Raw genomic sequence first — 81,495 nt, 5'->3', positions numbered from 1 at the left:
TGCTGTTGCACCACGGCTTTACCAGCAGCCTGGAAGCCTGGCGCTTCTTCGGCTTCACCTCGGTGTTGCGCCAGCATTACCAGGTCATCATGTTCGATGCCCTGGGCCATGGCCAGAGCGACAAGCCGCACGATACCGCCGCCTACACCCAGCTGCAGCGCTGCCGCGACGCCGTGGCCGTGCTGGACGCCCTGCAGATCGAGCGCGCCCACTTCTTCGGCTACTCGCTGGGCGGCTGGGTCGGCTACGGGCTGGTACGCCATGCGCCACAGCGCCTGCGCAGCCTCATCCTGGGCGCCGCCCATCCGTATGAAGATCGCAGCTGGGAGGGCTTCCATGGTATCGACGGCCGCGACCCCGAGGCCTTCATCGCCACCTTCGAAGCCCTGCTGGACGAACAGATTTCGCCCCAGGTGAAGATGCTCATCCGCGCCAACGACCTGGTGGCCCTGGCCGCCGCCGCCCAGCAAGCCCGTCCCTCGCAGCAAGACCTGCTGGCACGGATGGACCTGCCCTGCCTGCTCTTCTGTGGCGACGCCGATGCGCGCCATGCCGCCGTCGAGCGCACTGCGGCCTTGTTGCCACAGGCAGAATTTGTCAGCCTGCCCGGCGTCACGCATTTCGGTGGATTGATGCAAAGCGCGCTGGTACTGCCTCCCGTGCAATCCTTCCTGGCCCGCCAGCACGGATGAGCTGCCCGCATCCGCATGCAAAATAAATCACGTCGCCCGCAGACTGCGCTGTTATACTGCGGCCTGCGCGGCGTATAGCCAGTCAAGTCCGCGCCCTCCTCAAGTTCCAACCCGTTTGCCTGCGACTGGCGCCCGTACGGGGCCACAGGCCAAACCCATTTTCAGAGTCTCATGTCATTTTCCGCGCTCGGCTTGTCCGACGAAATCGTTCGTGCCGTTTCCGAACAAGGCTATACCTCCCCCACCCCGATCCAGGCCCAAGCCGTCCCCGCCGTGCTCTCCGGTGGCGACCTGCTGGCCGGCGCCCAGACCGGCACCGGCAAGACCGCCGGCTTCACCCTGCCGCTGCTGCAACGCCTCTCGGCCATGCCGCGCAACAAGATCAACGGTCATCTGCCCATCCGCGCCCTGATCCTGGCCCCCACCCGCGAACTGGCGGCCCAGGTCGAGGAAAGCGTGCGCCAGTACGGCAAGTACCTGCCGCTGACCTCGGCCTGCATCTTCGGTGGGGTCGGCATCAATCCGCAGATCACGCTGTTGAAGCGTGGCGTCGATATCCTGGTCGCCACCCCCGGCCGCCTGCTGGACCACATGCAGCAAGGCACCGTGAACCTGCAGCACATCCAGATCCTGGTGCTGGACGAAGCCGACCGCATGCTGGACATGGGCTTCATCCGCGACATCCGCAAGGTGCTCGCCGCCCTGCCGCCCAAGCGCCAGAACCTGCTGTTCTCGGCCACCTTCGCCGACGAGATCAAGAAGCTGGCCGACAGCCTGCTGAACAACCCGGCCCTGATCGAAGTGGCCCGCCGCAACTCCACCGTGGAAGTGATCGCGCAGAAGATCCACCCGGTCGACCGCGACAAGAAGCACCCCATGCTGGCGCACCTGATCAAGACCCACCAGTGGAAGCAGGTGCTGGTCTTCACCCGCACCAAGCACGGCGCCAACAAGCTGGTCGAGCAACTGGCCCGCGACGGCATCACCGCCATGGCGATCCACGGCAACAAGAGCCAGTCGGCCCGCACCAAGGCCCTGGCCGAGTTCAAGGACGGCAAGCTGACCGCCCTGATCGCCACCGACATCGCTGCCCGCGGCATCGACATCGACCAGCTGCCGCACGTGGTCAACTATGACCTGCCCAACGTGCCGGAAGACTACGTCCACCGCATCGGTCGTACCGGCCGCGCCGGCGCCACCGGCGAAGCCGTGTCGCTGGTCTGCGTGGACGAGCGCGACCTGCTGCACGACATCGAGCGCTTCATCAAGCGCGAAATCCCGGTGGAAGTGATCGCCGGTTTCGAACCGGACCCGACCGCCAAGCCGCAACCGATCCAGTTGCGCAGCGGCCAGGGTCGTCACCAGAACGCCGGTGGCGGACGTGGCGGTCAACGCAATGCACCGCGCAAGCCGGCTGCAGCCGGCAATGGCCATGGCAATGGCGGCGCCAAGCCGGCCAATGCCGGTGGCGGCGCAGCGCAGCAGGCCAAGCCGCGTAATCCTGGCAATGGCAATGCGGCGCGTGGCCAGGGTCGTCCGCAGGGCGGCCAGGCTGGCAACGGCGGCGGCAATGGTGGTGGCAACGGTGGCAATGGCGGCAACAACGCCAATCGCGCCCCCCGCCCGGCCAATGCGCAACCGCGCAGCCAGGGTCAGCAACGCCAGAATGGCCCGCGTCCGTCCGCGCTCACGCACGGCGGCCAACGCGCCAGCGGCAAGTAAGACCGGCGCCGCAGCCTCAATTCAATTTCAATCACAAGAAAGGGAAGACATGGGTGTCTCTATCGTCAAGGCCGATCTCGGCAATGCAGCCCACGCGGCCGCACTGTTCGAGACCCTCAACGCCTATGCCTGCGACGCCATGGGCGGCGGACAGGCCCTGTCGGACTATGTACGCCAGAACCTGGCGGCGGAACTGAAGAAACGTCCCACCGCCCATGTCTTCCTGGCCTTCGACGGTGATACCCCGGCGGGCCTGGCAACTTGCATCGAAGGGTTCTCGACCTTCTCCTGCAAGCCGCTGCTGAACCTGCACGACCTTGCCGTGATGCCGGCCTATCGCGGCCAGGGCGTGGCCCGACAGCTGCTGGCCAGCGTGGAACAGCAGGCCCGCGCACTGGGCTGCTGCAAGCTCACGCTGGAAGTCCTGGAAGGCAATACGGTGGCCCGTTCGCTGTATCGCGCCAGCGGCTTTGAAGGCTATGAATTGAAGGCCGAGACCGGCAAGGCGATGTTCATGCAGAAACTGCTGGACTGAGCCTGCGCCTGCCCGCACATCACAACGCCCGCATCATCGATGCGGGCGTTGTCTTTTGAAGCGCCGATTTGAAGAACCGGTGACGCACTCAGCAGCGATACCCCGGCCCCTGCTCCTGCACCAGCCGCAAGGCCGCCTCCCAGGCCAGGTCGATGATGCCGCTGGCCTGGTCGTTGTCGAACTGGCGTGCGGCACGCAGGCGCACTTCCTCCGCCGGCAGGTGCAAGGCTGCCCCGCCCGCTTGCGCCGCCACCTGCGCCTGGCAGGCCCGTTCCAGGAAATAGATTTCGTGGAAGGCCGCCGCCACCGACTCTCCCGCCGCCAGCAAGCCATGGTTGCGCAGGATCATGGCCTTGTGCGACCCCAGCGCTGCCACCAGCCGCTCCCGCTCTTCGGTATCGAGGGCGATGCCTTCGTACTCGTGATAGGCCAGCTTGCCGTAGAACTTGAGCGCATGCTGGCTGATCGGCAGCAGCCCGTCACGCTGGGCCGAGACCGCGATCCCGGCCGTGGTATGCGTGTGGATCACGCAATGCAGGTCCGGCCGCGCCTGGTGTACCGCCGAATGGATCACGAAGCCGGCGCGATTGACCCGCTGCGCTGGCGCGGCAGTGCTGCCCATCTGCACCGCCTGCCCCTGGGCATCCACCTTGACCAGATCGGAAGCGCGCATCTCGTGGAACAGCACGCCATAGCGATTGATCAGGAAGTGACCAGCCTGCCCCGGCACCCGTGCCGAGATGTGCGTATCGATCAGGTCGGTCATGCGGAAATGCGCCAGCAGCCGGTACAGCGCCGCCAGTTCGCAGCGCGCCTGCCACTCCACATCCTCGGCCGCCGTCAGGCCCAGCCGGCGGGCGGCGGCCTGCTCGGCTTCATCAAACTCGACGCCGGCCATGACTCACTTGCCCTGGTTGAGCGCGGCCGGCATGGCGCTACCCTGCAGCTTGTACTTGGCCAGCAGCTTGTCGTAGGTCCCGTTGGCCTGCAGGCGCTTCAGGGCCTCCAGCACCGCGTCGCGCAGGCCCGGTTCGCTCTTGGAGACCGGAATGCCGGTCTCCTGCGCAAACAGCGGCTGCCCCAGCAGGACATAGGTATTGGGCTCCATGCCCTGGAAGTAAGGCAGGGTCTCGCTGCCCTGCACCGCCACATCGATGCGGCCGGTCTTCAACTGGGTGCGCGCATCCACCGAGCCTTCGGTACCGATCACGGTGATGGCCGGCTTCCCCTTGGCTTCACAGTTATCCTTGCTCCAGCCGGCGATCTGGCCCGGCCAGTTGGTATTGCGGCTGGCACCGACCTTGGTGCCGCAGACGTCGGCGATGCCCTTGATGCGGGCCGCATTGGCCTGCAGCGTGAAGAATTGCGGACCGGTCTTCATGTAGTCGATGAAGTCGGCCACCTTCTGGCGTTCGGCCGTGTCGCTGATGGCCACCATGGCGATGTCGGCGCGGCCGGTGGTGAGCGAACTGAAGACCTGGGCGAAGGCGGTTTCCTGGTACTCCACCTTCAGGCCCAGTTCCTTGGCGATGGCCGCCCCGAGGTCGATGTCCAGCCCCATCAGCTCGCCGGTGGCCGGGTCCTTGTAGGCGATGGGCGGGTAGTTGGCCTGCGAGGCGATGACCAGCTTGCCGGCCTTCTTGATGCGATCCGGCAGATCGGCCGCGTGTGCGCCGCTGGCGGCCAGGGTGACGGTGGCGGCCAACGTAGCCAGGCCCAACATGGTCTTGTGTTTCAGCTTCACGGGATTCCCCTTTCTGGTTGAGTTCTGCAATGCCGCATCAGGCCAGGATGGCCGCGATGAATTCCTGGGTACGTCGGTGCTGCGGGCGCGCCAGCACTTCACTGGGGGTGCCGGCCTCGATCACCTGGCCGCCATCCATGAACACCACCCGGTTGGACACTTCACGCGCAAAGCCCAGCTCGTGCGTGACCACGATCATGGTCATGCCGCTTTTGGCCAGATCCTTCATCACCGCCAGCACTTCGCCCACCAGCTCCGGGTCCAGCGCCGAGGTCGGTTCATCGAACAGCATCAGCTTGGGCCGCATGGCCAGTGCGCGGGCAATCGCCACGCGCTGCTGCTGGCCACCGGAAAGTTCAGAGGGATAGGCATCGGCCTTGCCCGCCAGGCCCACCCGGGCCAGCAGGGCCCGCGCCTCTTCCTTCACTTCGGCGCGCCGGCGCTTCTGCACCACCACCGGGCCTTCCATGATGTTCTGCAGCGCCGTCATATGGGCGAACAGGTTGAAGCGCTGGAACACCATGCCGCTGGCCAGGCGCTGGCGGGCGATCTCGCCGTCGGACAGCTCGATCAACTGGTCGCCACGGCGGCGATAGCCCAGCAATTCGCCGCCGACCCAGATGGCCCCGCCATCGATGCTTTCCAGCTGGTTGATGCAGCGCAGGAAGGTACTCTTGCCCGAACCCGAGGGACCGACGATGCAGGTCACGGCACCGGCCTCGACCTCCAGGTTCACGCCCTTGAGCGCGTGGAAGCCGCCATAGTATTTCTGGACCTCATGGGCCACGATCATGGGTGTGCTCATCCTGTGGCTCCCTGTGCACCAGCCGCACGGGTACGTGCCCGGGCGCGGCGCTCGCGGGCAAATACCTGCTCCAGGAAATGCTGGCCGATGGAAAACACCGTCACCACCGCCAGGTACCAGACGGTCGCCACGATCAGCAGTTCGATCACGCGGGCATTGGCGAAATAGATGGTCTGGGCGTTGTGCAGGATTTCGGAAAACTGGATCACGCTGGCCACCGAAGTCAGCTTGATCATGCTGATCACCTCATTGCCCACCGGCGGGATGATCACCCGCATGGCCTGCGGCAGCACGATGCGGCGCAAGGCGGTCAGGCGCGTCATGCCAATCGCCTTGGCGGCCTCGGTCTGGCCATTGTCCACCGCCAGGATGCCGCCGCGCACCACCTCGGCGGTATAGGCACCCTGCCCGATGCCCAGTCCCAGCAGGCTGGCCACGAAGGGCGTGATGATGTCCACCGTGCGCGCCTCGAACCAGCCGGGAATGCCCATGGTCGGGAACACCAGCGCCAGGTTGAACCACAGCAGCATCTGCAGCAGCAAGGGCGTGCCCCGGAAGAACCAGATGTAGAAGGTCGCCACCGCCTTGAGCAGCTTGTTGGGCGACATCACCATCACCGCAAAGACCACGCCCAGCACGATGCCCACCACCATCGCATAGATGGTCATGAGGATGGTGTTCAGAAGACCCTGCAGGATCACCTTGGCCGTCATGAACTTGGCCACCACCGCCCACTCGATCTGGCCATGGGCGAAGGCGTGTACCACGAAGCCCAGCGCCAGCAGGATCAGCGCGGCCGACAGCCAGCGTCCGTAGTAGCGGCGCGGTACCACCTTGAGGTGGTCGATGGCATAGGGGGAGACGGTGCTCATGCTGTCGCTCCCGCTGCTGATGGCAACACCGCCTGCTGCGTCCACTGACGTTGCACAGCCACGGTAGCCTGCAATCTTTCCAGCTGAGCCTGCACCTGCAGCGGTGCGGTACCGCCATGGCCGCTACGCGCCGCCACAGCGGCCTCGGGCGTGAGAACCGTTCGTACTTCTGGCAACAGATGTGAACTAATGACTTTCAACTCTGCATCGCTCAACTGGTGCAGCTCCACTACGCGCTCTTCGCAGGCGCGCACCATGGCACCGGTGATCTCGTGCGCCTGGGCGAACGGCACACCGCGACGCGACAGCCAGTCCGCCACTTCGGTGGCGAGGGTGAAGCCCTGGGTGGCATCGGCGCGCATGCGCTCCTTGTTCACCTGCAGCGTGCGCATCATGCCGGCCATGGCGGGCAAGACCATGTGCAGCACGTCGATGGCCTCGAAGGCCGAATACTTGTCCTCCGACAGATCGCGATTGTAGGAAAACGGCAGCCCCTTCAGGGCCACCAGCATGTCCATCAGCAGCGAGATCAGACGGGCCGAGCGGCCGCGGGTGAGTTCGGCGATATCGGGGTTCTTCTTCTGCGGCATGATGGAACTGCCGGTGGAGAAGGCATCGTCCAGCTCCACCCAGCGGAACTGGCGCGACACCCACAGCGTGACTTCTTCCGACAGGCGCGAGAGATGCGTCCCCAGCATGGCGCAGACGAACAGGAATTCGGCCACGTGATCGCGGCTGCCGACGGCATCGATGGAGTTTTCACAGGGGCCGTCATAGCCCAGCTCGGCGGCCGAGATCGCCGGATGCAGGGCAATGGCCGACCCCGCCATGGCCGCCGCGCCCAGCGGCGAATACGCTGCGCGCCGATCCCAGTCGATCAGGCGCGAGATGTCGCGACTGAAGGTCTGCGCATGGGCCAGCAACTGGTGCGCAAACACCACCGGCTGCGCCGCCTGCAGATGGGTGAAGCCGGGCACCAGCGTATCGAGATGCTGGCCGGCCTGGTGCGTCAGGGCGTCCTGCAGGTCCAGCAGCAAGGCGCCGATGGCGCGTGCCTGCTCGCGCAAATAGAGCTTGAGGTTGTTGGCGGCCTGGTCATTGCGCGAACGGCCGGCACGCAGCTTGGCGCCGGTCGGGCCGAGCGCCTCCACCAGCACGCGCTCCATGAAGGTATGCACGTCTTCGTCGCCTGCGGTGGGCCGCACGGCGCCACTGGCGATGGCGGCATCGAGTTCGCCGAGCTTGGCGACGATGGCGTTGCATTCGGCCTCGGTCAGCAGCCCGGCCAGGCGCAACTGGCGCGCATGGGCCTGGGACGAGACGATGTCGAAACGGGTCAGCCGGAAATGATCCAGGCCGCCCCGCGAGAGCGTCATCAGGGCCGGGTCGGGTGGCGAACGGAAACGCGCGCCCCAGAGGCGGGTATCAGTCATGCTGCTTCCTTCTCATGCGGTAGTGGCGGGGTGATGCAATGGGTTGCAGTATCGGGCACGCGATCAGGCACGATATTTCACACCCGGGAAGACACAGAGCATTTCGTATGCCAGGTTGGCCGCCACCAGCGCCGTGGTACCGGCCTGGTCATAGGGTGGCGAGACCTCGACCACATCGGCCGAGACGATGTCCAACCCCTTGCAACCACGGATGATTTCCATCCCCTGCTGTACCGTCAGCCCGCCGATTTCCGGCGTGCCGGTGCCGGGCGCGAAGGCCGGATCGAGGCCATCGATATCGAAGGTGAGATAGACCGGCCCGTCGCCCATCTGCGCGCGCACCTCTTCCATCAGCGGCGCCAGCGAGCGATGCCAGCACTCCTCGGCCTGCACCACGCGGAAACCCTGGGCGCGGCACCAGTCGAAATCGTCGGCGTGGTAGCCCGTGCCACGCAGGCCGATCTGCACCACCCGCCTGGGGTCCAGCAGGCCCTCTTCGAAGGCGCGCCGGAAGGGTGTGCCGTGGGCGATCTTCTCGCCGTTCATGGTGTCGTTGACGTCGGCATGGGCGTCCACATGGATCAACCCGACCGGTCCCCGGTGACGCGCCATGGCCCGCAGGATGGGCAGCGTCAGCGTATGGTCGCCGCCCAGGCTGATGGTCTTGCAGCCGGTGGCATAGATGGCGTCATAGGCCTCCTCGATCATGCGCACCGAATCCAGCAGGCTGTAGGGATTCAAGGCCACGTCGCCGAGATCGGCCACCTTCAGCGAATCGAAGGGCGCAGCCCGGGTGGCCATGTTATAGGGGCGCAGGAGCACCGATTCGGTGCGGATCTGGCGCGGACCGAAACGCGTGCCGGAGCGGTTGGAAGTGCCGATATCCAGCGGCACGCCGACGAATCCGACGTCCAGGCCAGCGGGATTTTCCACATGCGGCAGCCGCATCATCGTGGCAATCCCCCCAAAACGGGGCATCACATTACCCCCGAGGGGCTGATATAGTGCATGTTCCATCGATGCTTATCCTTGTATCGCCAATGAGCTTGAATGCATTCTAGCGAGGCAGGATTAGCGAAAATATATCGATGTGGCGACGTTTACATCGATTTCCATCAATGTAAGAATGCGGTCTCCCCCCCCCCCGACCTCGCCGACCTCGCCGCCCGCCCACTCATCATGCTCAACAATGTCTTCGATCTGGACCTGCGGCTGATCCGCGTCTTCCTGGCGGTGGTGGATTCGCACGGGGTGTCGGCGGCGCAGGCCAAGCTCAATGTCGGCCAGTCCACCATCAGCGCCCAGTTGAACACGCTGGAGACGCGCCTGGGTTTTCGTCTCTGCGAGCGCGGCCGGGCCGGTTTCAAGCTCACCGCCAAGGGCGAGAAGTTTGCCGATTCGGCGCGCCGCATGATGGACGCGCTCTCCGAGTTCGGCATGGAAGCCCGCAATCTCGACAAGCGCCTGGTCGGCACCCTCTCCATCGGCCTGATCGGCCACACCCCGGCCCATCACAACACCCGGCTCTCGGACGTGATCCGCCAGTTCCGCCAGCGTGATGAGGCGGTGCGCATCGAACTGCTGGTGCGCACGCCCAGCGAGCTGGAAGAGATGCTCCTGAACGGCAGCATCCAGATCGCCATCGGTTACTTCTGGCGTCGCGTCACCGCCCTGCAGTACACGCAGCTGATGCTGGAGCGCCAGGTGGCCTACTGCGCCCCGCCCCACCCGCTGTTCGACCAGCCCGGCGAGATAGCCCCGGAACAGGCCGCGCAACACGCCTGGGCCTGGCGCGACTACCCGGTGCCACCCGGCCATGTGCCCATCCACCGGCGCAACATCATGGCCGTGACCGGCAATATGGAAGCCATGTCCATCCTCATCCTCTCCGGCCAGCACCTGGGTTACCTGCCCGAGGAGATGGGGCGCGAGTATGTCGCCCGCGGGCAGATGCGGGCCCTGAACCGGACCGAGCTGTCCTATGAGGTCGGCATCAGCGTGGTCACCAATCGAAGCAGCGTGAACGAACCCATCGTGGCGGCCTTCCTGGAAGACCTGAAGGCGGCACAGTAAAGTGAATCAGGACGCAAAAAAAGGGCAATGCCTACGCATTGCCCTTGAGCGATGTTGATACGGAGTCTCTCCGAACCGGCCCTTCGATACGACGCTATCGCGTCTACTCAGGGCGAACGGAGCCTATGCACTGCCGTCCCGTCACCACCGGCCGTTCGACCTGAGTAGCGCCGCAGGCGCGTATCGAAGGCGCACCGGTGCTTCCGTTCTTGGCGCGCTACACCACGATCAAGCCGCCATCGCCATCCCGCGCGACTTGCCCGAGCTGAGATAGCTGGCGATCGAATCCTGGGTCACCTCGCCCAGATAGCTGCCATCGTTGGCGATCACCGGCATCCAGCTGGTGCTGTGCTTGTACATCTTGGAGAGCACCACGCGCAGGTTTTCATCCGGGGCGGCATTCATGGTGAAGGGCCGCACCATGTCCTCGGCCACGCCGGTATTGCCGCGCACATCGCGCCGGGTCAGGTAGCCCAGGGCGCGGTTGTCGGCATCGATGATGGTCAGATAGCGCGAATCCTGGTCATCCATCAGCGCCAGGGCCTGGTCGCAGGACACATCCGGCTGCGCCGTGGCCGGGGTGGTGGCGGCCTCGCCGGCACGCACCAGCAGCAGGCGCTTCAAGGTGTGATCCTGGCCGACGAAGGCACCCACGAAATCATCCTTGGGACGGGCCAGCAAGGTATCGGGATTGTCGAACTGCACCAGCTTGCCGGCGCGGAAGACGGCCACCTTGTCGCCCAGCTTGATGGCTTCGTCGATGTCGTGGCTGACCATGATGACGGTCTTGTTCAACTGCCGCTGCATCTGGAAGAACTCGTTCTGGATCGATTCGCGGTTGATCGGGTCGACTGCGCCGAAGGGTTCGTCCATCAGCAGCACCGGGGCGTCCGCCGCCAGCGCACGGATGACGCCGATGCGCTGCTGCTGGCCGCCGGACAATTCGCGCGGGTAGCGCTTGAGGAATTTCTTCGGGTCCAGCGCCACCATGGCCATCAGCTCGGTAGCGCGCTCGTGGCAGCGCTTCTTGTCCCAGCCCAGAAGGCGCGGAACGATGGTGATGTTTTCCTCGATGGTCATGTTGGGGAACAGGCCGATCTGCTGGATCACGTAGCCGATATGGCGGCGCAGTTCGACTTCATCGATGCCGGAGGTGTCCTGACCGTTCAACAGCACGCGACCCGAGGTCGGATTGATGAGGCGGTTGATCATCTTCAGGGTGGTGGTCTTGCCGCATCCCGAGGGGCCGAGGAAGACGCAGATTTCGCCTTCGGCCACCTTCAGGCTGACGGCATCCACCGCCTTGACCTGGGTGCCATCCTTTTGGGTGTAGGTCTTGCTGAGTTGGTCCAATTCGATCATTTTTGAACTCCTTTCGGTGTCAGGATTTTCTGCAGTCGTTGCAGCAGGGTGTCGGCGATGATCGCAAGGACGCTGATCATCACGGCGCCGACCACGAGTTTTTGCATATTGCTCTGGCTGATGGCATGCAGGATCAGCACGCCCAGGCCGCCGGCGCCGATGACGGCGGCAATGGCCATCACGCCGATATTCATCACCACGGCGGTACGCACGCCGCCCAGGATCACCGGTACCGCCAGCGGCAGGTCCACCATGCGCAGGCGCTGCCAGAAGGTCATGCCGATGCCGATGCCGGCCTCCTTGACGCCGGCCTCGATGTTTTCCAGCGCGAGGTAGGTGTTGCGCATGATCGGCAACAGCGAATACAGGAACACGGCGGTGATGGCCGGCAAGGGGCCGATGCCCGCGCCGAATTTGGAGAACACCGGGATCATCAGCCCGAACAGGGCGATGGAGGGCAGCGTCAGCACGATGGTCGCCAGGCCCATCAGCGGGCCGGCCAGCCAGCGCACGCGCACCACCAGGATGCCCAGCGGCACGCCGAAGAGGATCGCCAGGCTGACCGCGATGCCCACCAGCTTCAGATGTTGCAGCGTCAGTTCAAGGATGTTGGGCCAGTCCGATTGCAGGTATTGGAAGATGTTCATGGTGTCCTCCTCAGATCAGGCCGGCTTGCTTGAGGAAGTCAGCGGCCACCTTGGCCACTGGTTCCTGGTCGATGTCGACGCGCTTGTTCAGTTCGGTCATGGTCGCCGTGTCGATCTTGGCGGCCAGTTCGTTCAATTGCGCTGCCAGCTCGGGGTTTTTCTCCAGGATGTCCTGGCGCACCACCGGGGTCGCCTTGTAGGCGGCGAAGTAGCCCTTGTCATCCTCCAGCAGCTGCAGGTCGAAGCCCTTGATACGGCCGTCCGAGGCATAGGTCAGGCCGACGAAGAGCTGCTCATTCTTCAGGGCCGTATAGACCAGCCCAGGGTCCATCTGCTTGACCTCGCTGCGATCGAGCTTGAAGCCGTAGAGCGCCTGCATCGGGCCCAGACCATCGGGACGGGAGGCGAACTCGTAGTCCACCCCCATGAGGTGGGGCTTGTTGCCTTCGCTGTCATCTTCGTTGATGCGCTTGGCCAGGTCCTGCAGTGAATGAATCTGATACTTCTCGGCCAGTTCGCGCGGCATGGCGAAGGCGTAGGTGTTGTTCAACTCGGACTGGTTCAGCCAGGTCAGGCCACGCGGGGCGTCCAGCTCCTTGACCTTCTGGTAGATCTGGTCGGGATCGAGCTTGTCCTCGATGTGGTTGTAGACGATCAGGGCGGTGCCGGTGTAGTCCCAGACGATGTCCAGCTGTCCGCTTTCCAGGGCCGAACGCATCAGGGTGGTACCCAGGCCGTTCTTCAATTCGGTGTCATAGCCCTTGGCGCGCAGGTATTGCGCGGTCATGTCCGAGAGCAGCAATTGCTCGGTGAAATTCTTGCCGCCGATGACCAGGTTCTGCGCCTGCGCACGGGCCGCGCCGAACATGGCCAGGCCCATGGCGAGGGCACACAGGGCGTATTTTGCGATGGTCTTGCTTGTCATGCTTTCCTCTCTACCGCTATGCCGATACGACGGCGTGCGGTCGTTCTTGTGATGGAAGTCTGCGCTGCGCGGCTTCAGGTACGCAGCCCGCGTCGGGCCAGGTAGAGGCCGGAGAGCGTCGTCACCGGGGCATCGAGCACCAGTGCCAGCAAGGCCGTGGCCGCCGCGCCCAGCAGCAGCTGGCCGTGGTTGTTGAGGTAGATGCCGGGGAAGATCAGGCCACCCAGGCTCTCGCCGCCGATCAGCATCGACAGCGGCGCGGTCCCGACGTTGATCGCCAGCGCGGTGCGCACGCCGCCGACGATGATGGGCAGCGCATTGGGCAATTCCACCCGCAGCAGGATCTGGTGCGGCTTCATGCCGATGCCACGCGCCGCTTCCTTCATGGCAGCCGGCACGTTCTTCAAGCCCTCGAAGGTATTGCGCACGATGGGCAGGAGCGAAGCCAGCCACAGCGCCAGGATGGTCGGACCATTGCCGATGCCGAAGAAAGCCAGTGCCAGCGCCAGCACGGCGATGGACGGGATGGTGTTACCGATGTTGAAGATCTGGATGAATTTTTCTGCACTGCGCTGCATCGAGGGACGCGAGAGCGCAATACCGGCCGGAATGCCGGCCGCCAGGGCCAGCGCCATGGAAAAGAAGACCAGTTCCAGGTGCTTGCCGGTGTAGTAGACCAGGTCACCGCGATACTTCTGGATGACCTCCGGACCGATCCACCAGACCAGTCCTGCAAGGACCAGCGCAATACCGCATGCGCCGGCGAAGACGTGACGAACACGTGTCATGTTACCCCCGTTGGTATAGCCGGCACGACATGACGCCGCGACGACGGGTTATAGAGTCAATTTTTAAGGGGTTCGCTGCCCATCAGGGCGTATCGTTTGGATGCGAACCGAAAGCTGCAAGGGCAGCGATGAAACCGAAGCGATGAAGCCAGCCTCGGCATGATGCACACCGGACAGGGATGGGAACGGGTCACCGTGGAGAACGGGAGGGCGTTCGCGCTGCCAGCCGGAAATTTGGACAACCCGCACAAGCGCGGATCGGACACTGCTGAGAGTCGTAGTTGAACAAGTTATGTCGCGAAGACAAACGATAGTTTAAACCAATCGCTTAATACTGTCCATCAATGTAGCAATATGAATCCATAACTTGCGAATCTGAAGCACTTTTAAAAGTTCCCAACAGCGGTCAATATGCTGTTAAAAGAGTGCAACCTGAAAACCACCCATCCGGCGCTATCCCTTGCCCCAAGCGGCATCCTGCCGAGCTTGGCGACGATGTAAAGCGTCAAAAAAAATCGCCAGTCACGGCTGTGACTGGCGATCTTTTCCGTGCAATCTGCTGGCGGCGGCCAGCGTCGGAAATCAGGAATCGGCCTGGAACGTATTCAGCGGATAGCCCCAAACACCTTGCCGATGATGGCGCTGCCACTGCCCACCGGGTCCTTGCGGATCGCCTTTTCCTCTTCGCCGATCATCAGGAACAGGCCATCCAGCGCGCGCTGCGTGACGTAGCCCTCCACCGTGCTCTGGTCGGCGCTGACCAGTCCGGACTTGGCGACCTGCCCCATCACCGCGTTATAGCGGCCGGAAAGCCCGTTGCGGTCGGTGATCTGCTTGACCAGCGGCAGGAACTTCACGGCCAGTTCGCCCGAGGTCTTCTGACGGAAGAAGTCGGTCACCGAGGTGTCGCCACCGGTCAGGATGTTCTTGGCATCGCTCACCGACATGGCCTTGACCGCGTTGATCAGCAGCGGCTTGGCCAGCGGCACGGCGGCTTCGGCCGCGTGGTTCATGTCGGCCACCAGGCCATCGACCTGGCCACCCATGCCGGTCATGCGCAGGATGGGCATGGCCTGCTCCAGGGCCCCTGGCAGGTGGATCTTGACCTTGTCGTTATTGAGGAAGCCATTGGGACGCCCGAGGTTGGCGACCGCCGTGCTGGCGCCCTTTTCCAGCGCGGCCTTCAAGCCGGCGCTGGCGTCCTGGTTGCTCAGGTCAGAGAGGGAAAATGCGAAGGCGCTGCAGGAGGCGAGGATCAGGCTGGCCGCAACCAGGCGGCGCAGCGGGGAGGAAGGAAGGGACATGCGGAACTCCATCGTGACGGTGCGGCGATGATACCAGCCCTGCCCCGTCTCCCCTATCGGCTCATTTGCCGCGCGACAGCTCCAGGCCCGCGTTGTGCGGCAGCCTGCCGCTGATCGGCACCGAGGCCACCGAGAACAGGCCGATCACCACGAAGGCCGGCCAGAAGTCGGCAGCGACGATGCTGGAATGGCCTTGCAGGTGGTTCGACAGCTGCAGCACGATACCGGCCACGGTCACGCCCAGTCCCAGCGACAGCTGCTGGATCACGCTGGCCAGGCTGGTGACGCGACCGGCATCGCGGTTGTCGATGTCGGCATAGGCAATCGAATTGAGACAGGTGAACTGCAGCGCCGGGAACACGCCGCCCATCAACACGATGGTGACAATGAGCAGATAAGGCGTATGGATGCTGAAGATACCGTACGCCGCCAGGGCAATACCGGCGAACACGGCATTGACCATCAGCACCGTGCGGAAGCCATAGCGGCGCAGCACGCGGCTGGCCAGCAGTCGGATGAACAGCGAACCGAAGGCCGAGGCACAGGTGATGCTGCCAGCCTGGAAGGCGGTCATCCCCAACCCTTCCTGCAAGGCCAGCGGCAGCAGGAAAGGCACGGCGCCCAGACCGATGCGAAACAGCGAACCACCCACCACGCTGGCATGCAGGGTGGGAATGCGCAGCAGCCGGAAGTCCAGCAGCGGGAAGGCGATCTGGGTGGAATGGCGGTAGTACATCACCAGCGCGATGGCGCCGATGGAGCACATGGCCACCGGCGTGGCGCCATCCACCAGATGGCTGCCGAACAGCGACAGGCCCAGCATGATCATGGCCGCGCCGACCGAGGTCAGTACAAAACCCTTCACATCCAGCGGTGCCGGGTCGTCTTCCTTGAAGTTCTGGATGAAGCGCTTGGCCAGGTACAGGCCGAGGAAGCAGAACGGGATATTGATCAGGAATACCCAGCGCCAGTGGAAGTAGGTGGTGATGAAACCACCCAGCAGCGGCCCCACCACGGGCCCCAGCAGCGCCGGCAGGGTCAGGTAGCTGACCGCCTTGACCAGTTCGGACTTGTCCACCGAGCGGGCGATGATGACCCGCCCCACCGGCACCATCATGGCCCCGCCGATGCCTTGCAGGAAACGCGCTGCCACGAAGGTCACCAGCGACCCGGAGACCGCGCACAGGATGGAACCGGTCATGAACACGATCATGGCCGCGCTGAACACCTTGCGCGCGCCCAGCTTGTCGGCCATCCAGCCCGAGATCGGGATGAACACGCCCAGCGCCGCGACATAGGCGGTCATGGCCAGCTTGAGGGTGATCGGGTCCTGGTTGAGATCGCGCGCCAGCGCGGGGAGCGAGGTGGCCAGCACGGTGGCGTCCATGTTTTCCATGAACAGCGCACAGCCGACGATAAGCGGGATGAGCAGCGAAGGTCGCACGATGGGCAACAGATGGCGGAATGAAGGTGGCGGAGGTTCTATGCCTCCTGAAGCTTCACAGTTTATACCAGTTGAGCTTTTCTTGCGGGCAAGCCCCGCGGGGCTTTGCTGAGCGGTGCCTGTCGCTGAACTTCACTTCTGTTTGTAGCTCTACCGTAAAGCAACGCACCGTCCGCGCACTACAATGTGCCGGGCCGCCTCCTTTTTACGGTTTTGAACTGCACTTTTTCTGGAGCCTGCATGAACAACGACACCCATAGCAAAACCCTGGGCTACCTGCTCTGGATCTTCGGATTCACCGGCGCTCACCGCTTCTACTACGGCAAGCCGGTGACGGGCACGATCTGGTTCTTCACGCTGGGCTTGCTGGGCATCGGCTGGATCATCGACCTGTTCCTGATCCCTTCGATGGATCGCCAGGCCGATGCGCGCTTCGTCGGTGGCGAGGTCAATTACTCGGTGGCGTGGCTGCTGCTGACCTTCCTGGGCCTGTTTGGCGTACACCGCATGTATATCGGCAAGTGGATTTCGGGCATCGTCTACCTGTTCACGGGAGGCTTCTTCCTGCTGGGCGTGCTCTACGATTTCTGGACGCTCAACGCGCAGATTTCGGAACGCAACCACGGTGCCAGGGCGTAAGCTCGCGGCGGCACACGGCCGCCGCTATTTCTTCTTCAGGGCCTTCAGGCGTTTGGCGGCGAGATGGACGGTGTCCAGCTGCGCCTTGCGCTTCATCGATTTCCAGTCCTTGATTTCATCCCGGGTGCGCCCGCAGCCGGTACAGACTTCGTGCTTGAGCTTGCACAAGGAGACGCAAGGGCTCTTGACCTCTTTTCCCAATTTCACTTCCCGCTTGAATACACCAAAGGCCTGACTGTACTTCAATGCGGCAGGCGCTGCAGGCCGCGCATCGTCGATGTCAGCATCGATACCGAAATCGACCGACGAAAAAAAGCCCGCATCCTTGCGGATGCGGGCTGCCCACGACTACCTCTGCTACGGTTACTTCAGTTACTGCGTTACTGCATTTGCTGCGTTTGCTACTTTTTGAAACGGCCGTCTGCTTTCCCCGAGTACCAGTCTTTCAAGCAGACGACCGAGGGGAAGTATCCCGATTCGGGCAGGTCGTGAGGATAGGAAAAATCTGAAAAATCGTATTAATTCGTACCGGCTTCCTTGTCGGTCTTGTCCGCGTTATCCGCCTTGTCCGCGTTATCCGCCTTGTCCGCCTTGTCCGTCCGCTCCAGCTTGAAGCGGGTCACCAGCAACTGGTTGATGCGATTGCCCTCGATGTCGACCACCTCGAACTTGTATTCCGAAAACAGCACGAAATCGGTCTTCTTGGGAATCTTGCGCAGCATGTACATGATGAAGCCGGCCAGGGTCTCGTAGCCGACCGGGTTGGGATATTCGTCGATGTCCAGCTCGTTCATCACATCGTTGAGCGGTGTGAGCCCATCCATCAGCCAGGAGTTTTCATCGCGGCGTACGATCTGCTGCTCTTCCACGGTGATGGCCAGCAGGTTGCCCATCAACACCCCGGTGACATCGGTGATGCTGATGATGCCCACCACCAGCGCATATTCGTTGACCACGATGGCCAGGTCCTCGTCCATGGCCTTCATGCGCTCCAGCACTTCCCACAGGTTCAGGCTGTCGGGGATGGACAGCGGGGTATGCACCAGCCCCTTGTCGGCCAGGGAAAACTGCTCGCCCTTGAGCAGGCGCTTCAAGACATCCTTGCTGTCGATATAGCCCAGCACGGCATCGATATGGCCTTCGCAGACCAGGAAGCGCGAATGCGGATGCTCGATGATCTTCTGGCGTATCGTGTCTTCACTATCGGTGAGCAGGAAGTAGACGATGCTGTCGCGCGGCGTCATGGCCGAGGGCACGTAGCGGCTTTCCAGCTCGAACACGTTTTCGATCAGGTGATGCTCCTGCGTGAGCAGCACGCCGGCCTGGGCGCCGGCATCGACCATGGCGTGGATCTCGTTGGGGGTGATGACTTCGGTGCGCACCTGGGGCAGGCCGAAGAGCGTGAAAATCCACTTCGACAGGCTGTTGAAGAACCACACCAGCGGCTTGAAGAGTTTCTCCAGCAACAGCATCGGCTTGACCAGCGCCACCGCCGCCCGCTCCGGCGCCACCATGGCCAGGCGCTTGGGCATCAGATCGGCGAAGAGGATGAAGAAGGCCGTCACCACCAGGAAGGACATGGCGAAGCTGACGTTCTCCAGCAGCGGGCCGACATAGAAGGTGCTGATGATCTCGCGCATGTGCGGCGTCAGCGCCGGCTCGCCGACCACACCACCGAGGATGGCCACGGCATTCAGACCGATTTGCACCACCGTGAAGAAATTGCCCGGCTGCGCCTGCAGCGAGAGCACGCGGTCGGCATTTTGCACGCCCTCCTTGGACATCATCTCCAGGCGGATCTTGCGGGAGGCTGCAATGGAAATCTCGGCGCAGGAAAGAAAGGCGCTGACCACCACCAGGAGCAGGATCAGCAGCAGGCTGGCGAATAGGCTCATGTTGTTCTTATCTCATTGATTTGATGTGACATTCTCTCGCGCAACGGGGATAAAAAGCAAATAAAGCAAATGCCGGCAAATCCATGGGATTTCCCGGCATTGTCAGCCAACTTCACCTGTGAGGCCCGACGTCTGCCCTCAATAGACGTCGCGCCGGTAACGCCCCTGCTCGGCCAGCGCCTGCAGGGCCGCCTCGCCCAGAATCTCCTGCAGCGCCAGCGTGACGCCGGCCGCCATGCCCTGCAGGCTGCCGCACACGTACAGGCTGGCGCCCTGCTCCACCCACTGCTGCAGTTCAGCGGCGGCCTCGCGCAGCTTGTCCTGCACGTAGACGCGCTGTGCCTGGTCGCGCGAAAAGGCCAGGTCCAGCCGCTGCAGATGGCCCTCGGCCAGCCAGCCCTGCAGTTCGTCGCCATGGAAGAAGTCGTGCCGATGCGAACGCTCGCCGAAGACCAGCCAGTTGCGATGCTGCCCGGCGGCGATGCGCTGGCGCAGATGCGCACGCAGTCCGGCCAGCCCGGTGCCGTTGCCGATCAGGATCAGCGGCCGGTCGTCCTGCGGGCCATGGAAGGCGGTGTTGACCCGCACCCGCAGGTCGATCTCCTGGCCCGGCGCGGCATGCAGGCCCAGCCAGCCGGAACCGATGCCGGCTCGTCCATCGGGCTGGTGCATCAGCCGCACCATCAGCTCCAGGCCACCATCGGCCGGCAGCGAGGCAATCGAATAGGCACGGTGCGGCAAGGGTTTCAGGCGGGCGAGCAGGTCAGCGCCGGACAAGCCGCGCAAGGCCTGCAGCGCCGCGGCCTCGTGCGGCAGCAAGCGGCTCGCGAGCACTGGAGCCAGCGTTGTCGTTTCATTCTGCAAACCCAACGCCTGTATGAAGCTCTGTACTGCCTGGTCGCTGTTGCGCGGGCCGATCTCGGCGATGTCGCCGGCCTGCCAGCTCGGCGCGGGCAGGTCCAGCGGCGTGAGTTGCAGGTGGTACACCGCTCCACCGGCGCTACCCGGATTGAGCAGCCGACGCTGCGCCAGCCGCCAGCGCCCGTAGGCCGGCGCACTCCAGTCGGCCTCGTCGCTGTGACCGCTGAGTACGCCCAGCTGATGTTGCCAATGGCGCAGGGCGCCGTCGTCGCCGTTGTCGACGTCGATCACATCGAACAGCGGCTGCGCATGGCGGCGCCCCAGCCATGCGTGCAGCGCATAGCCGAAGGCGCAATATTGCTGGTAGCTGCGGTCGCCCAGCGCCAGCACGCCGAACTGCAGTTGCGGCAGCGGCGCGCCCGGGGACGGCTGCGCCATGCGTTGCGCCAGGGTGGCGGCCATGTCGGGCGCATCGCCCTCGCCGGTGGTGCTGACCACGAACAGGATCAGCCGCTTGCGCAGCAGGTCATCCTCGTGCAGCAGGTCATCCTCCTGCAACTGGTCCAGCGGCAGCACGCGTACCGCCATGCCGCCGGCCCGCAAGCTCTGCGCGCTCTGCAGGGCCAGGCGCTCGGCCGTGCCGGTCTGGCTGGCAAAGGCCAGCAGCACGGTGGCGGCATCGCTATTGCCGGCGTCCGCGCCCGCCCATTGCGCCTGCTGCCGGCGCTGCGCGCGGCGGTAGGTGAGCGCCGTCATGACGCAGAACACCAGATAGGTCAGTGCGACGAGCGCCGCCAGCAGGTAACGGGTCTGCAGTGCCATGCTCACTCCAGCATGGCGGCCAGGGCCGGGGTCATGGTTTCGCGGTAAGCCTGCGGCTGCGCGCTGATGAACAGCGCCGCAATACCGCGCTGGCGGGCGAAGGCCATGCCGGCCTCCTCGCCCAGCACGGTCAGCACGGTGGCCAGTGCGTCGGCCACCATGCACTGCCGGTGCAGTACCGTCACCGAGGCCAGCGCCTGCCGTACCGGTGCGCCAGTACGCGGATGGATGGTGTGGGCATAGCGCTGGCCCTGATGATCGACATAGCGGCGATAGTCGCCCGAGGTCGCCACCGACAGGCCGTGCAGTGCCACCACCATGCCCGGGGCGGTATCGTGCGGGGGCCGTTCCAGCGCCACCCACCAGGGCTGGCCGTCGGCCTTGAGACCCTGCCCGGCCAGCTCGCCACCGATTTCCACCAGCCAGCTTGCACAGCCAAGTTCATGCAGGGCCTGCGCCACCAGATCGACCGCGTAACCCTTGGCGATACCTGAAAAATCCAGAGAAACGCCACCGGCCTGCAACACCCGGCGCTGCTCGCGGTCCAGCACGATGCGCTGCCAGCCGCAGCGCTGGCGCACGGCCGCAAGGCGCTCCGGATCGGGCAGGCGCAGACGGTCGGCGGCCACGCTACCGGCGCCAAAACCCCACAGATCGACCAGCGGCCCGACCGTGGGATCGAAGGCGCCTTCGCTGTCGGCCGCCATGGTCAGCGCGGCATCGAGCACGGTAAAGAATGCTGGCGGCAATGCATGCCAGCTACCGGCCTGGGCCTGGTTGAAGCGGCTGATGATGGACTGTGGCGACCAGGTGCTCATCTCGTCGATCACGCGCTGCAACTGCGCCTGGATGGCATCGGCAATGGCCGCCGTGGTCAGCGCCGGTGGGGCCAGTAACTGCACGCTCCAGGTCGTGCCCATGGTGTCGCCAGCCAGGCGATGGGCCACTGCCCCGGCGGGCAGCGCGGCCGGGGCCTCCAGGTCGATGGGGATCAACACGCGATGGGACATCGTCACCGCTCACACTCCAAACAGGTATCCAAAATGAAAACGGCGCCCGCATCGCAGGCGCCAACAAGGTCGGTCAGCCCGTGCTCAGGGCAACACTTCGATGGTGGCAATGTAGGTGGCGCGGCGTTGGGTGGCCTGCGGCAGCGTGGTCTTCTGGTCGGCGACGCTGGCTTCCATCCAGTACATGCCCGGACCCGCCCACTTCACGCTGAACTTGCCATCAGCCGCGGTCTTGAGCTTGGTGTCGAGCAGCTTGTCGCGATAGCGGATGCCGCCGGGTACCAGTTCCACCTCGATGTCGGGGGCCGGCTTGCCGTCCAGCAGCAGCTGGAAGGTCGCGGTGTCACCCGCCACCAGGTCGGTGGGATGGGTCACGGGGACCAGCTCCAGACCGGTGCCGGTCGGCGCCAGGGCAGCCGTGGTCGGCTTGCCGGCGGTGACGAAGGTCTCCACCCGGCTATTCATCTGGGTCACCTTCAGTTCGGTGGCGTTGGCCGGGATCTCCTTGGCCAGGGCCTCGGCGCTACCGCGCCAGCGCTTCTGCTGGCCATCGATCTTGTAGCTGGCGAAGACGCCGTTGTTGACCACGGCAATCTTGTAGGTGCCGGGCTGGCTCAGTTGCACATCGAAGGTGCTGCGATACTTGCCGGTGGCGGCATTGACCGCCTGCAGCGGCTTGCCGTCGGGGCCGGTTACTACCAGCCCGTCCAGGCGCAGTGGGAAGTGTTCGAAGTAGAACAGGTCGTTGGAGACCGCCGCATCCACCGTCACCCAGGCCTCGCTGCCGGAGAGCACGGTGGCCGAGGGCAGCAGCCACTGACGGTGGGCATGGGCCGACAGCGGCAGGCTGATGGCCAGGGCCAGCGCGGCGATCTTCATGGAACGGGCGGTGAAATGCTTCAGGGAAAACGTCATGACAGGTTCCTCTTTCTTGATGGTTTTATGGTGTGATGCTGCGCTTCTGTGCCTCAGGGCTTCAGTTCCAGCGCCACCGCCCCCAGTTCACTGCTGCCCTGGCCCTTGGCACTCTGGACCGACTTGGGCGGCCACTGGAACGGCACCTTGACCAGTTCGCGACCGCCGACTTCGCGGGCGGCTTCCACCATCAGCACATAGTCACCCGGGGCCAGATTGGCCAGCGGCCCCTTGGCAGAACCGAAATTGAGCTTCTGCTCACCCGGCGCGCGGGTGGCACCGCTGACGCCGTCGATCGGCATCTGCTGCTCGCGGCCAGTACGGCGCCACCACTGCCGCATATCCTTGAGCCACTTCTCGCCTTCCTTGTCCTTTTTCTTGACGTCGTACCAGACCGCCAGGTTGGCCGCCACGCTCTGGTCGGCGCGTTCGATCCAGGCCGCCAGGTAGGGCCGGTGGTATTCGGCCACGTTCAGGGTGGGAACCTCGATCTTCAGATTCATCTCCGCCGCACCGGCCGGGGCGGCCGTGGCGAACAGTGCCGCCATGGCCAGTGCCAGGGCGGTCGGTTTGAGCAGCATGGAATGACTACGCTTCATGTGACCTCGCAAAATAAGACAGGATGACTGGCTGCAAGCCCACCGGGCTCGTCTGGCTGGGAGAAAAACGCAAGCTTCAATGCATGAACAGCAGCGCCAGCAACAGCGGCGCCACCAGGCCCAGCGCGACCAGCGGCCAGGTGGCCGGGCGCTTGCCGGCATGCATCTGCAACAGGAACAGCCCGGTGACGCAGAACACCAGGCAGGCTACGGCGAAAATATCGATGAACCAGCTCCAGGCGGCGCCTGTGTTGCGGCCCTTGTGGAGGTCGTTGAAATAGGAGATCCAGCCGCGATCGGTCTTTTCGTATTCCACCTGCCCGTCTTCCAGCGCCACGCGCAGCCAGGCATCGCCGCCGGGACGCGGCAGCGCCACATAGACTTCATCGGTCGACCACTCCGCCGCCTGCGTGCCCACCGCCACCGACCACTGCTGGGCGACCCAGTCCCGCACCGGCGCGGGCAAGGGGTCCTTGCTGCCGCCTTTGGTATCGACGGCGGACGCCGCCTCGGCCTGCTGGCGTAGCGGGGTCAGCAGCGCGGGCGGCAGCACGGCGGTGCGATGCACCACCTGCGGCTTTGCTTCGATCTGTGCGGCGTGGTTCAGCGTCAGGCCGGTGACGGCGAAAGCCAGCATCGCCACCAGGCAGATGCCGGAACTGATCCAGTGCCACTGGTGCAGGTGCTTGAGCCAGAAGGCCCGACGCTTCTGGTCCGCAACGGCATTGACAGGGATGAGCGAAGAATCCTTCATGAAATCGACAACCGAAATGAAGCAGGCTGCAAATAATAACAATTCTCAATTATAGCTTCACTGCTGCGCTGTGCCAGCCCCATCGCGGGTCTTTTACTTTGCGATACATGACGATACAAACCCGCCCACGCAGCTCCCGCAGCCGTCCGTCTCAAGGTGCCAGCCCGGCAGCGATACGCAGCGCCGGGGCCAGTGAGGCCGGCAGCATCGGTCCGTGCGCCAGCCCCGGGAAGCTGCGCATCTGCACCTCCAGCCCCTGGCGCTGACGCAGCCGCACCGCCATTTCCTGCAACGCCTGGGGCGGTAACCAGGCGCGCGCGGCCAGCATGGCGCGGCTACGTTCATCGAGCTCCCGGGCGGGCTTGCGCTCGCGCTGTTCGGCCTCCCCCACCATCAGCCACAGCCGGGCGCCGGGCGCCTCCGTGAAACGCCGTTCTTCTTCCAGGATCAGGCCGCGCTGCCACCACAGCGACGGGCTGGCGGCGATATAGCGGGAGAACAGCCCCGGCCGGGTGAACAGCGTATGCAAGACGAACAAGCCACCGTAGGAATGCCCCCACAGGCTCAGGCGCCCACTGTCCAATGGCGCCAGCCGACGCACCTGCGGCAGGATGCGATCCTGCAACAGGTCCAGGAACACATCGGCCCCACCGCCCCGGCGTCCGCGCAGGGCTTCGTCATCGGCCTGCCCGGCAGGAATGGGCGGCGTGTAGTCATAGGCGCGGGCCGCGACATCGAAGCGCAGGTCAGTGTCGTAGCCAATGGCCACGATCAACGGCGGTCCGGCCGCATCCAGCGCCTGCAACTGCGCTTCGTCGATGGCCGCCAACGCGGCATTGCCGTCCAGCAGGACGATGGCCGGATAACCGTCCGCCGGCGCGGCACGGCGTGGCAGGCACACGGTCACCCGGTAGCCGCGCTGGCCGTCCTGCGAGCGCAGCGCAAAGCGCTCGAAGCGATACCAGGCCGAACCGTGCTCGGCAATCGTCGGCCCCAGTCGCTGCGACAGGTCAGGCTGCGCTACCGCCATTGCCGGCAGGCTGGCCAGCATGGCGGCCACCAGCAGGCGCCGCCGGTGCAGATCGACGCCGGCCATCAGAAGCGCTGCGTCAGGCTGACCCACAGGCGGCGCCCATCGCCGACGGTGTTGAAGCTCTGCTCATCCAGACGCTTGTCGGTAAGGTTGTAGATCGCCGCGCTGACCGAGGTGAGCTTGTTGATGTCATGCGTCACACCCAGGTCGGCCAGGGTATAGCCCTGGTACTCCTTGACCCCCGACGAGGAAATGGTGGTGCCGGCAGTCCCCACGCGCGCAGCTGCATTGACCTCCTTGCCGTGGTAGGCCAGCGCACTCCAGACGGTCCAGGCATCGGCCGGGGTCCAGTCGGCACGCAGGTTGAACATGTGCTTGGGCGTGCGGGCCAGCGCATAGCCATCGTAGGCGCCTCCCTTCTGGCGTGAATCGGTATAGGTGTAGTTGGACTTGAACGCCACGCTGCGGGTGGCCTGCCAGCGCCCGCTCAACTCGATGCCCTTGATCGTGGCGCGATCGACGTTGTAGCTGGTCCAGAGGCGATAGTTGCTGTTGGCCGACCAGCGCGCAATGCTGCCATCGGCGTTATAGACCAGGGCATTGCTGACCTTGTCCTTGAAGTCGGTGTAGAACAGCGTGGCACCGGCGGCCAGGCCGGCGTGGTTATCCCACTGTGCGCCCATTTCCCAGCTGGTGCTGGTCTCGGGCTTGAGGTTGGGGTCGCCGATGATGACCCCGCAGGTGCCGGTGGGGCCGACCGTGCAGCCAGCGCCCCCGGTGGTATAGGCGTAGCCCGGTGCGATGGTGCGAATGTCCGGCGCCCGGAAACCACGCGAGACACCACCCTTGAGCACCAGTTGCTCGCTGCCATGCCAGACCGCATACAGGCGCGGGCTCCAGTGGTTGCCATAGACCTGGTGGTGGTCCAGGCGCAGGCCGCCGGTGAGGGCCAGGCGTTCGGTCAGCTTCCACTCGTCCTCGACGAACAGCGCCTTCTGGGTGATCTTGAACTGCTGCACCAGGGTACTGCTCACGCCCGGGTTGACGTCGGTCAGGGTGGCCTCGTTCCACTGGCCGCCCAGTACCAGCCAGTGCGCGCCCAGCGGCAGGGACAGCTTGCCGTCCATCACCAGGTTCTCGATCTTGGGGGCGCGCGCGGCCTGGGTGTAGCTGTCGCTGCCGACCGGGCTTTCGGTATAGCTCTTGCGCTGCGCCTTCTCGTAGGAGATGGACACATCCGAGGTGGCCCAGCCATAGCGACCGGTGTGCGACAGCGACATGTGGTCGCGCGGGTTTTCGTTGTAGGTATCGGCCGTGGTACGCGTGGCCGCCAGGGTGTGATAGCTGGAGGCATCGCGCCGCACCTGGGTGGTACCGATCTCGGCCAGGATGTCGTGGTCCTTGTTGGGCGTCAGCGCCAGGCGGGCGGTAAAGTCGGTGTCCAGCGCCTTGGTATTGCCGTTGAGGATGCGGTCTTCCTGGCGCTTGTAGACCTTGCCCCACATCTGCAGGCCCAGCACATCGCTGGCGATGGGACCGTTGACGTAGAACTGGCCCTGATAGGCGTCACCGGAATCGGCATGCTGCTGCAAGGTGGTATCGAAGCTGACCGAGCCACCCCACTGGCGCGCCACCTTCTTGGTGATGATGTTGATCACGCCGCCCATCGCGTCTGAGCCGTAGAGCGAGGACATCGGCCCGCGCACCACCTCGATGCGTTCGATGGCCGCCAGCGGGGGAATGAAGGATTGCTCGAAGCCGGAATTGCCGTTGGTGCGCGCATCGCGCGTGCTCTGCCGCTTGCCGTCCACCAGGATCAGGGTATAGGCACCGGGCAGGCCACGAATGAAGATGTCCTTTTCGCTGGCGGTGCCGGTGACAGTCACGCCCTCGACATCCTTCAAGGCATCGGTAAGGTCGCGAAAGGGTTTCTTCTTCAATTCATCCTGGCCGATGACGGTGATGCTGGCCGGTGCATCGATGACTTCCTGCTCGAAGCCGGTGGCGGTGACCACCACCTGGCTGAGGCCGGCTTCGGCCTGCTGTGCCTGCGCCAGACCGGCCGACAAGGCCAGCGCGGCAGCCACCGCGAGCGTCATGCGATCGGGTGTGAAAAGACGGTATGCGTACATGTGATTGCTTCCCCTGTTGGATGCCAGCGTGCCGACGTCCGGGCGCAAACGCTCCCCTGCTGGCCACGGTCATGGCCTGCAACGTCGCTGGGGAAATGGATTTGCGCCAGGCCGGACGGGTCCTGGTCGATTGCCGTTGATTTGCAAATGAGAATTATATTCATTTAAAATTGGCAAAAGTTTGTCAAAGTGTGGCAAGCCAAGGCCACCGGAGAAGGAACAACCATGCAAGCGCAACGCCACATCCTGGTGGTGGATGATCATCCCGATATCTGTGAACCGCTGGCCGCCTACCTGCGCCGCCAGGACCTGCTGGTGAGCATGGCCCTGGATGCCGCGCAGGCGCGCGCGCTGCTGGGCAGGCAACGCTTCGACCTGGTGGTGCTGGATGTGATGATGCCGGGCGAGGACGGCCTCTCGCTGTGCCGCTACATCGACCAGCAACTGGGTACGCCGGTGATCCTGCTGACGGCCATGGCCTCCAGCGACGACCGCATCCGCGGCCTGGACACCGGTGCGGACGACTACCTGATCAAGCCCTTCGAACCCACCGAATTGCTGGCCCGCATCCGCAGCGTGCTGCGCCGCATCGGCCGCCAACTGCCGGGCGCGGCGCTGCCCGCTGCGCCGCTGGCGGTGCGGCGCTACCTCTTCGATACGTGGACCCTGGATGTGGACAAGCGCGAACTGCGCGACCGCGACGGCGCCAGCGTGACCCTCTCCAGCGTCGAATACCGCCTGTTGCGCGTCCTGGTGGAACATCCCAACACCGTGCTCTCGCGCGACCGCCTGCTGGACCTCACCGCTGGCACCGAAGCCCAGGCCTTCGATCGCAGCATCGACAGCCAGGTCAGCCGCCTGCGCAAGAAACTCGAACCCGACCCGCGCCGCCCCAGCCTGCTCAAGACGGTATGGGGCAACGGCTATCTGCTGGCGGCCCAGGTCAGCGCAGAGCCCGCCGTCTCATGAGACTGTGGCCGCGCACCATGACCGGCCAGCTGCTGGCCCTGCTGCTGGTCGGTCTGGTAGCTGCCCATGCCATCGGCCTGATGCTGGTACTGGGCAATGGCGAACGTATCCACGTGATCTCGCGCGAGCAGATGGCCGAACACGCCGCCATCGCCTGGCGCCTGGGCCTGCTGCCCACGCCCGAGGCCCGGGCGGCGCTGCACCAGGCCAGCCTGGACAGCCGACGCTATACGCTGGACCCGCAACCGCACATCGATGCCCAGCACCAGCGAGGACGCGATCAGGACATCCTGCGCCAGCGCCTGCAGGACATGCTGGCGCTGCCCGCCGACGCCCTGCGGGTGAGCCTGTACGAATCCCCGGAAGGCCCGGCCACGCTGCGCATGGCGTTGCGCACGCCAGATCGGCGTTGGGTCAACACCGTGCAGTTCCCGGTGATCACCCAGGGCTGGCAGCGCCCGCTACGCTTCTCGGTGCCGGTCTCGACGCTGCCGGTGCTGGTCATCGTGGCGCTGTTCCTGCGCCGCATCCTGCGCCCGATCAAGGCCCTGGCACAGGCCGCCGAACGGGTCAGCCGGGGTGAGCAGATCGACGCCCTGCCGGTCACCGGCCCGCAGGAAGCGCGCGACGTCACCAGCGCCTTCAACCTGATGCAACAACGGCTGCGCCGCTTCGTGGAAGACCGCACCCGCATGCTGGCCGCCATCAGTCATGATCTGCGCACGCCGATCACCTCCCTGAGACTAAGGGCCGAACTGGTGGACGATGCCGCGCTGCGCACGGCGATGATCCGCACCCTCGAGGAGATGCGGGTCATGGTGGAAGAAACGATGCACTTTGCCCGCGACGACGCCCACGCCGAAGTCACCCAACAGATTGATCTGCAGGCACTATTGCGCGAGATCGCCGAGGAACAGTCGGCCCAGGGCCATCAGGTGCTGCTGGAAGAGGCGACTTCCCAGCCCTATCGCTGCCGCCCGATCCACCTGCGCCGCGCCCTGGGCAACCTGGTGGACAACGCAGTGCGCTATGGCCAGTGCGCGCGCCTGTCGCTGAGGGCGCAGTCCGATGGCGCGCTCACGATCCTGGTCGATGATGACGGCCCCGGCATCGCCGAGGCGCAATTGGAGGAAGTCTTCAAGCCCTTCGTGCGCCTTGACCCGGCCCGCCATCGGGGCCGCGACAGCCATGTCGGCCTCGGGCTGGCCATCGCCCGCTCCAGCGTGGAGGCCCATGGCGGGCGCCTGCTGCTGTGCAATCGCAGCGGCGGTGGCCTGCGCGCCCAGGTGAGCTTGCCGGCCTGAAATCTCCCGCGCCGAAGGCTAGCGCAACAGCTCGTAAGGCCCGCCCTTTTCCAGCGCCCGCTGGTAGGCCGGCCGGGCGTGGATGGCCTCCAGGTAGTGGAGCAGCCTGGGATAGCGCGCATCCAGCCCACCTCGCGCCCGCAGGCCCTCGACCGGGAAACTCATCTGGATGTCCGCCCCCGTGAACTGCGCCCCGGCGAACCAGCCGTCCTTGCCCATTTCGGCTTCCATGAACTTGAGCTGCCGCTCCTGCTGCGGCGCGACCAGGCGGCTGCGCATGCCCTGCGCCAGCATCTTGGCGATCGGACGGATCAGCACCGGCACGGCCCCGGGCATCTTGGCGAAGATCAGGCCCAGCAACAGCCAGGGCATGGCCGAGCCCTCGGCGAAGTGCAGCCAGTAGCGATAGCGCAGGCGCTCGGCAGTACCGGCGGCCGGTAGCAGGCCACTGTCGGCGCCGTAGCGTTCCAGCAGGTATTCGATGATGTTGCCCGACTCGGCCACCGTCAGGTCGCCATCGGTGATGACGGGCGACTTGCCCAGGGGATGGACCGCCAGCAGTTCCGGCGGGGCCAGCATGGTCTTGGGATTGCGCTGGTAGAACCTGATCTGGTAATCCAGCCCCAGCTCTTCCAGCAGCCACAGCACGCGCTGGGAGCGGGAGTTGTTCAGGTGATGCACGGTGATCATGGCGGCGTCCTTGTAGAATGCGGGCTTAGCACTTTAACACCGCCGTCCCACATCCCTCTTCCATGGCCGCCATGCCTCTCTACAAACAATTTGCCGACCAGCTGGCGGCCTCGATCCGTGCCGGCGTGCTGCGCCCGGGCGAGCGCATCGCCTCGGTACGCATTGCCAGTCAGCAACACAAGGTCAGCGTCACGACCGTGGTACGCGCCTACGAACTGCTGGAAAGCCAGGGCATCATCGAAAGCCAGCCGCAATCCGGCTACTTCGTGCGGGCGCAGGCCGAGACCGTGGCCATGCCCGTGGCCAAGACCTCGCGCGAGGATCACCCGGCCTGGCAGGAATCGACCGAGGTCGACGTCAGCCGGCTGGTCCTGGCCACGCTCAGGACCATCCAGCAGGACGGTACCGTGCCGCTGGGGTCGCCCTACCCCAACCCGGCGCTCTTCCCCTCGCACCGGCTGGCGCAGTACGCCGGCAAGATCGCCCGCCATGCCAGCCAGTCCAGCGTGTTCGACGACCTGCCGCCGGGCCATCCGGAACTGCTGCGCCAGATCGCCCGCCGCTACCTAGAAAACGGTCTCAAGGTCGCCCCCGAGGAAATCGTCATCACCGTCGGCGCGACCGAGGCCATCAACCTCTGCCTGCAAGCCGTGGCCAAGCCGGGCGACACCATCGCGGTCGAGACCCCGACCTTCTATGCCATGCTGCACGCCATCGAGCGACTAGGCATGCGGGCGCTGGAAATTCCCACCGATCCCGAGCGCGGGATGGACGTCGGGGCCCTGGAAGAATGTCTGAAGACGCAGGCCGTGGCGGCCTGCATGGTGATGCCCAACTTCCAGAATCCACTCGGATTCCAGATGCCGGACAGCGAAAAGGAAAGGCTGGTGCGCCTGGCCGAACAGCACCAGATGCCGCTGATCGAAAACGCCGTCTACAGCGAACTCTATTACGGCAATGCGCATCCTTCCTCGCTGAAGAACTACGACCGCGACGGCTTGGTGCTGCACTGCTCGTCCTTTTCGAAGAGCCTGACTTCGGCCTACCGCATCGGCTGGGCCATGCCCGGCCGCTACCGCGATCAGGTGGAAAAACTCAAGTTCCTCAACACCCTGGCCACGCCTACCGCGCCGCAACGGGCCATCGCCGAATACCTGACCCAGGGCGGCTACGAGCGCCACCTGCGCCGGGTCCGCCGCGCCTTTGCCCAGCAACGCGAGTTGATGCGGCACTTCGTGCTGCGCTTCTTCCCGGAAGGCACGCGGGTCTCCGCGCCCGAAGGCGGTTATGTGCTGTGGGTGGAGTTGCCGCCGCAGGTGGATGCGATGGAGTTGTATCGCCGCAGTCTGGCACTGGGCATCACGGTGGCGCCAGGGCGCATCTTTGCGGCCACCAATCGCTACAGCCATTTCATCCGGCTCAACTACAGCTATGACTGGTCGAGGGAGATCGAACAGGCCCTCAAACTGATGGGCAAGCTGGTGCAGGAACTGGCGGATTGAGTTGTCTGCGGCTGCTCACGGCGGCGGTGGCGCCTAGGTCGCTCAGGTAGCGCTTACTGAGGCGGCGGCACCAGCAAGCTGACGCTGCCGGTCCCGTCCTCGTTCATCGCTACCTGCACCACGCCGGCCTCTTCCAGCGCCGACAGCAGACGCCGCAAGGTACTCATGCGTAGTTGCGTGCGCTTGGACAGGCGCGCCAGTGACAACGCGCCGCCCTCCTTCTCTTCGGCGTCGGCCTGCAAGGTCTCGACGATGAGCAGTACCTCGGGCGGAACGCCCAGTTGGCGCGAGCGCTCCTGCAGGTCGCCGCTGTCCGGGTCCGCCGAGTCCACCATGTCCACCATCTCTGCTTACGCCGCCGCGCGCTGCACCGCCGAACGCGCCAGCAGCACCGGAATCGACTTCGAGGTCGGCGTGCGGGCCTGGTCGGCAAAGCTTTCCAGCGGCACCAGCGGGTTGGTCTCGGGATAGTAGCTGCCGATGCAACCGCGAGGAATGTCGTAGGCCACCAGCAGGAAACCATCGGCGCGACGTTCCACGCCATCGTCCCAGACGCTGGTGATATCGACCCACTCGCCATCCTTCAAGCCCAGCATCTGCAGATCGGCCGGGTTGATGAACACCACCCGGCGCTGGCCGAACACGCCGCGATAACGGTCGTCCATGCCATAGATGGTGGTGTTGTACTGGTCGTGCGAACGGGTGGTCATCAGGGTCAGCAGCTTCTCGCCGTGGATCGCCCGGGCACGATGGATGGGGGTGTCCTTGGGGATGTCGAGGACCATGAAGTTGGCCTTGCCGGTGCTGGTCTTCCAGACCCGGTCACGCGAGGCCACGCCCAGATGGAAGCCACCCGGATTGGCGATGCGTTCGTTGTAGCCCTTGAAGGCGTCATAGACCTTTTCGATGGCGTCGCGGATGCGCGAATAATCCTCGGCATACCACAGCCAGTCGATCTGCGGACCGTTGCTGCGCGACTGCATGGTGGCCTGCGCGATATGCGCCACGATGGCGGTTTCCGACATCAGCTGCTCGGAAGCCGGCTTGTTGATGCCATAGGAGACGTGCACCATGCTCATCGAATCCTCCACCGTCACACCCTGCGGACCGGACTTCTGCATGTCGATCTCGGTGCGGCCCATGGTCGGCAGGATCAGCGCGTCACGGCCATGTACCAGATGACTGCGATTGAGCTTGGTGGTGATATGCACCGTCAGGTTGCAGGAGCGCATGGCCTCGAAGGTGCGCGGGGTGTCGGGCGTGGCCATGGCGAAGTTGCCGCCCAGGCCGATGAAGACCTTGGTGCGCCCTTCCAGCATGGCCATGACCGAGCCGACGGTGTCGTTGCCGTGGTGACGCGGCGCCTTGAAGCCGAACACCTGTTCCAGGCGATCCAGGAAGGCCGGGGTCGGCTTTTCGTCGATACCCACGGTGCGGTCGCCCTGCACGTTGGAGTGACCACGCACCGGGCACAGGCCAGCGCCCTGGCGGCCGATGTTCCCGCGCAGCATCATCATGTTCGACAGCAGCTGGATGGTGGCCACTGCATGCTTGTGCTGGGTCAGGCCCATACCCCAGGTGGCGATGACCGCCTTCCCCTTGACGTAGACCTGGGCCAGCTTTTCGATATCGTCACGGGAGACGCCGGATTCCTCGACGATGTCGTCCCAGCTTTCGCCACGCGCCTGGGCGGCGAACGCCTCGAAGCCGGCGGTATGTTGCTCGATGAAGGCCACATCGATCACGCGCTCGGTGCCTGCGGCCAGGGCAGCGTCGTCCAGCTCGATGGTGCGCTTGATGACGCCCTTGATCAGTGCCAGGTCACCGCCCAGCTTGGGATGGATGAACATGGAGCTGATCCGGGTACTGCCCATGGTCAGCATCTCGACCTTGCTCTGCGGGTCGGCAAAGCGCTCCAGGCCGCGTTCCTTCAGCGGATTGATGGCCACGATGGTGGCGCCGCGCTTGGAGGCGTGACGCAGCTCGCCCATCATGCGCGGGTGGTTGGTGGCCGGATTCTGGCCGAACAGCAGCAGCGTGTCGCAGTGGTCGAAGTCTTCCAGCAGCACGGTGCCCTTGCCGACCCCGACAGTCACCGGCAGGCCCACGCTGGTGGGCTCATGACACATGTTGGAGCAGTCGGGGAAATTGTTGGTGCCGTACTGGCGCACGAACAACTGGAACAGGAAAGCCGCCTCGTTGCTGGCGCGGCCGGAGACGTAGAAGTCGGCCATGTTCGGATCGGGCAAGGCATTGAGATGCTGGCCGATCAGTTCGAAGGCGGCACTCCACTCGATCTTGCGGTACTTGTCGGTGGCGGCGTCGTAGACCATGGGATGGGTCAGGCGGCCGTGTTCTTCCAGTTCATAGTCCGACTGCTGCATCAGCTCGGCCACGGTGTGCTGCTCGAAGAAATCGGGCGTCACCCGCTTCTTGGTCGCCTCGGCGGCCACCGCCTTGACGCCGTTTTCGCAGAATTCGAAGGTGGAGGTATGCTCCCGGTCCGGCCATGCACAGCCGGGGCAATCAAAACCGTCCGGCTGGTTCTGCGACAACAGGGTGCGCAGCCCCTTGCCATCGGCCACGTGTTCCTTGACCAGGTTCAGCGCCACGTATTTCAGTGCGCCCCAGCCGCCTGCGGGTTGATTGTATTGCTCGATTCTTGGTTTGGAAGGCATGATGTCTCGGGTCGGAGTGGAGTCCAGTGTAGGTGAAGTCTAGGTCACACCAAACCAAACAGGAATGCACAGGAACGCACGCCGGATTCAAGTACAGTGCAGGTCAAGCAAGCTGCTCAACCATCCCTCGCGCCCCAGCCCCGCCCCCGACCCTTTATCTGGCGACGCCATGCGCCCGATCATCTCAGTCGTCCAGCGGCAAGGCCAGGGTTTCCTTGATTTCCTCCATCACCACGTAGCTCTTGGACTGCGCCGCCCCCGGCAGCTGCAGCAGGATATCGCCCAGCAGCTTGCGGTATTCGGCCATGCCCCGGATGCGGGCCTTGATCAGGTAGTCGAAATCGCCCGAGACCAGGTGACATTCCTGCACCTCCGGAATGCGCAGCACCTCGCGCCGGAACTGCTCGAACATGTTGCCCGACTTGTGGTTCAGCGTGATCTCCACGAACACCAGCAGGGTCGCCCCCAGCGACTCCGGATTGACGCGCGCGTAATAGCCGGTGATGACCCCATCGCGCTCCATGCGCCTGACCCGTTCGATGCAGGGCGTGACCGACAGCCCGACCTGCTCCCCCAGCTCCTTCATGGAAATGCGCCCATCCTTCTGCAGCACCGCCAGGATGCGGTGATCAAGCTTGTCGAGGGTACGGACGGACTGCTGCTGGGTTCTCATGGGATTTTTCCTGTTTCAGCGCGATTTAAATTATTTCTTCCTGAAATCGTCAATAAATACGCGAACAAACACTATTTATTCGCCCATATCATAGCTGAATCTTCTAATCCAGCAGCCTTTTGCAGCGGCATCATTGAAAACGGGGAATCAACATGCGCGTCGTCATTCTTGGAAGCGGTGTCATCGGGGTCACCAGCGCCTGGTATCTGGCCAGGGCCGGCCATGACGTGACCGTACTGGACCGCCAGCCCGGCGCCGCGCTGGAAACCTCGTTCGGCAATGCCGGCCAGATCTCCCCCGGCTACGCCTCGCCCTGGGCTGCACCCGGTATTCCGTTGAAGGCCATCAAGTGGATGTTCCAGGAACACGCCCCGCTGGCCATCCGCCCGGACGGTACGCTCAACCAGCTGCGCTGGATGTGGCAGATGCTGCGCAACTGCAATGCCGAGAGCTATGCCGTCAACAAGGAACGCATGGTGCGCCTGGCCGAATACAGCCGCGACTGCCTGCGCGCGCTGCGCGCCGATGTCGGCATCCCCTACGAAGGCCGCGAGCAAGGCACGCTGCAACTGTTCCGCACCCAGGAACAACTGGATGGCGCCGCCAAGGACATCGCCGTGCTCAAGGAAGCCGGTGTTCCCTTCGAACTGCTGCGTCCGGACCAGCTGGGCGGCGCCGAACCGGCGCTGGACAAGGTGCGCGGCAAGCTCACCGGCGGCCTGCGCCTGCCCAATGACGAAACCGGCGATTGCCAGCTCTTCACCACCCGCCTGGCCAAGATGGCCGAACAGCTGGGCGTGAAATTCCGCTACGACGTCTCCATTGATGCGCTGGCCATGGCCGGCGGCAAGATCGCCGGCGTCGTCTGCGGCAAGGAACTGGTGCAGGCCGACAGCTACGTGGTCGCGCTGGGCTCCTACTCCCCGCAGTTGCTCGCCGATGTACCGGGCCTGCCCGCCATTCCGGTCTATCCGCTCAAGGGTTACTCGATCACCGTGCCCATCACCGACGCCAGCGCCGCCCCGGTCTCGACCATCCTGGACGAAACCTACAAGATCGCCGTCACCCGCTTCGACGACCGCATCCGCGTGGGCGGCATGGCCGAGATCGTCGGCTATGACACCACCCTCAAGGCCAAGCGCCGCGCCACGCTGGAACTGGTGGTCAACGACCTCTTCCCCGGCGCCGGCGACACCCGCCAGGCCAGCTTCTGGACCGGCCTGCGCCCGATGACCCCGGACGGCACGCCGGTGGTCGGCGCCACCCCGGTCTCGAACCTGTTCATCAACACCGGCCACGGTACCCTGGGCTGGACCATGTCCTGCGGCTCGGGACAACTGCTGGCCGACCTGATCTCCGGCCGCCGTCCCGCCATCGCCCATGAAGACCTCTCGGTCGAGCGCTACATGCAATCGGGCGGCCGGGCGCAGGCCCCGCGCCTGGCAGGTGCCTGATCCGGGCTGACGACAGGGCCCACGCCCTGCGTCCTTCACCCCGATAGTCTCTTCTGCATCCCTCGCAGAATGGTTGGCCGGAGCGAAATGCCCCGGCCTTTTTTATGGCCGCCGCTCAGCGGCTGCGACGCACCGCCCCCAGCGCCGCCGGATGGGCCGACGGCACATGCCCGGTCATCTTCCTGAACATCGTGGAAAACGCCGCCGGCCGTTCATAGCCCAGGTCATAGGCGATCACCGTCACCGAATGCCCCAGCGCCAGCCGCGAGATCGCATTGACGATACAGGCCCGCAAGCGCCACTGCTGGAAACCCATCCCCGTCTGCGCCAGGAAACGGCGATTGAAGCTGCGTTCGCTCGTATGCAGTTGCTCCGCCCACTCCCCCGGACGCGAGCGGATCGATGGCGCCATCATGAAGCTGCGGCACAGCGCGCCCAGCTTTTCCTCCTGCGGCAACGGCACGTGGACCGGAATCTCGCGGGCACGACCGATTTCCGCCAGCAGCAGGCGCATCAGGTCTTCTTCCCGGCTATTGGGCGCGTAGAGCGGATCGATGCGGGTCGCCTCGATCAGCAATTCACGCAGCAAGGGCGGCACCTCCAGCACCTGGCAGGTCTGCGCCTGGCGTGGTGCGTGCTCGGGCTCCACGAAGGCACTGCAGGTCGTCACCGGCAGCAGCATGCGGCTCAGGTGCTCACGCCCGGACGGAATCCACACCGCGTGCTGCGGCGGCACCACCCAGGCCCCATCCTGCGTGACCACCTGCATCATGCCCGCCAGCCCGAACAATAATTGCGCCCGCCGATGACTGTGCAGGGGCTGCAGCGAACCGCTGGGATAGTCGGCACCCGCCACCACCACCGGTCGCGCAATGTCCCCCACGCGATCGATGGGCAGGGTCGGCGGAGCTGGCGTGGGCTTGGGCATGTGTCAACCGGTGATGGCGCAGATTCAAACATTATTGACCAATGATCGAAAGTCAGTCAAAGCCCCTTTGCTCTACTGTGCTCACTTCTGCAGGGCTTTCACCAACCGGCTTTCGACATGAACCCACCCATTCTTTCCGGCATCCTGGTCGCGCTGATCTGGGGCATCCAACCCGTGATCTCGCGCTACGGCTACCAGCAAGGGCTGACACCCTATGACGCCACCCTGGTGCGCTACCTCACCAGCGGCCTGCTGATGCTGCCCTATGCCTGGCGCCGCGGGCTCATCGGCGCCTGTGGCGTGGGCTGGCGGCGCGGATTGGTGCTATTCCTGCTCTCCGGCCCCTTGTTCAGCCTGGTGCTGGTCGGCGGCGTGAACTACGCCCCCGCCTCGCATGGCGCGCTGATCCATCCGGCGCTCACCCCGCTGTTCGGCATGGCGATCAGCCGCTTCGTCTTCCGGCAGCACGAGCGCATCTCGCCGTGGGGCGTGCTCCTGCTCCTGGCCGGACTGGTGCTGGTCGGCCTCAATGGCATCCTGGCCAGCGGCCTGGCCCCGGCAGGCGCCTGGCGCGGCGACCTGATGTTCGTCCTATCGGCCCTGATGTGGGCCTGGTACCTGGTCCTGAACCGCAACTGGCAGGTCGCCCCGCTGGATGCGGTGGCGCTGACGCAGGTACTGTCGCTGGTCTGCACGCTGGTGGCCTTGCCCTGGCTGGGCGAAACCACCTTCAGCAAGCCCCTGCCCGCCCTGGCGCTGCAGAGCGCCTATCACGGCCTGCTGGTGAGCATCCTCAGCGTGGCCTTGTTCAACTGGGTGGTGGCGCGGCTGGGGGTACGGGCGCTGATGCTCAATGCGCTGTCGCCACTCTTCGGCGTCGCGGCCTCGGCCTGGGTGCTGCAGGAGCCGTTGCCGGTGTCGATGATGGTGGGGGCAGTGGCGATCGTGGCGGGGTTGGGGATGGCGTTGCGGGGGGAGAGACGGAGAGAGGACCTTTGAGGGGCGGGGACGAGACTTTGGGAGTGTTGGTGCGATCGAGTAGAGTTTTTACCGTTTGGGGTGAGCTGGATTTTAGTGGGTCGTTACAGAACTTCTCTGCAATAAAGGAGCGGCGTATGCGGCGCCAGGGCCGCAGTTAAATGAGCTTACTTATTTCGTTGAGAGAGAATCTGATTCAGTGACCTATTGATTTCCTCAACACTAATAGTCGCGTCACTATCCTCGTAACCGTCTGGCTTTTTGTATTCGTAAACGATATTGAATTTCCCATCTGGGTAGAGGGCAAAATCCAGCCCCCATATACGGCCCCGTCATTACTAACGATATCTCTGCTCAGAAAACGAACAGCGTCTGTGGCAAGTGCACTCGTCTCTCGAGAAGGAAACGAACCTGTTTCATCTCTTAAACCGTTAAACTCAAGCCACCAGCTAGCGCCAATACTCTGATTCAGTATTTCGTATTTTGCTCCAGCAGAATCCCACTTCCGTTCGTTAACAAATGATAGAACTTCCTGTGCGAGATAATGATATGCATCATCACAAGACTTCATCATTGATTGCCCCCTTTCTTATACAGTCTTCTATTACTGGGATGACATTACTACCGGCGACGTTGATGTCTTTGCCGCCCTACCCATGGGCATTACATTTTCTATAGCGGGCTAGACTCAGGCCAACCATTCTTCGGCTATCTATTCCTTTATTTTTCAACAGCGGCGCATCATCCCAACCAACACCTTTTTCGCTAAATAGTTTCTCGATATCCGCTATGAAATCATTACTTAAGGCCGAATTCGAATCGAAAATCTGATGCTTCCGAAGAAGCTCTTTACCCATCTCACCAATACATAAATCCCATTCCTGCCAAACCACGTAGTCTTCAATATGAACAGATTCTGGGTCAGTCTCCGCTAACAAAAGAAGATAGCCCTTGCAGTCTTGGAGTAATTTTCTCGATACATTTTCTGAACGTAAGATGTTGATTTTACGTCGATAGTGCCCGGGAACAATCAGCGAGCAAAAGAACAGACGGTAAAGAACTTCCAGTGATAACTTCCACCGTGCCTCAACATCAATTTCGCGAGGCATACGTTGATAAAATGTTCTTGCGTAATCGCAGTCCACTGTCAATGAAGCCAGCCGCTCCTGCATTTGCTCTGCAATATAAACAGGCAATTTCATATTATCTTTCGCCATTTGGGAATTTGAGCTTTAGCGGTTGGCCGTTATTAATCGACCTCGGCATCGGCGCCAATTTGTTAGGCCCCTGCTGTCGAGAAGCCAATTTGTGCGGGCATGCAGGCGGCACAGAGAAGGTTACCAGCCAGGATTATGTGAATCGGCCTGGCTCTATAGATCAGACCCGCACTCAACCCCTTCCCCAAGAACTACGGTTCGGTCTCGATAAAAAGGTCCCAGTCAATTTCTCGCTCTCCCTTAGAAACCAACCAAACAAAATAGTCGGCCGCCAAATATCGGCTTTTGAAGATCGCAATTGGAGCCTTATCATTTCGCTCCTCAACCCAAATATAAAACTTATCATCGAACAAACAAAAACAAAATGGTTCTATGACATTCTGTGATCGGTAGAGACCTTGCGCCACCTCCCAATCTGCGCACTTTAATCCGTCCAGGGCTGTCCCGATCAAGCGATAAACCCTATCGACACTGCGTTGTACAGCGTTATTTTCTTGAGCAAAATGACTAAGTGGCTTTTCGAAATCATCTGCCACGAATTTTGGAACGGAGATGTATTGATTTGTCATGAACCGATCTTCTTTAACCAGCCCTGCTTTACGGGCTGAGTGTCGTAAACTTAAATCTAGTACAGGCACGGGCTCTATCCCCTTTTTAAGGGTGGCCGCGGGCATGGCTAAATATGGACAACTGACCTGAGACGAATTTTGTAGCCACCGGATAAGTGAGTTCTTTACGCTAACGCCAAGGAGAACTCCCCACGACGACGATGAACGCGTGCTGTTCTGGGTGTCGATGTTTTGTGCAGCGATGAGGTTGATGTCGTTATCCGCCTTCAGCGCCAGATTGCCTTTGGCATTGATCTCGCTGCCGGCAATGGTGATGTTGCTGTTGGTGCCATCACCCGTGGCGCGGATACTCATGTTGCCGCCCGAGCTCACCGTCGAACCACGTTGGGTCACCGTGTTCTGTTCGCTGCGCGTGCTGTTCTGGCTGCTACCCAGGGTGGCGCTGATGCCGATGTTGGCGCTGTCTTGCGCCAGTCCCTTTTGTATCTCGCCCGCGGCGCTATCGATCGACATCAGCGCACTGGCTGCAGCCAGCGCCTTCATGCGCCCATCCTTGGTCTTGCCGGCCGCGTCCGCCATCTGGTCTACCGACTGCATCGCAGAGATCGCGGGGCCGGTTACGGCCACCGTCAGGCCGCTTTGTTTGCACTTGTCTTCGGTGGTGGTCTTGCTGGCCTGCTCGGCGGCTTTGATTTCCACCGACTTGGCCGCAATGGCGATATCGCCCTTGGGCGCCTTCACATCACTACCCACCTGCGTATAGCGATTGCCCGCCACGATGCTGACGTTGCCATCCGTGCTACCGACAGTAGAAGCTGATACCGTCCTGACCTTTATACGAACCCTGACCTCTTCTAATTTTCGCCCTCATCTTCCTTTCGGACATTTCGCAATCTTTCTTCCAATCTATTGAACGGCTTTAATTTCAGCATATGAGCTTGTGCGGAGTATCCACCGACAGCGGCAAACAGAAAACCTACGAGAAAGAAGATGCAACCCAACGTTGATCCGATTCCGATTTCAATACCTAGCACTACGGACAATATTCCGACGACTAGAAAGAAAATTCTTACCCACTCTTTAAAGTTCCCATCCTTGATTAGAAAATCAAACATACGTACTCCAGCTATTTTTTCTCGTTAATCTTATCTTGCCAGCCACTGGCAGTTTGAGAATTCTTCCACGCCTCCAATGCTTCATTGATTGCAGGGCTGAAGGCGGGAAAGCGATCCATGACTGGCTTTGCAGCAAAATCAGATAAGCTACTCACGGTCAATTGTCCCAGATTAGGTCTCAACCACTGCTCCAATGCACTTGCACCAAAACCCACCACGGTCGCAGTTCCTGCGATTCCCAATTGGATGGCTGCACCGGTCTGAGATGCTGCATTTGGTTGAGACGCCAAATAAGTAGCATAGGCCGTTGCGGCTGCACCAACACGCCCTGATTGCGTAGATATCCAACCCGCTGCGTCAGCCACATCATTTCTCTTACTTTCCAGCATTTCAGGAGTTACTGTACCGCTCATGATAGGAGGTAAGGCAGATAAGGGAATCGAGGATAGTTGCATCCCTCCGCTACCCCAACTATAGACGTTATCGGTACTATTTTTTATGTACATCTGCAAATCCAAAGACGGTGCGGTAAATATCTGCTGACTCTGCATTAATACATACGTTCCATCTGACTTCACACCGAGGACCAAGCTCGACGGATCGTAAATATTGAAGAACGTCTTGGCGTCATAGGGCACAACAGCACCGGTGAGTGCAGTTTCTCCAAGCACTCTATTATTTGCTGATCTCAGCGCATCTTCGATCTGTTCTACTGTGTATTTTCCTTTGCTGTTATCCGCTAGCGTTTTAGCCAATGTCTTTTCTTTGGCCTTGCTATCTTCATGCAGTTGCCGATTATTCAGATCAACGTTATATGCACTAGCAGTCCCTGCACTACCCCCAACCGCAGCTCCGACACCCGCCGCTACCGCCAACGACACCGCGCTATTTACCGCAGGCGGCAATCCCATCTTCTGAATCTGCTCGGCAATACCAGGCATGAGCGTTGCACTGGCGGCCGCCCCCAATGCACCTCCCACACCCCCGCTCAGCATTCCGATGGCCGCATGCGCAGCAGCGCGATATTCACCACCTTCCTTCCACTTGTCTGCATCGGCACTCAACCGTTATCACCAGACCGTGGCCGGGGCCTTCGAGAACTTCGTCTACAGCGGCCGTTCGGAGACCACCGAATTCAAGCTCTCGCGACTGGTCCGACGCGATGCCGCCAGCAAGAGCACGGTCTTCGTCAAGGGCCTGCTGCGCACCGCCTACAACGCCATCGATGAACTGGAGATCGGTGCGCAGCAGCGTCGTACCAGCGCCTGGGAGGCGGGGCTGAACCACCGCCAGTTCATGGGCGACGCCATTGCCGACGCCACCCTCGCCTATCGTCGCTCGCTGGATCGGCAAGGCAGCGAACCGGTGACGCCCTACGACCTGCCGCAGATCGCCTCGCGCTACGGCCTGTGGTTGCTGGATGCCTCGCTGAACGCGCCCTTCCAGCTGGCCTCGGCGCGTCTGCGCTACAGCGGCACGCTACGCGCGCAGTGGAACCGGGGAGCACTGCCGCCGCAGGACCAGTTTTCCATCGGCGGCCGCTATACCGTGCGTGGTTTCGATGGCGAGCTGACCCTGCAGGCCGAACGGGGCTGGTTCCTTCGCAATGAGCTGGCGCTGGCCCTGGGCGACAGCGGACAGGAACTGTTTGCGGGGGTCGATACCGGTGCGGTGGCCGGACCGATGGCGCAGTACCTGACCGGTCGCCGGCTCACGGGTGCGGCGCTGGGCGTGCGCGGCAGCGTGGCAAAGATGAACTACGAGATGTCGCTGGCCACGCCCCTGGCCAAGCCGGTGGGTTTTGCCACGGCCGCACTGACCGGTGGCTTCAGCCTGCAGTGGTCGTTCTGAGCTAGTCGTTCTGAGCTAGTCGTTCTGAGTTAGTAGTCCGAGCTAGCTCGACGTGCGGGAAAAGTCCCACACCATCCCCGGCCAATGGCTGACTGTCGGCCGGGGCGGCTTGCTCAATAATGGCCGCCATGGACCATTGCCGGATGTCCCGGCGCCGCGTCCGAGGAGACCATCATGGACCGCAATGCTGCTCCCCCCGCCGATGCCCGTCACCAGGACGAGGCCGCCGACATCGCCCGTGCCAACCAGCTGCGCTACGTCAACGACGAGATGCCGGGCATCCGCCGCAGCCGCCATGGCAAGGGCTTTGCCTACCACGATGCGCAGGGCGCACTGATACGCGATGCCGACGTGCTGGCGCGCCTGAAGTCGCTGGCCATTCCACCGGCCTGGGAAGAGGTGTGGATCAGCCCCCATCATAACGGCCATATCCAGGCCACCGGGCGCGATGCGCGGGGTCGCAAGCAGTACCGCTATCACGCCCGCTGGCGCCTGGTGCGCGACGACGCCAAATATCTGCGCATGATCAGTTTCGCCCGCGCCCTGCCCACCATCCGCAAGGTGGTGGAGCAGGATCTGCAGCGGCCCGGCCTGCATCGGCAAAAGGTATTGGCGGCGGTGGTGCATCTGCTGCAGAGCACCTTCATGCGGGTCGGTAACGACGAATACGCGCGCCAGAACAAGTCCTTCGGGCTGACCACGCTGCGCCATCGCCATGTGCGGGTCGATGGCAGCGATGTGCTGTTCCGCTTCCGTGGCAAAAGCGGGGTGCAGCATGACATCAAGCTGCATGATCCCTATGTGGCACGCATCATCCGCAAGATGCGCGAGTTGCCGGGGCAGGAGCTGTTCCAGTACGTAGATGACGACGGTGAGCGGCACTGCATCGACTCCGGCGACGTCAATGCCTATCTGCGCGAGGCGGCGGGCGAAGATTTCAGTGCCAAGGATTTCCGCACCTGGGCCGGTACGGTGCTGGCCACGCTGGCGCTGCAGGCCTTCGAGCGGGTGGACTCGCAGGCCCAGGCCAAGCAGAACGTGGTCCGCGCCATCGAGAACGTGGCACGCCGGCTGGGCAATACGCCGTCGATCTGTCGCAAATGCTATGTGCACCCGGCGGTCATCGAGAGCTATCTCGATGGCAGTTTCGCCGAGTTGCTGGAAGAGCGGGTGCAGGCCGAACTGGTGCAGGAGCTGCACGACCTGTCGCCGGAAGAGGCGGCGGTGCTGGCCTTGCTGCAACAGCGCCTGCACGAAGCCGATGATTCCCCTGCACGCCGGCCGGCGCGCAAAAAAGCGGCGCGCCGGACGAGCAGCACTGCGCGCAAGGCTGCACACGGCAGCGCGCACGCTGCACCAGCCTGATCGGCAGGATCGTTGCCCTCAGCGGGCGCGACGGAAGGTCAGGTTATAGCGGCAGCGACCGGTGAGCGGGTGCTCGCCATCGCGCAGCACATCCACGCCATGAAAGGCCAGCCGCGCCGGGCCGCCCCAGACCACCACATCCCCACTCTCCAGCCGCATGCGTTGCGGCTTGTCGCTACGCTCCATGCCACCAAAGAGGAAGGTCGCCGGCAAGCCGAGCGAGACCGAGACGATAGGCTGCTGCATGTCTTCTTCGTTACGGTCCTGGTGCAGCGACATGCGGGCGCCGGGGTCGTAGCGGTTGACCAGGCAGGCGTCCGGCAGAAAGGGAGCAAACCCGCCCGCCTCGGCCGCCCGCTGTGCCAGTGCGACGAATGCAGGCGGCATGTCGGGCCAGTGTTGCCCGGTCACCGGGTCCAGCGTCTGGTAGCGATAGCCACGACGGTCGGTCACCCAGCCGAATTGCCCGCAATTGCTCATCGCCACCGACATGCGAAAGCCGCCCGGCGTCTGCATGTTGCGCAAGGGAGAGTGTGCCAGCACGGTATCGATGGCAGCCACCAGCGTTGCAGCCTCCTCGTCGCTGACGAAGGCGCGCAGCAAGGTCGCGCCCTCGGTGATGCTCTCGATGTCGGGCTCGCGGGGCAGCGCGGCAAACAGGTCACCGGTCACGGCGCGGCCTTGGTGCGCGGGGGCGGCGTAGCGATGAACTCGGTGACCGTCTCCAGCGTCGGCGCCAGGAATCGCAGCGGCCGTGCCAGGCTGCCCACCAGGGAGGCGTGCGAGGTGTTGTCGAAGTAACGTTCCTCCACCGGCACCTGCTGTGCGCGCAGCAGTGTGGCCAGCCCGGCCGTATTGCGGGTGGCCGATACCAGCTTGTCCTTGTGCGAGGCAATCAGCAGCGCGGGTGGCGCACCAGCCTGGACGTGGCGCACCGGTTGCGAATCAGGCGGCGAGTCGGGGGCAAAGAATACCGGCTTGACGTCCGGGTTTTCGATGGGCAGGAAGTCGTACGGCCCGGCCAGGCCGATCCATCCGCGCAGGGCATCCGGCGAGGCGCCGGCCTGGCGCAGCCAGCGCGCGTCCAGGGCCAGCATGGCCGCGTTATAGGCGCCGGCACTATGCCCCATGACGAAGACCCGTTGCGGATCGCCGCCCAGTTCGTGCAGGGAACGCAGGGTCCAGGCCAGGGCCTGGGCGCTGTCCTTGAGGAAATCCGGATAACGTACTTCGGGATAGACGCGATAGTCCGGCAGCACGGCGATGATGCCGCGAGAGCTCAAGGCTTCGCCGACGAAGGCGTAGTCCTTGCGGCTGCCTTCGTTCCAGCTGCCGCCATAGAAGAAGACCACCACCGGCAAGCCCTTGGCGGTCGCCGCGTCGGCCTGCGCGGCCGGCCGGTAGATGTCCAGCTTCTGGCGTGGATGGTCGCTGTCGGCGTAGGCCACGCCTTCGGTCTTGATGTAGCTGGAGCTCGGGGTAACCGCGTTGATGGCCGATAGCGGCGAGCAGGCGATCAGGCCACCCAGAACCAGAACCGCGCCGGTGAAGGCGAGGCCGGCCTTGCCAAGAACATGCATGCACGACTCCTGCAATATGAAGTAACAGCCATTGTAGCCGCCTCTGCCCGCGCCTTCAGACGGGCTTGCCGTTGGCGGTGGCTGGCTACGGCTGCGACTGCGGTTGCGGCGGTTGCGGCGGTTGCGGCGGGTGCGCCACTGCCTCGCGCGCCAGCAAGGCCGCCTTGCGCTCGATGCCCCAGCGGTAGCCGGACGGTGATCCATCCTGGCGCACGATGCGATGGCAGGGAATCAGCAAGGCAATCTCGTTGTGCGCGCAGGCGCTGGCCACCGCCCTCACCGCCGCCGGCTGGCCGATGCGGGCGGCCAGTTCGGCGTAGCTCAGGGTCACCCCCGGCGGTATCTCGCGCAGGGCCTGCCACACGCGCTGCTGGAAGGCTGTACCACGCACGTCCAGTGGCAGCGTGGCGCCACGTTGCGGATCATCCAGCGCGGCCAGCACCTGCGCCAGCGTCTGCTCGAAGGCGGCATCGCCCGGCGCCAGTTCGGCCTGGGCAAAACGGTCCTGCAGTTGCTGCACCAGGACCTCGGCATCCTCACCCAGGGTGACGGCGCAGATGCCCTGCTCGGTGGCCGCCACCAGCAAGGCGCCCAGCCAGCATTGCGCCACCGCGAAACGGATTTTTTCGCCACGGCCGCCGTGGCGGTAGGCCGCCGGCTTCATGCCCAGGTCGGCATTGCGGTGGGCGTAGAAGCCACCGCTGGAATTGAAGCCGGCTTCGTAGAAGGCCTCGGTGACACTGGCGCGTGAGGCCAGCTGCTGACGCAGGCGCTGCGCCCGCCGGGCGTCGCCATAGGCCTTGGGGGTCAACCCGGTGTGGACCTTGAAGAGCCGATGGAAGTGGTAGCGGCTCAAGCCCACGGCCTGGGCCAGGTCCTCGGTGGCGGGCGCCTGCTCGGCGGCTTCGATCAGGCGGCAGGCCTGGGCGATGGCCTGGGCCTGGCGTTCCTGCAGCGGTGGCAGGTCGGGCCGACAGCGCTTGCAGGGGCGAAAACCAGCCGCTTCGGCAGCCACGCAACTGGCGTGAAAGGCCACGTTCTTGCGCAAGGGCGTGCGCGCGCCGCAGGAAGGCTTGCAATAGACGCCGGTGCTCTTGACCGAATACCAGAACAGGCCGTCGAACGCCGGGTCGCGGCGCTGCACGGCCAGCCAGCGTTGCTGGTCGATGAGGGACGGGGCGATTAGGGACGGCTCGGTCAGGGACGGGTCGACGGATGCAGGGCCCTCCTCCGTGGAGGGCGCGGGGGACGTAGGGGGCCTGGAAATCATCGGGGAGGTCGTGCTCGGCATGGGGTGCTCCTGCTATCGGGTCAGGATGATTCTAGGCGCCCCCTGGTGGCGTCGCACTCGGGCGCTTGCTTTTGAATTCACAGGCGGCCCGTCCTCTACCTTCACTCCCTCATTGGGAGAAGCGAATGCGCTGGCGCGACTTCACCGGCTGCATGACGTGTTCCAGCGGCAGTTCGTGGGACTGCTTGACCTTCTTGAGGGTGATGTTGGATTTGACGTTGGTCACGCCAGGCAGGCGCAGCAGCCGGCTCATCATGAATTCGGAAAACGCCGCCAGGTCGGGGGCGACAATGCGCAGGATATAATCGCCCTCCCCCGTGACGGAGAAGCATTCGGTGACCTCTGGCATCGTTTCCACGGCTTTTTCGAACAATTCGCCCCGGGTTTCGCCCTGGCGATCCAGGGTGACGGTGGTGAAGGCCGTCACGCCCAGGCCGACCACTGCCGGGTCCAGCACGGCGGTGTAGCGTTCGATGACGTGGGCTTCTTCCAGTCGCTGCACGCGACGACTGATCTGGGAGGTGGACAAGTGAACTTTCAGTCCCAGTGCACTGTTGGTAATATGTCCGTCACGCTGCAGCTCGGTCAGCAAGGCCAGATCGTAGCGATCCACATTGATGATGCTCATTTATCTCTCCAATTTTCTTATTTAAGATTTATTTGTGCATATTAACCCCTAATTTGCGCAAAAAACAATCACAAATTGCAGTGGCGACGCAATAAACTCCTCGCATGGGCCGGGCTTGCCGGCCTTTCCAATCCGAGGAGACACAGATGGGCCACGCAGACAGCCAGATCAGCCAACTTGCCGCCGCCAGCACGGACCTGTTCGACAACCCCATGGGGACCGACGGTTTCGAGTTCGTCGAATACACCGCCGCCGACCCGGCCGCCATCGCCGGCGTGCTGGAACTGATGGGCTTTACCGCCGTGGCGCGTCACCGTTCCAAGAACGTGACCCTGTATCGCCAGGGCCAGATCAACTTCATCCTCAACGGTGAGCCGGACAGCAATGCCGCCGCCTTCGCCCAGATGCATGGCGCCTCGGTCAATGCCATGGCCTTCCGCGTCAAGGATGCGGCCTTCGTCTACAAGCGCGCGCTGGAACTGGGCGCCGAAGGCGTGGAAGCCCGCCTGGGCCCGATGGAGCTGAACATCCCGGCCATCCGCGGCATCGGCGGCTCGCTGCTGTATCTGGTGGACCGCTATGGCGACAACGGCTCCATCTATGACGTCGATTTCCAGTTCTTGCCCGGCGTGGAGCGCAATCCCAAGGGCGTGGGCCTGACCTATATCGACCACCTGACCCACAACGTCATGCGCGGCGCCATGGACACCTGGTCGTCGTTCTATACGCGCCTGTTCAACTTCCGCGAGATCAAGTATTTCGACATCGAGGGCAAGGTCACCGGCCTGCGCTCGCGGGCCATGACCAGCCCGTGCGGCAAGATCCGCATTCCCATCAACGAGAGTGCGGACGACAAGTCGCAGATCGAGGAATTCATCAAGCAGTACAACGGCGAGGGCATCCAGCACATCGCCTTGGGCACCGACGACATCTACCAGACCGTGCGCGCCCTGTATGCCCGCGGGGTGCCGCTGCAGGACACCATCGCCACCTACTACGACCTGGTGGAACGCCGCATCCCCGGCCATGGCGAAGACCTGGCGGCCCTGCGCGAACTGAAGATCCTCATCGATGGCGCCCCCACCGCCGGCCAGGGGCTGCTGTTGCAGATCTTCACCCAGAACCTGATCGGCCCGGTGTTCTATGAAATCATCCAGCGCAAGGGCAACGACGGCTTCGGCGAGGGCAATTTCAAGGCCTTGTTCGAATCCATCGAACTGGATCAGATGCGCCGCGGCGTCATCTGAGGCAGGCTCTGGCGGCAAGGCGCAGCGCCCGCCACGGGCCTGCGCCTTTTCGCTTTTTTACGTTTCGCGACTCAAGCTTTGCAGGAAGCTGCCGTAACACTAAGGGCCTGCTCACATTCAATCTGCGAGATGCGTTGGCCCCAGAAGGCGGGGTGGCAAGGCGCGCGTCAGGGCTGGTGGTGGTGCCACCAGCCCTGACGTGCAACGCCGCCAGCGCGCCTTCTGGGGCCAACCCTCCGGGAGAGGCCGCCAAGCGTCGCCTGCCGTTGTTGCAGCTCCTTGCCGTAGCACCGCTACGGCGCGTCGCTGCGCCTAGGCAGTCAACGCTTGGCGACCTCTCGCACTCGTAGATTGAATGTGAACAGGCCCTAACCAAAGGCAATCTTGCCTGAACCTGCAAGACTGGCGCCTCGACCGGGGCTGGAGTTCGCATGAACATCGCGTATGAACAAGAAAAAACTGCCGAGGCCACCCAGGCCACCCATGCAGACACGCTGGACCATGACCCCGCCGAACTGATCGAGCAGCTCAGTCACCGCATCCTGATCCTGCAACAGCAGGCGCAGTCGCTGGCACGCTTCCCGGCCAATCGCGACGGCAAGCAGCAGCGCCAGTTGCTGCAGCAGCAGATCCGCACCCTCTACCAGCAATTGTTTGCGCTGGAGCAGCAACAGTCCCGTCAGCGCAGGCGCGGTGAGAATTACCTCAGCATGGCCCTGTCGGTGGCCGCCCATGCGGCCCACCACCACGCCCAGAGCGAGGCCCTGGCCGCAGTCGCCTGAGCCCTGCCCTCGCCGTTCTCTTCCGCTCCTTGCGTTCCCTTCAATAGCGCAGCCGTGTCAGGCTGACCACACACGCCAGCGCCGCCAGCCCGGCGGCGCAGCACAGCACCAGCGCATACGGTGCATCCGACGACGCCAGCAACATGGCCACCACCGAGGCGCCCACGGTCTGCCCGGTCAGGCGCGCCGTGCCCAGCATGCCGCTGGCGCCACCGGTACGCTCACGCGGGGCGGCGCTGATCATGGTGCGGTTGTTGGGCGACTGGAACAGCCCGAAGCCAAACCCGCATATCGCAAACTGCAGCGCCATCAGGCCGTCCGGCGTGCCATGGTCGATCGTCAGCAGCGACAGCAGGCCCAGGCACATCACCCCCAGCCCTATCCCGCCCAGCAAACCCGCCGCGATGCGATCCGACAGCTTGCCCGCCACCACCCCGGTCAGGGCCACGGCAATCGGCCAGGCCGTCAGCAACAGCCCGGCGCGCGCGGCGCTGATGCCCAGGTAGTTCTGCAACATGAAGGGCAGCATCACGAACACCGCCATCTGCGCCGCGAAGGAACAGAAAGAGGTGCCGATGGACAGCGCAAACAAGGGAATGCGCAGCAGGTCCAGCGGCAGCATGGGCGCGCTGGACGACTGCAGCTTGAGCAGCAGGAACAGGCTCAGCCCGGTCAGCACGGCGCAGCTGGCCACCACCCAGACGCCCTGCAGATGGCCGACCGCATCGATGGTATAGAGCAGCAAGCCGATGAAGCACATGCACAGGAGCGCGCTCTGCCGGTCGAAGCGGCGCGGGGCCAGCGGATTGGTGGGCAGCGCCTTGTTGCCCACCACGAGCGCGGCCAGCCCGAGCGGGATATTGATCAGGAACAGCCAGTGCCAGGACGCCAGGTGCAGGATGAAGCCGGCCACGGTCGGCCCCAGGGCATTGCCGGTGCCGGCCACCAGGGCGTTGTAGCCGATGGCGCGGCCCAGCAGACGCGCCGGGTAGATGAAACGGATCAGCGCCGTATTGACCGACAGGATGCCGGCCGCGCCCAGCCCCTGCAGCACCCGCGCCAGGCTCAGCTGCAACATGTCATTGCTGGCGGCGCAGGCCAGCGAAGCCAGCGTGAAGAGGAACAGCCCGCCCAGATAGACGCGCCGGTAGCCCACTACCTCGCCCAGCGAAGCCAGCGGCAGCAGGCACACCGCCATGGCGATCTGGTAGCTGTTGATGACCCAGATGGCATCGGCATCGCTGGCCTTGAGATCGGCGGCCATCGACGGCAGCGCCAGGTTGGCGATGGAACCGTCCAGGACCGCGATGGTGATGCCCAGCACCACGGTGGCGATGGCGAGGAAGCGCTGCCGGGGCGGCAGGCCGTCGGCGTCATGCGGGGCGCCGCTGCGGGTCTGTACGTGCACTGTCTGCTTTCAAGGCTTGAGATGATCCGGGGACGCCGGGGCGTCCGAACGAGGGCGCTATGCTATCACCGCCCTGCCTCCTGCATGCGGTAGACCTCCCGGGCGGTACCACTGAAGAGCGCTGTGCGCTCGGACGCGGACAGGTCCACCGTCAGCCGCTTGAAGGCATTCCACAGGCTGACATAGCCGAACATGCCCTTGTCCACCGGGAAATTGCTCTCGAACATGCAGCGCTGCGGACCGAAGAGGTCGATGCAGGTGTCGATATACGGTCGCCAGGCCTGCGCCAGCTGGATTGAATCCGGCGGTACGGCCTGATGATGGAAATCCCAGCCGCCCACGGGCATGCCCAGACCACCCAGCTTGAGCCAGACATTGGGCAAGGCCGCGATGGCGTGCATGCCGCGCTCCCACTCGCGTCGTGCTGCCTCACGCTGGCCGGCGTAGGGGCCGGCGCCGAGCGGGCCGCCGCAGTGATCCAGGACCAAGCGCGTGTCCGGGCAGGCCTGGGCCAGCGCCAGCACTTCATCCAGCTGGGTGTGATAGGCCCAGACGTCCAGCGACAGGTCGTAGCGCGCCAGCAGGCGCGCACCGGTACGGAACCTGTCCTGCGCCAGCAGGCCGGGCGGTGGCGGCTGCGGATTGCTGCGAATGGATGGATCGGCATGCCAGGCCGTGGTATTGCGGATGCCGCGCAGGCGGCCGTTGCCGGCCTGCTGCAGGGCTTCGACCACAGCCTGTACGTCGGCGCCCAGCATCAGGTCGGCAAAGCCGACGATGGCCGCGCAGGCGCGCACCGGGCCGTAAAGGCCGCTGGCCGATTGCGCCGCCACGCCATTGACGAACTCCACCTCGCCCACCGGCTGCATGGCCTGCGGCCCCTCCTGCCGGTACATCGACCGGCATTGCACGAACACCGTCTCGGTGATGCGATGGCCGCTGGACAGATCGGCCATCCACTGCTCGAACAGGTAACGGTTGCCGGCGCGGTCCCACAGATGGTGGTGGGCGTCGATGATGGGCAGCTCCGGCTCCAGCACCGCTTCCTGCGTCAGGGCCAGCCAGTCGGGGCGTACCTGCAGGTGCGGCGAGGCGGCGGCATCAGCCATGGCGCGACACCGGCTGGCCGATCTGTTGGCAGCCCAGTCGCTTCAGGCTCGCATCGATCCAGCCACGGTCGCTGGTGCCGGCCTGGATGGCCGCCATCTGCGCCACCTCGGCGTCATTCTTGGCCTTGGCGGCGGCATAGACGGCGGCGATGTCGTCATAGCCCACGCACAGCAGGCCGTCGTAGTCGCCCACCACCAGGTCGCCCGGGGCAATCACCATGCCGTCGATGGCGATGGGCACGTTGATCTCACCCGGGCCATCCTTGTAGGGGCCGCGATGCGTCACACCGGCAGCGAACACCGGGAAGCTGCCGCCCTGGATGGCGTCCAGGTCGCGCACCGCGCCGTAGATGACGATGCCGCCCAGGCCACGCTGGATGGCGTGTGCCACCATCAGCTCGCCGATGATGGCGTTGGACAGGTCGCCCCCGGCATCGACCACCACGATATCGCCCGGCTCGGCCAGGTCCAGGGCCTTGTGCACCATCAGGTTGTCACCCGGGCGCGACTTCACCGTGATGGCGGCGCCGGCCAGCTTGCCGCCGCGATGCAGTGGCCGCAGACGCGCACCGGCAGCGGTCATGCGTGCCATCGAATCGCTGATGTTGGCCACCGGGATGGCGGCGAAGTTCTTGACGTCTTGCGCGCTGACCTTGCGCGCGCGCTCAAGGATGCGGAATCCTGCTGACATGGTGTTCTCCCTGCAAGAATGAAAAGTGAAAGATTCAGCGCAAGCTGGCGCAGAAGCGCTGGACGCGCACGCAAGCCTCGCGCAGGCGCTCGGTGGAATCGGCATAGGACAGACGGAAGTTCGGCCCCTGGCCGAAGGCACTGCCATGCACCAGCGCCACACCCTCGGCCTGCAACAGGGCCGAGACGAAGTCCTCGTCATTGCCGATGACCTGGCCGTCTTCGGTGCGCTTGCCGATCACACGCTCGCAGGAGGGGAAGACATAGAAAGCGCCTTCCGGCACCGGGCAATCCAGACCCTCGGCCTGGTTCAGCAGCGACACCACCAGGTCGCGTCGGCCCTGGAATACCTTGCGGCTCTCGTGGATGTAATCCTGCGGACCATTCAGGGCCTCCAGCGCGGCCCATTGCGAGACCGAGCTGGCGCCCGAGGTCAGCTGGCCCTGGATCTTTTCCATGGCCTTGATCAGTGCCAGCGGACCGGCCGCGTAGCCGATGCGCCAGCCGGTCATGGCATAGGCCTTGGAGACGCCGTTCATGGTCAGGGTGCGCTCGTAGAGTTCGGGCGCGATCTGGGCCGGGGTGGTGAATTCGAAGTCGCCGTAGGTCAGGTGTTCGTAGATGTCGTCGGAGAGGATCCAGACATGTGGATGGCGCTTGAGCACCTCGGCCAGCGCGCAGATCTCGGCACGGGTGTAGGCCGCACCGCTGGGGTTGCAGGGCGAGTTGAACATCAGCCACTTGGTGCGCGGGGTGATGGCAGCCTCCAGCGCTTCGGGGCGCAGCTTGTAGCCAGCTTCGCGGGTGGTCTTGGCGTACACCACGTGGCCACCGCACAGGGCCACCAGTTCCGGATAGGAGACCCAGTAAGGGGCCGGCACGATGACTTCGTCGCCGGCATTGACGGTGGCCATCAGGGCATTGGCGATGACCTGCTTGCCGCCGTTGGAGATGATGGTCTGGGCCACGCTGTAGTCGAGCTGGTTCTCGCGCTTGAATTTGGCGACCACGGCTTCGCGCAGCTCGGTGATGCCGGCCACCGCCGTATAGCGGGTCTCGCCACGGGCGATGGCGGCGTAGGCGGCCTGCTTGATGTTGTCGGGGGTGTCGAAGTCGGGCTGGCCCGAACTGAGGGCGATCACGTTGCGGCCCTGGGCGGCCAGTTCGCGCGCCTTCTGGGTGACGGCGATGGTGGCCGAAGCCTTGATGCGGGAGAGTGAATCGGAAATGAATGCCATGGTGGTCTCGTCTTGTTGATCCCGGATCTCCGGGAAATCTTGGGGATGGTGCGATCAGGCGTGGCGGATGTCGGCCACGAACTTGCGGGCGCGTTCATGCTGCGGCCGCTCGAAGAAGTCCTGCGGGGTGGCGCGCTCCAGCACCTGGCCATCGGCCATGAAGATGAGGCGGTCCGCCACTTCGCGGGCAAAGCCCATCTCGTGGGTGACGCACACCATGGTCATGCCCTCGGCGGCCAGCTGCTTCATCACCTGTAGCACCTCGCCCACCATCTCCGGGTCCAGTGCCGAGGTCGGTTCGTCGAACAGCATCACCGGCGGCTTCATGGCCAGGGCGCGGGCAATCGCCACACGTTGCTGCTGGCCGCCCGAGAGCTGGCCGGGATAGGACTGCGCCTTGCCGGCCAGGCCGACCTTTTCCAGCAGGGCCATGGCGCTGTCGCGGGCGGCTTTCTCGGACAGTTTCAAGACCCGCATGGTGGCCAGCATGACGTTGCGCTCCACACTCATGTGCGGGAACAGGTTGAAGGACTGGAACACGAAGCCGATGCGGCTGCGCAGGCGGTTGATATCGACTCCGTTGCCGTGCACGTCCTGGCCGTCCACGTAGATGTGACCGTCGTTGATGGGTTCGAGCCGGTTGATGGTGCGAATCAGGGTCGACTTGCCCGAGCCCGAGGGGCCGCAGACGATCACCACCTCACCACGCTTGATTTCTTCGTTGACGCCGCGCAGGGCGTGGTAGTCGCCGTACCACTTGTTCACATTGTTGAATCGGATCATCAGAGACTCCTGAATTGACGTTTTAGCTTGATGCGGCGCTCGGCCAGCCCCACCAGCGAACTGAGCAGGTAGCACAGTACGAAATAGGTCATGGCCAGCAGGAAGTACACCTGGAAGGGCTTGGTCAGCAGTTGCGCATTGACCTGGTAGGCCGCATAGGTGAGTTCGTTGACGCTGATGATGTAGGCCAGCGAGGTGTTCTTGATCAGCGAGATCAGCTGGTTGAGGATGCTGGGGATCATGTTGAACAGCGCCTGCGGCAGCACCACCTCGCGCAACGTGGTGAAGTAGCTCATGCCCAGCGAGCGCGAGGCCTCGACCTGCCCTTGCGGAATGGCCTGGATGCCGGCCTTGATGACCTCGCCCAGGAAGGCGGTCTCATAGGCCACCAGCGCACAGATCACCGTGGTGGTGCCGGAGATGGATTTGCCGGTCAACAGCGGCACGATGAAATAAGCCCAGAAGATCAGCATCAGCACCGGCAGCCCGCGCAGGGTATGCACGATGGCGCCGGCCGGCCAGGCCACCCAGCGCACAGTGCTGGTACGGGCGATGCCGAACAGCACCGCCAGCGGGAAGGCGCAGACCAGGCCGGTCACCGCCAGGATCAGTGTCAGGGCCAGGCCACCCAGCGGACCATGCGGAAATTCGCCGATCAGCAGCTGCAGGCCGTAGGTGCGGAGGATGTCGAAGATATCGAGGATGGTGTGCATGTCAGCGCCCCTTCACTTTCAGATGGCGGCCGTTGTACCAGCCACCGATGGCCATGATCGACCACGACATCAGCAGGTAGAAGGCCGAGGCCAGGGCAAAGGTTTCGAAGGTGCGATAGGTTTCGTTTTCGATCTGGCGGCTGGCGTAGGTCATCTCGGCCACGCCGATGGCCATGGCCAGGCTGGTGGACTTGAACAGCGACAGCGACTGGTTCACCAGTGGCGGCACCGAGATGCGGATGGCCTGCGGCAGCAGCACGTCGCGCATCGATTGCAGGTAGGACAGGCCCAGCGCCCGCGCCGCCTCCATCTGCGTGGCCGCCACCGAGCGCATGCCGCTGCGCAGGTCTTCCGACATATAGGCGGCACTGTTGAGGGACAGCGCGATCAGGGCAAAGATGAATTCGCCGTTGTGGTTGTTGATGAAGTCGGTGATCCAGGCGGGCAGCAGTTCGGGGATGCCGAAATACCAGACGAAGATCTGTACCAGTCCCGGCACGTTGCGGTGGTAGTTGACGTAGCCGGCGATGAGCCACTCCAGCGGCGGCAGCGCCAGGGTGCGCAGGCCCACCAGCAGCACCGCCAGCAGAAAGGCGCAGACCCAGGCCGCCGCGAACAGCCACAGCGTGGTGAAGGCGCCGCCGATAAGCCAGTGCAGGTACTGGCCATGCAACACCGCGCCGAAATCAAGATTGAGCATGTGAGCGCTTCCTTGCTAGAACAGCCTGGCGCACCAAGATCGCCAGGCGAAGGGTAAACCGGTCCCGCACGCACCGGCCGGGCCGGTGCGCGTGATCCTTGTTGCAGCGGGAACGAAGGCTTGACTGAAGGGCTTACTGGAAGGCGGAGATCGGCGTGAGCTTCTTCTCGCGCGGGATGTTGAACTTGGTATTGGGGCCGAACCACTTGTTCCAGAGGGCGTCGGTCTCGCCACTCTTTTCCAGTTTTTCGAGGGCGTCGTTGACGGCGGCCAACAGGGCCGGCTCATCCTTCTTCACGCCCATGGCGGTCGGTTCCCAGGCCAGTTCGCCATTGAGGAACTTGTACTTGCCCTCGGATTCGTTGACGAAGCGGATGCCCGAAGGCTGCGACAGCGCCAGTCCCTGCACCTTGTTCTGGGCCAGTGCCAGGAAGGCGGCCGGGGTGTCCTGGAAGGTCAAGATGGTGGCCTTGGGCAGGACGCGGCGCGCATACAGCTCAGGGGTGGAACCCTTGTTGGCGCTGATGCGCTTTTCGGCCAGGTCCTCGACCTTGTTGAAGCCGCCGTTGCTGTGGGCGATCAGCTTGATCGGAGTCTGGTAGTGGGCGGCGGTGAAATCGATCTGCTGGGCGCGCTCCTTGGTATAGCCCAGCGCGGCCACCACCAGGTCGACCCGGCCCAGCGTCAGTTCCGGAATACGCGCCTCCACCGAGACCCCCTTGTGTTCCAGCTTCACTCCCAGCTGCTTGGCGACCGCATTGCACATGTCGACGTCGAAGCCGACGATCTGGCGCGTGGCCGGATCGGGAAAGCCCAGGGGTTCGCTGCTGGTCAGGGTGGCGCACACCAGGGTGCCGCGTGCCTTGATATCGGCCAGGCGGTCAGCGTGCGCGGCCGTGGAAAACACCAGCGAAACGGCCGCAGCCGCGATTGCCATACAGGTCTTGTTGAAGCGCCCCAAAGTCATTTTCTATCCTTTCCCAGGTTGAACAACGAACATCGATGAAATAAATCATAATTGCATTATGATTTTTAAACAAGCACAATTTGTCCTTATATTTCAGATACTTAGGACATGCATCGCGGCGGTGCAAAAATCCCTGAAATGGGCATGCAGATTCCCGCCGGCGGTGCAGGCAAGGCCGCTGGCGGCGATTTTTTGGTGCGCCGCGCCAATCGAAAAAGGTGATAACCTCGCCCCATTCCGAAATTCGACGTCGATTTATGAAAAAAGAGAGTGAGCCCGACAAAAAGGATGCGGCACCCGACCGCACCGTGCTCGGCGCCGAACGCAGCCTGGCCATCCTGAGCGCCTTCATCGATGCCCCCGAGCCGTTCGGCCTGACCGAGCTGGAAGCCCGGACGGGACTGTTCAAGAGCGTGATCCACCGCTACATGATGTCCTTCATCAAGGCGGGTTATGTCGTGCAACGTGCTGACAATTCCTACCAGCTGGGGCCGCGCGCCTACCAGCTGGGCAAGGCCTTCGAGGCCCGGTTCGACTATGCCGACTTCATCATGCCCACGCTGGAGAAGCTGGTGCGCGAGACCGGCGAAAGCACCGCCTTCTACATCCGCCAGCAGGAGCAGCGGCTGTGTCTGTATGCGGCCGAGACCCCGGCCTCGGTGAAGGCCACCGTCAAGGCGGGCAGCCTGTTCCCGATCGACCAGACCTCCAGTGCGCAAGTACTGCGTTTCTTCTCGGTGCCGGGCAATGCGGCGCGCTCGGGTGGGCGCTATGTCTGCATTTCGGTGGGGATCAACAATCCGCTGTCGTCATCGATGTCGGCCCCGGTGTTCGGGCCTGGCAACGCGCTGGTGGGGTCACTGACCATCTTCGGCCTGACCTTGCGCTTCGATCCGGCCGCCAGCGGCGCCATGCGCGCTACCCTGCTGCAGATGGCGCAGGAATTGTCGACACGACTGGGCGCGTCGCCCCAGGTCTATCAGGCGCCGAGTGCGGACATCTTCGATGAAGCTGCGGCACAGGCAGCCCAATCCACACAGGCCACGGTCGGCGACGGATAAAAAAAACGATGCCGCGGCATCGTTTTTTTCCATCGGCCCTAACGCAGGCTGGCAATGGGCGTGAGCTTCTTGTCGCGGGGGATGTTGAACTTGGTCTTGGGCCCGAACCAGCGACTCCACAGGGCATCGATCTCGCCCTCCTTCTCCATCTCCATCAGACCCTGATTGATGGCGGCCAGCAATCGATGCTCGCCCTTCTTGACACCCAGCGCGGTGGGTTCCCAGGCCAGCGCCCCTTCCACGAAGCGAAAGCGTCCCGTGGATTCGTTGACGAAGCGCACGCCCGAAGGCATGGAGATGGCCAGTGCGTCCACCTTGCCCTGCGCCAGCGCCAGGAAGGCCTGCGGAGTATCGACAAAGCCCAGCACCGTGGCCTTGGGCAGTACGCGGCGCGCGGCCTGTTCCGGGGTGGAGCTGCGATTGGCGCTGATGCGCTTGTCGGCCAGGTCCGATACCAGGTTCAGGCCGGAGTCGGATTGCACGATAAGCTTGATCGGGTTCTGGTAATGGGAGGCGGTGAAATCGATCTGGTGTGCCCGTTCGCGGGTGTAACCCAGCGCCGCCGAGACCAGGTCGGCTTCGCCATGGATCAGCGCCGGCAGACGGGCTTCCACGGTCACGCTCTTCTGTTGCATCTGCACGCCCAGCTTGCGCGCCACCGCCGCACACATGTCCACATCGAAGCCGACCACCTGCCGGGTCTGCGGATCGGGATAGCCGAGCGGTTCGTTATTGGCCAGCGTGGCACAGACCAGGGTGCCGCGTGCCTGGATCTCGGCCAGCCGGTCGGCATGCGCCGCAGCCGGAAAAAGCCAGGCACTGGCCAACAGCAAGCTGCCCATGCCCAGTTTCTTCAGATGCTGCGAAATCATTTTCATGCTTTTCCTCATTGAATATCGAGAATAGCCTGAAACAATCCCAAATGTCACTTACAGCAGACGGCGGCATGCACACCTGTCCAAAAAACCATCTGTATCTGCACACTGCCAGGGACAGCTGGTCGTCTGGTATGACATGTCAGCCCGGCTGGCCGCTCTCGTAGTGCGAAAAAAAACGGCCCGGTCTGAGAGCGACCGGACCGTCATCTGCAAGCGCTGCCAGGGAATCAGCCGTGTCCCAGATACGCCTTGCGCACGTCGCTGTTGGCCAGCAGGTTGGCACCGGTGTCGGACATGACCACGTGACCGTTCTCCAGCACATAGCCGCGATCGGCCACGCCCAGCGCCTTGTTGGCGTTCTGCTCGACCAGGAACACCGTCACGCCGCTTTCGCGGATGGTGCGGATGATCTCGAAGATCTGCGCGATCACCAGCGGTGCCAGTCCCAACGTGGGCTCGTCCAGCAACAGCAGGCGCGGCTTGCTCATCAGCGCACGGCCGATGGCCAGCATCTGCTGCTCGCCGCCGGACATGGTGCCGGCGCGCTGGGCTGCGCGTTCCTTCAGGCGCGGGAACAGGCCGAAGACATACTCGATGCCTTGTTCGATGGCCTCGTTGCTGGCGAAGAAGGCGCCCATCTTGAGGTTTTCCAGCACGGTCAGGCTGGGGAAGACGCGCCGCCCTTCCGGCGAGATCGCCAGGCCGCGACGCATGATCTCGTGGGTCGGCAATGCGGTGATGTCCTGCCCCTCGAAGATCACGCGGCCGCTGGAGGCACGCGGACGTCCGCACAGCGTCATCAAGAGCGTGGTCTTGCCGGCCCCGTTGGCGCCGATCAGGGTGACGATCTCGCCCTTTTCCACATTCAGCGACACGCCGTGCAGCGCTTCGATGGCGCCATAGTGGGTATGCACCTTGTCAAACTGCAGCATCATTCTTCTCCCAGGTAGGCCTTGATCACACGCTCGTCGCTGCGCACCTCGTCCGGGGTGCCGGTGACGATGGGCTTGCCGTGCTCCATGACGAGGATGCGGTCGGAGATGCCCATGATGAGGCTCATGTCGTGTTCGATCAGCAGCACGGCCACGCCGTGTTCGCGACGCAGGCGGTCGATCAGTTGCGAGAGCTCCTGCTTTTCCTGCGGGTTCAGGCCGGCGGCGGGTTCGTCCAGCAACAGCAGGCGCGGCCGGGTGATCATGCAGCGGGCGATCTCCACCCGGCGCTGCAGGCCGTAGGAGAGCGTGCCGGCTTCGCGGTTGGCCAGTGCCGTCAGGCCCAGTTGGTCCAGCCAGTAGGCGGCGCGTTGCAGCGCCTCCTGCTCGGAACGACGGTAGCCGGGGGTCTTCAAGAGGCCGGCCAGCAGGTTGGTATTGACCTGCTGGTGTTGCGCCACCAGCAGGTTTTCCACCACCGTCATGGACTTGAAGAGGCGGATGTTCTGGAAGGTGCGCACCAGTCCCTGCTGTGCCACCTGGTGGCTGGGACGGCGGGCGATGGAGACGCCATCGAGCGCGATCTCGCCCGAGGTCGGCTGGTAGAAGCCGCTGATGCAGTTGAAGACGGTGGTCTTGCCGGCGCCGTTGGGGCCGATGATGGCGAAGACTTCACCTTCCTTGACCGACAGCGAGACGCCATCGACCGCCAGCAGGCCGCCGAAGCGCATCGACAGGTTGGCCACTTCCAGCATGGTGTTCACAGGTTGGTTCATTGCGGCAGCTCCACATGCGGACGGGTGGCAGGCAGCAGTCCTTGCGGACGCCACATCATCATCAGCACCATCACCAGACCGAAGATGAGCATGCGGTATTCGGCAAAGCTGCGCGCCACTTCCGGCAGCACGGTCAGCAGGATGGCGGCCAGGATCACGCCCAGCTGCGAGCCCATGCCGCCCAGCACGACGATGGCCAAGATCAGGGCGGACTCGATGAAGGTGAAGGATTCCGGCGTCACCAGTCCCTGGCGGGCGGCGAAGAAGGAACCGGCCAGGCCGGCGAAGGCGGCGCCCAGCGTGAAGGCCGAGAGCTTGACCTTGGTCGGGTTGATGCCCAGCGAGCGGCAGGCGATCTCGTCTTCGCGCAGGGCTTCCCAGGCGCGGCCCATGGGCATGCGCAGCAGGCGGCTGGTGACCAGGTAGGTGAACAACACCATCAGCAAGGCCAGGAAGTACAGGAAGATCACCATGTGCCCACCCTGGTACGACAGACCGAACACCTGATGGAAGGTGGTGCCGCCCTCGGTCAGGGGATTGCGCGCCATCGCCAGGCCGAACACGGTGGGCTTGGGGATGCCGGACACGCCATCGGGGCCGCCGGTCAGGCTGGTCATGTTGTTGAGCAGCAGGCGGATGATCTCGCCGAAGCCCAGCGTGACGATGGCCAGGTAGTCACCGCGCAGGCGCAGCACCGGGAAGCCCAGCAGGAAGCCGAACAGCGCCGCAGCCGCCGCCGACAGCGGCAGGCACTCCCAGAACGAGAGGCCGACATACTGGTTCAGCAGTGCATAGGTATAGGCCCCCACGGCGTAGAAGCCGACATAGCCCAGGTCCAGCAGGCCGGCGAAGCCGACCACGATGTTCAGGCCCAGGCCCAGCACCACGTAGATCAGCGCCAGGGTCATCACGTCCACGTAGCCACGCGAACCGAAGAAGGGCCACACCAGCGCCGCCATCAGCAGGATGATCACGGCGGCGCGCTGCTGGCGCGGCTGCATGCGCGGCAGGGCCGGCAGCTTCACGCCAGCGGCCGAGCGCGACAGCGCCGGCTTGACCAGCTGGAACAGGAACACGGCAATCACCGCCACCAGCACCGGGGTCCAGTGGGTATTGAGCACCACCCGGTAACCTTCCAGCTGCAATTGCATGCCCAGCAGCGGGATGGTCAGTACGGCGGTCACCAGCGCCGCCGCCACGGCATTCTTGAAAGTCTCAGGCATCACGCCTCCTTGAATAATTCGTTGTCCGTCAGGCGCGCTGCGCTCAGACCTTTTCGATATCGGGCTTGCCCAACAGGCCCGTGGGACGGAACAGCAGGATCAGCACCAGCAGGCCGAAGGACACCACGTCCTTGTATTCCGACGGCAGGTAGCCGGCGGCAAAGGTCTCGGCCAGGCCCAGCAGGACGCCGCCCAGCATGGCGCCGGGAATGCTGCCGATACCACCCAGCACCGCCGCCGTGAAGGCCTTGATGCCGGCGATGAAGCCGATGTAGGGATTGAGCTTGCCGATGGTCAGCGCGATGAGTACACCACCGACCGCTGCCAGCATCGCACCCAATACAAAGGTGAAGGAAATGACCTTGTTGGTGTCGATACCCAGCAGGTTGGCCATGCCCATGTCCTCGGCGCAGGCGCGGCAGGCGCGGCCCATGCGCGAACGCGCGATGAATAGCGTGAGCGCCACCATCAGCAGCAGCGTGACACCGACGATGACCATGCGCGAATACGGCACGGTAACGGTGAAGTCGCTGCCCATCTGGAATTCCAGCGCGCCCGAGATCAGCACCGGCACCGACATGTCGCGCGCGCCCTGGCCGATCTGTACATAGTTCTGCAGGAAGATGGACATGCCGATGGCCGAGATCAGCGGTACCAGACGCGGGCCGCCGCGCAGCGGGCGATAGGCCACGCGCTCGACGGTCCAGCCGTACAGGCCCGTGACCAGTACCGATACGATCAGCGCGCCACCCAGCAGCAGCGGCAAGGGGTAGCCGGACTGCACGCCGATGGCGGTGAGGGTCACCAGGCCGACGTAGGAGGCGATCATGTAGATCTCGCCATGGGCGAAGTTGATCATGCCGATGATGCCGTAGACCATGGTGTAGCCGATGGCGATCAGGGCATAGATCGCGCCCAGCGAAAGCCCGTTGACGAGCTGCTGGGTCAGTTGTGGGAGCAATTCATTCATGTGGAGGGTCCAGAAGTGGAAATGCCCCATCCGAGAATTTCGCGGTGGGGCATTTCGCTGTTTGACGTCAGGTCAGACGGTCATGCCAACGATTCGCGGGGAATCACTTGGCTTCGGTCTTGGTGGCGTCCTTGTGCCAGGTGAAGACGACGAACTTGAAGGACTTCAGGTCGCCCTTCTTGTCGTATTCGACGTTGCCGATGGGGGTCTTGAAGCTGTTGGCGTGGATGTAGGCCGCGACCTTTTCCGGATCGGTGGACTTGGCGCCGGCAATGGCGTCGGCAATGATCTTCACGCCGGAATAGGCCGGCATCTGGAACGGACCGTTGGCGTCGCGCTTGGCGGCGGCAAAGGCCTTGACCAGGGCGGCATTGGCCGGGTCGGCGGCGAAGTCGGCCGGCAGGGTCACCAGCATGCCTTCGGAAGCCGGGCCGGCAATCGCGGTGATGTCCTTGTTGCCCACGCCTTCAGGGCCCATGAACACGGCCTTGACGCCCTGCTCACGCGCCTGGCGCATGATCAGGCCCATTTCCGGGTGGTAGCCGCCGAAGTAGACGAAGTCCACGCCCTGCGACTTGAGCTTGGTGACGATGGCGGAGTAGTCGCTGTCACCGGCATTGATGCCTTCGAACAGCACGACCGGCACCTTGGCGGCGTCCAGTGCGCCCTTGACCGAGGAAGCCACACCCTGGCCGTAGGACTGCTTGTCGTGCAGCACGGCGACCTTCTTGGGCTTGAGCTTCTCGATCACGTAGCGGGCAGCGGCAGGACCCTGCTGGTCATCGCGACCGATGGTGCGGAAGATGAACTTGTGCGGCTTGGCTTCGGTCAGCTGGGGAGCGGTGGCCGAGGGGGTGATCATCACCACGCCTTCGTTTTCATAGATGTCGGAGGCCGGGATGGTGGAGCCGGAGCAGACGTGACCGATCACGTACTTGATGCCCTGGCTGACGATCTTGTTGGCCACGGCCACGGCTTGCTTGGGTTCGCAGGCGTCGTCCATCATCACGGCTTCGAACTTGTTGCCATTGGCGCCACCGGCGGCGTTGATCTGTTCGATCGCGGTCAGGGCACCGGCCTTGACCATGTCGCCGTACTGGGCCACGGCACCGGTCAGGGGACCGGCGATCGCGATCTTGACGGTCTCGGCATGCGCCACGCCGGCAAAGGCGGCAAAGGTGGCGGCGGCCAGGGCGATCTTGGTCAGACGGCTTGCAGATTTCATTGACGTTTCCTCCAGGATGGAACGGATTCAAGAGGCGCCGTTACCTGGCCAGCAGGCCGGCGCGCGTAGGGCTCCGGTTCTCTGGCCCTGATAATTCCGGGGGCCGGCCGAAGCATGGGGGCAGAGTGTAACACCCTCGTCATGAAGGGCAACTTTTTTTTGAGAATTGGCCATAGTCCGTCATTTTTACCCTGCTAAATTCGATTTCTCGCACATTTCATGCTGCTTTTCTTCATTTTCCTAAATTTGGTGCAGGCTCGCACTGCAGCATGATCTATTTCGGTGCGATGCACGCAAAGCCATGCTGGTGGCCGATTTGCAGCCGATTCCGGGAAACCGGTGGCAGGCCGGGCTGCCCACAATTACAATACGGCCTCGCCCCGCGTATTCCCGCAGAACAAGACCCGGTTTCGATGCTTCATTTCCTCCTCCGCTCCCCCCTGTTGCGCCGCCTGGCGCTGGTCATCCTGGCGGCTCCCCTGCTTTGTCCGGCGCTGGCCGGCGCTGCCGAGATCAGGCAGTACCAGTATCACCAGGTCTTCATCAGCACCTGTCGCGCCGATCCGCGCAGCGACACCATCCGCATGTACTGGAAGGATGCCAATGGCGCACCGCTGGGCAATTTCCTGCGGCTGGACGCCCATCTGCGCAGCCAGGGGCTGGACATGGTGTGCGCCACCAATGCTGGCATCTACGACAAGCAGCTGCAGCCGCTGGGTCTGTACGTCGAGGCCGGCACGCAGCTGCGCCGGCTCAATACCCGCAAGAACGCCTATGGCAACTTCTACCTGCAGCCCAATGGGGTGTTTGTCCTGAGCGAGCACCAGGCCTATATCGTGGAGACCTCCGACTACGAGGCCGAGCTGGGGCTGTGGAATTCGGTGGCGCGCTATGCCACGCAGTCGGGGCCGCTGCTGATCGTGGATGGCAAGATCAACCCGCGCTTCGATCCCGATTCGGCCAATACGGTGGTGCGCAATGCGGCCTGCCTGGATGCAGCCGGGGTAGTCACGCTGGCCATTGCGCGCAATCCGATCAGCTTCCATGACTTCGCCAGTTTTTTGCGCGACGAACTGAAGTGTAGCGACGCCCTTTATCTGGACGGCAGCATATCGCGCATGTATCCCACGCTGGAAGCCAATATGGGGCCGGCTTTCGGCGCCATGATCGCGGTGGTCAAGCCGCACAGCGCAAAGTGAGCGGCGAAAAAAAAGCCCGCAGCCAATAAACTGCGGGCAAGTTCCCTATCAAGAGGGAGGTTGAAGGAACAGTTCAACCACCCGTACGACTGCGGGCCGCAAAAAAAAGTTCGGAAAGATTTTCACGCCTTCCCAAGGAGGCAGAACGGCCTGCCCCATGGGTCCATCTCGCCCAGCCCGTCGCGCCCTGTCCCTTTCACTACCCTCTCACTACCCTCTCACTACCCTCTCACTACCCTCTCACTACCCTCTCACTGCAGTACCTCAAAAGAAAGCGCCGCGTCAGTTGCCTGACGCGGCGCATGCAGTGCTGTTCCCACTGCGGGATGATGGTGCGGCTGTTGCCGTTCTTGTCTGGCTCTTGTTATGCGAAGGCTGGCGCTTGAATGCTGTGCTTACTTCTTCTCGCCACCGGCGGTGTCGCCCGTGGTCGCAGGCGGCGTGCTCGGGCTGGTGGCCGAGGAATCCGACGGCGTAGTCGGAGTCGGGGTCGCCGGAGTGGCGGTCGAGCCGGAGTCAGCCGGTGCCGGTGTGGTCGGGGTGGTGGTGGCCGGAGCCGGTTCCGATGCGGCCGGCGGGGTGGCGGCCGGGGTGGCGGGCGCTTCGTCGCGCTTGTTGCAGCCGGCGAGCACGGCAGTAAAGACGGCGGCAGCCAAGAGGGTGTGGCGAATCTGCATGTTTTGCCTCCAAAGGTTGTTGATGGGTTGTGCCGACATTCGGCCAGATGCTTCCTTGCCGAAGTTCGACTGTTTCTGGATATGGATTATTCCCGCTCCGGCTGCCGCAGGCTGTCAGAAAATGGCGCATCTTGATGTCAGTCATCGCAGGCAATGTGAATCAAAAGGCAACACTTTTTTGCCTGAAAACCCGTATCATCGGCGCCTATGACGACCTTGCCCGCCCTCCTCCTGCCGCCCTCCCCTGGCCGCGGGGTTACCCTGATCGCCGCCCTGCTCGCAGGCTTGTCCATGATGTCTGCGGCCCATGCCGACATCGCACCTGTCTCGCCGGCGCAGTGTGCCGACATGAAAGCGCGCAAGGTGATCACGGCGGCCAATCCGGTCCCCTGTGCGCGCCTGTCCCGGGTCAGCTTCGACTACACCGATTTCGACGGTGCCACCCGTCAGGGCGCGGTGGTGGTGCTGGATGCGGTGGCGCCGCAGGTGGAGTCCCTGTTCGGCGAACTGCTGTTGCGCTCCTTCCCGCTGGCCGGTGCGCGCGCACTGGAAGACTTCGATGGCGATGACCAGCGCTCCATGGCCGCCAATAACAGTTCCGCCTTCAACGGTCGGCCCATGACCGGCGGCGGTGGCTGGTCCAAGCATGCCTACGGCGCCGCCATCGATATCAATCCCCTGCAGAACCCCTATGTCAGCCAAGCCGGCAGCAGCGCGCAGGAAGTGCTCCCGCCCAAGGGCAGCAGCTACCTGCAGCGTACGCCCGCGCAAGCCGGCATGGCCGAGGAGGTGGTGAGCGTGTTCTACGATCACGGCTTCCTGGTCTGGGGTGGCCAGTGGAAGCAACCCATCGACTACCAGCACTTCGAGATCGGCAGCCGTGGCTTCATCGTCCGCCTGGCCAGCCTGCCGCGGGCGCAGGCGCGGGCCGAGTTCGAGCGTTATGTGGCGGCCTACCGCCGGTGCGCGCATCCGGGCGTACCGGGCGTACCGGGCGTACCGGGCGCACCGGGTGCACCGGCCGCCGCCACCAGCGATGGCGACGACGACACGGCGGAAGACACCACCCTGCGCGACCAGTGCGCGGCACGCCTGCGCAAATGACGCGATCCGACGCCGCCAGCCGGCACAGGTAAAGATGCGCAAGTTTGGGTAAACCGGCGTAGCAGCACGCCATCACGCACCTATACTGCCCCGGCAACATCGGTCTGGGCGCTCGCCCGGGGGGACAGCCTTAATCAGGAGTGCACGCATGTCGATCAATTCCATTTCTTCCATCTACCACAGCAATACGCCGGCCAACACGCAGCAAACGCCGAAGAAGCCGGCCGTCAATTTCAACGACATCCTCAATGCGGCCGGTCAGTCCGCCCAGGTGGCGCAGGCTGCCAGCACCCAGCCCAGCAGCACCGACACCTTCACCACGACGCCGACCCGCACGGTCTGACATCGAAATCCACGCATCACCCCGGGCGAACCGCCCATGCAAAAGGCCGGAGGACGTAGGGCTGTAGCTACGTCCTCCGGCCTTTTGATTTGTCCGCGCAAGGCTATACTGCGGCTTCACGCGCCCGACCGGCGCCCTGGAGACCCGATGCCCGAGCAAGCCCCTGAGAGCGCGCTGCAGATTCGCGGCGCACGCCACGACGACTACCCGCAATGGAAGATCCTGTGGGATGACTACAATGCCTTCTACGGTCGCAGCGGCGCTACTGCCCTGCCCCTGACGATCACCCAGGCCACCTGGGCGCGCATCCACGATGCTGGCGAGCCGGTCCATGCGCTGGTGGCCGAAGCCGACGGCCGGCTGCTGGGCCTGGCGCACTACCTCTACCACCGCAATACCATCCTGATCGGACCGACCTGCTATCTGCAGGATCTGTTCACCACCGAAGCCGCCCGCGGACGCGGCGTGGGGCGCGCACTGATCGAAGAGCTCTACCGCCGTGCGGCTGCCGATGGCGCCGAACGCGTCTACTGGCATACCCACCACGGCAATGCGACGGCGCGACGGCTCTATGACACGCTGGCCATCGACTCCGGCTTCATCGTCTATCGCAAGAACCTGTAGGCGTGTCTGCGTTCAACCCTGGGCATTGGCCTCATTGAGTGCTGCGACGATGTCGGCGCGCTTGAGCTCGGGGGCGAACTGCTGGATGAAGTCCAGCGCATAGCCACGCAGGTAGGCGCCTCGGCGCACCGCCAGTCGGGCGATGTTGGCCTTGAACAGGTGCGCCGCATTGATGGCGACCATGTCCTGGTGCTTGCCCTGGTCGACCGCCATCGAGGCCACCAGGCCCACGCCCATGCCCAGCGACACGTATTGCTGGATCACGTCCGAATCCATGGCGGTGAGCACGATGTCGGGCTCGATGCCTGCCTGGCGGAAGGCGTCGTCGATATGGCCACGACCGGTAAAGCCAACGTCATAAGTGATCAGGGGCCAGGTCCCCAGGTCTTCCAGGGTCACCTGTTCCAGACCCAGCAGCGGGTGGCCCTTCGGCACCACGATCACGTGGCTCCAGGTATAGCAGGGGAAGGACACCAGTTCCTTGAACTGCGACAGGCCTTCGGTGGCGATGCCGATGTCGGCCTTGCCGGAGATGACCCATTCGGCGATGTGTTCCGGTGCGCTCTGCTGGAGCGCGATGCGCACCTGCGGAAAGGCGTCGCGGAAGGCCTGCACGATGCGCGGCAGCACGTAGCGGGCCTGGGTGTGGGTGGTGGCGATGGAGAGCGTGCCGCTCTGCTCGCCGGCGTATTCCTTGCTGGCGCGGCGCAGGTTCTCGGCTTCCAGCAGCAGCCGTTCGACGATGCCCAGGATGCCCTTGCCGGGCTCGGTCAGGCCGGTGAGACGCTTGCCGTTGCGTTCGAAGATTTCCACGCCCAGTTCTTCTTCCAGCTCGCGAATCTGGCGACTCACGCCGGGTTGCGAGGTGAACAGCACATTGGCCACTTCGGTCAGGTTGAAGCCGCAACGGGCGGCTTCGCGGATGGAGCGCAGTTGCTGGAAGTTCATCGTGCCGTCCCTCCTTCCTGCTGGGCGAACACCTGCAGGCGGCGCGGGCGCACCACCAGGGTGTCGCCATTCTTCAGTCCCAGCTGCGCAAAGCGTTCGTTGGGGATGACGGCTTCGATGAGCTCGGCGTTGTCGTCGCGTTCCAGTTCCAGCTGGGCCAGCGGGCCGATGGCATGGGCGCGGCGCAGTTGCACCACGATGCCCTGGGCACCGGGCGCGTAGCGTTCCACATCCAGATCGTGCGGCCGCACGTAACCGACGCCGGAAGCATCGCGGGTATCGTCATGGCCGGGCGCCTCGAAACGGGCACCAGCAGCGTCCAGCACGCCCTCGTGCAGGCGGCCATGGAACAGGTTCACATTGCCCAGGAAGCCGTAGACGAAGGGCGAGGCCGGATGGTTGTAGACCGCTTCGGGCGTGCCGATCTGTTCCACCTGTCCCTTGTTCATCAGCACCACCTGGTCGGCCACTTCCAATGCTTCTTCCTGGTCGTGGGTGACGAAGATGCTGGTGACGTGCAATTCATCATGCAGGCGTCGCAGCCAGCGGCGCAGTTCCTTGCGCACCTTGGCATCGAGTGCACCGAAGGGTTCGTCCAGCAGCAGCACGCGCGGCTCCACGGCCAGTGCACGCGCCAGGGCAATGCGCTGGCGCTGTCCACCCGAGAGTTGCGGCGGATAGCGGTCGGCCAGCCAGTCCAGTTGCACCAGTTCCAGCAGGCTCTTGACCTTCTCGCGGATGGCCGCTTCCGAGGGGCGCTGGGCGCGCGGTTTCACGCGCAGGCCGAAGGCGATGTTCTCGAACACGGTCATGTGCTTGAACAGGGCGTAGTGCTGGAACACGAATCCGACCTGGCGCTCGCGCACATGGCGTGCCGAGGCGTCTTCGCCATCCAGCAGCACCTGGCCGGAGTCAGGCGATTCCAGCCCGGCGATGATGCGCAACAGCGTGGTCTTGCCACAGCCCGAGGGCCCCAGCAGTGCGGTCAGTTCGCCGGCCGGGAAGTTGAGCGAGACGTCGTTGAGTGCGGTGAAGCTGCCGAAACGCTTTTGGATGTGATGGACTTCGATGCTCATGAGAACTCCTTAGACTTGCTCGCTGGCGCTGTGCTGCTGGTGCAGCCGCCACTCGATGACACTCTTGATGGCCAGTGTGACCAGGGCCAGGAAAGCCAGCAGCGAGGCCACGGCGAAGGCGCCGGTGATGTTGAATTCGTTGTAGAGGATTTCGACCTGCAGCGGGATGGTGTTGGTCTCGCCCCGGATGTGGCCGGAAACCACCGATACCGCGCCGAACTCGCCCATGGCACGGGCGTTGCAGAGAATCACGCCATACAGCAGGCCCCACTTGATATTGGGCAGGGTCACGTGCCAGAAGGTGCGCCAGCCGGAGGCGCCCAGCACCAGCGCGGCCTCCTCTTCCTCGCTGCCTTGCGACTGCATCAGCGGGATCAGCTCGCGCGCCACGAACGGGAAGGTCACGAAGATGGTGGCCAGCACGATGCCCGGCACGGCGAAGAGGATCTTGATGTCATGTTCGCGCAGCCAGGGGCCGAGGTAGCCTTGCAGGCCGAACAGCAGCACGTAGATCAGGCCCGAGATCACCGGCGAGACCGAGAACGGCAGGTCGATCAGGGTCAGCAGCACGTTCTTGCCGCGGAACTCGAACTTGGCGATGGCCCACGCTGCCGCCACGCCGAATACCAGGTTCAGCGGTACGGCGATGGCCGCTGTGATCACCGTCAGCTTGATGGCCGACCAGGCGTCGGCCTCGGTGATGGAGGCCACATAGACATCCCAGCCCTTGCGCAAGGCTTCATAGAACACCGCCACCAGCGGCACGAACAGGAAGAGCGTCAGGAACACCAGGGCGATGCCGATCAACAGGGCACGCACCCAGAACGGTTCCAGCGTGGCTCCAGGGGTGATCGGCGGCTCGCCGCGGGCGATGTTCTGGGAGGCGAGGGAAACAGGCGCGCCACTCATCTCAGGTCCTCTCCGCCCGGCCGCGCTTGCGGGTCCAGGCTTGCAACAGGTTGATGGTCAACAGCAAGACGAAGGACACCAGCAGCATCACCATGGCGATGGCGGTGGCGCCGGCGTAGTCGTACTGCTCCAGCTTGGTGACGATGAACAGCGGCGTGATCTCCGACACCATCGGCATGTTGCCGGCGATGAAGACCACCGAGCCGTATTCGCCGGAGGCGCGCGCGAAGGCCAGCGCAAACCCGGTCAGCAGCGCCGGCAGGATGGTCGGGAAGACCACGCGGGTGAAGGTCTGCCAGCGGTTGGCGCCCAGGCTGGCGGCGGCCTCTTCGAGCTCGCGCTCGGCCTCTTCCAGCACCGGTTGCACGGTGCGCACCACGAACGGCAGGCCGATGAAGGTCAGCGCCACCAGCACACCCAGCGGCGTGAAGGCGACCTTGATGCCCAGCGGAGCGAGCAGCTTGCCCAGCCAGCCATTCTGCGAATACAGGGTGGTCAGGGCAATGCCGGCCACGGCCGTGGGCAGGGCAAATGGCAGGTCGACCAGGGCGTCGATGATGCGCTTGCCCGGGAAGCGGTAGCGCACCAGCACCCAGGCGACGATGCCGCCGAAGATCACGTTCAGGAAGGCACCGATCAGGGAGGCCCCGAAGCTGAGGCGATAGGACGCCATCACCCGTGGCGAGGTCACGGCATCGATGAAACCGCCCCAGGTCAGCGTGAAGGTCTTCAGGAACAAGGCCGACAGCGGGATCAGGACGATCAGCGCCAGATAGAAGATGGTGAAGCCCAGCGACAATCGGAAACCGGGCAATACGCGCCGGCCGGTCCCGCCGGAAGCGGCCACTGGCGCGGCCCGGGAGGCGGCCAGGGAAACAGGGGTTGCGGACATGTCGTTCTCTTTTTATTACAAATGCGACTATAGGTGACCGATAATCGCATTCGCAGGTTATAAAGAGAACGAAGTTTTTTGCATGCCTTTAGAAGGAAAGCGCATAAAGAGCGGCCAAAAACCGCAATGCCGTTCAGTTAAGCTTGCTGCCAGCCCGAAAGCTTGCTCAGACTTTGCTTGCGCCACCGCTGACCGTTCGTCCTGAGTAGCGGCGTAGCCGCGTATCGAAGGCGCGCCACAAGCCGAGCAGCGCCCCTTCGACAGGCTCAGGACAGGCTTCGATACGGCCCTGAAGGGCCTACTCAGTCCGAACGGTTTCAAATGGCTTGAAGAGAACCAGGCAAAATCGCAGCGCCAAAGTCATCTGGCGCGGCGATTTTTTCTGAACTAAACGGTATTACAGCCAAAAACCGTCATTTGGCGCCCTGCCCCGGCGCCGGGAAAAGCCTCAGGGAATCTGCTCCAGCAACTCCAGCAACCATTGCTGGCCCTGTGTCCAGTCGCCCAGGCCGGACTCGGAATTGATATGCCCGCGGGGGCCGATAGAGCGGAACTGCGCACCCCAGGCCTCGGCCCAGTGGCGGGCGCGGTCGGCGCTCATCCAGGGGTCGTTGTCGCTGCCGACCACCAGGGCCGGATACGGCAACCGGTGGCGTACCGCCGAGCTCACGCTGAACTTGGCCGGATCGGCTGGTGCCACCAGCAGGGCCGCCACGATGGGATGGGCCGAGCCCCCTTCGGCCAGCAGGGCAGCGGTGCGCTGCACGGTGGTCAGGCAACCGAAGCTGTGCGCCACGATCACCGTGGGCCGACCATCGCGCGCCAGCACTTCGCCCAGGCGCTGCGACCAGGCCGGCAGGTCGGGGGTTTCCCAGTCGTCTTGCTGCACCCGTTCGAAGGCCGGATAGAGGCGTTGCCAGCGCGACTGCCAGTGCTCGGGGCCGCTATCGGACAGGCCCGGCGCCACCAGTACGCGGAAATCGGACAGCCGCGCCGGGGCCGGGGAAACGTGGGACGACAGACTCATGCAGGCCTCGCTGTTGAGGATAGGGAAGACCGAGTATGCCTCAAGCCGCATCCCGGATGCCCGATATCTGGTCCGGCAGTCTTGCACCAGGGGTGTCCCACAGATAGCCCTGGGCGTGGATGGGCTGGGCCAGGGCCTGGCCGAACTGGCTCAGCTTGTCGAAGACCTCGCGGTTCTCGACGCGCTTGAAGAAGATGCGTACGCCCTGCTCCGCCGCCCGCAGCAAGAGCAAGGCCACGCTGTCGGGATCGGGCAGTTCGCGGGCATCGACCTTGATCAGGTCCGGCTTGATCTTGTCCAGCAGGCCCAGCGCCTCCAGCGGGCTATTGGCCGAGACCCCGAGGCGGAAGCCATTGCGGCGGTAATTGTCCAGCACATAGTTGAGCAGCCAGCGCTGGTTGGGCGTGACCACCGGCAGTTGCAGCACGATGCGCTCGTGCGGCAACTCCAGCGCCGCCAGGATGCGGCGGTAGGCCACGCCATGATTGTTGTTGACGGCGGCCAGCAGGCGCGCATGCACCGACAGATGCAGCTCGGGGGCGTCGGTATCGCCCAGACCGCCCTGCCCGACCTGACGGTAATAGTTGATGGCGTGCAGCATGCGGCACAGGCGGTCCAGCTCGACCGATTCGTCGTCGCTGGCGGCCTGGTCGAGCAGCTTCCAGAGATGGAGTCCGTCATCGACCGCCGAATGACTGCGGGCAAAGGCTTCACATGCGACGATGCTGCCCTGTTCGAAGCTGCGCACCGGCTGGAAGGCCGAGGTCAGCGATGTATTGAAGAAACGCCCTGCGGCACGTCCCTGCTCATCCAGCCAGACCTTGGACGAGGTCGACTGGGTGGCTTGCAGACGCGCCAGGTAAGCATCCAAAGCCTGATATGCCATCGGGCCTGCTCCTGGAAAAATATGCCGCCCGGGCGAGATTGACCGATGGGCGGCCGGAAAAGATCACAGCTTGGCGATCGACACTTCGGTGGCCTTGACCAGCGCCACGACTTCGCTGCCGATGGTCAGGCCCAGGTCCTTGACCGAACGGGTGGTGATGACGGAAGTGACGATACCGGCCGGGGTCTCGACATCCACCTCGGACACCACCGAACCTTCGATGATGGCCTTGACCTTGCCCTTGAACTGGTTACGTACGTTGATCGCTTGAATGGTCATGCTCTGCTCCTTGATGAAACGGCGTCGGCACCTGCCGCGCCGCATGGGTTGAAATGGTCGGACTCTCTGAAACGGTCAAATCATGTGCGGCCTCAGACCGCCCACTGCACCTGCTGCACACCGCGTGGGACAAAAGCAGGCTCCAGTTCTGCGGTGGCACCATCGTGGATGGCATTGGCGTCGCTGCCAGGATGACGCAGCACGCGCGCCAGGATGGCTTCTTCCAGCGCGGCAAACTGCGCCTGTCCGCGTGAGCGTGGGCGGGCCAGCGTGATGCGCTGATCCAGCGTCACCCGGCCGTCTTCGATGAGCAGCACGCGGTCGGCCAGGGCGACCGCTTCCTGTACGTCGTGGGTCACCAGCAAGGCGGTGAAGCCGCGCTCGCGCCATAGCGATTCGATCAGGGCCTGCATCTCGATGCGGGTCAGGGCGTCAAGCGCACCCAACGGCTCGTCCAGCAACAGCAATTGCGGGTCGTGCACCAGCGCCCGGGCCAGGGCCACGCGTTGCCGCTGGCCACCCGAGAGCACCGCCGGCCATTCACCGGCGCGCTGATCCAGGCCGACCTGCTGCAGGGCGTGCAGGGCAAGCGGCGCGTGCTGCTTGGGCAGCCCCAGCGCCACATTGGCTTGCACCCGCTTCCAGGGCAGCAGGCGCGCATCCTGGAACATGATGCGCACTTCGGGTTCGCCGCCGGCATCGTGTTCATAGACCACCTCACCGCCGCTGGCTGCATCCAGTTGCGCCACCAGGCGCAGCAGCGTGCTCTTGCCGCAACCACTGCGACCGACGATGGCGACGAATTCGCCGGGGGCGATGTCCAGATCGATGTCGTGCAACACGGTGCGACCGCTGAAGGCCTTGGACACGGCGCGCAGCTTCAAGCCCACGCCGCGACCGGCAGCGCGGCCTAGCTCCTGATTTTCCTGTTGGTCGTGACGCATACGGTTCTCCTGATGCGAATTCATTGGTAGCCCGGATGCCAGCGCAGCCAGAAGCGCTCCAGCGCACGGGCAGCGGTATCGGCCAGCTTGCCCAGCAAGGCATAGAGCAGGATGCCGACCAGCACCACATCGGTCTGCAGGAATTCGCGGGCATTCATGGTCATGTAGCCGATGCCGGCCTGGGCGGAGATGGTCTCGGCCACGATCAGCAACACCCACACCAGACCCAGCGCGAAGCGCAGCCCGACCAGGATGGATGGCAAGGCGCCCGGCAGGATCACGTCGCGATACAGCGGCCAGCCCGACAGGCCATAGCTCCTGGCCATCTCGATCAGGCCCTGGTCCACCGAGCGGATGCCGTGGAAGGTATTGAGATAGACCGGGAAGAACACGCCCACCGAGACCAGGAACAGCTTGGCCGTCTCGTCGATGCCGAACCACAGGATCACCAGCGGGATCAAGGCCAGGGCTGGGATATTGCGCACCATCTGCAGGGTGGTATCGAGCAGCAGTTCGGCCGAACGCAGGCTGCCGGAGAGCAGGCCCAGCACCAGGCCCAGCCCGGCACCGACCGCAAAGCCCGAGGCCGCGCGACCACTGGAGACGGCCAGGTGGCGCCACAGCTCACCGGAGGCCGACAGTTTCCAGGCCGCCGTCAGGACCGCAAACGGTTCCGGCAGGATGCGGCTGGACAGCCAGCCGGCCTGCGAGGCCAGTTGCCACCACGCCAGCAGCAGCACCGGCAACAGCCAGCCCACCCAGGCGCCACGCGCCTTGCGCGGCGAGCGGCCAGCCGCACGGGCGGCCTTGCCGGCGGGTGCGCTGGTGCTGGTGCTGGCGGCGCCGGTGGTAGCGCTGTTCAGCGGATTGGATGCGCTCGTCATGCCTGCCTCAGCTGGCCGACACGCGCACCGGCGCGGCCTTGGGAAGCTCGGTGTTGCCGACGATCTCGCCGAAGGGGCCGGTCAGGTTGAATCCCGGCAGGGTCTCGCGCTGTGGGCGCGGCAACAGCGGGAAGACCAGCTCGGCGAAGCGATACGATTCTTCCAGGTGCGGGTAGCCCGAGAGGATGAAGGTATCGATGCCCAGCGCTGCATATTCCTTGAGCCGTTCGGCGACCGTGGGGCCATCGCCCACCAGCGCCGTACCGGCACCGCCGCGCACCAGGCCGACCCCGGCCCACAGGTTGGGGCTCACTTCCAGCTTGTCGCGTCGGCCGCCGTGCAGGGCCGCCATGCGACGCTGCCCTTCCGAATCCATGCGGGCGAAGTTGGCCTGGGCCTTGGCGATGGTCTCGTCGTCCAGGCGGCTGATCAGTTCCTCGGCGGCGCGCCAGGCGGCTTCGTTGGTCTCGCGCACGATCACGTGCAGGCGGATGCCGAAACGCAGGGTGCGACCGGCGCGGGCGGCGCGTTCGCGCACGCGGGCGATCTTCTCGGCCACCGCAGCCGGTGGTTCGCCCCAGGTCAGGTAGACGTCCACCTGCTCGGCGGCCAGGTCGATGGCCTCGTCCGAGGAACCGCCGAAGTACAGCGGCGGATAGGGTTTCTGCAGGGGCGGATAGAGCGCCTTGGCGCCCTTGACGCGCAGGTGCTTGCCCTCGAAATGGGTCTCTTCGCCGGTATGGGTCTTGGCCAGCACCTCGCGCCAGATCTTGAGGAACTCGTCGGAAATCTCGTAACGCTCGGCGTGGCTGCCGAAGATGCCATCGCTCTCCTGCTCTACCGGGTCGCCGCCAGTGACGACGTTGATCAGCAGGCGGCCATTGGAAAGGCGGTCGAAGGTGGCGGCCATGCGTGCCGACAACGTCGGCGCGGTCAGGCCGGGGCGCACCGCCACCAGGAATTTCAGGCGGCGGGTGGCGTCGATCAGGCTGGCGGCGGCCACCCAGGCGTCTTCGCATGAACGGCCGGTGGGCAGCAGCACGCCGTCGTAGCCCAGCGTGTCGGCGGCCACGGCGACCTGCTTCATGTAGTCATGACTGACCGGGCGCGCGCCTTCGGTGGTACCGAGGTAGCGGCTGTCGCCATGGGTGGGGATAAACCAGAAAACGTTCATGCTTGACTCCTGTGCTGCGGCAACCGGGTGGACATCATTTGAGGACGGCATCGCTGACCTTGAGTTGTTTGGGGATCAGCTTCAATTCATAGAAGGCATCGGCGATCTTCTGCTGCTCGGCCAGCACCTGGGCATCGACCGGCTTGTAGACGTGGGCGTAGCGCTTCAAGCCGGTTTCGATGATGTCGGCATCCAGGCCCTGGATGGGCGCCAGCTGGGCGGCCGCTTCGCCGGTATGGGTGCGCACCCACTCACCTTCGCGGGTGATCTCTTCCAGCAGGACCTTCTGCACCTGCGGATTCTTCGCCGCGAAAGGACGCGCGCTCAGGAAGAACTGGTGATGGCTGACCGCGCCCACGCCGCTGGCCAGGCGCCGCGCGCCGACCTGCTTTTCGGCGGCTGCCTGGAACGGGTCCCAGATCGCCCAGGCATCGACGGCACCGCGTTCGAAGGCGGCGCGGGCATCGGCCGGCGCCAGGTAGACCGGCTGGATGTCGCTGTATTGCAGGCCGGCCTTCTTGAGCAGGGCCACCACCAGCCAGTGCACGTCGGACCCCTTGTTGAAGGCGATCTTCTTACCCTTCAGTTCAGCCACGCTCTTGATCGGTGAATTCTTTTGCACCAGCAGGCCTTCGGCATCCGGGGTCGGGATTTCGTAGGCGGTATAGACGAAGTCGGCGCCGGCGGCCTGGGCAAACACGGGCGGGGCTTCACCGACGTAGCCGAAATCGACCGAGCCGACATTGAGCGCTTCCAGCAATTGCGGACCGGCCGCGAACTCGGCCCATTTCACTTCCACGCCCAGCGGCTGCAGGCGCTTTTCCAGCGTGCCGTGGGCCTTGAGCAAGACCAGGGTATTGGCCGCCTTCTGGTAGCCGATGCGCAGAACCTTGGCTTCCTGGGCCTGCACCGCGGCGGCGCCCAGGGCAAGGGTTGCGGTCGCCAGCGCCAGGGCCGACAGGCCGACCAGCGTGCGACGACGGGAGGAATGGACAATCTTGTTCTTGTTGGCGGACACGTTTTTCTCCAGATTTGGGCGTGCAGAGGGCCTTCGGCTGCACCGGCCGATGATTTTTCAGACGTTCAAGGTTCAGACGTTCAAGACAGGCCGGATCACTCCGGCCGGTTTCAATACGGGATGTCAGTTTGCGTCGGCATGCATCAGTAGGAGACGCTGTACTGCAATTGCGAGAACGGTATTTCGCGGAACTCTTCCGGCGCTGCCTTGTGCAGGGCCAACAGGCTGGCCGACAACTGCGCCACGCCTTCATCGACGCGGGTGGCGATGGGCGCATCCAGCACCAGGCCCTGCTCTTCGCTCCAGGTCACCTGGGCCTCGGTGGCGTAGATGCTGGGCAGGACGTGCTTAGGATTGAGCGAGGACAGCACCGGGCGCAAGGCGTAGTCCAGCGCCAGCATGTGCGACTGACTGCCACCGGTGGCCAGCGGCAGCACCAGCTTGTTGGTCAGGCCGAACTGCGGCAGCAGGTCGAGGAAGGCCTTGAGGATGCCGCTGTAGGCCGCCTTGTAGACCGGGGTGGCGACCACCACGGCCGAAGCTTCCTCCACCGTGGACAGGGCAGCCTTGATCTCCGCATTGTTCCAGTCGGCGCGCAGGATGGCCTGGCCCGGCAGGTCGCGCACCTCCAGACGGGCATGTCGGTGGCCGAGCTGGGCCAGCTTGTCGCCGACGTGGTGCAGCAGGCGGGTGGAGCGGGAAGGCGCCGAAGGGCTGCCGGCCAGGAGCAGGATGGTCATGTCTTATGCTTGAGCGTTGAGCGGGAGGAAGCGGCAGGGAGCTGGCGCGGCCGGCGCCCTGCCAGGTTTCAGATCACTTCTTGTTGGGTGCGTAGAGCTGGTCGAAGGTACCGCCATCGGCGAAGTGGGTCTTCTGGGCCTTTTGCCAGCCGCCGAAGTCCTTGTCGATGGTCACCAGGTTCAGCTTGGGGAACTGCGCAGCGTACTTGGCGGCGATCTTGGGATCGATGGGACGGTAGTAGTTCTTGGCGATGATTTCCTGGCCTTCCTCGGAATACAGGTGCTTGAGGTATTCCTCGGCCACCTTGCGGGTACCGCGACGGTCCACCACCTTGTCCACCACGGCCACCGGCGGCTCGGTCAGGATGGAGATCGACGGTGCGACGATGTCGAACTTGTCCGGGCCCCATTCTTTCAGGGAGATCAGGGCTTCGTTTTCCCAGGCCAGCAGGACATCGCCGATGCCGCGCTCGACGAAGGTGATGGTGGCGCCACGGGCACCGGAATCCAGCACCGGCACGTTCTTGAAGAGCTTGGCGATGTAGTCGCGGGCAGCGTCGTCGCTACCGCCCTTCTGCTTGGCATAGGCCCAGGCGGCCAGGTAGTTCCAGCGCGCACCACCGGAGGTCTTGGGGTTGGGAGTGATGACGGACACGCCCGGCTTGATCAGGTCGCCCCAGTCCTTGATGCCCTTGGGATTGCCCTTGCGCACCAGGAACACGATGGTGGAGGTATAGGGCGAGCTGTTGTGCGGCAGGCGCTTTTGCCAGTCGGCCGGCAGCAGCTTGGCCTTTTCCGAGATTTCGTCGATGTCGTAGGCCAGGGCCAGAGTCACCACGTCGGCATCGATGCCGTCGATGACGGAACGGCCCTGCTTGCCGGAACCACCGTGGGAAGCCTTGATGGTGACGTTGTCACCGGCCTTTTCCTTCCAGTACCTGGAAAAGGCCTTGTTATAGTCGGCGTAGAGTTCTCGCGTCGGGTCGTAAGAGACGTTGAGCAGCGAGAGATCGGCCGCCTGCGCGACGTGGGCGGCTTGCGCCAGCACCAGGGTGGCGACGACCGATTTGATGACGTTCTTCAGCATGTCCGTTCCCGAAAGTGTTAGTTGTTTTGGAGCACACAGGTTAATGAGCCTGCTGCCTGAAAAGAACGAATACTTTCTTCTCTCGATATGCGGAAAACAGATATGCAAGCGCAAGCCGCCGGAATAAGGCGGCCCGTCTTTATAACCAAACGTCAGGGAGAGCCAGGAAAGAGGAAACGGGCGTTCGGCAATCCGGAGGGGCGCCCTGCCCCGCCGCACGGCGTATCCGGAAGCGGCCGACAACCTTGATGTGGCGATGATGCCGGTCAAAAAAGCACGGTCGAACTTTTTGTTCTTTTCACATTGTGGTATAACCCTCATATTGCAACGCACCAGGCTGCGCCATGAAAAAAGAAGCTGCAGGCGAGACAGAACACATTTCCATCCAGGTCATCGAGCGCATGGTGTCGCTGCTCGATGCGCTGGCCGATTACCCGGATCCGGTGAGCCTGAAGGAATTGTCGGCGGCGACCGACCTGCACCCGTCGACCGCGCACCGCATCCTCAACGATCTGGTGGTCAAGCGTTTCGTGGACCGCGTGGAACCGGGCACCTACCGCCTGGGCATGCGCCTGCTGGAGCTGGGCAATATCGTCAAGAGCCGGTTGTCGGTGCGCGAGGCGGCGCTGGACTTCATGCGCGCCCTGCATCGCAAGACCCACCAGACCATCAACCTGTCGGTCCGGCAGGCCGATGAAATCGTCTATATCGACCGTTCCTTTTCCGAACGCTCCGGCATGCAGGTGGTGCGTGCCATCGGCGGCCGTGCGCCGCTGCACCTGACCTCCACCGGCAAGCTCTTTCTCTCGGTGGATGACCCCAAGAACGTGCGCGCCTATGCCACCCGGACCGGGCTGGCGGGGCATAACAAGAACTCCATCACCGATCTGACCAAGCTGGAGCGCGAACTGTCCATGGTGCGCGCCCTCGGCTATGCCCGCGACAACGAAGAGCTGGAACTGGGCGTGCGCTGCATGGCCGCCGGCATCTGCGACGACAGCGGCAAGCTGGTGGCTGGCCTGTCGATCTCGGCCCCGGCCGACCGGCTGCAGGAAGAATGGGTGGATGACCTGGTCAGCACGGCCAACCAGATTTCGTCGGCGCTGGGATATCGCCGGGACCGGGATTGAAGCGAGGGCTAGGCCTGTTCACCTTCAATCAGATCGACCAACAAAAAAGCGAAC

General features: G+C 63.9%; 82 protein-coding genes. 20 read left to right on the top strand and 62 right to left on the bottom strand.

Going from position 1 to position 81,495, the window contains the following annotated elements; all coding sequences use genetic code 11:
- Nucleotides 1–2: 2 nt before the first annotated feature.
- From HFRIS_RS16565 to HFRIS_RS16555, 3 genes are all read left to right on the top strand, one after another.
- Nucleotides 3–692 (top strand): alpha/beta fold hydrolase, encoded by a 690-nt coding sequence (locus HFRIS_RS16565; RefSeq protein WP_006464569.1) that lies wholly within the window; start codon nt 3–5, stop codon nt 690–692.
- A 171-nt stretch (nt 693–863) separates the two neighbouring features.
- Nucleotides 864–2,414: a DEAD/DEAH box helicase gene (locus tag HFRIS_RS16560; RefSeq protein WP_006464568.1), complete on the top strand. Its 1,551-nt coding sequence runs from the start codon at nt 864–866 to the stop codon at nt 2,412–2,414.
- Nucleotides 2,415–2,463: 49 nt separating this feature from the next.
- Nucleotides 2,464–2,949 carry a GNAT family N-acetyltransferase gene (locus tag HFRIS_RS16555; protein ID WP_006464567.1) on the top strand — a complete coding sequence of 162 codons (486 nt, stop codon included), beginning with the start codon at nt 2,464–2,466 and terminating at the stop codon, nt 2,947–2,949.
- A gap of 88 nt (nt 2,950–3,037) precedes the next feature.
- Here the strand turns inward: HFRIS_RS16555 and HFRIS_RS16550 are convergent, their stop codons facing one another.
- The 6 genes from HFRIS_RS16550 to speB form a co-directional block, all read right to left on the bottom strand.
- A complete protein-coding gene (locus tag HFRIS_RS16550) occupies nt 3,038–3,847 on the bottom strand; it encodes a class II aldolase/adducin family protein (protein WP_006464566.1) in 810 nt (269 codons plus the stop codon).
- Nucleotides 3,848–3,850: 3 nt separating this feature from the next.
- Nucleotides 3,851–4,693 (bottom strand): ABC transporter substrate-binding protein, encoded by an 843-nt coding sequence (locus HFRIS_RS16545; RefSeq protein WP_006464565.1) that lies wholly within the window; start codon nt 4,691–4,693, stop codon nt 3,851–3,853.
- A gap of 37 nt (nt 4,694–4,730) precedes the next feature.
- Nucleotides 4,731–5,498 carry an amino acid ABC transporter ATP-binding protein gene (locus HFRIS_RS16540; RefSeq protein WP_006464564.1) on the bottom strand — a complete coding sequence of 256 codons (768 nt, stop codon included), beginning with the start codon at nt 5,496–5,498 and terminating at the stop codon, nt 4,731–4,733.
- A complete protein-coding gene (locus HFRIS_RS16535; RefSeq protein WP_006464562.1) occupies nt 5,495–6,370 on the bottom strand; it encodes an amino acid ABC transporter permease in 876 nt (291 codons plus the stop codon). The genes HFRIS_RS16540 and HFRIS_RS16535 overlap by 4 nt, the downstream gene beginning before the upstream one ends.
- A complete protein-coding gene (gene argH / locus HFRIS_RS16530) occupies nt 6,367–7,803 on the bottom strand; it encodes an argininosuccinate lyase (protein ID WP_006464560.1) in 1,437 nt (478 codons plus the stop codon). Before argH ends, HFRIS_RS16535 begins: the two co-directional genes overlap by 4 nt.
- 63 nt (nt 7,804–7,866) lie before the next feature.
- On the bottom strand, nt 7,867–8,820 hold the full coding sequence (gene speB / locus HFRIS_RS16525) for an agmatinase (RefSeq protein ID WP_006464558.1): 954 nt from the start codon (nt 8,818–8,820) through the stop codon (nt 7,867–7,869).
- 162 nt (nt 8,821–8,982) lie between these two features.
- Between speB and HFRIS_RS16520 the strand changes: the two genes are divergently transcribed.
- Nucleotides 8,983–9,876 carry a LysR family transcriptional regulator gene (locus HFRIS_RS16520; RefSeq protein ID WP_006464556.1) on the top strand — a complete coding sequence of 298 codons (894 nt, stop codon included), beginning with the start codon at nt 8,983–8,985 and terminating at the stop codon, nt 9,874–9,876.
- A 228-nt stretch (nt 9,877–10,104) separates the two neighbouring features.
- Here the strand turns inward: HFRIS_RS16520 and HFRIS_RS16515 are convergent, their stop codons facing one another.
- The 6 genes from HFRIS_RS16515 to HFRIS_RS16490 form a co-directional block, all read right to left on the bottom strand.
- On the bottom strand, nt 10,105–11,238 hold the full coding sequence (locus HFRIS_RS16515; RefSeq protein WP_006464555.1) for an ABC transporter ATP-binding protein: 1,134 nt from the start codon (nt 11,236–11,238) through the stop codon (nt 10,105–10,107).
- The gene (locus tag HFRIS_RS16510) at nt 11,235–11,885 is read right to left on the bottom strand and encodes an ABC transporter permease (RefSeq protein WP_006464554.1); all 651 of its coding nucleotides are present in this window, start codon (nt 11,883–11,885) and stop codon (nt 11,235–11,237) included. Before HFRIS_RS16510 ends, HFRIS_RS16515 begins: the two co-directional genes overlap by 4 nt.
- A 10-nt stretch (nt 11,886–11,895) precedes the next feature.
- Nucleotides 11,896–12,810, bottom strand: coding sequence for a glycine betaine ABC transporter substrate-binding protein (locus tag HFRIS_RS16505; RefSeq protein ID WP_006464553.1), 915 nt, complete (start codon nt 12,808–12,810; stop codon nt 11,896–11,898).
- 74 nt (nt 12,811–12,884) lie between these two features.
- On the bottom strand, nt 12,885–13,598 hold the full coding sequence (locus tag HFRIS_RS16500; protein WP_006464552.1) for an ABC transporter permease: 714 nt from the start codon (nt 13,596–13,598) through the stop codon (nt 12,885–12,887).
- A gap of 605 nt (nt 13,599–14,203) precedes the next feature.
- Nucleotides 14,204–14,902: a DUF4197 domain-containing protein gene (locus HFRIS_RS16495; protein WP_006464551.1), complete on the bottom strand. Its 699-nt coding sequence runs from the start codon at nt 14,900–14,902 to the stop codon at nt 14,204–14,206.
- Nucleotides 14,903–14,963: 61 nt separating this feature from the next.
- The gene (locus HFRIS_RS16490) at nt 14,964–16,298 is read right to left on the bottom strand and encodes an MFS transporter (RefSeq protein ID WP_077238243.1); all 1,335 of its coding nucleotides are present in this window, start codon (nt 16,296–16,298) and stop codon (nt 14,964–14,966) included.
- 288 nt (nt 16,299–16,586) lie between these two features.
- Between HFRIS_RS16490 and HFRIS_RS16485 the strand changes: the two genes are divergently transcribed.
- Nucleotides 16,587–16,985 carry an NINE protein gene (locus HFRIS_RS16485; protein WP_006464549.1) on the top strand — a complete coding sequence of 133 codons (399 nt, stop codon included), beginning with the start codon at nt 16,587–16,589 and terminating at the stop codon, nt 16,983–16,985.
- A 24-nt stretch (nt 16,986–17,009) separates the two neighbouring features.
- On the opposite strand, the gene HFRIS_RS16480 is transcribed toward HFRIS_RS16485, so the two are convergent.
- The 9 genes from HFRIS_RS16480 to HFRIS_RS16440 form a co-directional block, all read right to left on the bottom strand.
- On the bottom strand, nt 17,010–17,192 hold the full coding sequence (locus HFRIS_RS16480; protein ID WP_369878589.1) for a DUF1289 domain-containing protein: 183 nt from the start codon (nt 17,190–17,192) through the stop codon (nt 17,010–17,012).
- A 311-nt stretch (nt 17,193–17,503) separates the two neighbouring features.
- Nucleotides 17,504–18,880 (bottom strand): polyamine export protein PaeA, encoded by a 1,377-nt coding sequence (gene paeA, locus HFRIS_RS16475; protein ID WP_006464547.1) that lies wholly within the window; start codon nt 18,878–18,880, stop codon nt 17,504–17,506.
- 138 nt (nt 18,881–19,018) lie between these two features.
- Nucleotides 19,019–20,563: a sulfite reductase subunit alpha gene (locus HFRIS_RS16470; protein ID WP_006464546.1), complete on the bottom strand. Its 1,545-nt coding sequence runs from the start codon at nt 20,561–20,563 to the stop codon at nt 19,019–19,021.
- 2 nt (nt 20,564–20,565) lie between these two features.
- Nucleotides 20,566–21,573: an FAD:protein FMN transferase gene (locus tag HFRIS_RS16465; protein WP_006464545.1), complete on the bottom strand. Its 1,008-nt coding sequence runs from the start codon at nt 21,571–21,573 to the stop codon at nt 20,566–20,568.
- A gap of 84 nt (nt 21,574–21,657) precedes the next feature.
- Nucleotides 21,658–22,488: a DUF4198 domain-containing protein gene (locus HFRIS_RS16460; RefSeq protein WP_006464544.1), complete on the bottom strand. Its 831-nt coding sequence runs from the start codon at nt 22,486–22,488 to the stop codon at nt 21,658–21,660.
- Between the two features lie 53 nt (nt 22,489–22,541).
- The gene (locus tag HFRIS_RS16455; RefSeq protein ID WP_039876113.1) at nt 22,542–23,087 is read right to left on the bottom strand and encodes a DUF2271 domain-containing protein; all 546 of its coding nucleotides are present in this window, start codon (nt 23,085–23,087) and stop codon (nt 22,542–22,544) included.
- A 76-nt stretch (nt 23,088–23,163) separates the two neighbouring features.
- Nucleotides 23,164–23,841: a PepSY-associated TM helix domain-containing protein gene (locus HFRIS_RS16450; protein WP_006464542.1), complete on the bottom strand. Its 678-nt coding sequence runs from the start codon at nt 23,839–23,841 to the stop codon at nt 23,164–23,166.
- 151 nt (nt 23,842–23,992) lie between these two features.
- Entirely contained in the window at nt 23,993–24,937 is a 945-nt protein-coding gene (locus tag HFRIS_RS16445) for an alpha/beta hydrolase (RefSeq protein WP_006464541.1), read from the bottom strand.
- Entirely contained in the window at nt 24,937–27,006 is a 2,070-nt protein-coding gene (locus tag HFRIS_RS16440) for a TonB-dependent receptor domain-containing protein (RefSeq protein ID WP_006464540.1), read from the bottom strand. The genes HFRIS_RS16445 and HFRIS_RS16440 overlap by 1 nt, the downstream gene beginning before the upstream one ends.
- Nucleotides 27,007–27,231: 225 nt before the next feature.
- Between HFRIS_RS16440 and HFRIS_RS16435 the strand changes: the two genes are divergently transcribed.
- Nucleotides 27,232–27,975, top strand: coding sequence for a response regulator (locus HFRIS_RS16435; RefSeq protein ID WP_006464539.1), 744 nt, complete (start codon nt 27,232–27,234; stop codon nt 27,973–27,975).
- Nucleotides 27,972–29,279: an ATP-binding protein gene (locus HFRIS_RS16430; protein ID WP_244436315.1), complete on the top strand. Its 1,308-nt coding sequence runs from the start codon at nt 27,972–27,974 to the stop codon at nt 29,277–29,279. Before HFRIS_RS16435 ends, HFRIS_RS16430 begins: the two co-directional genes overlap by 4 nt.
- A gap of 18 nt (nt 29,280–29,297) precedes the next feature.
- Here the strand turns inward: HFRIS_RS16430 and HFRIS_RS16425 are convergent, their stop codons facing one another.
- Nucleotides 29,298–29,969, bottom strand: coding sequence for a glutathione S-transferase family protein (locus HFRIS_RS16425; protein WP_006464537.1), 672 nt, complete (start codon nt 29,967–29,969; stop codon nt 29,298–29,300).
- 62 nt (nt 29,970–30,031) lie between these two features.
- Between HFRIS_RS16425 and HFRIS_RS16420 the strand changes: the two genes are divergently transcribed.
- Nucleotides 30,032–31,471, top strand: a complete 1,440-nt coding sequence (locus HFRIS_RS16420; protein WP_039876111.1) for an aminotransferase-like domain-containing protein — start codon at nt 30,032–30,034, stop codon at nt 31,469–31,471.
- Between the two features lie 53 nt (nt 31,472–31,524).
- Here HFRIS_RS16420 and HFRIS_RS16415 read toward each other — a convergent pair whose 3' ends face one another.
- The 3 genes from HFRIS_RS16415 to HFRIS_RS16405 all read right to left on the bottom strand — a co-directional run bounded on the left by HFRIS_RS16415 (nt 31,525) and on the right by HFRIS_RS16405 (nt 34,822).
- Entirely contained in the window at nt 31,525–31,806 is a 282-nt protein-coding gene (locus HFRIS_RS16415) for a helix-turn-helix domain-containing protein (RefSeq protein WP_244436314.1), read from the bottom strand.
- A gap of 15 nt (nt 31,807–31,821) precedes the next feature.
- Nucleotides 31,822–34,149, bottom strand: a complete 2,328-nt coding sequence (locus tag HFRIS_RS16410; RefSeq protein ID WP_039876109.1) for an FdhF/YdeP family oxidoreductase — start codon at nt 34,147–34,149, stop codon at nt 31,822–31,824.
- A gap of 184 nt (nt 34,150–34,333) precedes the next feature.
- Nucleotides 34,334–34,822, bottom strand: coding sequence for an Lrp/AsnC ligand binding domain-containing protein (locus tag HFRIS_RS16405; protein ID WP_006464533.1), 489 nt, complete (start codon nt 34,820–34,822; stop codon nt 34,334–34,336).
- A 152-nt stretch (nt 34,823–34,974) separates the two neighbouring features.
- Between HFRIS_RS16405 and HFRIS_RS16400 the strand changes: the two genes are divergently transcribed.
- Nucleotides 34,975–36,276, top strand: a complete 1,302-nt coding sequence (locus tag HFRIS_RS16400) for a D-amino acid dehydrogenase (protein WP_006464532.1) — start codon at nt 34,975–34,977, stop codon at nt 36,274–36,276.
- A gap of 115 nt (nt 36,277–36,391) precedes the next feature.
- On the opposite strand, the gene HFRIS_RS16395 is transcribed toward HFRIS_RS16400, so the two are convergent.
- Nucleotides 36,392–37,204, bottom strand: a complete 813-nt coding sequence (locus HFRIS_RS16395) for an AraC family transcriptional regulator (RefSeq protein WP_006464531.1) — start codon at nt 37,202–37,204, stop codon at nt 36,392–36,394.
- A 117-nt stretch (nt 37,205–37,321) separates the two neighbouring features.
- Here HFRIS_RS16395 and HFRIS_RS16390 point away from each other — a divergent pair, with 117 nt between their 5' ends.
- Nucleotides 37,322–38,203, top strand: a complete 882-nt coding sequence (locus HFRIS_RS16390; protein WP_006464530.1) for a DMT family transporter — start codon at nt 37,322–37,324, stop codon at nt 38,201–38,203.
- A 629-nt stretch (nt 38,204–38,832) separates the two neighbouring features.
- On the opposite strand, the gene HFRIS_RS24955 is transcribed toward HFRIS_RS16390, so the two are convergent.
- The 4 genes from HFRIS_RS24955 to HFRIS_RS25325 all read right to left on the bottom strand — a co-directional run bounded on the left by HFRIS_RS24955 (nt 38,833) and on the right by HFRIS_RS25325 (nt 42,147).
- A complete protein-coding gene (locus HFRIS_RS24955) occupies nt 38,833–39,384 on the bottom strand; it encodes a hypothetical protein (protein ID WP_209443026.1) in 552 nt (183 codons plus the stop codon).
- Between the two features lie 206 nt (nt 39,385–39,590).
- A complete protein-coding gene (locus HFRIS_RS25850) occupies nt 39,591–40,805 on the bottom strand; it encodes a hemagglutinin repeat-containing protein (protein WP_275450452.1) in 1,215 nt (404 codons plus the stop codon).
- Nucleotides 40,806–40,822: 17 nt separating this feature from the next.
- On the bottom strand, nt 40,823–41,083 hold the full coding sequence (locus HFRIS_RS16380) for a hypothetical protein (RefSeq protein WP_006464528.1): 261 nt from the start codon (nt 41,081–41,083) through the stop codon (nt 40,823–40,825).
- 11 nt (nt 41,084–41,094) lie between these two features.
- Complete coding sequence (locus HFRIS_RS25325; RefSeq protein ID WP_244436313.1) at nt 41,095–42,147, bottom strand: hypothetical protein; 1,053 nt, start codon at nt 42,145–42,147, stop codon at nt 41,095–41,097.
- Between HFRIS_RS25325 and HFRIS_RS16375 the strand changes: the two genes are divergently transcribed.
- Nucleotides 42,128–42,934 carry a ShlB/FhaC/HecB family hemolysin secretion/activation protein gene (locus tag HFRIS_RS16375; protein ID WP_006464527.1) on the top strand — a complete coding sequence of 269 codons (807 nt, stop codon included), beginning with the start codon at nt 42,128–42,130 and terminating at the stop codon, nt 42,932–42,934. The two genes, HFRIS_RS25325 and HFRIS_RS16375, sit on opposite strands and share 20 nt — an antisense overlap.
- A 174-nt stretch (nt 42,935–43,108) precedes the next feature.
- A complete protein-coding gene (locus HFRIS_RS16370; RefSeq protein ID WP_006464526.1) occupies nt 43,109–44,299 on the top strand; it encodes a DNA topoisomerase IB in 1,191 nt (396 codons plus the stop codon).
- A gap of 18 nt (nt 44,300–44,317) precedes the next feature.
- Here the strand turns inward: HFRIS_RS16370 and alkB are convergent, their stop codons facing one another.
- The 4 genes from alkB to HFRIS_RS16350 all read right to left on the bottom strand — a co-directional run bounded on the left by alkB (nt 44,318) and on the right by HFRIS_RS16350 (nt 47,798).
- Nucleotides 44,318–44,971 carry a DNA oxidative demethylase AlkB gene (gene alkB, locus HFRIS_RS16365; protein ID WP_006464525.1) on the bottom strand — a complete coding sequence of 218 codons (654 nt, stop codon included), beginning with the start codon at nt 44,969–44,971 and terminating at the stop codon, nt 44,318–44,320.
- Nucleotides 44,968–45,879, bottom strand: a complete 912-nt coding sequence (locus HFRIS_RS16360) for an alpha/beta hydrolase (protein WP_006464524.1) — start codon at nt 45,877–45,879, stop codon at nt 44,968–44,970. Before HFRIS_RS16360 ends, alkB begins: the two co-directional genes overlap by 4 nt.
- Before the next feature lie 85 nt (nt 45,880–45,964).
- Entirely contained in the window at nt 45,965–47,170 is a 1,206-nt protein-coding gene (ada, locus tag HFRIS_RS16355) for a bifunctional DNA-binding transcriptional regulator/O6-methylguanine-DNA methyltransferase Ada (protein WP_244436312.1), read from the bottom strand.
- 109 nt (nt 47,171–47,279) lie between these two features.
- Nucleotides 47,280–47,798 carry an Lrp/AsnC family transcriptional regulator gene (locus HFRIS_RS16350; RefSeq protein ID WP_006464522.1) on the bottom strand — a complete coding sequence of 173 codons (519 nt, stop codon included), beginning with the start codon at nt 47,796–47,798 and terminating at the stop codon, nt 47,280–47,282.
- Between the two features lie 146 nt (nt 47,799–47,944).
- On the opposite strand from HFRIS_RS16350, the gene hppD reads away from it, so the two are divergent.
- A complete protein-coding gene (gene hppD / locus HFRIS_RS16345; protein WP_006464521.1) occupies nt 47,945–49,045 on the top strand; it encodes a 4-hydroxyphenylpyruvate dioxygenase in 1,101 nt (366 codons plus the stop codon).
- Between the two features lie 431 nt (nt 49,046–49,476).
- Entirely contained in the window at nt 49,477–49,827 is a 351-nt protein-coding gene (locus HFRIS_RS16340) for a FlxA-like family protein (protein WP_006464520.1), read from the top strand.
- Between the two features lie 40 nt (nt 49,828–49,867).
- Here HFRIS_RS16340 and HFRIS_RS16335 read toward each other — a convergent pair whose 3' ends face one another.
- The 8 genes from HFRIS_RS16335 to HFRIS_RS16300 all read right to left on the bottom strand — a co-directional run bounded on the left by HFRIS_RS16335 (nt 49,868) and on the right by HFRIS_RS16300 (nt 57,405).
- Nucleotides 49,868–51,235: an MFS transporter gene (locus tag HFRIS_RS16335; RefSeq protein ID WP_006464519.1), complete on the bottom strand. Its 1,368-nt coding sequence runs from the start codon at nt 51,233–51,235 to the stop codon at nt 49,868–49,870.
- A 65-nt stretch (nt 51,236–51,300) separates the two neighbouring features.
- Nucleotides 51,301–52,344, bottom strand: a complete 1,044-nt coding sequence (locus HFRIS_RS16330; protein ID WP_006464518.1) for an amidohydrolase family protein — start codon at nt 52,342–52,344, stop codon at nt 51,301–51,303.
- The gene (locus HFRIS_RS16325; protein ID WP_006464517.1) at nt 52,337–53,035 is read right to left on the bottom strand and encodes an RraA family protein; all 699 of its coding nucleotides are present in this window, start codon (nt 53,033–53,035) and stop codon (nt 52,337–52,339) included. The genes HFRIS_RS16330 and HFRIS_RS16325 overlap by 8 nt, the downstream gene beginning before the upstream one ends.
- 34 nt (nt 53,036–53,069) lie before the next feature.
- Nucleotides 53,070–54,272 (bottom strand): pyridoxal phosphate-dependent aminotransferase, encoded by a 1,203-nt coding sequence (locus HFRIS_RS16320; RefSeq protein WP_006464516.1) that lies wholly within the window; start codon nt 54,270–54,272, stop codon nt 53,070–53,072.
- A 54-nt stretch (nt 54,273–54,326) separates the two neighbouring features.
- Nucleotides 54,327–55,055: an amino acid ABC transporter ATP-binding protein gene (locus tag HFRIS_RS16315; RefSeq protein ID WP_006464515.1), complete on the bottom strand. Its 729-nt coding sequence runs from the start codon at nt 55,053–55,055 to the stop codon at nt 54,327–54,329.
- A complete protein-coding gene (locus tag HFRIS_RS16310) occupies nt 55,055–55,768 on the bottom strand; it encodes an amino acid ABC transporter permease (RefSeq protein ID WP_006464514.1) in 714 nt (237 codons plus the stop codon). Before HFRIS_RS16310 ends, HFRIS_RS16315 begins: the two co-directional genes overlap by 1 nt.
- Nucleotide 55,769: 1 nt before the next feature.
- A complete protein-coding gene (locus HFRIS_RS16305) occupies nt 55,770–56,468 on the bottom strand; it encodes an amino acid ABC transporter permease (protein ID WP_006464513.1) in 699 nt (232 codons plus the stop codon).
- A 133-nt stretch (nt 56,469–56,601) separates the two neighbouring features.
- Nucleotides 56,602–57,405, bottom strand: a complete 804-nt coding sequence (locus HFRIS_RS16300) for an ABC transporter substrate-binding protein (protein WP_051110930.1) — start codon at nt 57,403–57,405, stop codon at nt 56,602–56,604.
- Between the two features lie 287 nt (nt 57,406–57,692).
- On the opposite strand from HFRIS_RS16300, the gene HFRIS_RS16295 reads away from it, so the two are divergent.
- Complete coding sequence (locus HFRIS_RS16295; RefSeq protein WP_006464511.1) at nt 57,693–58,496, top strand: IclR family transcriptional regulator; 804 nt, start codon at nt 57,693–57,695, stop codon at nt 58,494–58,496.
- Nucleotides 58,497–58,534: 38 nt separating this feature from the next.
- On the opposite strand, the gene HFRIS_RS16290 is transcribed toward HFRIS_RS16295, so the two are convergent.
- The 6 genes from HFRIS_RS16290 to HFRIS_RS16265 form a co-directional block, all read right to left on the bottom strand.
- Entirely contained in the window at nt 58,535–59,374 is an 840-nt protein-coding gene (locus tag HFRIS_RS16290; RefSeq protein ID WP_006464510.1) for an ABC transporter substrate-binding protein, read from the bottom strand.
- A 227-nt stretch (nt 59,375–59,601) separates the two neighbouring features.
- Entirely contained in the window at nt 59,602–60,306 is a 705-nt protein-coding gene (locus HFRIS_RS16285; RefSeq protein WP_006464509.1) for an ABC transporter ATP-binding protein, read from the bottom strand.
- Nucleotides 60,306–61,082 (bottom strand): high-affinity branched-chain amino acid ABC transporter ATP-binding protein LivG, encoded by a 777-nt coding sequence (gene livG / locus HFRIS_RS16280; protein WP_006464508.1) that lies wholly within the window; start codon nt 61,080–61,082, stop codon nt 60,306–60,308. Before livG ends, HFRIS_RS16285 begins: the two co-directional genes overlap by 1 nt.
- The gene (locus HFRIS_RS16275; RefSeq protein WP_006464507.1) at nt 61,079–62,305 is read right to left on the bottom strand and encodes a high-affinity branched-chain amino acid ABC transporter permease LivM; all 1,227 of its coding nucleotides are present in this window, start codon (nt 62,303–62,305) and stop codon (nt 61,079–61,081) included. Before HFRIS_RS16275 ends, livG begins: the two co-directional genes overlap by 4 nt.
- A gap of 43 nt (nt 62,306–62,348) precedes the next feature.
- Nucleotides 62,349–63,275 (bottom strand): high-affinity branched-chain amino acid ABC transporter permease LivH, encoded by a 927-nt coding sequence (gene livH / locus HFRIS_RS16270; protein WP_006464506.1) that lies wholly within the window; start codon nt 63,273–63,275, stop codon nt 62,349–62,351.
- A 103-nt stretch (nt 63,276–63,378) separates the two neighbouring features.
- Entirely contained in the window at nt 63,379–64,500 is a 1,122-nt protein-coding gene (locus tag HFRIS_RS16265; RefSeq protein WP_006464505.1) for a branched-chain amino acid ABC transporter substrate-binding protein, read from the bottom strand.
- 413 nt (nt 64,501–64,913) lie between these two features.
- Between HFRIS_RS16265 and HFRIS_RS16260 the strand changes: the two genes are divergently transcribed.
- Nucleotides 64,914–65,699 carry a phosphodiester glycosidase family protein gene (locus HFRIS_RS16260; RefSeq protein WP_006464504.1) on the top strand — a complete coding sequence of 262 codons (786 nt, stop codon included), beginning with the start codon at nt 64,914–64,916 and terminating at the stop codon, nt 65,697–65,699.
- 395 nt (nt 65,700–66,094) lie between these two features.
- Here HFRIS_RS16260 and HFRIS_RS16255 read toward each other — a convergent pair whose 3' ends face one another.
- Nucleotides 66,095–66,376 carry a hypothetical protein gene (locus tag HFRIS_RS16255; protein WP_039876100.1) on the bottom strand — a complete coding sequence of 94 codons (282 nt, stop codon included), beginning with the start codon at nt 66,374–66,376 and terminating at the stop codon, nt 66,095–66,097.
- Between the two features lie 207 nt (nt 66,377–66,583).
- Between HFRIS_RS16255 and HFRIS_RS16250 the strand changes: the two genes are divergently transcribed.
- The 3 genes from HFRIS_RS16250 (at nt 66,584) to HFRIS_RS16240 (ending at nt 68,447) form a co-directional block, all read left to right on the top strand.
- Nucleotides 66,584–67,480, top strand: a complete 897-nt coding sequence (locus HFRIS_RS16250) for a M15 family metallopeptidase (protein ID WP_006464501.1) — start codon at nt 66,584–66,586, stop codon at nt 67,478–67,480.
- Nucleotides 67,481–67,628: 148 nt separating this feature from the next.
- Nucleotides 67,629–67,823, top strand: coding sequence for a hypothetical protein (locus HFRIS_RS16245; protein ID WP_039876099.1), 195 nt, complete (start codon nt 67,629–67,631; stop codon nt 67,821–67,823).
- 147 nt (nt 67,824–67,970) lie between these two features.
- Nucleotides 67,971–68,447, top strand: a complete 477-nt coding sequence (locus tag HFRIS_RS16240; RefSeq protein ID WP_006464499.1) for a GNAT family N-acetyltransferase — start codon at nt 67,971–67,973, stop codon at nt 68,445–68,447.
- Between the two features lie 12 nt (nt 68,448–68,459).
- Here the strand turns inward: HFRIS_RS16240 and HFRIS_RS16235 are convergent, their stop codons facing one another.
- From HFRIS_RS16235 to HFRIS_RS16175, 13 genes are all read right to left on the bottom strand, one after another.
- Nucleotides 68,460–69,395 (bottom strand): CysB family HTH-type transcriptional regulator, encoded by a 936-nt coding sequence (locus HFRIS_RS16235; RefSeq protein WP_006464498.1) that lies wholly within the window; start codon nt 69,393–69,395, stop codon nt 68,460–68,462.
- Nucleotides 69,392–70,471, bottom strand: a complete 1,080-nt coding sequence (locus HFRIS_RS16230; RefSeq protein ID WP_006464496.1) for a sulfate/molybdate ABC transporter ATP-binding protein — start codon at nt 70,469–70,471, stop codon at nt 69,392–69,394. The genes HFRIS_RS16235 and HFRIS_RS16230 overlap by 4 nt, the downstream gene beginning before the upstream one ends.
- Before the next feature lie 9 nt (nt 70,472–70,480).
- Nucleotides 70,481–71,380, bottom strand: a complete 900-nt coding sequence (cysW, locus tag HFRIS_RS16225) for a sulfate ABC transporter permease subunit CysW (RefSeq protein ID WP_006464495.1) — start codon at nt 71,378–71,380, stop codon at nt 70,481–70,483.
- Nucleotide 71,381: 1 nt separating this feature from the next.
- Complete coding sequence (gene cysT / locus HFRIS_RS16220; protein WP_006464494.1) at nt 71,382–72,272, bottom strand: sulfate ABC transporter permease subunit CysT; 891 nt, start codon at nt 72,270–72,272, stop codon at nt 71,382–71,384.
- Between the two features lie 448 nt (nt 72,273–72,720).
- Complete coding sequence (locus tag HFRIS_RS16215) at nt 72,721–73,299, bottom strand: RBBP9/YdeN family alpha/beta hydrolase (RefSeq protein WP_006464493.1); 579 nt, start codon at nt 73,297–73,299, stop codon at nt 72,721–72,723.
- A 40-nt stretch (nt 73,300–73,339) separates the two neighbouring features.
- Nucleotides 73,340–74,185 (bottom strand): EAL domain-containing protein, encoded by an 846-nt coding sequence (locus tag HFRIS_RS16210; protein WP_006464492.1) that lies wholly within the window; start codon nt 74,183–74,185, stop codon nt 73,340–73,342.
- A gap of 63 nt (nt 74,186–74,248) precedes the next feature.
- The gene (locus HFRIS_RS16205) at nt 74,249–74,464 is read right to left on the bottom strand and encodes a TOBE domain-containing protein (protein ID WP_006464491.1); all 216 of its coding nucleotides are present in this window, start codon (nt 74,462–74,464) and stop codon (nt 74,249–74,251) included.
- 92 nt (nt 74,465–74,556) lie between these two features.
- Entirely contained in the window at nt 74,557–75,408 is an 852-nt protein-coding gene (locus tag HFRIS_RS16200; protein WP_006464490.1) for an ATP-binding cassette domain-containing protein, read from the bottom strand.
- A gap of 20 nt (nt 75,409–75,428) precedes the next feature.
- Nucleotides 75,429–76,292, bottom strand: a complete 864-nt coding sequence (ssuC, locus tag HFRIS_RS16195) for an aliphatic sulfonate ABC transporter permease SsuC (protein WP_006464489.1) — start codon at nt 76,290–76,292, stop codon at nt 75,429–75,431.
- Nucleotides 76,293–76,299: 7 nt separating this feature from the next.
- Complete coding sequence (ssuD, locus tag HFRIS_RS16190; protein ID WP_006464488.1) at nt 76,300–77,466, bottom strand: FMNH2-dependent alkanesulfonate monooxygenase; 1,167 nt, start codon at nt 77,464–77,466, stop codon at nt 76,300–76,302.
- 34 nt (nt 77,467–77,500) lie between these two features.
- A complete protein-coding gene (locus HFRIS_RS16185; RefSeq protein WP_006464487.1) occupies nt 77,501–78,484 on the bottom strand; it encodes a sulfonate ABC transporter substrate-binding protein in 984 nt (327 codons plus the stop codon).
- A gap of 143 nt (nt 78,485–78,627) precedes the next feature.
- Entirely contained in the window at nt 78,628–79,224 is a 597-nt protein-coding gene (ssuE, locus tag HFRIS_RS16180) for an NADPH-dependent FMN reductase (RefSeq protein WP_006464486.1), read from the bottom strand.
- Nucleotides 79,225–79,297: 73 nt separating this feature from the next.
- A complete protein-coding gene (locus HFRIS_RS16175; protein WP_006464485.1) occupies nt 79,298–80,311 on the bottom strand; it encodes a sulfate ABC transporter substrate-binding protein in 1,014 nt (337 codons plus the stop codon).
- Nucleotides 80,312–80,655: 344 nt separating this feature from the next.
- On the opposite strand from HFRIS_RS16175, the gene HFRIS_RS16170 reads away from it, so the two are divergent.
- The gene (locus tag HFRIS_RS16170) at nt 80,656–81,441 is read left to right on the top strand and encodes an IclR family transcriptional regulator (protein WP_006464484.1); all 786 of its coding nucleotides are present in this window, start codon (nt 80,656–80,658) and stop codon (nt 81,439–81,441) included.
- The last annotated feature ends 54 nt before the right edge of the window (nt 81,442–81,495 follow it).

The organism is Herbaspirillum frisingense GSF30 (assembly GCF_000300975.2).
GTDB classification, from domain to species: domain Bacteria; phylum Pseudomonadota; class Gammaproteobacteria; order Burkholderiales; family Burkholderiaceae_D; genus Herbaspirillum; species Herbaspirillum frisingense.
The sequence above is the reverse complement of the archived record's forward strand: the minus strand, read 5'-3'. Positions and strand labels throughout refer to the sequence as shown.

Excerpts from the sequence above, each read along its gene's own strand:
- HFRIS_RS16560 (WP_006464568.1), top strand. The coding sequence starts at position 864 with ATGTCATTTTCCGCGCTCGGCTTGTCCGACGAAATCGTTCGTGCCGTT.
- HFRIS_RS16555 (WP_006464567.1), top strand. The coding sequence starts at position 2,464 with ATGGGTGTCTCTATCGTCAAGGCCGATCTCGGCAATGCAGCCCACGCG.
- HFRIS_RS16550 (WP_006464566.1), bottom strand. The coding sequence starts at position 3,847 with ATGGCCGGCGTCGAGTTTGATGAAGCCGAGCAGGCCGCCGCCCGCCGG.
- HFRIS_RS16540 (WP_006464564.1), bottom strand. The coding sequence starts at position 5,498 with ATGAGCACACCCATGATCGTGGCCCATGAGGTCCAGAAATACTATGGC.
- HFRIS_RS16535 (WP_006464562.1), bottom strand. The coding sequence starts at position 6,370 with ATGAGCACCGTCTCCCCCTATGCCATCGACCACCTCAAGGTGGTACCG.
- argH (WP_006464560.1), bottom strand. The coding sequence starts at position 7,803 with ATGACTGATACCCGCCTCTGGGGCGCGCGTTTCCGTTCGCCACCCGAC.
- speB (WP_006464558.1), bottom strand. The coding sequence starts at position 8,820 with ATGGAACATGCACTATATCAGCCCCTCGGGGGTAATGTGATGCCCCGT.
- HFRIS_RS16520 (WP_006464556.1), top strand. The coding sequence starts at position 8,983 with ATGCTCAACAATGTCTTCGATCTGGACCTGCGGCTGATCCGCGTCTTC.
- HFRIS_RS16515 (WP_006464555.1), bottom strand. The coding sequence starts at position 11,238 with ATGATCGAATTGGACCAACTCAGCAAGACCTACACCCAAAAGGATGGC.
- HFRIS_RS16510 (WP_006464554.1), bottom strand. The coding sequence starts at position 11,885 with ATGAACATCTTCCAATACCTGCAATCGGACTGGCCCAACATCCTTGAA.
- HFRIS_RS16505 (WP_006464553.1), bottom strand. The coding sequence starts at position 12,810 with ATGACAAGCAAGACCATCGCAAAATACGCCCTGTGTGCCCTCGCCATG.
- HFRIS_RS16500 (WP_006464552.1), bottom strand. The coding sequence starts at position 13,598 with ATGACACGTGTTCGTCACGTCTTCGCCGGCGCATGCGGTATTGCGCTG.
- HFRIS_RS16495 (WP_006464551.1), bottom strand. The coding sequence starts at position 14,902 with ATGTCCCTTCCTTCCTCCCCGCTGCGCCGCCTGGTTGCGGCCAGCCTG.
- HFRIS_RS16490 (WP_077238243.1), bottom strand. The coding sequence starts at position 16,298 with ATGGAAAACATGGACGCCACCGTGCTGGCCACCTCGCTCCCCGCGCTG.
- HFRIS_RS16485 (WP_006464549.1), top strand. The coding sequence starts at position 16,587 with ATGAACAACGACACCCATAGCAAAACCCTGGGCTACCTGCTCTGGATC.
- paeA (WP_006464547.1), bottom strand. The coding sequence starts at position 18,880 with ATGAGCCTATTCGCCAGCCTGCTGCTGATCCTGCTCCTGGTGGTGGTC.
- HFRIS_RS16470 (WP_006464546.1), bottom strand. The coding sequence starts at position 20,563 with ATGGCACTGCAGACCCGTTACCTGCTGGCGGCGCTCGTCGCACTGACC.
- HFRIS_RS16465 (WP_006464545.1), bottom strand. The coding sequence starts at position 21,573 with ATGTCCCATCGCGTGTTGATCCCCATCGACCTGGAGGCCCCGGCCGCG.
- HFRIS_RS16460 (WP_006464544.1), bottom strand. The coding sequence starts at position 22,488 with ATGACGTTTTCCCTGAAGCATTTCACCGCCCGTTCCATGAAGATCGCC.
- HFRIS_RS16455 (WP_039876113.1), bottom strand. The coding sequence starts at position 23,087 with ATGAAGCGTAGTCATTCCATGCTGCTCAAACCGACCGCCCTGGCACTG.
- HFRIS_RS16450 (WP_006464542.1), bottom strand. The coding sequence starts at position 23,841 with ATGAAGGATTCTTCGCTCATCCCTGTCAATGCCGTTGCGGACCAGAAG.
- HFRIS_RS16445 (WP_006464541.1), bottom strand. The coding sequence starts at position 24,937 with ATGGCCGGCGTCGATCTGCACCGGCGGCGCCTGCTGGTGGCCGCCATG.
- HFRIS_RS16440 (WP_006464540.1), bottom strand. The coding sequence starts at position 27,006 with ATGTACGCATACCGTCTTTTCACACCCGATCGCATGACGCTCGCGGTG.
- HFRIS_RS16435 (WP_006464539.1), top strand. The coding sequence starts at position 27,232 with ATGCAAGCGCAACGCCACATCCTGGTGGTGGATGATCATCCCGATATC.
- HFRIS_RS16430 (WP_244436315.1), top strand. The coding sequence starts at position 27,972 with ATGAGACTGTGGCCGCGCACCATGACCGGCCAGCTGCTGGCCCTGCTG.
- HFRIS_RS16425 (WP_006464537.1), bottom strand. The coding sequence starts at position 29,969 with ATGATCACCGTGCATCACCTGAACAACTCCCGCTCCCAGCGCGTGCTG.
- HFRIS_RS16420 (WP_039876111.1), top strand. The coding sequence starts at position 30,032 with ATGGCCGCCATGCCTCTCTACAAACAATTTGCCGACCAGCTGGCGGCC.
- HFRIS_RS16415 (WP_244436314.1), bottom strand. The coding sequence starts at position 31,806 with ATGGTGGACTCGGCGGACCCGGACAGCGGCGACCTGCAGGAGCGCTCG.
- HFRIS_RS16410 (WP_039876109.1), bottom strand. The coding sequence starts at position 34,149 with ATGCCTTCCAAACCAAGAATCGAGCAATACAATCAACCCGCAGGCGGC.
- HFRIS_RS16405 (WP_006464533.1), bottom strand. The coding sequence starts at position 34,822 with ATGAGAACCCAGCAGCAGTCCGTCCGTACCCTCGACAAGCTTGATCAC.
- HFRIS_RS16400 (WP_006464532.1), top strand. The coding sequence starts at position 34,975 with ATGCGCGTCGTCATTCTTGGAAGCGGTGTCATCGGGGTCACCAGCGCC.
- HFRIS_RS16395 (WP_006464531.1), bottom strand. The coding sequence starts at position 37,204 with ATGCCCAAGCCCACGCCAGCTCCGCCGACCCTGCCCATCGATCGCGTG.
- HFRIS_RS16390 (WP_006464530.1), top strand. The coding sequence starts at position 37,322 with ATGAACCCACCCATTCTTTCCGGCATCCTGGTCGCGCTGATCTGGGGC.
- HFRIS_RS24955 (WP_209443026.1), bottom strand. The coding sequence starts at position 39,384 with ATGAAATTGCCTGTTTATATTGCAGAGCAAATGCAGGAGCGGCTGGCT.
- HFRIS_RS16380 (WP_006464528.1), bottom strand. The coding sequence starts at position 41,083 with ATGTTTGATTTTCTAATCAAGGATGGGAACTTTAAAGAGTGGGTAAGA.
- HFRIS_RS16370 (WP_006464526.1), top strand. The coding sequence starts at position 43,109 with ATGGACCGCAATGCTGCTCCCCCCGCCGATGCCCGTCACCAGGACGAG.
- HFRIS_RS16360 (WP_006464524.1), bottom strand. The coding sequence starts at position 45,879 with ATGCATGTTCTTGGCAAGGCCGGCCTCGCCTTCACCGGCGCGGTTCTG.
- ada (WP_244436312.1), bottom strand. The coding sequence starts at position 47,170 with ATGCCGAGCACGACCTCCCCGATGATTTCCAGGCCCCCTACGTCCCCC.
- HFRIS_RS16350 (WP_006464522.1), bottom strand. The coding sequence starts at position 47,798 with ATGAGCATCATCAATGTGGATCGCTACGATCTGGCCTTGCTGACCGAG.
- hppD (WP_006464521.1), top strand. The coding sequence starts at position 47,945 with ATGGGCCACGCAGACAGCCAGATCAGCCAACTTGCCGCCGCCAGCACG.
- HFRIS_RS16340 (WP_006464520.1), top strand. The coding sequence starts at position 49,477 with ATGAACATCGCGTATGAACAAGAAAAAACTGCCGAGGCCACCCAGGCC.
- HFRIS_RS16330 (WP_006464518.1), bottom strand. The coding sequence starts at position 52,344 with ATGGCTGATGCCGCCGCCTCGCCGCACCTGCAGGTACGCCCCGACTGG.
- HFRIS_RS16325 (WP_006464517.1), bottom strand. The coding sequence starts at position 53,035 with ATGTCAGCAGGATTCCGCATCCTTGAGCGCGCGCGCAAGGTCAGCGCG.
- HFRIS_RS16320 (WP_006464516.1), bottom strand. The coding sequence starts at position 54,272 with ATGGCATTCATTTCCGATTCACTCTCCCGCATCAAGGCTTCGGCCACC.
- HFRIS_RS16315 (WP_006464515.1), bottom strand. The coding sequence starts at position 55,055 with ATGATCCGATTCAACAATGTGAACAAGTGGTACGGCGACTACCACGCC.
- HFRIS_RS16310 (WP_006464514.1), bottom strand. The coding sequence starts at position 55,768 with ATGCACACCATCCTCGATATCTTCGACATCCTCCGCACCTACGGCCTG.
- HFRIS_RS16305 (WP_006464513.1), bottom strand. The coding sequence starts at position 56,468 with ATGCTCAATCTTGATTTCGGCGCGGTGTTGCATGGCCAGTACCTGCAC.
- HFRIS_RS16300 (WP_051110930.1), bottom strand. The coding sequence starts at position 57,405 with ATGGCAATCGCGGCTGCGGCCGTTTCGCTGGTGTTTTCCACGGCCGCG.
- HFRIS_RS16295 (WP_006464511.1), top strand. The coding sequence starts at position 57,693 with ATGAAAAAAGAGAGTGAGCCCGACAAAAAGGATGCGGCACCCGACCGC.
- HFRIS_RS16290 (WP_006464510.1), bottom strand. The coding sequence starts at position 59,374 with ATGAAAATGATTTCGCAGCATCTGAAGAAACTGGGCATGGGCAGCTTG.
- HFRIS_RS16285 (WP_006464509.1), bottom strand. The coding sequence starts at position 60,306 with ATGCTGCAGTTTGACAAGGTGCATACCCACTATGGCGCCATCGAAGCG.
- livG (WP_006464508.1), bottom strand. The coding sequence starts at position 61,082 with ATGAACCAACCTGTGAACACCATGCTGGAAGTGGCCAACCTGTCGATG.
- HFRIS_RS16275 (WP_006464507.1), bottom strand. The coding sequence starts at position 62,305 with ATGCCTGAGACTTTCAAGAATGCCGTGGCGGCGGCGCTGGTGACCGCC.
- livH (WP_006464506.1), bottom strand. The coding sequence starts at position 63,275 with ATGAATGAATTGCTCCCACAACTGACCCAGCAGCTCGTCAACGGGCTT.
- HFRIS_RS16265 (WP_006464505.1), bottom strand. The coding sequence starts at position 64,500 with ATGAAATCTGCAAGCCGTCTGACCAAGATCGCCCTGGCCGCCGCCACC.
- HFRIS_RS16260 (WP_006464504.1), top strand. The coding sequence starts at position 64,914 with ATGCTTCATTTCCTCCTCCGCTCCCCCCTGTTGCGCCGCCTGGCGCTG.
- HFRIS_RS16255 (WP_039876100.1), bottom strand. The coding sequence starts at position 66,376 with ATGCAGATTCGCCACACCCTCTTGGCTGCCGCCGTCTTTACTGCCGTG.
- HFRIS_RS16250 (WP_006464501.1), top strand. The coding sequence starts at position 66,584 with ATGACGACCTTGCCCGCCCTCCTCCTGCCGCCCTCCCCTGGCCGCGGG.
- HFRIS_RS16245 (WP_039876099.1), top strand. The coding sequence starts at position 67,629 with ATGTCGATCAATTCCATTTCTTCCATCTACCACAGCAATACGCCGGCC.
- HFRIS_RS16240 (WP_006464499.1), top strand. The coding sequence starts at position 67,971 with ATGCCCGAGCAAGCCCCTGAGAGCGCGCTGCAGATTCGCGGCGCACGC.
- HFRIS_RS16235 (WP_006464498.1), bottom strand. The coding sequence starts at position 69,395 with ATGAACTTCCAGCAACTGCGCTCCATCCGCGAAGCCGCCCGTTGCGGC.
- HFRIS_RS16230 (WP_006464496.1), bottom strand. The coding sequence starts at position 70,471 with ATGAGCATCGAAGTCCATCACATCCAAAAGCGTTTCGGCAGCTTCACC.
- cysW (WP_006464495.1), bottom strand. The coding sequence starts at position 71,380 with ATGAGTGGCGCGCCTGTTTCCCTCGCCTCCCAGAACATCGCCCGCGGC.
- cysT (WP_006464494.1), bottom strand. The coding sequence starts at position 72,272 with ATGTCCGCAACCCCTGTTTCCCTGGCCGCCTCCCGGGCCGCGCCAGTG.
- HFRIS_RS16215 (WP_006464493.1), bottom strand. The coding sequence starts at position 73,299 with ATGAGTCTGTCGTCCCACGTTTCCCCGGCCCCGGCGCGGCTGTCCGAT.
- HFRIS_RS16210 (WP_006464492.1), bottom strand. The coding sequence starts at position 74,185 with ATGGCATATCAGGCTTTGGATGCTTACCTGGCGCGTCTGCAAGCCACC.
- HFRIS_RS16205 (WP_006464491.1), bottom strand. The coding sequence starts at position 74,464 with ATGACCATTCAAGCGATCAACGTACGTAACCAGTTCAAGGGCAAGGTC.
- HFRIS_RS16200 (WP_006464490.1), bottom strand. The coding sequence starts at position 75,408 with ATGCGTCACGACCAACAGGAAAATCAGGAGCTAGGCCGCGCTGCCGGT.
- ssuC (WP_006464489.1), bottom strand. The coding sequence starts at position 76,292 with ATGACGAGCGCATCCAATCCGCTGAACAGCGCTACCACCGGCGCCGCC.
- ssuD (WP_006464488.1), bottom strand. The coding sequence starts at position 77,466 with ATGAACGTTTTCTGGTTTATCCCCACCCATGGCGACAGCCGCTACCTC.
- ssuE (WP_006464486.1), bottom strand. The coding sequence starts at position 79,224 with ATGACCATCCTGCTCCTGGCCGGCAGCCCTTCGGCGCCTTCCCGCTCC.
- HFRIS_RS16175 (WP_006464485.1), bottom strand. The coding sequence starts at position 80,311 with ATGCTGAAGAACGTCATCAAATCGGTCGTCGCCACCCTGGTGCTGGCG.
- HFRIS_RS16170 (WP_006464484.1), top strand. The coding sequence starts at position 80,656 with ATGAAAAAAGAAGCTGCAGGCGAGACAGAACACATTTCCATCCAGGTC.